We start from the raw sequence: 113,053 nt of genomic DNA on the forward strand, positions 1-113,053 counted from the left end.
CGACATTCACGGGGCGTTCCTCAAACTCGGTTGCTGCCTGATTTGCTGGAATACCCTCCGGCGCGCCGAACAGCCTTTATGAAACCGTCTCTAAGCGCCCTTGATGCTGACGAGTCCGTTCAGCACCTGGTCGAGACCGCCGAACACCGAGATACGGTCGATCCGTTCCGCGACGCGCTCGAGCGTTTCCAGCTCCTTGAGCCGCAGCGCGGTCGGGTTTTCTTCCATCACCTTCGCGGTGTTCAGCAGCGAACGCGTCGCCGCCGTTTCCTCGCGGCGGCGAATCACGTTCGCCTGCGCGGCCTTTTCGGCTTCGACCACCTGCGCGAGGATCGTCTTCATGTCGCCCGGCAGCACGATATCCTTCACGCCGACGCTGCGCACGTCCACGCCCGAGTTTTCGAGGCGCGCACGCACCTGTGCGATCACGATGTCGTCGATCGACTGCTTGTCTTCCAGCAGTTCGTCGAGCGAGCGCGTACCGACAGCCGCGCGCAGTGCGAACTGCAACTCGCGATACAGGTGCTCGACCGGCTTCTGCAACTGGCCGAACGCATGCAGCACGTCCGCATAGCACCACGTCGCCGACAGGTTCAGCCGCAGCGCGACCTTGTCGCGCGTCAGGATTTCCTGTCCGCCGACTTCGAGCGCCTGCACGCGCAGGTCGACGAGTTCGACTGCGACGTCGCGGTTGAAGCGCCAGAACGCCGATACACCTGCTTCCAGCAGCCGCTCGATCTTGCCGTCGATCTTCAGCACGCCGACGTGATACGCCGGCACCTGCGCCAGCAGCACGCCCGTCAGGCCCGCCACACCGCGCGCACGCAGCGCCGGCTGCGCGATGCGCTTAACGAGCGCGGCCGGCAGCATGCTGTCCTGCGCGAGATCGACGCGTTCGAGCCGGTGCGCGATCGGGCCGCGCCAGTACAGCCGGCGCGTGCCCGGCGCCAGAATCTCGACGAGTACGTCGTCTTCATAGCGCAGGCCGGCTTCGTCGTCGACCAGATCCATCGCGACGAAATAGTGCGCGAGCACGTCCTGCGCGTCGTGACGCAGGTAGTCGGCCAGCGCTTGGTCGGCGAGCGGCGTGTCGAGACGCGCGGTCTGCACCGACAGGCGATTGAACGGATCGAAGGCCTTGAACACGCCCGGTTCCAGCACCTTCACGAAATCGCCCTCGCTCATCAGCAGCGCGCGTTCGTTCTTTTTCACAACATGACGCTTCCACATATTCTTGTCCTTTTCTTTAACGACCGCCGGGTGACGCGCATCGTGCGGATCGCGGTGCGACGCAATCGGGCGGGCGGCGCGGGGGCCGGCGCGGGCGCTGCACGGCGACGCATCCTGCATCGCTTCGTCGTGCGCGTTCGCGCCGGCCGTCCGGCCGCCTGGCCGATCGCGCGGAACCATGACCGGTCCGACGCGCGGCGGGCCTCGCGGCCCGCACCGGCGGGTACTGCTTCCATCAAGAGACTGTCGTTGCGGACAGTGTTCGAGCGGGATTCGAACCCGCTACACACCGGCTTTCGCCGGCTGCTCTACCCGAATGAGCTACCGAACGGTGGGCGCCCCGGGATTCGAACCCGAACGTGGCATGCCTGAGCGCGCCCCTTTGCCTTCGTCTGTCCATGGCGGCATGCGCTGCCGCTACGAACGAGATTCGGCGGCGGCGCACCAGCAGGGCTTTGTGAACCCTGGCTCGCGGGCCAGAGGGACATCCGGCGCCTTCTATTTAGCGAGGAGCGTGCCAGCGGAGAGTTCAGTGCTCGAAGAAATTTCCAGTTCGTTGAAATTAAAGGGGAATTGTCTGAGTCGAGTTGATTTGCGTCGGCCTTGCCTGCTAGGGTGGATTGAGAAAATCCGATACAATCGGATCGCTTCTTATCCGATGAGATAAACATGCGAAAGACAGTCGCAATCGGCTTTCTCGGCACGGTGCTCGACCAGGGCGGTCGCGCGCCGCGCCGCTACCGCAAATGGCGGCCGACGATCTCGTTGTGCGAGCAGCCCGACCTGCCGATCGACAGGCTCGAGTTGCTGCATCCGCTGAGCTACACGCGCCTCGCCAACCAGGTGCGGGACGATCTCGCGCACCTGTCGCCGCGCACCGACGTGCGGCTCACGCCGCTCACGATCCACGACCCGTGGGATTTCGAGGAGGTCTATGCGACGCTGCACGACTACGCGCGCGCCTATCCGTTCGACCTCGAACACGAGGATTACCTGATCCACATCACGACCGGCACGCACGTCGCGCAGATCTGCTGGTTCCTGCTGGCGGAAGCGCGCTACCTGCCCGCGCGCCTCGTGCAGACGGGGCCGCCGCAGCGGACCGACGAAGGGCCGAGCGGGCCGGGCACGGTGTCGGTGATCGATCTCGACCTGTCGCGCTACAACCGGATCGCGCAGCGCTTCACGCGCGAACGCGACGAAACGGTGTCGTTCCTGAAGGCCGGCATCGCGACGCGCAACGCGCGCTTCAATGCGTTGATCGAGCAACTGGAGCGAGTGGCCGTGCGTTCGCGCGCGCCGATGCTGCTCGTCGGGCCGACGGGCGCCGGCAAGTCGTTTCTCGCCAAGCGCGTGTACGAGCTGAAGCGCGGCCGCCATCGGCTCGCGGGGCCGTTCATCGAGATCAACTGCGCGACGCTGCGCGGCGACGCGGCGATGTCGACACTGTTCGGCCACGTGAAGGGCGCGTTCACGGGCGCGCAGTCGGCACGCGCGGGGTTGCTGCGCGCGGCGGACGGCGGCCTGCTGTTTCTCGACGAGATCGGCGAACTCGGGCTCGACGAGCAGGCGATGCTGCTGAAGGCGATCGAGGAAAAGCGCTTCCTGCCGGTTGGCGCGGACGTCGAGGCGACCAGCGATTTCGAGCTGATCGCCGGCACGCACCGCGACCTGCGGCTGATGGTGGCGGCCGGCACGTTCCGTGAGGATCTCTATGCGCGGATCAATCTGTGGACGTACGAACTGCCGGGGCTCGCCGAGCGTCGCGAGGACATCGAGCCGAACCTCGAATTCGAGCTCGACCGTTTCGGCCGAGAGCAGGGCGAGCAGGTGCGGTTCAACGTCGAGGCGAAGCGGCGTTATCTCGCGTTTGCCGCGTCGCCGCGCGCGGCGTGGGTCGGTAACTTCCGCGAGTTGTCGGCGTCGGTCACGCGGATGGCGACGCTGGCCGATGCGGGACGGATCACGGAGGAACTTGCCGAGCAGGAGGTCGAGCGGCTGGCGCGCACGTGGTCGTCGCCGGGCGGCGCGGGTGCGTCCGATACGTGGGTCGATGCGGTGTTCGGCGCGCGTGCGGCGGAACTCGACCTGTTCGACCGCGCGCAGCTCGAACGCGTGCTCGACGTGTGCCGCGTGTCGGCGAGCCTGTCGGAAGCCGGGCGCACGCTGTTCGCGGTGTCGCGGCAGAGCAAGAAGCAGCCGAACGATGCGGATCGGCTGCGCAAGTATCTTGCGCGCTTCGGGCTGGATTGGGAGGGGGTGCGGCAGGCGCTGGGCGCGGCGCGGTGAGTGCGGCGGCGCGGCCACCTGCGGTCGAGCGGGCGCGGTGTCCGGCCACTCACGCGCGGCAGATCGCGATGATCTCCGCGCTGGTTGCGTCGTCGAACGGTGCGCGTTGCCAGTCGCCGCACCAGTCGGCCGACGCGAATCCGGCCGCAGCGACGCGCGCCTGCAATTCGGGTTGCGCGATGAAGCGCAACCGGCTCGTGTTCTTCAGCAACATGTCGTCGCGGCGGAAACGGTAGTACGTGTCGAACGTCACGATCGCGCCGTCTACCGCGCGCACCGCGTGATGGAGATCGACGCCGCCGAATTCGCGCGATTCGACGCTGCATGCCGAATGCTCCGGCGTCCACGCACGCCACGGCGCGACGCACGGGTTGCGAGTGTCGAACAGGAAACGGCCGCCGTCGGCGAGCACGTGCCGCACGCCGTGCAACGTCGCGTCGATTTCGTCGTCGGTCAGCAGGCACTGGAATGCGTGCCCGGTCATCACGACCGCATCGAACGGCGCGCCGGGCGGCAGGCCGACCAGATCGCAGGCGATCCAGCGTACCGCGCTGGCGCCCGGCTGGCGTCGTGCGTAATCGACCATCGCCGGCGCGGGATCGATCGCGACGACGTCGTGCCCGGCCGCCGCGAGCCGGCGCGCGAACGTGCCGGTGCCGCAACCGAGATCGAGAATGCGTTGCCGCGCGGCGCCGATAACGGATGCGTAGAACGCGAAGTCGCGATCGCCCGCGTTGAACAGGTCGTAGATCGCGACGAGGCGCGGGTCGGTGTAGAGGGCTTCGCCGGTGGGCGCCGCGCGGGACGTCATGCGGCCGCGCGCGTCAGCGCTGCTGCACGGCCACGCGCAGCCCGAGCGCGATGAAGATCGAGCCGATGATCTTCCCCTGCCAGCGCGTGAGCCACGTGAGCCGCTTCACGATGCGGCCGAGCGGGCGGATCGAGCACGCGATCAGCGTCGTATAAAGCGAGCTGAGCACGACGAAGATCAGCCCGAGCACCGCGAACTGCACGAACGTCGAGCCGCGTTCCGGATGCACGAACTGCGGCATGAACGCGAGGAAGAACATCGCGGTCTTCGGATTCAGCACTTCGGCGGGAATCGCCTGCAGGTACGCGTTGAGCGGCGTGACGGACGACACCGTCGGCAGCGACGGATCGGACGGTTTGTCGAGCAGTGCGCGCACGCCGAGATAGATCAGGTACGCGGCGCCGACCAGCTTCACGACGTTGAACGCGAGCGCCGACGTCATCAGCAGCACGGACAGCCCGACTGCCGCGAACAGCGTATGCACGAAGTCGCCGCTCGCGACGCCGAGGCCGGTCAGGATGCCGGTCTTGCGGCCGCCCTGCACGGTGCGGCTCAGCACGAGCAGCACGGCGGGGCCGGGGATCAGGAACAGGCCCAGAACGACGGCCGTGAAGGTGGTCAGCGTGGTCAGGTCGAACATGGCGGCTCCGGCAGGTTGGCGCAGCGGCGAGGGATCGGGGGCATTGTATTCGGTTCGGAGCGCGTCTGCCGACGCATCCCGCGAACGGCCCGGCTGCGTCGGCACCTTTCTGGTATAAGCACGAAAGGAGGGGCGCTGAACGAAGGGCGGTCAATCGTTCGCGAGATGGAACGCGCCGGCCATCCGCTCCTGCTCCCGCGCGGGCAGCACGAGTCGCGTCGCTAGCGTTCTCCATTGGCTGACGACACCGCGGAAGTCGTCGATGATCTCGTCGGCGTCCTGCAGCTTGAGCCGAAAGTATTCGCATACCTCGCGGGCGAGGTCGAGGTTCAGTGCGTTGTCTGCTTCCGTAATGTTGAGCTTGAGGCCATCGGCGACGGCGACAGGATTCATGTCATAGGCCGCCGAAAGTCGCCACCCCGATCCCGGTACCAGAATGAATCCGTGATTGCGGAGATGATCGTCGGTGTTCGAGACCAGAAGGTTGAAGACGATTCGCGCCCATAGCTCGCGCAAGTCGGCATTCGGTTGTGCGCCGTGCCGCATGAGGACTTCGGCCAATTCCAGGTAGCTGACGCCTGTCGACGCATCGTCGCCGTCGACGTGACCGGTCATGGTCATTGCGGACGCGAAATGCAGGCGTTGGCCGTCGGCAGTCCGATCGAAACGCCGGACCAGGAAACAGTGATGGTCGCTGGCGAACTTTCGTGCCTCGGCGTGGGCGACGTTCAGGCCGCAACCCGCCGCTAGCGCATTGACGACCATTTCCCAGCCACCCACGTCGTAGTCGTCCCGTGCGCTCGGAAACTTCGCGATATAGAGACGGCCTCGATCGTCGGCGACGCTTGCCTTGGGTCTTGCGCCACCGAGCGAGCCGCCGGGGGCGATGAGCATCGACAGCCAGTCGCGGCCATTCGGGGCGGTATTGTCGACGTCTTCCTCCAGCGCGCGACTTGCGTGTTCCAGTTCACGAATCTCTGCAAACGGCGGCGCAGCGAGATCATGGCGATCGTCGAGAAATTCTCCGTCGTCGTCGAGCCGGTAGCGCAGCGCGCCGACGCGGTAAAGGTCGTGAACGCCAAGCAGGTAGTCCGATTCGTGGAGTCGGGTGCCTTTCGGTCGCAGGCCGGCACGAATGTCTCGCTCCAGCCTGCGATCCATCAGCATGCGGCCCCACTGATCGGGGCTGGAATCGGCGAAGGCGCCGAACGCGTCCCGCGGCGGGGCCGGATATTGGGGGCCTTCAAAGAGACCGATTGCCGGATCGATCTGCACGCTTGCGAACTCGGGAGCCGCCAGTGCGGCAGAGGCGTACTGGAACTCGAACCGCTCGCTCGCCCGCGTCTTGCGGCTGTGCAGGAGTCCGAGCTTTCGCGGTTCAGGCAAGCCGTCCCAATCTGCGTAGACACCGATCGTCGTCATTTCCCGCGATGCTCCCCATGCCGTTTTCGTGCCGGCTTCAGCAATGCGACAAGATCGGCTGCCGTCGTGCCGCGGGTATCGCCGGGTTCGGTTGTTTCGGATGCCGCCGTGCCTGCTTCGGCCGCTTTCGTGGCGGAGGGAGCGCTTGCGCGCATGCGCCGATCGGGCGTGGGCGACGTGGCGGAGGAAAGAGACGGCGCGGTTCGTCGGGCGGATCGTGGTTTGACGAGGCGGGCGTCCTGAAGCTGGCGGCCGAATTCGTCCGTGGCGGCCAGCTTTTCCAGATCGTGCTGGAGCCCCAGCACCTGCATGACGGACAGATAGGCGCCGATGGTGACGCCCGACCCGCCGGCTTCCAGCGAACGAAGCGTCATCGGCGACATGCCGGCGCGTTCCGCAACCTGCTTGGCCGTCAGCTTCCGGCGCAGGCGCGCAAGCTTCAGCCGCTCGCCGAATTCGGCAAGCAGTTGGTTCGATACTGGCAGGAGCGGAGCCGTCTTTTGTGCCATAAGGCTAGTATTTCAATGTTTTGCTAACGAAGATGCCAAAATATTAGCACAATCGATGCGGCTCGCGATTGGCTTTGATGCTTGGTCGATATGCGGGAATGTAAATATTTTGGCGATTGACAGATGAATTCGCCAAAATAATTGGTTTTCGGGCATCCACTTCATGCGCGCGGAGCAGTCGTGCGCCCCATTCCGATTCCTACACCGCCCTCAACCGCCCCAACTCGTCCGCCAGAAAATCGACGAACGCGCGAATCCGCGCGGACATCTGGTGACGTTGCGCGTACACCGCATAGATATCGGCGCCCGGTGTTTCGTGGTCGGGCAGCACGACCACGAGGCGACCGTCGGCGAGATAGTCGCGGAGGTCCCATTCGGCGCGCATCAGGATTCCGTGCCCGTCGAGCGCCCACTTCACGGCGATCTCGCCGTCGTTCGTCGTCAGGTTGCCGTTGATCCGCACGGCTTCCGTGTGGCGTGCCGCGCCGCGCCCGCTGGTCAGGCGCCAGATCCCGTAACCTTCGTCGCCCTGCCGGATGCCGATGCAGTTGTGCCGCATCAGGTCGTGCGGCGTGCCGGGCGTCCCGTGCCGCGCGAGATACGCGGGCGCCGCGCACAGCAGCCGGCGGTTCGGCGCGAGCCGCCGCGCGACGACGCGCGTGTCGGGCGGCTCGCCGAAGCGGATGCACACGTCGAACGCGTCGTCGGTGAGCGGCGGCGGCATCACCGACAGCTGCAGCTGCACCGACACTTCCGGATAGCGCGCGACGAAGCGCGAGATCGCGGGGCCGACGTGGCTGCGCCCGAAACCGAGCGTCGCGTTCACGCGCAGCAGCCCCTTCGGGCGCTGCTTCGCGCTGCCGAGCAGCTCGCCGAGTTCGTCCATCTGGTCGAGGATCCGGCGCGCGTAGTCGAGATACACGTCGCCTTCGGGCGTCAGCATCATCCGCCGCGTCGTGCGGTTGACGAGCGTTACGCCCGCGCGCCGCTCCATCTGCGTGAGCCGCTTGCTGACGGCCGCCGCGGTCAGCCCGAGTTCGCGCGCGGCCGCGCTCAGGCTGCCCGACGCGGCCAGTGTCGAGAAGAAGCCGAGATCGGCCGGCTGGACAGTATCCGCCATGACGGGATTCGTGAATTGAAGTTAAAGATGCTTTGATTCTAGCGCCGGTTCCTGCGCTCCTGGTTCGTTAAAGTGCGTTCACGCTCACGATCAATCGAGGATGTCCGCATGAAGACCTACCGTATCGCAACGATTCCCGGCGACGGCATCGGCAAGGAAGTGGTGCCGGCCGGCAAGCAGGTGCTGGAAGCGCTGGCCCACGGCTGCGATCGTTTCGCGTTCGAGTTCGAGGATTTCGACTGGGGTGCCGATTACTACCGCCAGCACGGCGCGATGATGCCGGCCGACGGCCTCGACGCGTTGCGCGGCAAGGACGCGATCCTGTTCGGCTCGGCGGGCGACCCCGACGTGCCCGATCACGTGACGCTGTGGGGGCTGCGCCTGAAGATCTGCCAGGGCTTCGACCAATACGCGAACGTGCGCCCGACGCGCATCCTGCCCGGCATCGACGCGCCGCTGAAGCGCTGCGGGCCGGACGACCTGAACTGGGTCATCGTCCGCGAGAACTCCGAGGGCGAATACGCGGGCGTCGGAGGCCGCGTGCACCAAGGCCATCCGATCGAAGCCGCGACCGACGTGTCGATCCTCACGCGCGCCGGCGTCGAACGCATCATGCGCTTCGCGTTCCGGCTCGCGCAGTCGCGTCCGCGCAAGCTGCTGACCGTGATCACGAAGAGCAACGCGCAGCGGCACGCAATGGTGATGTGGGACGAGATCGCGAAGCAGATCGCGCAGGAATTCCCCGACGTCACATGGGACAAGGAGCTCGTCGACGCGGCGACCGCGCGCATGGTCAACCGGCCGGCGTCGCTCGACACGATCGTCGCGACCAACCTGCACGCGGACATCCTCAGCGATCTCGCCGCCGCGCTCGCCGGCAGCCTCGGCATCGCGCCGACCGGCAACATCGATCCCGAGCGCCGTTATCCGTCGATGTTCGAGCCGATCCACGGCTCCGCGTTCGACATCATGGGCCAGGGGCTCGCGAATCCGGTCGGCACGTTCTGGTCGGTCGTGATGCTGCTCGAGCATCTCGGCGAGGCGGAAGCCGCGGCGCGCGTGATGCAGGCGATCGAGGCCGTGACGGCCGACCCGTCGCTGCATACGCGCGACCTCGGCGGCAGCGCGACGACCGCGCAGGTGACCGCGGCCGTGTGCGAGCGCGTCGCGAACGCGGCGGTCGCGGCCTGACGATCGACGCGGCGCTGCACATGCGTGCTGCGATGTAGCCGCGGCGCGAGTGCGCAACCGGTAGCGGGCCGCTGCCCGTTCGTCGTCCTACCGGTTTTTTATGCCCGCGACTCGCGCATCCGACGCGAGCCGGGCGCCGGCCCGCGCGCTTCGTCGCGGCGCCGGCGAGTATTCACAGACAGAGCACGGCTCGACCTCGAAGGAGGAGACACATGCAAGCGGATCTGGAAACCCGCGTCGCGCGGAAACTGATGTGGCGCATCATTCCGTTCGTGATGCTGCTTTATTTCGTCAGCTTTCTCGATCGCGTCAACGTCGGCTTTGCCGCGATGACGATGAACAAGGCGATTGGCCTGTCGCCGACCGCGTTCGGGTTCGGCGGCGGCCTGTTCTTCATCGGCTACTTCCTGTTCGAAGTGCCGTCCAACCTGATCCTCCACCGCGTCGGCGCGCGCATCTGGATCGCGCGCGTGATGATCACGTGGGGCCTCGTGTCGGCCGTGTCCGCGTTCGCGGCCGGGCCGACGAGCTTCTACGTGCTGCGCTTCCTGCTCGGCGCGGCCGAAGCCGGGTTCTTCCCCGGCATCATCCTGTATCTCAGCCTGTGGTTCCCCACGAAGCAGCGCGCGGTGGCCGCCGCGTGGTTCATGGCGGCCGCGCCGATCTCGACCGCGATCGGCTCGCCGCTGTCGGGCGCGATCATGCAGATGCCGCCGATGTTCGGGCTCGCCGACTGGCAGATGCTGTACATCGTCGAAGCGCTGCCGGCGATCGCGCTCGGCTTCGTCGTGCTGAAGTGCCTGACCGATTCGCCGTCGAAGGCCGCGTGGCTGCGGCCGGACGAGCGCGACTGGCTGATCGCGAAGCTGAAGGCCGAAGCGGACGTGCGCCACACGCATGCCGGGAATATGGCCGGCGCGTGGCAGGCGCTGCGCGATCCGCGCGTGCTGGCGCTCGCGCTGATCTACTTCGGCACGTCGGCCGGGCTCTATACGCTCGGGCTGTGGGCGCCGCTGATGGTCAAGCAGTTCGGCTTCGCCGCGCTGCAGACGGGCCTGCTGACCGGCATCCCCAGCATCGCCGCCGTCGTCGCGATGATCGTCTGGGCGCGGCATTCGGATCGCACCGGCGAGCGCACGTGGCACGTCGTGATTCCGTGCGTGCTGGCCTGCATCGGCTTCGTGTTCGCGGGCCAGGCGAGCACCGCGTTGCTGACCGTGCTCGCGCTGGTGGTCGTCAACATCGGGATCAGTGCCGCGAAGGCGCCGTTGTGGGCGATGCCGAGCGCGTTCCTGTCAGGCGCGGGCGCGGCTGCGGGGATAGCGATGATCAACTCGATCGGCAACCTCGGCGGGTTCGTCGGGCCGTTCGCGATCGGCTGGCTCAAGCACGCGACGGGCGGGTATGCGGCCGGGCTTTATGTGGTGGCGGGCACGCTCGCGGTGTCGGCGGTCGTCACGCTGATGCTGAGCCGGAAGGGGGCGAGGGAAGCGGTCGTGCCGGGCGTGCGGCATCACCCGTAAGCGCGGCGGTTGGGCCGAACCGCCGGACAGGCGCGTATCGCGTGCCCGTCCGGCGTTACGGCGCCGTCTCTGCAACCTGCTGCGCGATGCGCGCCGCACATGCGTCGGGCGTCGCGGCGGACGTATCCAGCACGACCTGGCTGAACGCCCGCGACGCATACCCTTCGCGATACATCTCGGCGATGCGTTGCCGTTCCCAGTCCGTCAGTGCGCGCGAACCGCGATTCGACGACGCGATCGCTTCAGGCGGCGCGAGCGTGACAACGAAAAGCCGTGCGTCGCGCGCGTCGCATGCCGCGCGCAGCCGTTCGAATTCCGCTTCGGCGATCGGATAGGCAATGACCAGATGACGCTCGCGCGTATCGGCGATCTGCGTGACGAGGCGTTCCAGCGCGATCGCCCACTGCACGTCGAACGGCGCATCGTCGGGCGCATCGTGATCGTCGCCGTCGATGAAGCGCGCATCGGGCAGCATGCGTGCGAGTGCGAGGCCGATCGTCGTCTTGCCGCTGTTGATCGGGCCGTTCAGGTGGATGACGGTGAGAGGGCTCATGAGGACAGGCACGAATCGGACGACTCGCAGCTTGCCATGACTGGCGCGACGTTGCAGTGCCGTTGGTGCGTGGCGCGGCGTGGTGCGATTGCGGAGGGGAAAGCGGAAAGGCGGGGAGAGGCGGAAGGAACGGCAGGCTGCGTGCGTGATGATCGGCCCACGCGGCCTGCCCGGCCGTGCCGCATTCAGCGATGCGGCACGGCGTCGAACGACGCGACTTACTTGTCGTCGCCCTTGATCTGCGGCAACGCCGACGCTTCACCCGGCGTCAGCAGCCCGACCTGCGCATACACGCGCAGCTTGTCGCGCGTATCGGTGATGTCGAGGTTGCGCATCGTCAGCTGGCCGATCCGGTCGCGCGGCGAGAACGTCGACGCCACCTTCTCCATCGACAGGCGTTCCGGCTGATACGTGAGGTTCGGCGACTTCGTGCTCAGGATCGAGTAGTCGTTGCCGCGGCGCAGTTCGATCTTCACTTCGCCGGTGATCGCGCGTGCGACCCAGCGCTGCGCCGTTTCGCGCAGCATGATCGCCTGCGGATCGAACCAGCGGCCCTGGTACAGCAGGCGGCCGAGACGGCGGCCGTTCTCGCGGTACTGCTCGATCGTGTCTTCGTTGTGGATGCCGGTGACGAGACGCTCGTACGCGATGTACAGCAGCGCGAGGCCCGGGGCTTCATAGATGCCGCGGCTCTTCGCCTCGATGATGCGGTTCTCGATCTGGTCGCTCATGCCGAGGCCGTGGCGGCCGCCGATGCGGTTCGCTTCGAGCAGCAGCTCGACCGGATCCTTGAACTCGACGCCGTTCAGCGCGACCGGCTGGCCGGCTTCGAAGCGCACCGTCACTTCTTCCGCGGCGATCTTCACGTCGTCGCGCCAGAACGCGACGCCCATGATCGGGTTCACGATCTTGATGCCGCTTTCGAGGCTTTCGAGATCCTTCGCCTCGTGCGTCGCGCCGAGCAGGTTCGAGTCGGTCGAATAGGCCTTCTCGGCCGACATCTTGTACGCGAAACCGGCCTGGTTCATGAATTCGGACATTTCGGCGCGGCCGCCGAGCTCGTCGATGAACGTCTGGTCGAGCCACGGCTTGTAGATCTTCAGGTCCGGGTTCACGAGCAGGCCGTAGCGGTAGAAGCGCTCGATGTCGTTGCCCTTGTACGTGCTGCCGTCGCCCCAGATGTTGACGCCGTCTTCCTTCATCGCGGCGACGAGCATCGTGCCCGTCACGGCGCGGCCGATCGGCGTCGTGTTGAAGTACGTGACGCCGGCCGTCGTGATGTGGAACGCGCCGCTTTGCAGCGCCGCGATGCCTTCGGCGACGAGCTGCGCGCGGCAGTCGATCAGGCGGGCGCCGGCTGCGCCGTATTCGATCGCACGCTTCGGGATCGCGTCGTAATCGTCTTCGTCGGGCTGGCCGAGGTTCGCCGTGTATGCGTACGGGACGGCGCCCTTCAGTTTCATCCAGTGCAGCGCGGCGCTGGTGTCCAGGCCGCCGGAGAAGGCGATACCGACCTTCTGGCCGGTCGGGAGGCTTTCGAGAATCGTGCTCATAGGAATTACCGTGGATTGGGTCCGGTGGGATCGTATTTCGCGGAATATGCGAGTATCGGCTGTCCGGGAAGTTGGGGCAAGGGCTGATTTTCGCGCGGATACGTCGTCAGGCCTGTCGCGGCGGGCCCGGCGGGCGGTTAACCAGGCGGAGAACGCGGCGCGAATCGGCGCCGCTCGGCGGCGGAAACGGGCTCGGACGCGCGCCGTCGCGGGCCGTGCTTCCGGGGCCGGATCGGCCGAACGGCGTACCCGCCGCCGTCAGGATAGCGGTCCGCCAACCCGAAAGGAATATGAAAGCAAGGCGGGTGAAGCACGGAATCCCGCGAACCTCAGATATTCCACGACTGCGCGGTATCGAGCAGCTTCTCGCGCAACTGATCGACTTCGCCGGCCAGCTTCGCCGTGATCGACACGTAGCCGGACAACTGCGGCGGCGGTGCGTCGTGCGGCGGGTCGGCCGGCCGGCGGCGCGGCGCGAGCCGGCTCGGCTTGCCGAACTTGAGCGCGCGGCTCGCGCCGACCAGCGTGTCGCGGATGCGCCGGTTCACGGCCTTCATCTCGACGCGCATGTATTCGCGGGCCGCCACGTCGTCGCGGGCCGGCACCGCGCTCGACAGGATCTCCAGATAACCGATGCACAGGCGCAGGCTGCGCTGGATCGCCTCGAGCTGCGTCATCGACGTCTCGCATTCCTTCGACACCGACGGCATCAGCGAACGCAACTGCACGAGCAGCGCGCTCAGCGCGGCCATTTCCTTCAGGTGGGCGTCGTCGCTCACGTGGCGGTCGCCGGCGAGCCGCGCGTGCACGGCCGCGCACGCGCGCAGCGCGTCGGCGAGCTTGTAGCGCCACGAGTAGGTTGCATAGAGCGGCAGCGCGAACGAGAACGCCAGCGCGATCGCGATGCCGATCAGCACGTTCACCGCGCGCCACAGGCCGTCGACGATCTCGTTGTCGCCGTGCCCGGCGACGATCACCATCGTGATCGCCGACAGCAGCGCGATATAGCCGGCCTTGCCGATCGCGTGATACGCGCAGATGCCGCACGCGAGCGCCATCAGCAGGTAGATCGCGATCGGTGCGTGCGCGGCGGAATACAGCAGGATCAGCCCGAGCCCCGCGAGCGCGCCGATCGACGTGCCGAGCGCGCGCTCGGCCGCCTTCTTGCGGATGTTGCCGTGATGCTGCAGCCCGCCGACGACGATCAGAACGGTGATCGTCGACCACTCGCCGTGCGGCACGCGCAGGCCGGTGGACAGGCCGATCGACACGAGAATCGCGAGCGCGACGCGCGCCGCATGGATCAGCTTCGCGTGCCGGTAGCGGCGGTACGGATCGAGCAGCGGACGGAGCGCGTGGCGCAGGAGTGGCGGCAGCCGGGTAGGGAGCGAGGCGGTCATGACGGAACTGAGGTGGCCGGAACGCGCACGGCGGCTTGCGCGGGCCGGCGCCGCGCCGCATGCGCAGCAGACGTAACGCTAGCCGAACGCGCGCGGGCTGTCCACGGCGCGGCTGTCCGGCGTGGCCGGCTGCCGCATCGTGTCGCGACGACACGTCACGCCATGTCACGCCATGCGTCGGCCGCGCTTGGCTGCGCGTCCGACACGCGGTTGCGTCCGCCGGACTTCGCGCGGTACAGCGCCTCGTCGGCGCGCCGCAGCAGCGTTGCGGCGTTCGCGCGGCCGTCGGCGGCGGTCGCCGTGCCGATGCTCGCGGTGACGCGCCCGTACGGGCTCTTCACGTGCTCGATGCCGAGCTCCGCGATCGCGCGCCGGATGCCTTCGGCGACGGTTGCCGCGCCATGCGCGTCGGTGTCGGGCAGCGTGACGACGAATTCCTCGCCGCCGTAGCGCGCGACGTGGTCGCCGTCGCGGCGCAGGCAGCGCGACGCGGATTGCGCGACGCGACGCAGCACGTCGTCGCCGGCCGGGTGGCCGTAGTAGTCGTTGAACGCCTTGAAGTGATCGACGTCGACGAACAGCACGGACAGCGGGCGGCCGCTGCGCGACGCACGCTGCGCCTCCTTCGCGAGCACCGTGTCGAACGTGCCGCGGTTGTCGAGGCCCGTCAGCGAATCGGTGTGCGCGAGCCGGTACAGCTTCGATTCGGCGATCTGCCGGCGTTTCAGTTCGCGCGACAGCGCCAGCGAGCCCCACGCGATGAACCCGGTGAACAGGAACATCAGTACGACGGTCCAGATCGCGCGGTGGTGCCACGGCGCGTAGACGTCGAGCTCGGCCGGCGCAACGTCGACGATCAGCGGCAGGCCGGGCAGATGCTTGTAAACATAGATGCGCCGCACGCCGTCGATGCTGCCCATGCCCGACAGCACGCCTTCGCGGCGGCGCAGCGCCTCGATGAACAGCGGCGAATCGTGCAGGTCGAGGCCGACCACGCGCGCGTCGTAAGGCAGGCGGCTCACGAGCATGCCGTTGAGCTCGGCGATTGCCGCGCTGCCGTGCTTGCCGACCGCGAGGCCGTCGAGCAGCGCGCGGAAGTAGTCGATGCTGAGCGTGCCGACGACCACGCCGCCGAACGTGCCGTCGGACAGCGTGATCCGGCGGCTGAGCGCGATCGTCAGTGCGCCGCCGCGCAGCCGGGACGCGTAGGGCCGGCTGATGTAGAGGCCCTGCGCGAGCCCGTTGCGGTGCACGATGAAATAGTCGCGGTCCGCATAGTTGCCTTGCCGCGCGGGCGACACGCTCGAATCGATCACGATATTGCCGTGCGTATCCATCACGAAAAGCGACCCGAGATACGCGCCGGTAGCGGCGCGGTCGAACAGCAGCCGGTGGCGCTGGCGCGGTGGCAATGTCATCAGTTCCGGATCGGCCAAGCCGTCGACGACGTTTTGCAGCGACAAATCGTAGAGTTCGATATTGCGCGCGATATCGCGTTCGATCAGCAGCATCAGGTTGCGCGCATTTTCGACCGCGTGCTCATACGCGTCGCGTCGCGCCTCGATTAAAAGCGACGTCGAAAGTCCCCAACTGAACATCAGCAGGACGATGCCTGCGACGAGCACGCCGCGGGGCGACAGAATGCGTGCCACGATCGACGCGGTATGGCGGCGCAGCGTGGCGGGCAGCGGGAGTGACTTCATCCTCGGGGGCGGGGGCGGTGGATACTCGCGTTGTCGACGGTTCCGCGCGCTGATTATTTCGAATTAACCCGCATTATCTCGCGAATTCCTGCAATTCGTGTGTGCATGCAAAACATGCATGCGGAAACAGCGATTCGAAACGATTACGCATCATTACTGCATGGCGCGCGGGCGATTTGATTTGAATCAATTATCAGTATCGGTCGTTTTGTCTGATTAATGGTGCGACGCCCGGTCGATTTTTCGTATCGGCGCGGTATTTGGCGGATCAAGACAGGATTACCCGCTTATCGGGCGGAATGAAAAGCCGAATAACCCCGGGATACCCATGGTTTTCGCGACGGCAGGCGGCTGCGGTTGCGCCGGTGCAGCCAACTCCTTGATTCTGCGAAATCTCTGCGGCCGCGGCGGGCGTGTGCGCCTGAGCTCCCTCCATGGCGAATCAGGTAGAATCCGCGCTTCGCCGCAGGCGCCCGCCGCGCAACGCGTATCGGGGCCGCATCGAATGCATCGCAGGACGCGTACCGCGCTCCGATTCCGCATGCGCCGGCTACGGATGCCGGCCCGCTCAACGTTCGTCTCGTTTATGTCCGCAATTCCGAAATCCGACCAACCCGGTTCGTCCGCGAACCCACCCAAGCTTCATCGCGCGCTGAAGGCGCGCCACCTGACGATGATCGCCATCGGCGGCTCGATCGGCACGGGCCTGTTCGTCGCGTCCGGCGCGTCGATCTCGCAGGCCGGCCCCGGCGGCGCGATGGTCGCGTACATGCTGATCGGCCTGATGGTCTATTTCCTGATGACGAGCCTCGGCGAGATGGCCGCGTTCATGCCCGTGTCGGGTTCGTTCGCGACCTACGGCGCGAAATACGTGGACGAAGGCTTCGGCTTCGCGCTCGGCTGGAACTACTGGTACAACTGGGCCGTGACGATCGCGGTGGAGCTCGTCGCCGCGCAGCTCGTGATGCACTACTGGTTTCCGGACGTGCCGGGCGTGTGGTGGAGCGCGGCCTTCCTCGCCGTGATGTTCCTGCTCAACGCGCTCACCGTGCGCGGTTTCGGGGAGGCCGAATACTGGTTCGCGCTGATCAAGGTCGTCACCGTGGTCGCGTTCATCGGCGTCGGCCTGCTGATGATCTTCGGCATTCTGAAAGGCGCGCCGAGCAACGGCTGGGGCAACCTGACGATCGGCGACGCGCCGTTCGCGGGCGGCCTGCCGGCGCTGATGGGCGTCGCGATGATCGCGGGCTTCTCGTTCCAGGGCACCGAGCTGATCGGCGTCGCGGCCGGCGAATCGGAGCACCCGCGCACGACGATCCCGCGCGCGGTGAAACAGATCTTCTGGCGGATCCTGCTGTTCTACGTGTTCGCGATCTTCGTGATCGGCGTGCTGATTCCGTACACCGACCCGAACCTGCTGAAGACGGACGTGACCGACATCGGCGTGAGCCCGTTTACGCTCGTGTTCCGCCACGCGGGCCTCGCGTTCGCGGCCGGCGTGATGAACGCGGTGATCCTGACGGCCGTGCTGTCGGCCGGCAACTCGGGCATGTACGCGTCGACGCGGATGCTCTACAACCTCGCGACCGAAGGCCGCGCGCCGAAGGTGTTCGCGAAGCTGTCGCCGGGTGGCGTGCCGCGCAATGCGCTGTATGCGACGACGGCCGTCGGCGCGTTGTGCTTCTTTACGTCGCTGTACGGCGACAAGACGGTGTACCTGTGGCTGCTGAACACGTCGGGGATGACGGGCTTCATCGCCTGGCTCGGCATCGCGGTCAGCCACTACCGGTTCCGCAAGGGCTACGTGAAGCAGGGTTATGCGCTCGACCAGCTGCCGTACCAGTCGAAGTGGTTCCCGTTCGGCCCGCTGTTCGCGTTCGTGCTGTGCCTCGTGATCGCGCTCGGGCAGGACTATCAGGCGTTCCTCGCGAACAAGATCGACTGGGCCGGCGTGATCGCCACCTATGTCGGCATTCCGCTGTTCGTCGTCGTGTGGCTCGGTTTCCGGCTCCTGAACAAGAGCCGCTTCGTGCGCTACGAAGACATGGAGATCGCGCCGTGGATCGCCGCGAGCCGCGGCGCGCAGCCGCAGCCGGTGGCGAATCGCGAAACCGCGGGCTGACGCGGGCGCGGCAGGCGGCCGCGCGACATGCGATGAAACGGGAAGCCTCGCGCTTCCCGTTTTTTTTGCCCGGCTTTTGCCTGCACGGGGTCAAAGCCGGTTATATTGCCCGACCCTACCGGGCCACGGCCCGGCCGGCGCGACACGCGCAGCGCGGATCGGCATCCGGCGCGCATGGCGCGCGGCGGCCGGCGGCGCCCGGCGTTTTCATCGTTCCATCCGGGCCGGCACGGCCCGCGGAGCGCGCAACCCAGAGGAATCCATGAGCGCATCACCCGCCGAGCGGAAGGCCGGACCCGTTTCCATCGTGCGAATCGAAGCCGCGATCAACGCGTGGCGCGAAGTGTACCCGCCGGCACCGGACGGCGAGGACGGCTACGCGCTCGACGCCGGCAGCAATTGCCTCGCCGAGCTGTACGGCACGATGATCTGCTATCGGCTGCCGGACGTGCCGCTCGACTCGCTGAGCAACGAGCAGCGCGACGCGCTCTACGCGACCGAGGTGTGACGGGCGGTCGCGACGCTGCCGCGACGCGGCCGGCGTCGATCGGGAAACGGGAAGCCTTCAGGCTTCCCGTTTTGCTTTGGGCGGCGCGTGGCCGTGTGCGTGGAGGTTTGCGCCGCCTGCGGTATCGTGACGACATCGTCCGGCCGTGGTTTGACGTCGGGGCGCTGTCCGGGAGGCATCGAAAATGGAGTTGAGACACCTCCGCTACTTCGTCGCGGTCGCCGAGGAGCGGAATTTCACGCGTGCGGCGGAACGGCTGCATATCGCGCAGCCGCCGCTGAGCCGGCAGATCCAGCAGCTCGAGGAGGCGCTCGGCGTGCCGCTGTTCGAGCGCAATGCACGGCCGCTGAAACTGACCGACGCGGGGCGCTTCTTCTATTCGCACGCGGTGCAGCTGCTCGCGCAGACGGCCGAGCTCGAATCGATGACGAAGCGGGTCGGCAAGATCGAGCGCAGCATGTCGGTCGGGTTCGTCGGCTCGACGCTGTACGGGATGCTGCCGAAGATCATCCGGCGCTTTCGCAGCGAGTATCCGGCCGTCGAGCTGAGCCTGCACGAGATGTCGACGATGGACCAGATCAAGGCGCTGAAGGAAGGGCGCATCGACGTCGGGTTCGGGCGCATCCGCCATGAAGATCCGAGCGTGCGGCGCGTCGTGCTGCGCGAGGAGCGGATGATCGTCGCGTTGCCGGTCGGCCACCCGCTCGACAGCGCGAAGCCCGTGCTGTCGCTGCACGATCTCGTGAACGACACGCTGATCATCTTCCCGAAGGCGCCGCGGCCGAGCTATGCGGACCAGGTGCTCGCGGCCTTTCACGATCGAGCGCTGCAGCCGCGGCGGATCTACGAGACGCGCGAACTGCAGATCGCGCTCGGCCTCGTCGCGATGGGCGAGGGCGTGTCGGTCGTGCCGCACAGCGTGTACGGGCTGAAGCGCGACGACATCAGCTACAAGCCGCTCGACGATCCGAACCTCGTGTCGCCGATCATCATGAGCATGCGGATGCTCGACGAATCGGAGGACATCCGCGCGATGCAGGCGCTGATCTACCGGCTGTACGACGAAGCGCAGATGGAGTATCTGCCGCCGCAGCCCGAATGAGCGCGCGGGCGGTGGGGGCTTGCTTGACGCTGCGCGCGCGGGCAGGCCAACATGCGGGGATCCGATGGGGCCGCCGACGTGCGGCCGCTTTCATGCAGACGACCGACACATGACCGATAGCCTGATCGAGGAGACAATCGTCGAGACGCCGCAAGGGCGTCTTTTCGCGAAACGCTGGCGCGCTCGTCCGGTGCAAGATGAGACGGGCACGTCCGGGGCGGCCGCGCCTAAGCCGGCCGCACCTAAGCCGGCCGCGCCCATCGTGCTGCTGCACGATTCGCTCGGCTGTGTCGACCTGTGGCGCGACTTTCCCGCGCACCTCGCGAACGCCACGCAACGCGACGTGATCGCATACGACCGCCTCGGCTTCGGCCGTTCGGATCGTCATCCGGGGAAGCTCGGCACGACGTTCGTGCGCGACGAGGCCGATCGATCGTTCGATGCCGTGCTCGAGCAACTGCGTGTCGATGCGTTCGTCGCGTTCGGGCACAGCGTCGGCGGCGGGATGGCGGTCGGCTGCGCGGCCGCGCATCCGGATCGTTGCCGCGCGCTCGTGACGGTTGCCGCGCAGGCGTTCGTCGAGGATCGCACGCTGGCCGGCATTCGCGACGCGGCGCTGCAGTTCGACGAACCGGGCCAGCTCGACCGGCTCGCGCGCTATCACGGCGACAAGGCCGAGTGGGTGCTGCGCGCGTGGGTCGATACGTGGCTGTCGCCGGCGTTTCGCGACTGGAATCTCGACGACGACTTGCCGCGCGTACAATGCGCGACGCTCGCGATTCACGGCGAAGACGACGAATACGGCTCCGACGTGCATCCGAAGCGGATCGCCGCGCGCGTCGCGGGGCCGTCGTCGTTCCTGTTGCTCGCCAAATGCGGGCACATGCCGCACCGCGAGCGCACGGACGACGTGCTGGCCGCGGTGGCGACGTTCCTGCGCGACGCGGGCGCTTGAGCGCCCGGGCAACCGGCGGGCGTGTGCCCGCCGGCCGTCAGAACGCCAGCTGGATCGCGAGGTCGATCGCGAGCAGCGCGATCGAGCAGCCGATGCCGAGGATCACGTTCGGCAGCCGATGCTCGAAGTCGCGATCGCGGCGCATCGCGGCGCCGAGCAGGAAGATCGCCTCGACGACGATCTGCAGCCCGACGAACAGCAGCATCAGCAGATACTCGTAACCCATCTGCTTGAACGCGGCGAATTGCATCCCGTGATCGCGGATCCACTGGCCGACGCGCAGCAGTTCGTAAATGAACAGCAAGGCGGGAAACAGGTAGCTGATGAAATAGGTCGGCGCGGTGGCGTGCCGTAGTTCGAGGTGGAAGTGCTGATGCGTGGTAGCCATCACGAATCCCTCCTTGCAACGCATGGTTGCGGTCGCGACGGCGGCGCGACAACGTGCGAACCACGGGATTACCCGATGCACCGTGCGCAGCCGTACGACACCAGCATACTGCTGCGCGGCAGATTTGGCATGTGGTGCGTGCATTCGTCGTGAAAAACCGTATGCGCCGCGCGACGCATTCAACGTGCGGCACTCGCCGGATGCGGCATGTCGACGGGTTGCGTGGCGCCCGATGCATTCGGCGGCAACCACGCCGGATGCTGTTCCGGATCGCGGGCCAATGCGCTCAACTTTTCGCTTGCGCGCCTTCAATAAACAACTTCGCGACCGACTGAAACTCCCGTTTCAGCGACAGCCCCGGCACCGTCAGCCAGCGCAGCATCGCCGCGAGATACAGGTGATGGAACCACATCGCGAGCTGGTCGGCCCGCAGCGTTGCGTTCAGTTCGCCGGATTGCTGCCCCGCGGCGATCAGTTGCCGCCACACCAGCGCGATATCGCTGCCGTTCTCCCCGCCGTTTTCCGGATCGACCGTACCGATGCTCAGGAAGCGGTGCCGCAGATACGCGAGCAGGTACACCGGATGCTGCTCGCACCACGCGGCCGATGCGTCGAGCACGCAGCCGATACGCGACGCAAAGGTCTTGCGCCGCGCGACGTCGCGTTGCAGATGCGCGAGGTCACGCGCGAGCTCGCCTTCGAGCCAGTGCGCGAGCACGGCTTCCTTCGTCGGAAAGTGGTTGTACAGCGTGCGCTTCGCGACATCGGCCTGCGCGGCGATCTGTTCCATCGTGACGGCTTCGTAGCCGTGCGCATCGAACAGGCGCGCGCCGGTGGCGGCGAGATGCGCGAGCATCTGGATGCGCTTGCGCGCGCGGCGGCCCGGATCTTCGGTCGGAATCGGCATGATGGGGGATCTGTTGAAAGTGAACGAATTGCATTAGTATACGACGTGCATTTTTTGAGATCCACCGATTCCATTCGATGGAACGAGGAGTCACGCATGAAGCTTGTCATCGCCACCTACGGCACCGAAGGCGATACGCGCCCGCTCGCGGCGCTCGGCCGCGCGCTGATGGATACCGGCCACGATGTCCGGCTGCTGGCCGATGCCGCGACGCTCGGTTCGGCCGACGCGCTCGGCGTGCCGTCGGCGCCGTTGTCCGGCGATATCCGCCGCGCGATTGCGCCGGACGGCGCGTTGTCGGACGCGGTGCGCGGGCGCGGCGGGTTCAACGACACGTCGAAGGCGCTCGCGGCGATCGCGAATGCGAACACGGCCGCATGGATGCGCGAAGTCGCGGACGCGTCGGCCGGTTGCGATGCGATCCTCGTGTCGGGGCTCGCTTCGTTCGTCGGGTTGTCGGTCGCCGAATATCGCCGCGTGCCGGCGATCGGCACCGGCATGATCCCGATCACGCCGACCGCCGAATTCGCGTCGCCGTTCCTGCCGTCGGGCAAGCTGCCGCGCTGGCTGAACCGCGCGAGCCACCGGTTCGTCAATGCGTTGCTTTGGCAGGCGTTCAGGAAGGCAACGAACGCGGCGCGCACGAGCGTGTGCGGGCTGCCGCCGCGCAAGCAGGTATGGACCGATCATCCGATGCTGTACGGCGTATCGCCGGCACTGCTGTCCGGCCCGGCCGACTGGCCGTCGCAGGTGCTTGCATGCGGGCAATGGCATATCGATGCAAGCGCATGGGCGCCGCCGTCTGAACTATCGGCATTTCTCGAAGAGGGCGATCCGCCGGTGTACATCGGCTTCGGCAGCATGGCCGGTTTCGACCGGGCCGCGATGGCCGACGCGCTGGCGCGTGCGCTCGACGGCCGCCGCGCGCTGTTCTATCCGGGCTGGAGCGGCATCGATGCGTCGCTGCTGCCGGCGCATGTACGCGTGATCGGCGATACGCCGCATGACTGGCTGTTCCCGCGCGTGTCGATGGCGATTCATCACGGCGGATCGGGCACCACGCATTCGGCCGCGCGGGCCGGCATTCCGTCGGTCGTCGTGCCGTTCGCGGGCGATCAGTTCTTTTGGGCGAACCGGTTGCAGCGGCTCGGCGTCGCGGATGCGCCGGTCGCGGGGCGGCGCGTGGACGGTGCCGCGCTTGCGCGGGCGATCGCGTTTGCCGAACGCGGCGACACGAAGGCGCGAGCAACGGCACTCGGTGTGCGTATCGCTCACGAGGACGGCTTGAAGCTGGCGGTCGGCGCGATCGAGCGATGGGCGCACCCGGCGCGCGGTGAGGCCGCGCGTCAGAAATGCCCGGTGAACCGGTAACGGCTGCCCGGGTGCCACAGATTGGCGACCGACGCGACCAACCCTTGCGACCACGTGCGCCGATGCAGCAGCAGGCACGGTTCGCGGTCGTCCATCGTCAGATGGCGGCGCGTTTCGGCGTCGGGCATCGCGGCCTCGATCCGGTATTCCACACGCTGCAGCGGTGCGACGCGTGTCAGGTACTGGTTCGGCGTCGTCGTCGTGAAGTCCTGCAATGCGTATTCGGGCGCGCAGGCCGGATTGACCCAGCGCTCCTCGAGCTGCACGGGCGTGTCGTTCTCGAAGTGCAGCACGCGCGAATGGAAGATCGGGCTGCCGGTGTCGAGCTTTAGCTCGTCGGCGAGCTTCGCATCGGCGACGGCCGCGCCGACCTGCAGCACCTGCGCGCGATAGCCGTGGCCGCGCGCGGCGACTTCGTCGGAGATGCTGCGGATCGCGACGAGCGTCGATTCGTACTTCGGCGATGCGACATACGTGCCCGAGCCGCGCGTGCGCGTGAGCACCTGTTCGGCCGTCAGCTCGCGCAGCGCGCGGTTGACGGTCATCCGCGCGACGTTGAATTCGCGCGCGAGCTCGTTCTCCGACGGCACCTGGTCGCCTTCCGCCCATTCGCCGGCATGAATGCGCGCGAGGATGAAGTCCTTGATTTCCTGATAGATTGGTGTGGTCATGGGATCGCGATTCGAGAGTCGGCAGCGGCCCGCCGCCGAATGCCGATCCGGCGCGCGCCCGGCGCCGAGTGTACCGGTTTCGCGGGCGCGCGGGCCCGGATTCCCCGAATGATCCCTGTTCGGCCGGCGCACGTCCATGCGGGATTGCACAGGGCGACCGGCCTTCGATGGCCTGCGCGCGGTCAGAACCGATGCCGGATGCCGACCGTCGCGACCACCTGCGTGTTCGTCGACGAAGCCGCGAGCCCGGTGACGTTCGCGAACCCGAGCGGCGCGCCCGACGGCACGCCGAACTGGTGCTGGTACACGGTTTCCGCATACACGTCGGTGCGCTTGCTCAGCGCATAGTCGGCCATCAGCGTCACCTGGTGCCATTTCGGCCGGTGGCTGCCGGCCGCGTCGTCGTAGCGGCCTTCGGTGAACGTATAGGCACCCGCGAACGAGACCGCCGGGGTCAGCGCATAGCGCGCATTGATCTCGTAGTTGTCGAAGCGCAGCGCGTTCAGCGCGCCGGGCAGCGACGACGCGGCCGTTTCGTCGAACATCGAATGCGTCCACAGTGCGCCGACCGTCAGCCGGTCGAACGCATAGCTGCCGCCGGCGCCCATCACGCGCTGGCGCACGGCGGGGAAGTTCGGACCATCGTTCGTCGACAGCGCACCGCCGGCCGTCAGCCCGCCGCGGTTGAGCTGCAGGTACGCGGCGCCGAGACTGACCGGCCCGTTCGCATACGACACGCCCGCGCTGTACGCGCGGTTGTTCGCGAAGCCGCCGGCCGCGTTGCTGAACCCGTACAGGCCGCCGAACTGAAAGCCGGCGAGCGTCGGGCTCGTGTATTTCACCGCGTTGTCGATGTAGAACGAATCGTCGATGTTGTCGTTGTCGAACGGATGCGACGCGAGGTTGTTGCCGTCGCCGTTGTTCGCCATTGCCAGCGGGCCCAGATAGTCGACCACGGAGTCGTATTGCCGGCCGAGCGTCAGCGCGCCGTATTGGTCGCTTTGCAGGCCGACGTATGCGCGGCGGCCGAACATCGTGTTCCGGTAGGACTGCGTGCCGTTGTTCAGGTTGAAGCCGCTCTCGAGGCGGAACAGCGCGTGCAGGCCGCCGCCGAGATCCTCGTTGCCGTTCAGCCCGAAGACCGTATTCGACAGCAGGCCGCTGCCTTGCTGCCACACGCTTTTGCCCGACTGGTTGTTCGTATAGGCGATACCGGCATCCAGCATCCCGTAAAGCGTGACGCTGCTTTGCGCATGCGCGGCGGCGCCGAATAACGCGAGGGAGAGGGTACCGACGACTGCTTTTTTCATTGTTTTTGCTTCCTGGGAAAGGCCCGTAACGACGGGAACGGCGATTCGTCGCGCGCGCCGGCGCGAGCGCGTTCGGTTCGTGTAGAACCGCGCCCGTTCGTGCCGGATGCGTGCGTTCGAATCGATGAAAGGGAGGTGTCGCGCGGCCGAAACGGCTGCCGGCTAGTGCTGCAACAGGCGGATCGTGCCGAACTCGGCGGCCGGCAACAGGCGGAGGATCGCCATGATTGCCGGCGATGCCTGCGACCGCGCGACTTCGAGCTCGATGCACGCGCGTCCGGTGCGCTTGTCGATCGCGGCCGTATAGAAATTGAGCGCGGCGCCGACAGCCTGATGCAGCAGGCGCCGTACGACGGCGAGATTGTCCGATTCGACGTGGATCGACAGCAGCACGAGTTCGTCCGCGGGGCACCTGCGCCGCGAACGAACGGGCGGCAGCTCGCGTGAAGCGGCGGATTCGGTTCTGGTCGGTTTCATGCGTTCATCCCCGGGTCGCATCGTGCTCCGCACCGCGGAGATCTCGTGTGGACATGGCTCTCATTCTAGGAATCGCCGTGACGATACGGTGTATAGACTCGCACCGGCGCTGAAAAGAACATATAAAAAAACATCGCGACCGGCGGCTTTCGTCTTTACAGCTTTTTTATTCCCCGTAAGGAAATTGAACACCGCTTTGATACGCGGATTTCTACACTGTCGCATCCCGTTCTCCAGACGAGCATGGGGGTGTCACTCGAGCCCGCGCCGACGCGGCAAGGCCCGATACGCCGACGATCGCGTGGATATTCCGCGCATACGAACAAAAGGGGAAAGCCATGTTGTGGATCACCGGCGCGTTATCGATCGCGCTCTTTATCTATCTGTTTCATGCATTGATCAAGCCCGAGCGGTATTGATCGGCACGATTCAACAGGAATTCGAAAATATCGGTGAATGTCATGAGCGATCTGCTTTTCGTACTGTTCACGCTTGCGTTTTTTGCACTGACGGCCGGTTTCATCACCGGTCTCGACCGGATCTGAGCGAGCGTCGACATGTTCAACAATCTGATTCAATTCGCGATCGTTCTCGCGATCATGCTGGCGCTGGTGCCCGTCGTCGGGAAATGGCTTGCGCACGCTTTTACGAGCCCGCGTCACGTGTGGGTCGAACGCCGCACCTATGCGCTGCTCGGCGTGAATCCCGACGAAGCGATGTCGTGGCAGCGTTACGGGATGGTGCTGCTGCTCGGCAATGCGGGGATGATGCTGCTCGGCTATCTGCTGCTGCGCATCCAGGACGCGCTGCCGTTCGATGCGCTGCAGCGCGCCGCGCAAAGCCCCGACCTCGCGTTCAACACGGCCGCGTCGTTCATCACGAACACGAACTGGCAGGCGTATGCGGGCGAGAGCAGCCTGTCGAACTTCTCGCAGATGGCCGTCATCACGTTCCTGATGATGGTCAGCGCCGCGACCGGCATCGCGGCCGCGGGCGGCTTCATCCGCGGGCTGAGCCGCAAGAGCGCGGCCGACATCGGCAACTACTGGGTCGATTTCACGCGCGTGACCTACCGCGTGCTGCTGCCGCTCAGCTTCGCGATGGCGCTCGTGTACGTATGGCAGGGCATGCCGCAGACGCTCGCGTCCGACGCATGGGCGACCACGCTCGAAGGCACGCGCCAGCAGATCGTGATGGGGCCCGTTGCGAGCCTCGAATCGATCAAGCACATCGGCACGAACGGCGGCGGCTTCTTCAGCATGAACGCCGCGCATCCGTTCGAGAACCCGACGCCGCTCACCAACACGCTGCACATGTTGTCGATGCTGCTGATTCCGTCCGCACTGACCTATACGCTCGGCACGATGATCGGCCGGCGCCGCCAGGGCTGGGTGATCCTCGGTGCGTTCGTCGTGATGTTCGTCGGTTTCCTCGCCGTGATCTACCAGGCCGAGCAGCACGGCAATCCGCTGCTGACCGGGCTCGGCGTTGACCAGCAGATGAGTGCCATGCAGCCGGGCGGCAACATGGAAGGCAAGGAGATGCGCTTCGGCATCGCGCAGACGAGCCTGTTCGCGACCGTCACGACGGCCGCGACCACCGGCTCGGTCGACGCGATGCACGACTCGCTGACGCCGCTCGGCGGGCTCGTGCCGATCGCGCAGATGATGCTGAACAACGTGTTCGGCGGCGACGGCGTCGGGCTGATCAACCTGTTCACGTTCGCGATCCTCACGGTGTTCCTCGTCGGGATGATGATCGGCCGCACGCCGGAGTTTCTCGGCAAGAAGATCGAGGCGCGCGAGATGAAGCTCGTGATGCTCGCGGTGCTCGCGCATCCGTTCAGCATCCTCGGCTTCACCGCGCTGGCCGCGATGCTGCATTCGACGCTGGGCAGCCTCGCGAACCTCGGCCCGCACGGCTTCAGCGAGGTGCTGTACGCGTACACGTCGGGCACGGCGAACAACGGCTCCGCGTTCGCGGGCCTGAACGCGAACACGCCGTTCTTCAACACGACGATCGGCTTCGCGATGTTGATCGGCCGCTACCTGACGCTGCTGCCGATGCTTGCGGTCGCGGGCAGCCTCGCCGCGAAGAAAAGCGTGCCCGAAAGCGCCGGCACGCTGTCGACGTCGACGGGCCTGTTCGCCGGCCTGCTGATCTTCGTGATCCTCGTCGTCGGCGGCCTCACGTTCCTGCCCGCGCTCGCGCTCGGCCCGGTCGTCGAGCATCTGCTGATGTCCGGCGGCCAACTGTTCTGAAGGAAACATCATGATGCAACGCAATCGCCAGGCAGCGGCCGTCGCCGCGCCGGCACCCGGTTCTTCGTTCGGCGCGGCGACGCGCGGCCTCGTGCGGCCCGTGATCGCATCGTCGGTGCTGTTCATGCTCGTCACGGGCATCGCGTATCCGCTGCTGACCACGGGCGTCGCGAACGCGCTGTTCCCGGCACAGGCGCGCGGCAGTCTCGTCCAGCGTGACGGCACGACGATCGGCTCTGCTGTGATCGGACAGAACTTCACGCGCGCCGGCTACTTCCATTCGCGGCCGAGCGCGACGGTTGGCACCGATCCGGCCGATCCGTCGAAGACGGTCGACCAGCCGTACAACGCGGCCGGCAGCGGCGCCAGCAACCAGGGCGCGACCAGCAAGAAGCTGCTCGCGGATATCGCGCAGCGCGTGCGTGCGTACCGGCAGCAGAACGCTCTCGCCGACGGCACGCTGGTGCCGGCGGACGCCGTCACCGCGTCCGCGTCGGGGCTCGATCCGGAGATCTCGGTCGCGAACGCGCGGCTGCAGGCGGTGCGGGTCGCCCATGCGCGCGGCATCGATGCCGCGAAGGTCACGGCGCTGGTCGATCGCATCGCCGCACCGCGCCAGCTCGGTGTGCTCGGCGAACCGCGCGTGCGCGTGCTCGACCTGAATCTCGCGCTCGACCGCGCATTCGGCCACGCAGCCGGCGCGCAGAAAGAGCAGGAATAACGGAGTCACTCATGTCCCATATCGAAACCCCGATCAACCCCGCGGCCATGCCGATCGGCGGCGTGCCGCCGATGCGCTGGACCGCCGTGCTGCGCGAGGCGTTCCGCAAGCTCGCGCCGCAGGTGCAGTTGAAGAACCCGGTGATGTTCGTCGTCTATCTCGGCAGCATCGTCACGACCGCGCTGTGGCTGCAGGCGCTGACCGGCACCGGCGATGCGCCGGCCGGCTTCATCTTCGCGGTCGCGTGCTGGCTGTGGTTCACCGTGCTGTTCGCGAACGCGGCCGAGGCGCTGGCCGAAGGGCGCGGCAAGGCGCAGGCCGACGCGCTGCGCGCGGCGCGCAAGCGCGTGTACGCGAAGGTGCTCGACGAACCGAAGCAATACGGCAGTACCAGCCATCGCGTGCCGAGCGACGAGCTTGCCGCCGGCAGCATCGTGCTCGTCGAGGCCGGCGACACGATTCCGGCCGACGGCGAAGTGATCGACGGCGTCGCGTCGGTCGACGAATCGGCAATTACCGGCGAATCGGCGCCGGTGATCCGCGAGTCGGGCGGCGATTTCTCGTCGGTGACGGGCGGCACGCGCGTGCTGTCCGACTGGATCGTTGTGAAGATCACCGCGCAACCCGGCGAAGCGTTTCTCGACCGGATGATCGCGATGGTCGAAGGCGCGAAACGCGGCAAGACGCCGAACGAGATCGCGCTGACGATCCTGCTCGTCGCGCTGACGATCATCTTCCTGCTCGTGTGCGTGACGCTGCTGCCGTTCTCGCAATTCAGCGTGCTGCTGAACGCGTCGGGCGCGGCCGTGAGCCTGACGGTGCTGATCGCGCTGCTGGTCTGCCTGATCCCGACGACGATCGGCGCGCTGCTGTCGGCGATCGGCATCGCGGGGATGAGCCGCATGATGCGCGCGAACGTGCTCGCGACGTCGGGCCGCGCGATCGAGGCGGCCGGCGACGTCGACGTGCTGCTGCTCGACAAGACCGGCACGATCACGCTCGGCAACCGCGAGGCCGTGCAGTTCCGGCCGGCACCCGGCGTGGACGAGCGCGCGCTGGCCGAGGCCGCGCAACTGTCGTCGCTCGCCGACGAGACGCCCGAAGGGCGCTCGATCGTCGCGCTCGCGGAGCGGCGCTTCTCGCTGGAGGTGGCCGCGAGCGACGGCAGCATCGCGGTGCCGTTCAGCGCACGCACGCGGATGAGCGGCCTCGATATCGGCCAGCGGCAGGTGCGCAAGGGCGCGGCGTCCGCGATCCGCGCGCACGTCGATGCGCTCGGCGGCGCGTTTCCGCATGCGGTCGAGGCGGCCGTCAACGACATCGCGCGGCGCGGCGGCACGCCGCTCGTCGTCGCCGACGGCTTGCGCGTGCTCGGCACGATCGAGCTGAAGGACATCGTCAAGCACGGGATCGCCGCGCGCTTCGCCGAGCTGCGCAAGGTCGGCGTGAAGACCGTGATGATCACCGGCGACAACCGGCTGACCGCGGCCGCGATCGCGGCGGAGGCCGGCGTCGACGATTACCTTGCCGAAGCGACGCCCGAGGACAAGCTTCGGCTGATCCGCGAGCACCAGGCGAAGGGCCACCTCGTCGCGATGACGGGCGACGGCACCAACGACGCACCCGCGCTGGCGCAGGCCGACGTGGCCGTCGCGATGCACAGCGGCACGCAGGCGGCGAAGGAGGCGGCCAACATGGTCGACCTCGACAGCAACCCGACGAAGCTGATGCAGGTCGTCGAGGTCGGCAAGCAGATGATCATGACCCGCGGCGCGCTGACCACGTTCAGCGTCGCGAACGATCTCGCGAAGTATTTCGCGATCATCCCGGCCGCGTTCGTCGCGACGTATCCGGCGCTCGGCGCGCTGAACGTGATGGGGCTGCACAGCCCGACGTCGGCGATCCTGTCGGCGGTGATCTTCAATGCGCTGATCATCGTCGCGCTGATTCCGCTCGCGCTGAAGGGCGTGAAGTATCGCGCGGAGCCGGCCGGGACGCTGCTGGGGCGCAACCTGCTGATCTACGGCGTGGGCGGCATCATCGCGCCGTTCATCGGCATCAAGCTGATCGACATGCTGCTGACGCCGTTTATCTGACCGAACGCGCCGTCGCGGCCCCGCTCACGCCGTCGCGGCGTGCGCGGGGCCGTTCGGCGTTTCAATTGCCGGAAGCGATCATGGATGTGAACGTGAACGAAGCGAATCGGCGGGAGAGGGTACTGCCGGAACCCGCGTCAGGCCGCGACCGCTGGCGGGTCGTGCTGCGTGCGTGCGCGGGCATCGCCGAGCGCATCGCGGGCGCCGGGCCCGACACGCGGCCGGGGCTCGCTGTGCGGGAAGCGCACCCGCGCACGCGCATCTGGGTGTCGCAGTACGCGGCGCCGCTGCTGTGGGCCACGCTCGTCTGCGCGCTGGCGACGCTCGCGGCGAGCGCGCTGCTGCGCGTGTTCGACCTGTCGAACGTCGTGATGCTGTTCCTGATGACCGTCGTGCTGATCGCGCTGCGGCTCGGCCGGCTGGCCGGCGCGTGGGCCGCGTTCGTCTGCGTCGGCTGCTTCGACTTCTTCTTCGTCGAGCCGCGGCTGTCGTTCGCGGTGTCCGATACGCAATACGTGTTCACGTTCGCGTTGATGCTGGCCGTCGCGCTCGCGATCGGCCAGCTCGCGGCGCGCCTGCGCGCGGAGGCCCGCGCCGCGCGCGCGAACGAGAAACGCTCGGCGGCGCTCGCGCGCGTCGCGCACGATTTGTCGGCCGCGATCGGGACCGAGCAGATCGCGTCGATCTGCACCGGCACGATCGCGTCGCTGCTCGGCGTGCGCGTCGCGCTCGTGCTGCCCGACGAGAATGACCGGCTGATGCCGACGCAACACGCAGGGTTCGTCGAAACGCCGATCGCGCGCTGGGCATACCAGCAGGCGCGCGGTGCCGGGTGCGGGATGGCGCCGTTCGAGCGCGCGGCCGCGCAGTACCTGCCACTGAAGGCGCCGATGCGCGTGCGCGGCGTGCTCGTGCTGTTCGGCGACGCGCAGCCGGTGCCGACGGACCCCGACGATTGCCGCCTGATCGACGCGTTGTGCTCGTCGATCGCGATGGCGCTCGAACGCGTGCACTACGTCGACGTCGCGCAGCACACGCTCGTCCGGATCGAAGGCGAGCGGTTGCGCAACGCGTTGCTGGCCGCCGTGTCGCACGACCTGAAGACGCCGCTCACCGCAATCCGCGGACTCGCCGAGACGCTGGAGCGGCCGGAACGTCTGGCGGACGGGCAGCCGGCCGCGCTCGCGCACGGCATCCGCAACCAGGCCGAGGCGCTGCACGGGCTCGTCGTGAACCTGCTCGATCTCGCGCGCATGCAGAGCGAAGGCGTGCGGCTCAATCGCGAGTGGCACATGCTCGACGAGATCGTCGGCAGCGCGCTCGCGCATTCGGCCGGCGTGCTGGCCGGCCGCGACGTGAGCGCAGACTTGCCCGTCGACCTGCCGCTGATCGACGTCGACGCGCTGCTGATCGAGCGCGTGCTGATGAACCTGCTCGACAACGCCGCGAAGTACGCGGGCGCGGATGCGGTCGTGTCGGTGCGCGCACGCGTGTTCGGCGAAACGCTGTACGTGTTCGTCGAGGACGACGGGCCCGGTTTCGTCGCACGCAACACCGAGCCGCTGTTCGAACCGTTCGAGCGCGAACGCAAGGAGTCGTCGATCAGCGGCGTGGGGCTTGGGCTCGCACTGTGCCGCAGCATCGTCAACGCGCACGGCGGTTCGATCCGCGCGGTGCCGCTCGATCCGCACGGCGCGCGGTTCGAGATTCGCCTGCCGTTGGGCGCGCCGCCCGACATCGAACACGAGAGCCGGACATGATCAGATCGCGCGTACTTATCGTCGAAGACGAATCCGACATCCGCCGTTTCGTCAGGATGGCGCTGGAACAGGAAGGGCTCGACGCCTGCGAGGCGTCGACGGCCCGCGAGGCGCGGATGTATGCGTCGAGCAGCAAGCCCGATCTCGTGATCGTCGATCTCGGGCTGCCGGACGGCGACGGCAAGGCGTTCATCCGCGAGCTGCGCGAGTGGTCGACGGTGCCCGTGATCGTGCTGTCGGCGCGGCAGCAGGAAGTGGAGAAGGTCGCGGCGCTCGACGCGGGCGCGGACGACTACCTCGCGAAGCCGTTCGGCGTGCCCGAACTGCTTGCGCGGGCGCGTGCGCTGTTGCGGCGCGCGGCGTTCGTGTCGGCCGACGGGCAAGCGTCGTCGATCGTGCGGTTCGGCGACGTGACCGTCGATCTCGGCCGGCATGAAGTCGTGCGCGGCGGCGAGCCCGTCCATCTGACGCGCCTCGAATTCCGGCTGCTCGCCGCGCTGATTCGCGCGCGCGGCGGCGTGATCGCCGCGCGGCAACTGCTGGCCGAGGTGTGGGGCATTCACGACGCGGATCGCGCGCACTACGTGCGCGTGTACATGACGAACCTGCGGCAGAAGCTCGAACCCGTGCCGGCGAGGCCGCGGCACCTGCTGACGGAACTGCAGTTCGGCTACCGGCTGGTCGGACTGGAAACGGTCGGCGCGACCCGCGAGGTCTAGACAGGTGTTGCGTGCCTTCCGGCCGCTCCCTTACGCATCGAGAAAGCCGGAATTCAGCATCGCGTAATCCGTAATTAATTGAAATTTAAGGGAGTTCTCGGTCGTCAATCTTAATGATCCGACAATTAGAGATAAACACGGATTGCTGGCGATGCCCCTGAAAAGGCAAAGTTGTATGTACAACTTGGGGCGTCGCTAGACAGGGCGATTTCCGGGTTGGAAGGGGTCGCGGCGAAGCCGCCGTGCCGGCAGCGCCGATGCGGGCTGCCCGACGGGACCCCTGCCCAGTTCGCCTCTGACAGGAACGCCATGAAGAAACTCGCGCTCAGTATTGCCCTTGCCTGCATCGCGGTCGGTGCCCACGCCAAGGATTGGTCGACGATCCGGTTCGGCGTCGACGCCAGCTATCCGCCGTTCGAATCGAAGGACGCAAGCGGCAAGGTGGTCGGCTTCGACGTCGATCTCGGCAACGAGATTTGCGCCCGCCTGAAGGCGAAATGCGTGTGGATCGAGAACGACTTCGACGGGATGATTCCGGCGCTGAAGGCGAAGAAGTTCGACGGCGTGCTGTCGTCGATGTCGATGACGCCGGCGCGTGCCGAGCAGATCGCGTTCTCCGACAAGCTGTTCAACACGCCGACGCGCCTCGTCGCGAAGAAGGGCGCGAACCTGCAGCCGACGGCCGAATCGCTGAAGGGCAAGTCGGTCGGCGTCGAGCAGGGCACCATTCAGGAAACCTACGCGAAGACTTACTGGGCGCCGAAGGGCGTGCAGGTCGTGCCTTACCAGAACCAGGACGGCGTGTACCAGGATCTGATGTCCGGCCGCCTCGACGCGGCACTGCAGGACGCGGTGCAGGCCGAGATCGGCTTCCTGAAGACGCCGCGCGGCGCGAACTTCGATTTCGCCGGCAAGGATATCGACGATCCGAAGACGCTCGGCAACGGCGCGGGCATCGGCCTGCGCAAGGACGACGCCGACCTGAAGGCGAAGATCGACCACGCGATCGCCGACATCATCAAGGACGGCACGTACAAGAAGCTCGAGAAGAAGTACTTCGCGTTCGACGTCTACGGCGGCTGACCGTCCATGCGGCGCGCATCGGCTACGGTGCGCGCCGCGTCTGTTACCAGGCGCCGCCCGCGTCACGGGATGCGTCGGGCTTGATGAGCAGGTTGCATCAGGTAGTGCGTAGATATCGTTTGATGCGCGGTTAATGGCTATTGACAATCCAGCCACATCGTTCTGGACCCCTTATATGATCTTCCAAGGATTTGGCCCGCTGCTGTGGGCCGGCACGGTCGAGACCGTGAAGCTCGCGGTGCTGTCGCTCGCCGCGTCGCTCGTGCTGGGGCTCGCCGGCGCGGGCGCGAAACTGTCGACCAACCGCGTGCTCAAGTCGATCGGCACTTTCTATACGACGCTGATCCGCGCGGTGCCGGACCTCGTGCTGATGCTGCTGCTGTTCTACGGGATCCAGATCCTGCTGAACAACGCGACCGACCTGATCGGCTGGGGCCAGATCGACATCGATCCGTTTGCGGCCGGTGTCGTGACGCTCGGCTTCATCTACGGCGCGTACTTCACCGAGACGTTCCGCGGCGCGTTCCTCGCGGTGCCGCGCGGCCAGCTCGAAGCCGGCTTCGCGTACGGAATGGGCGGCTGGCGCGTGTTTCGCCGCATCCTGTTCCCGCAGATGATGCGCTTCGCACTGCCCGGCATCGGCAACAACTGGCAGGTGCTCGTGAAAGCCACCGCGCTCGTGTCGATCATCGGCCTCGCCGACGTGGTCAAGGCGTCGCAGGACGCGGGCAAGAGCACGCTCGATTTCTTCTTCTTCACGCTGGCCGCGGGCGCGATCTACCTCGCGATCACGACGGTGTCCAACGTCGTGCTGCATCACCTCGAGAAGCGTTATTCCGTCGGCGTCCGGAGGCTCGCACTGTGATCGAACTCATCGGCCAATACTGGCAAAGCTATCTGTACACCGACGGCTACCGCTTCAGCGGCCTCGCGATCACGCTGTGGCTGCTGGTCGTGTCGATCGCGCTCGGTTTCGCGCTGGCCGTGCCGCTCGCGATCGCGCGCGCATCGTCGAACCGCTGGATCTCGGGCCCCGTGTGGCTCTATACGTACGTGTTCCGCGGCACACCGCTCTACGTGCAGCTGCTGATGTGCTACACGGGCATCTATAGCCTGCAGGTCGTGCACGATCACGCGCTGCTCGACACGTTCTTCCGCAACGCGATGAACTGCACGCTGCTCGCGTTCGTGCTGAACGAATGCGCGTATGCGACGGAGATCTTCGCGGGTGCGATCAAGGCGACGTCGGCCGGCGAGATCGAGGCCGGGCAAGCCTACGGGATGTCGCGCTTCAAGCTCTATACGCGGATCATTCTGCCGTCCGCGCTGCGCCGCTCGCTGCCGAGCTACAGCAACGAGGTGATCCTGATGCTGCACGCGACCACGCTCGCGTTCACCGCGACCGTGCCCGACATCCTGAAGGTCACGCGCGACGTCAATTCGGCGACATACATGTCGTTCCAGGCCTACGGCATCGCCGCCGTGCTGTACGCCGCCGTCGTGTTCGCGCTCATCTGGGCGTTCCGCAAGCTCGAGACGCGCTGGCTCGCGTACCTCTCGCCGCGCGGCCATTAATGCATTCGCAACGAAGGACCAAGCATGTACAAGCTCACAGTCGATAACCTGCATAAGAAATTCGGCGACAACGAGGTGTTGAAGGGCGTGTCGATGAAGGCGAAGGCCGGCGACGTGATCAGCATCATCGGCTCGAGCGGCTCCGGCAAGAGCACGTTCCTGCGCTGCATCAACTTCCTCGAGCAGCCGTGCTCGGGGCAGATCACGATCGGCAGCGAGCCGATCCAGACCACGCGCGACCGCAACGGGGCGCTGCGCGTGGCCGACCAGAAGCAACTGCAGCGGATGCGCACGAAGCTGGCGATGGTGTTCCAGCACTTCAACCTGTGGGCACACATGACGGTGCTGGAGAACGTGATCGAGGCGCCGATGGCGGTGCTCGGGATCGGCAAGGATGAAGCGATCGCGCGGGCGCGCAAGTATCTGGAGAAGGTCGGCCTCGCACCGCGCGTCGAGGGCATGTATCCGTCGCACCTGTCGGGCGGCCAGCAGCAGCGAGTTGCAATTGCACGCGCGCTGGCGATGGAGCCGGAAGTGATGCTGTTCGACGAGCCGACGTCGGCGCTCGATCCCGAACTGGTGGGCGAAGTGCTGAAGGTGATGCAGAAGCTCGCCGAGGAGGGCCGCACGATGGTCGTCGTCACGCACGAGATGGGCTTCGCGCGCAACGTGTCGAATCACGTGATCTTCCTGCACCAGGGGAAGATCGAGGAGGAAGGGAATCCGCAGGAGATTCTCGTGAATCCGAAGAGCGAACGGCTCGGGCAGTTTCTGTCGGGGCGGTTGAAGTAAGCCGTCGGCGTTGTGTATCGCCCGTGACGCTGCAACGACGCCACGGGCGGTGCGCGAATTGAAGAACGCCTATTGTTGCGCGAGCGCATCCGTCAAAGGCCGCCGCGCGACACGCACTCGGGCTCGACCCCGTCGATCCGCACACGCTGGAACGCTAAATGCTTGTCACGTGTGATCCTTTCGATGAGGGAGCGCCGCGATGAGCACACCGACAACAACCCATTTTTCCCATGTGAAGCCGCAGGACACCGCGTATCAAGGAGAAGGCCTGCGCGACTTCTTCCTGTATCGCGATCTCGGCATCGCGGCCGCGACGAACGGCAAGGTCGTCGCGCAACTCGTCAGGGCGAATCATGCACCGACGGCGGGCACCGGCTGGCACCGTCACGAGGCCGAGTTCCATATCGTGTTCATGCTGAAGGGTTGGGCGCGCTTCATGTACGGCGAGCAGGAAACGCTGGTGTCCGCCGGCGACTGCGTGCATCAGGCACCGGGGATCGTCCACTACCTGTTCGATTACTCGCCGGACATGGAGTATCTGGAGATCGTCGGCCCCGCCGATTTCAAGTCGATCGACGTCGAAGGGCCGTGCGCCGTGCCCCCGCCGACGCCGTGGGGCGAGACGGGCGCGTAGCTGCCCGGTTTTCCGGCGCGCGCATGCGCCGACCGACGCGCATCGTGTGCACGTTTGCGACGGACCGCCTTCGGGCGGTTTTTTGTTGATCCTTCCCGGAAGCCGCCGCGTGCTCCGCGGACCATTCGAATTCCGAAGGGTCGGGAAGCTGAAGATCCGGAAAGAAAGGAAAGAGATTCGTCAGCTTCGCGTGACGGATTGTTACGCGGTGTCAAAGATCGTCAATTGCGGGCTGCGCGGTGCACGGCCTGTCGGCGGCCGGCGTTAAGGAGGTACCAGCCGGATGACCGGCTGACCTACCCGGGAGAAATCCATGAAGCGCATCGCGAAGATCCTGACGGCCACCGCAGTGGCATGCGCCGTTCTCGCTCCGGCGCTTGCCGAAGCCCATTCGCACCGTGTGTGCCATTTCGATCATCACCACCATCGCATGTGCCGCTGGGTGCGGTAACCGTGGCTTTCCCCGGGGATGCCCGGGACGCTTTCACCATTCAGGCAAATCAGGAGAGGACTATGAAAAAGACGATGTTGATCGCCGCGCTCGTCGCCGGCATGGGGGTGTCGATCGGTGCGTTCGCGCAGGTTCCGGCCAGCGCACCGGCCGGAACGACCGGTTTGTGCAAGGACGGCTCGTTCTACTCGGGCGCATCGAAGAAGGGCGCATGTGCCGGCCACAAGGGTGTGAAGACCTGGTACGGCGCATCGTCGGCGGCAGCAGCCAGCGCGCCGGCCGCGATGGCGCCTGCGACGGCGGCTTCCGCTGCCGCCGCGTCCGGTGCCGCGCCCGCGAAGAGCGCCCCGGCGACGACCGCCGCTGCGGCGCCGGGCGGCGGCGCGGGCAAGGTGTGGGCCAACGACAGCACGAAGGTCTATCACTGCTCGACCGACAAGTACTACGGCAAGACGAAGCACGGCAGCTACATGTCGGAAGCGGATGCGAAGGCGAGGGGCTTCCACGCGTCGCACGGCAAGGCCTGTTCGTAACGCGGGCCAGGCGCGCGAGTTCGTTCGCTTGCGCGTCGTCTGAACGCTGCAGGAAATCACGCCCCGCCACCCCGGCGGGGCGATTCATTTGCAACGCCGGCGGTTGCGTCGCAGCACCGGTTCAGTGTGCACGATGCGATTATGTTTCGGTCGCCGTATCGTGCTCGGTTGTGCGCGCATCGAGCAGCGCACGCAACGTGACGTAGTGCGCGCCGTTCGCGCTGCCTTCCGCATCCGCGGTGCGATCGTACGGCTCGTTGTCATGAATCGTCGCGCGCACGATCGGATAGATCTGCGTTTCCCATCGGCTGCCGTTGAATACGCCGTAGTGGCCCGCGCCCGTCTGCACGTGGTGCGTCTTCAGATACGACGGCAACCCCGAACACAGCTCCTGCGCGGCGACCGTCTGGCCCACCGCGCAGATGTCGTCCTTCTCGCCTTCGATCGTCAATAGCGCGGTGCGGTGAATCGCCGCCGGTTCGACGAGCCTGTCGCCCACCGTCAGTTCGCCGCGCGCGAGTGCGTATTGCTGGAATACCTTCTCGACCGTCTCCAGATAGAACTCCGCGGTGAGGTCGGCCGTCGCGAAGTATTCGTCGTAGAAATGCCGCAGCGTGTCGGCTTTCGCGGGATCGCCTTTCGCGCGCTGGTAATACAGATCGGCGAACGATGCCGCATGCCGGTCGGGGTTCATCGACATGAACGCGCCGACCTGCACGAAGCCCGGATACACGCGCCGCTGCGCGCCGACGAAGCCGGCCGGCACGACGCTGATCAGGTTCTTCGCGAACCATTCGATCGGCTGGCTCGTGGCGAGCGCGTTGACCTTCGTCGGATTCACGCGGCAGTCGATCGGGCCGGCCATCAGCGTCAGGCTTGCAGGTTGCGCCGGATCGCCGCCGGCGGCCATCAGCGCGACCGCCGCGAGCGCGGCGACGGTCGGCTGGCAGATCGCGAGCACATGCGTGTCCGGGCCGACCTGGCGGATGAAGTCGATCACGTGCGTGACGTATTCGTCGAAACCGAAGCGCCCGGCCGTCAACGGGATGTCGCGCGGGTTGTGCCAGTCGGTGATGTACACGTCGTGGTCGGCCAGCATCGTGTGCACCGTGCCGCGCAGCAGCGTCGCGAAATGCCCGGACATCGGCGCGACGATCAGCACGCGCGGCTGGCGCGCGACCGGCAGTGCCTTGCGGAAATGCAGCAGCGTGCCGAACGGCGTGGCCGCGGCCGCCTCCTCGACGATCGGCACCGTTTCTCCGTCGACGACGATCGACGCGATCCCGAACGGCGGGCGCCGATGCGAGAACGCGCAGCATTCGAGCAGTTCGCACAGCGCGTCGAGCATGCGGCCCGTCGGTGTTGATGTAGATGGGGGCCACAGCGACATCGTCGCGCGCGTGGTCGCAGCCCATGCGCGCGCCGGGCGCAGGCATTCGGCAGACCATTGGTAAAACGGATAGGCAAACAGGTTCATGACCGTCGCTCGTTGCGCTGCGTTGCAATGAACGAGGCAAGCCGTGTGCCAGCATGCGGCTGGCACGCGCGTTGCGAGTGGTTCGGGAACGCGGTGGCGCAGGTGGCACGCGACGACGGATGGCCGAAGGCGATGCATTGCCGGGCCGGTCCGGCGCGCGGCCCGTGCTGCAATACCGTGCGGCGTCGCGCCGGTTCGGCGAATATGCCGCACAGGCGTGGTGCGGGTGACGGGGGCGGCGTCCGCTTTCGGTGCAGGGGCACGAACGGCTTTCAGCAGGGGAGCGACATGGAATCAACCGGACAGACGACGCTGACCATCAGCAGCCGCAATTACTCGTCGTGGTCGATGCGCGGCTGGCTGCTCGCGAAGCTGAGCGGCCTGGCGTTCGACACCGTCAGCGTACCGATCGATGCCGCGTCGCGCGCGGAGCTGCTGCTGCTGTCGCCGTCGATTCTCGTTCCATGCCTGACGCATGACGGCAACAAGGTGTGGGATACGCTCGCGATCGCCGAATACCTGAACGAAATCCGGCCGCAGGCGCGGCTGCTGCCTGAAGACCGGCATGCGCGCGCGCATTGCCGGTCGATCTGCGGCGAGATGCATTCCGGTTTCAGCGCGTTGCGATCCGCGCTGCCGATGAACCTGCGCGCGCATTTCCCCGGCTTCCGGATCTGGTCGCGCGCGCAGCACGACATCCAGCGGATCGTGACGATCTGGCACGAGTGTCTGGCCGCGTATGGCGGCCCCTGGCTGTTCGGCGCGGAGATCGGTATCGCCGACGCGATGTATGCGCCGGTCGTCACGCGCTTCCTGACCTACGACGTGAAGCTGGAACCGGATATCGCCGAGTACTGCATGCGTGTGCTCGCGCATCCGTTCGTCGCCGAGTGGATCGACGCGGCGAAGGCGGAGCAGGAAGACATCGACGAACTCGACATGGAGTTTTGATGCGCGCGATCGCGGCGTGCTTTCAATTGCACTACACGCGCAGGCATCGAAATTGGATTCTCGATGCAGTTGCGCAATGCGCAAACGTTTTACCTTGATTTCGGGTTAAACCGAGTGCGAATTCCCTAAAGGATGTTGAGCTCGATGACGTAAACGAGTCACGGGGACGACTCGCGACACGCATGCTTTCGACGTGCGGCGCGCAGTCTGCAACATTCAGCGCAGCAGGGGAATCGACGTGAATCGTCAGCAATCGTGGACGCGTACAGCGGCGCCCGGAGAAATCATTTATTCGGAGGGCTTCGCGGGCGAGCCCGTGATCTTTCTGATCACCGACGGCAAGGTCGAGCTGTCCACGCGGTGCGACGACAAGCGCGTCATCGTCGCGACGCTCGGCCGCGGCGAGTTCTTCGGCGAATCGGCGCTGCTCGCCGCCGAGCCGCGCGCCCATACCGCGAAGGCGCTTTCGTTCTGTCAGCTCACGGTCGTGCCGGCCGGCATGCTCGATGAAGAAATCGAGCGCGTGTCCGCGCTGCTGCGCCATATCGTGCGAACGATGATCCGGCGCGTGAAGCGCAAGGACGACCAACTCGCGACCTACACGCACGCGGACTTCATGCCCGGCGTGCTGTCGTATGCGCATGTGCTGTCGCTGATGGCCGGCGCCGATGCGCGCGAATCCGGCGACGGGTGGGCGCGCAGGCCGATGCAGGCCCATGCGACCGAAACCTCGGTGCCGCTCGCCGAAGTGATCCGCAAATGCCGCGCGATTGCCGGCCATTCGCGGCCGCACGTGCTCGCGATGCTGCGGCGCATGGAGAAGCTCAATCTCGTCACGATCGAAGCCGCGCAGGCCGACCATGTCGGCGGTGCAGCCGACTATGCGGCTTCGTCGGACGCGCGCCAGGTCGTCACGTTCGATGCCTCGCGCGTGATCGATCGCGCGCAGCAGGTCGCGGACCACGATCTCGACCTGTCGATCAACAGCGAACTCGAGCTCATCGAACTGGCCGATCTCGAATCGCTGATCGGCGTCGAGAAGACGCTGTTGCTCAACAAGCTGTCGAACGGCGAGATCGCCGACGAAGTGTTCGCGTTCCGCAAATCGAAGGTGCTCAGTTACGTCGAGCAAAAGGGCGTTGCGTACTTCTCGCGGCGCAACGCGCGTCGCGGCGGCGACGTGCGCGCGCTGGAGGATCTCGTGTGGGTCGACCAGCGCACGCTGTTCGACGTGATCAGCGCGTTCGATACGTACGATCTCGCGAAGCTGATCGCGAACCTCGACGATCGCGCGGTGGCCGACAAGCTGTTTTCCGTGATGACCGAGGCGCGGCGCAACGAGGTGTCGTGGGTGATGCGTCGCGAGCTCAAGCTCGATCCGATCGAGATCGAGGATATCGAGCAGCGCGTGCTGGATGCCGTGCGCGCGGCCAAGGCGCCGGCGACGGGCGCGGCGTCCGTGGCGTCGGATGCGTGACACGGGGAGGCGTATGGATCTGTTGACCTTGGCCGGTGTGGTGCTGGGCGGCGCGGCGATCGTGTTCGGTTTCGCGCTGGAAGGCGGGCATTTTTCGATGCTGTTCCAGTTCGAGGCGCTCGTCATCGTGCTCGGCGGCACGCTCGGCGCGGTGATGATCCAGAACACCTGGGCGCGATTCTTCGACGCGGTGAGGCAGTTGCGGCTTGCGTTCGTGCGCGCGAGAGAGGTCGATCGCAAGCACCTGTCCGACCTGCTCGAATGGGGCGATCGCGCGAAGCTCGACGGGCTGCTCGCGTTCGAATCGATGGACGTGAGCGGCATCCATCCGTTCGCGCGCCGCGGGCTCGAACTGCTGGCGAACGGCGTGTCGACCGCCGTGCTCGAGGATGCATTGCAGCGCGAACTCGATGCATACGAGCGCAGCCGGCTGGCCGCCGTGCGCGTATGGCAGCAGGCCGGCGGTTATGCGCCGACGTTCGGCATTCTCGGATCTGTGCTCGGGCTCGTTCAGGTGACGAGCCATATTCTCGAGCCGGCGCAGCTCGGGCCGGGCATCGCGGTTGCATTCATCGCGACGCTGTACGGGCTGGCGTTTGCGAACCTCGTGTTTCTGCCGCTTTACGGTAAGCTGCGCGCGCAGATCGATAGCGAGCTGCGGTTTCGCAAGCTGTATCTCGACGGATTGCTGGCGATTTCGCGCAAGGAGTCGCCGCATACGATCGAAATGCGGCTGACCGGTGATGTGCGCGGGCGTGCGGCTGAGTCGCTTGCGTGATGTGCTGCGTATGCGGTACGACGAACAGGGATCTTCGGCATGACAGCCCGAACTGACGGCGCGGCGTCCGCCGGTCGCGACCACGACGAACTCGAAGGCACGCAGTCCGGACGCTGGCTGATTTCGTACGCGGATCTCATCACGACGCTGATGGTGCTGTTTCTCGCGCTGTATGTGCTCCAACTCGCGAAATACAATGCACTCGACGCGCGATACCAGACGCTCGCACGACACACCGGTGGCACTGCGAGTACTGCTGTGCCCGAACGCGCGCCGGCCTGGCTCGCGTTGCTCGATTCGTTGAAGACGAACGGCCGGATCTCGCTGGTGAAGGCGCCGCACGGCGTGGAGATCGGCATCGATGCGAAGATCCTGTTCAATGTCGGCGATGCACGCTTGCTGCCCGATTCGTCGCCGGTGCTGAACCAGATCGCGCAGGCACTGAGCGAGCACGCGACCGGCGACATTCTCGTCGAAGGGCATACGGACAACGTGCCGATTGCGAACGCGAAATACGAATCGAACTGGGAGCTTTCGTCGGCTCGGGCGGGGAGCGTCGTGCGCTACCTGACCGAGCGCGGCGTGGCGCCGCACCGGCTCGCGGCGATCGGGCGGGCCGATACGCAGCCGCTCGTGACGGGCGACGATGCCGCCGCGCGGGCGCGGAACCGGCGCGTGACGATCTTTGTTGCGTATTGATTCGCGCTGATCGTGCACGTATAGGCGGCCGCATATGCCCGCCTGTCAACGACATAACAAATCTCGCATGATCGACATCTGAAATCTGCGATGCGCTTCTGTGCGTGCATGCCGATAACTCAAACTGGCTCAGACCGAGCGGTTACCGAGGGTTCCCATGCATTTCTGGCGCAAGCTTTCCATTCAGAACAAGCTGATTCTCAGCATGACGAGTTGCCTGCTCGTGTTCGTCGCGATTTCGAGCGGCCTGAGCATCCGCCTGATCGGCAACGCGGTGCGTGACCGCGTCGTCCGCGAAGAGTTGCCGACGGCAGTGAGCGGCATTCGCGCCGACGTGCAGCGTCAGATGGCCGGGCCGATCGCCGCGTCGCGCATTCTCGCGCGCGATGCGTTCCTGCTGCAATGGGAAGCCGACGGCGAGCCCGACGCCGGCACGCGCAACTGGATCCAGCTCGCGAAGAACGTGAAGGACGAGCAGAAGGCGGCGTCCGTGCAGTGGGTGTCGGTGAAGAGCGGCAACTACTACAACGAGGCCGGCCTGCAGCGGAAGGTGACCGACAAGGATCAGTGGCTCACCAGCTTCCTGTCGTCCGGCAAGGCGTTCGACGTGAACATGGATCACGAGGTGACCGTCGGCGGCTACATGATGTTCATCAACAGCCGCGTCGAACTCGACGGCGTGCCGATCGGCGCGGCCAGCATGAGCCTGTCCGTCGATGCGCTAGCGAAGGGCATTGCCGCTTACCGGATCGGCGAGACCGGGTTCGCGTATCTCGTGCGTCCCGACGGCGCGATCATGATGCATCGCGATACGTCGCTGATCGACGGCAAGCATTTCATGAAGGATCAGCCGGGGCTGCCTGACGATGCGTCTTCGACGCTGCTCGCCGGCAAGCCGTATGCGTACCTGAGCTACAACGGCGACGGCGGCGCGCGCTTCATCGCGACGTCGTTCGTTCCGGAGCTGAATGCGTATGTCGTCGTCGAGGTGCCGCAGGCGGAACTGCTCGGGCCGGTGACGAGTGCGATCCGCAGCGCGGCGCTGGTCGCGGCCGTGGTGGGGCTGGGTGTCGCGCTGCTCGTGATTTGGCTGGTCGGGCGCGCGATTGCCGCGCCGATCCGGCGTGCGGCTACGTTGCTGTCGGAGATTGCGAGCGGCCAGGGTGACCTGACGCGCCGGATGGCGGTCGAGAGCCAGGACGAGATCGGGCAGTTGTCGGATGCGTTCAACCGGTTCGTGTCGTCGCTGTCGACGCTGGTTCACCGGATTCGGGCGGCTTCCGCGTCGATTGCGACCGGGTCGGCGCAGATCGCTTCGGGGAATGCGGATCTGAGCGAACGCACCGAAGGGCAGTCGAGCAACCTGGAGCGGACGGCTTCGTCGATGGAAGAGATCACGGCCGTGGTGCGGAACAACACCGAGACGGCGACGACCGCCGCGAAGATGATCAACGGCGCGTCGGATGCGGCGGCGCGCGGCGGGCAGGTGGTGGGCGAGGTCGTGAGCACGATGGAGCAGATCAGCGCCGCGTCGCAGCGGATCTCCGAGATCATCGTGATGATCGACAGTATTTCGTTTCAGACGAATATTCTGGCGCTGAATGCCGCGGTTGAGGCGGCGCGGGCGGGGGAGCAGGGGCGTGGGTTTGCTGTGGTGGCTTCGGAGGTGCGGAATCTGGCGCAGCGCAGCGCGCAGGCGGCGAAGGAGATCAAGGCGCTGATCGAACATAGCGCGGGGACGGTGAATACCGGTTCGCGGTTGGTTAGCGAGGCGGGGAAGGTGATGAGCGATGTTGTCTCGCAGGTGCAGGGCGTTAGCGCGATGATGAGCGAGATTGCTGAGGCTAGCCTGGAGCAGAGTGCCGGGATCGATCAGATCGGGGACGCGGTGCAGTCTTTGGATCAGATGACGCAGCAGAATGCGGCTTTGGTGGAAGAAAGCGCGGCGGCCGCCGAGAGCTTGAAACAGCAGGCGGCGGAATTGACCAAGCTGGTGTCGGCGTTCAAGGTGGATGAATAAAGTCTGCTTCGCGTTTTAGAATGAGGCGTTTCTGAGGGACGGCTGCCGTGGGTTCACGGCAGCCGTTTTGCATCCGGGCTTGGTTTCGGGACGTCATAGAAGAATGAAAAGCATTTCCAAACTGAAAGTCGGGGTGGGGGCGGTTGTGCTCCTGGCCCTGATCGCTGTTGTCGGGGCGAAGGCGATTACGTTGCCGACCGATTCTTATCTCGCGGATCGGAAGAAGGCTGCCGAGACAGTTAATGCGGCTCGGATGGAAGACCGGTCGGATCTCGACAGGAAATACACCGCCGAGTTGAGTGCGAAGCTGGTAAAGCTTGTCGGGACGGTCAAGGCGAAAGGGTTTTCCGGGAAGGTTGGGAGTGCCGTGCTAAGCGTTGTCGCCGATGACGGGATAACGCCGGGGCCGGATGGGCTGTTCTTCAAGTCGGATTATGGGAAGACGAGTCTTCTTGTGACGATTGTTTAACTTTTGAAGGCTTGGGTGGCGATAGCGGATGCGGGGCTCAAGTCGACGGATGATGTTGCCGTTATCTTCGATAACGAGACGTTTTATTCGGACGTGTTTGGTGATGACGCTGCGGCGTTTCGGTTTGCCGAGTTGCCGGTGAAGCGGAAGCCGGCTGATGCGGTGGTGAAGGCGCTGCTGTTGGGGGGAAGCCAGGACGGGGTCCCGGATGGACCGGACACGCTGGCAGTGTCAGTCAGGCAGGGGGAGCGGGTTTATATCCTCTGGCGGGGCGCGACGGTGCCGGGGATCGCGGCCTGTGGTGCCGACCGAGTGGCAGAGGAACAGCGGCAGGAATGTTTTGCGAAGCATTTGCCAGGGCAGAAGGGCTATCTGCGGCTTGCGTCCGAAGTACAAGCGATGGTGGATGACGTCGTTCAATAGCAAGCAACCATCTCGATGTCGTTTAGTCGGGTAATGTCACTGTGCCATCGGATTCGGCAACTTTTGAGATGTTCGACAACATCGGAAATATCGCTGAAAATCAGCGACTGAAGGCCAGATAGGTGTCGATGTCGATCATTTTTTTCGCTGGGTACTTCAATTTCATTTTCGCACGGCTTCTTCAACTATGACTGTCGCCTTCGAGTCACCCGATCAACCCGATGTGATTGCCCTCATCGCCGATCTGGATGCCTATCAGGACACCCTGTACCCGCCGGAGAGCCGGCACGTTCTGGATATGGCGTCGCTGAAGCAACCCAATGTCCTGTTTGCTGTTGCGCGGGATCGTGAAGGTAAAGCAGTCGGGTGCGGGGCGATTGTTCTCAACCCCGAATTCGGTGAACTGAAACGCATGTATGTCAGCCCGCTTGGTCGGGGGCAAGGTGTCGCCAGGAAACTCATGGCACTGCTCGAGTCACGGGCAATGGACTTGGGCTGCAAATTGCTCAAGCTTGAAACCGGACCGTATCAACATGAGGCGCTGGCTTTGTATCTTTCGGTCGGTTACCAGCGTCGGGGACCGTTTGGCGGTTACTCGGACGACCCGTTGAGTGTCTTCATGCAGAAACACATCGCGGTCTGAGAATCGGGCTCGCGCGGATACGCGATAAAAGTCCGTGGGGTCAGTCGTCCGTCTGGTTTATTAGTGGATCCTGTTGGTCGAACACGGTCACGTTGTCTGCGGCGATTGAGGCCGTTGCTGTAACCCAGCTCGCAAAGAGTTAGTGTGTTTACCGGACTGCGGCGCTTGAGGTAAAAGGAACTGTTCGCGAGATGCTCAGACATATTCTGACAATGGCGGGAGAAACGTAGACATGAATGAAATCATCTGCCCGCACTGCGGGAAGGCATTTAAGATCGACGAGGCTGGGTACGCGGACATATTGAAGCAGGTTCGCGATGGTGAATTCGAGAAGCAGTTGCACGAACGGCTTGAGTTGGCCGAGCAGGACAAGCGGAATGCCGTCGAGCTCGCCCAAACTAAGGCCGCCAGCGAATTACAGATGGCCGCCGCAGCTAAAGATGCCGAGATCCAGGAACTGAGGTCTAGGCTCGATGCCGGCGAGGTTGCGCGACAGCTCGCTGTGACTGAGGCCCTAAGTGCCGTAGAAAAAGAGCGTAGTGCTCTTGAAAATGAGCTTGAGCAGCTGAAGCACGCCACACAAGCAGCCACTGAGCTTGCTGAGGCGAGGCTGGCGAATGAACTGCAGAAAGCTGCGGCCACGAAGGACGCGGAGATTCAGAGCCTAAAGGCTAAGCTCGATGCCATCGATGTTGAGAAGAAACTTGCGATTACCGAGGCAGTCAGCTCGGTTGAGAAAGAGCGTGACGAACTGAAGAGTGGCCTCGAGCGAGTGGAGCTTGAGAAGCAGCTCGCAGAAAAGTCGCTCAAGGACAAGTACGAGACGCAGATCAAGGATCGCGATGATGCTATCGAGCGTCTCCGGGATATGAAGGCTCGCTTGTCAACCAAGATGGTTGGCGAATCCCTTGAGCAGCACTGCGAAACAGAGTTCAACCGTATCCGAGCGGCGGCGTTTCCCAGAGCATATTTCGAGAAAGACAACGACGCGCGGACTGGTAGCAAGGGCGACTACATCTTTCGCGACTCGGATGAGGCTGGCACTGAGATCGTCTCAATCATGTTCGAAATGAAGAACGAGAGCGATCGTAGTGCGACGAAGAGCAAGAATGAGGATTTTCTGAAGGAGCTCGATAAGGATCGTACTGAGAAGGGGTGCGAATATGCGGTGTTGGTTTCTCTGCTCGAGCCGGACAATGAACTGTACAACACCGGAATCGTCGACGTGTTCCATCGCTACCAGAAGATGTATATCGTCAGACCGCAGTTCTTTCTTCCAATCATCACGCTTCTACGGAATGCTGCGATGAACTCGCTCAAGTACAAGTCAGAGCTGGCGCTCGTTAAGGCGCAGAATGTAGACATCACGAACTTCGAAACCGAACTGGAGGCGTTCAAAACCGCATTTGGGAAGAACTACGACCTTGCCTCCAGGCGTTTCCAAACGGCAATCGATGAAATCGACAAGTCAATCGACCATCTGCAGAAGACGAAGGAGGCTCTACTCGGTACCGATCGAAACCTTCGTCTTGCGAATGACAAGGCGCAGGACGTGACGATCAAGAGATTGACTCGGGGCAACCCGACGATGGCAGTCAAGTTCGCCGAACTCAAGAATCAAAATCCTTCCGATGCCGAATAGGTCGGGAATGGAAACAGATATTCACTGGATACGCCATGACTGACAGAAGCGCCGTTGACACTATTCGGGGGTATTTTTACCAGTTCGATCTGTCAATCCTCAGTATCTTGAAACTGACGTCGCCGGACGATTCCGTCGAGATCGAATGCACCGAAGACATTGACATCCGGACCGCAACCGAGGTTACGGCCACGCAATGCAAGTATTATGCGAAGACGGAATACAACCACTCCGCAATCAAGGATGCGGTAATGCACATGGTGTCCCACTTCAAGGAAAGCTTGGTGGGAACAAAACCAAAGATCTCTTACTCCATTAAGGGGCACTACGCCTCAGGTCAGGAAAAGCTGGATGGTGGCATCGACGTTGATTTCCTGAAAAAACATTTCCTCACGTACTCGGAGGGAAAAGGCACTGCCAAGGTCACGCGCTACCACCATTCCGAGCTTGGCCTTTCCGATGCCAACCTCGTCGATTTTCTGAAACGCTTCACCATTGACGTTAGAGCAAAGGAGTTTGACGAACAATACCGCGAGGTACTCGAAGCCGTCCGAGCTATCTTCCGAGGCACGCCATTCTCAGCCGAATACTTCTATTACAACAACGCGCTGGCCGTTATCCGCGAGCTCTCGATCAAAGTGGCGCCGGCGGACCGGAGAGTCACGAAGAAGGAGTTCCTGGCAAGAATCAACACCTCCACGATCTTGTTTAACGAGTGGTTCGTCGAGAAGAAGGGCAAAAAAGCACATCTCGCCGCACTTCGCAAGGAATACTTTACGGAGCTCAACGTATCCCCACACGAGCGCTTCTTCCTAGTCGAGGCGGACGCTGGCTCCTACGTCCGGAGCGACCTCAAGGACCTCTTCTTCGAGCTTTCCAGGAAGTGGGCCAAGCTGTCCGCACGAGAGCCTTCACCCTTCTGCCCGTACATCTATGTCCACGGCGTACCAGACGACGAGCTGCTTGCGCTGAAGAGAGAGCTCAGTATGGAGGGATTCAAACTAATTGACGGCCACGACTTCCAAGGCGCGGACTTCAGCTATCACTCAATCACGCAGAGCGCCACGCATGGCAATGGGATAAAGATCAAGGTCCTGAACACCCTTCGCAACGTCGAGCAAACCGTGGATGCCGTTACCAAGACCAGACGCATCTACCAGTTCCACCTGGGCAGCAGCTACTTCGACTACGACAAGCCGGCAGTTCGGCACGTCAAGATTCAGATAGAACGGCTGTTGGACGTCAAATCCATCATCTAACCGCAGGCACAAGAGCATGACACACGCACAGGAAGAAGAACAGATCAACGCTCAGGTAATCGCAGTCTTCCCCGACAAGGTACGCATCGTCGTGGACGACCTCGAAGACTTCAAGGTAGCGGAAGAATCGTTGAAGGTCGGTTCTTATGTAAAGATCGCGGACAACGAGAACGCGATCCTCATAGCCATTATCGAGAACTTCCAGATCGCCGTCAGCGCGGACGGGAAGCGGGACCACATCATCGAAGCTTTCCCACTTGGCATCCTGAGGGACGGCAAATTCGAACGCGGCGGCGATTCGCTTGCGATCCCGCCGAAGGAAGTCCAACCTGCGACCATCGCGGACATCAAGAAGATCTACGACGACTCAGTGCCTGAAGCGGAGAGGTTCCGCTTTGCGACGCTGGCATCGAACAAGAACGTTCCCGTTCCCGTCAATGGAAACAAGTTCTTTAACAAGCACATTGCAGTGGTCGGCTCCACAGGGTCAGGCAAGTCACATACCCTCGCTACCGTCATCCAGAATGCGGTAAAGGAAAAGGACGGCGACTTCTCGCTCAACAACTCGCACATCATCGTTTTCGACATCCACTCTGAGTACAAGTCGGCGTTTCCGCGCGCGAACCATATTGATATCTCGAATCTCATTCTGCCTTATTGGATGCTGAACGGCGAGGAATTGGAAGAATTCTTTCTCGATACGGAGGCTAACGATCACAACCAGAGAAATATTTTCAAGGAGGCGATCATCAGGGACCGCCGCGCAAAGTTCAGCGGATCAGAAGCCGACAAGCAGAAGATTCACTTGGACACTCCCATTCCGTTTGATATCCGAAAGGTGCTTGAATATGCCGTCGAAAAGAACGACGAGCTCATAGATTCAGGTGAGGTGTATGCGTCTGGAAAGAAAGCCGGCCAGCCGAAGCTCACGCAGGGCAGCCTCTACGGGAAGCTGACTAACTTTGTGAACCGGCTCGAGAACAAGGTGAACGACAGTAGGCTCGATTTTTTCCTGGGCGAGAAGTCGAAGAGCATTACGTTTGAGGAAACGCTCCAGACACTTCTCGGTTACCCGTCGTTAAATGAGTCGAACGTTACCGTCATCGATCTCAGCGGGGTCCCATTCGAGGTGCTGAGCATCACGGTCTCGCTTATATCGCGCCTGATATTCGAGTACGGGTACATCTACAAACGCCTGCGCTGCGCCAACAACCCCGGCGAGAAGATTAACAACGATGTGCCTATCCTGCTGGTCTACGAGGAAGCGCACAAGTACGTGCCAAACAGCGATCTATCCAAGTACCGTTCGTCCAAGGTCTCCATCGAGCGGATCGCAAAGGAAGGCCGGAAGTACGGCGTCACCTTGCTGCTTGCGAGCCAGCGCCCATCCGAGATATCCGAAACGATCTTCTCTCAATGCAGTAACTTCATCGCTATGCGCCTTACAAATCCAGCAGACCAGGGGTATGTGAAGAAGCTGCTTCCGGACTCACTCGGCTCGCTGATCGACAAGATGACGTCGTTCCGGCAAGGTGAAGCGCTGCTGGTAGGTGAATCCATCATCCTTCCGTCAATCGTCCAAATCGACCTGTGCGCTGACGCCCCATCCTCCAACGACATCCCGTACTGGCAGCTCTGGAAGAAGGAATGGAAGGATATGGACTTCGCGGCCATCAAGGCGGAGTGGTACAAGTAGCCACCGCATTCCGTTTCCGTGGGGGGAGATCAGTGAGCACCAAGGAACGGCAAATGATCCATCCGCAACATCAGCCATGTGTCGCACCCATCCCTCTGCCTAACGGCCAATCCCCCCCAACTCCCCATTTCTGAGATGCCAGCGCGACTACACTGGTCATGAAGCCTTGCTTCTCGCCCATCGGAAGTTGAACGCAGCACCCTTCGCACCGATGGTCGAAAAATCCGTCTTGCCCAACAAGACGCAGCGAAGGGGGAGAGAGAAGTAGAAATTCCACGGCAACAAAAAGCGCGGGCCGCATGGGCGGCAACCCATACGACCCGCTGACCACCACCAACTCGCTCTAGGAGTCGGAAATGGCTGACGCCAATAGTAAGACACGTCGCAGGAAGAACAAACCGGTCAACATGCAAAAAACGTTTGAGCTGGTCCTCCGCAACTACCCGGACCTTCCCAAGCGCGGCTGGCCGTACCTGCCGTGGATGAAGGCAATCGATCTGGATTTCAAGATCTTTGGATTCAAACCGGGCGACCGCGTCTACCTCGACGTCAACTACGTCACCCGGAAAATCACGATCTCGCCGGACTACAGCCAGCTAGCGCTGCGAGAGCAGCCTTACCACGACCCGGAACCGGAAGACTCGCAGGCATAACGAGCAAGGGCCGCTTGATGCGGCTCTTGCGAGTGGAATTGCAGGCTTTGCACGAACGCGACTGACCGCCGGGGCGATACTGCCCTGGCCATCGCTTCGGATATCGTGATTCGCGCCCGCAGCCACCTTCAACAACTGTCACGACCGCACTGCCGTGAGGCCGCTCCGTGCGTGCCGAAACAAGCGAATGGATTCGATTGACTCGGAGGTATCCGGATTCAAGCGACGGCCCGAATATTCCCGTGCATCCGTGAACGACGCATCAACGCCCGCCGTCCCGCGCCTTCACGATCCGCCCGCGCTGCATCACATAGGCGACGTGCTCGCCTTCACCGGCCACGACGCCGATATCGGCGAGCGGGTTTCCGTCGAGCACGACCATGTCGGCGATCGCACCGGCGGCTACGACGCCCAGTTGTCCCGTCATGTTGACAATCTCCGCCGCCACCGTCGTCGCCGACCTGACCGCTTCCAGATTCCCCAGCACCTCGGCCCGAATCCGAAACTCACCCGACTGAAACGCGTGCATCTCCCCAAGCAGATCCGACCCGAACCCCATCTTCACGCCGGCCTTCGCATAAATCTCCAGCGACTCGCGTCCTTTCTGCTGCACGGAAGCCACCTTTGCCACGGAGTCCGCCGGCATCCCGAACTCCGCTCCATGTTTGGCAAGCGCGTCATAAGTAACCAGCGTCGGCACCACAAACGCCCCATGCTCATGCATGAGCTTCGCGGCCGCTTCATCTACGAGGTTCCCGTGCTCGATCGTCCTCACGCCACATCGCACAGCCCGCGCAATCGCCCGCCCCGTATACGCATGCGCCATCACATAAGTATTCGCGGCCTCGGCTTCATCGACGATCGCCCGAATCTCGTCCTCCGAATACTGCGTGTTGGCAATCGGATCAGTCGGCGACGCAACCCCACCGGAAGCCATGATCTTGATCTGCGTCGCGCCTTTCTGAATCTCTTCGCGCACGGCGAGCCGCACACTTTCAACGCCATCCACGACCCGCGCAATCGCCCCCGTCCGAAAACAGCACGAACAGGGCTCCAGCAAATCCCCCCGAGGCCGAAAATCCCCATGCCCGCCGGTCTGCGACAACGCCTTCCCCGACGGAAAAATCCGCGGCCCTGAAACCAACCCCGTCTCGACCGCTTGCATCAACCCCCAATCCGCCCCGCCGGCATCCCGCACACTGGTAAACCCACGCGACAACATCGCATCGAGAATCGGCAATGACCGGATCGCCGCGAGAATATTCGGCTGCACCGCATTGGCGCCGAGATTCGCATTCGAAGCCAGCACATGCACGTGGCAATCGATGAACCCCGGCATCACGGTTTTACCGCGCACATCGACCACCTGCGCATTCGGCAAATCCACCGGCCGATCGGTGACTTCGACAATCCGTTCGCCGTCGATCACGACATGATGATGTTCGAGCAACACGCCCCGTTCGAGGTCGAGTACGTTGCCGCCCTGAAGCACGGTAATGGTCATGAGGAAATATCCTTATCGAGTCATGGAGGCAGCCCGCTTCGCATCTTTCACGAAGCGCGTCCCGACGAAACTGACTGCCGCCGCGAGGATCACGTAGCAGGCGGGCGCCATATTGCTGCCCGTGCGGGCGATGAGCCACGTGATCAGGAACGGCGCGAACCCGCCGAAGATCGTCACCGCGAAGTTGTACGCAACGGAAAGCCCCGTCGACAGCACCTTGGTCGGAAACAGCTCCGCAAACGCCGCGAGGATCGGCCCGGTATAAGTCGCAATCAGCACGCCGAACACGGCCTGGAACACGATCAGCGACGTGAACCCGGGCGCATGGTTGATCCACGCGAACATCGGCCACGCAAGCACGAGGATCGCGAGCGCCGAGCCGGACAGGAACACGCGTCGTCCCCACACGTCGGCGAGCCTGCCGACGATCGGCGAGCAGCACATGATCATCAGCCCGCCGACCATGCCGGCGGCGAAGCCGGTCGACTGCGGCAGATGCAGCGTGCGCACGGAATAGGTCGGCATGTAGAAGAGCAGCACGTAGGTGCAGACGGTCCACAGGATGACCATCGAAAAGCTCGCGAACGTCTCGCGCGGGTAGGTGGACAGCACTTCCTTCAGCGGGGAGCTTTCCTTCGCCTGCGCTTCGACGGCACTGAACGCGGGCGTCTCGTCGATATGGCTGCGGATGAAGTAACCGACCGGCCCGACGATGATCCCGAGCAGGAACGGCAGACGCCAGCCCCAGCTATGCAGCGCCTGCGCGTCGAGCGACGTCGTGACGAACGTGCCGGTCGCCGCGCCGAGCAGCACCGCGAAGCCGATGCTCGACTGGATCCAGCTCGAGTAATACGCGCGTTTCTCCGGCGGCGCGTATTCGGTGAGGAACGCGGTGGCGCCGCCCATCTCGCCGCCGGCCGAGAAGCCTTGCAGCAGCCGCGCGACGACGATCAACAGCGGCGCGGCGATGCCGGCCTGTTCGTAGGTTGGCGCGATCCCGATGAGCGCGGTGCCGGCTGCCATCAGCAGGATGGTGAGCGACAGCGCTGCCTTGCGTCCTACCTTGTCCGCATAGACGCCGAGCACGATGCCGCCCACCGGCCGCATGAAGAAGCCGACGCCGAACGTCGCGACGGTCAGCAGCACGGACGTCAGTTCGTTGCCGGTCGGGAAGAACAGCTTCGCGATGATTACCGCGAAGAAGCTGTAGACGGTGAAGTCGAACCATTCGAGGCCGTTGCCGATCACGGTCGCGACGATGGCGCGGCGGCGCTGCTGCACTGCCACATCGATGGAAGGCGCGGCGCGCGGGGAAAGCGTTCCTTGCATGGTCTCTTCCTTTGTCAGAAGACGGGACGGCTGCCCCGCGTGAATCCCATGCTAAGGACAGCCGGATTTTTTTCTGAAACGAAAGATTCGCATGCACGCATGCGCTGAGCGCATGCGTCGCGCTCAGGGTGCGGTTTGCTTCTCGGCCTGTTCGAACAGCCAACGCGTGAACAGGCGGGCGGCCTGGTTCTGTGCGCGGTCGTTGGGCGAGATCACGTAATAACCGCCGCCGTGGCTCGCGGACGCGTCAGTCACGCGCACGAGCAGGCCGGCCTCGATGCATGCGTCGATCATGTAGCGCCAGCCGAGCGACACGCCCTGGCCGAGAATGGTCATCTGCACGATCTGCGGATAGGAGTTGATCATGATGTCCTGCGGCTGCGCCTTCTGCCGGTCGACGTCGTTCATGTCGAACCATTCGGACCAGGACATCCATTGGCGCTGCCCGTCCTCGAGGCGCAACAGCGTCTCGTTCGCGAGATCGGCCGCGTCGAGCGTGCGGCCGGCCAGATAGCCGGGCGAACACACGGGGAACACTTCCTCGTCGAACAGCCGGCGCGCTGTGTATTCGGCCGGCGCTTGCTGGCGCACGTAGTAGACGCCGACGTCGAATTCCGCGGGCGACATCGACGCAAGGCCGTCGCGCACGATCAGGCGCAGCTTGATGTTCGGATACGCAGCGCGAAAGTCCGGCAGCCGGGGTGTGAGCCACAGGAGCGCGATGCCGGACGAGCATGCGATCGTCAGTTCGAGGTCGCCATATGGCTTCATCACGTCTTGCGTGGCTTCCGCGCATTGGGTGAGCAGGTGGTGGACCTGTGTCGCGTATTGCTCGCCGGCGATCGTCAGCCGCAACGAACGATGTTCGCGGACAAATAGCGAGCGGCCGAGGAATTCCTCGAGCTGCTGGATCTGGCGGCTGATCGCGCTTTGGGTCAGGTGCAGTTCGGCGGCGGCTTTGGTGAAGCTCGCGTGCCGCACGGCGGCTTCGAACGCGACGAGGCACTGAAGGGGCGGCAGGGGCGTGATGCGCATGGCGGGCAGGGGAGTCGATGGCGCTGCCGACATGATACGGGGGGATCCACCGAAAATCGCAAGCCGGAAAGGGCGCGGTAGACTCGCTATATTCATGCGAAGATTGAGCGAAATCACACCGACACTCGCCCGAGAACGACGTGACCCGATCGAACCCTGAGAGCAAATCGAACGCCGGCCATCCGCCGTGGATGTCCGTTGCGCTGGCCGAACTCGGCATTCGCCGCCACCCGCCCGGCAGCATCAACCCGCGCATCGTCGAATACAACAACCAGACGAACCTGGTCGGCTACGACGACAAGATTTCCTGGTGCTCGTCCTTCGTCAACTGGTGCATGACGCACGCCGGCATTCGCGGCACGGGCTCGGCACTCGCACGCTCGTGGCTCGAATGGGGCCGCCCGCTGGAGCGCCCGGTCTACGGTTGTATCGCGATCCTGACGCGCGACGACCCGGCAAGCTGGAAAGGGCACGTCGGTTTTTACCTGCGTCACGACGACGAATACGTGCATCTGTTCGGCGGCAATCAACTGGAAGCAGTACGCGAACTGGCGTATCCACTGAACGAAGTGATCGGATACCGCTGGCCCGACGCCGGATGACCACGCCGCCGCAACGCCAACGGAACTTCAAACACTGCCTTTCCCGCCGCTGCTAATCTGTCGCACACCCCGCATGACCCACGCGGAGTTTGTCGGCGCGCAAGCCCACAGACCCTCCGCCCCCACAAGGAGCCAGCAGTGCAAACCGGTAATCTCCGTCTCTACGCGGATGCGCAATACACGAGCCCTTACGCGATGTCGGTTTTCGTCGCTCTCGAGGAAAAGGCACTGCCGTACGAATTGGTGACCGTCGATCTCGGCAACCGCGCGCATTTCGCGCCCGACTATGCGGCGACGTCGCTGACGCAACGCGTGCCGACGCTCGTGCACGACGATTTCGCGCTGTCGGAATCGTCGGCGATTACCGAGTATCTCGACGAGATATTCCCCGGCACGCGGCTCTATCCGGTCGAGCCGCGCCAGCGCGCGCGGGCGCGGCAGGTTCAGGCGTGGTTGCGCAGCGACCTGATGCCGATCCGCACGGAGCGGTCGACCGAAGTGCTGTTCTACGGCCCGACGAGCGAGCCGCTGTCGAATCTGGCGCAGGCTGCCGCGCAGAAGCTGTTCGCGGTCGCCGACAAGCTGCTGGCGTCGGGCGCGGCAAACCTGTTCTGCGAGTGGAGCATTGCCGACGTCGATCTGGCGGTGATGCTGAACCGTCTGGTGCTGAATGACGATCCGGTGCCGCAGCGCCTCGCCGACTATGCGCGTGCGCAGTGGGAGCGGGCGTCGGTGCAGCGCTGGGTGAAGCTGAAGCGGCCGCCGCTGTAATCGTGGCTGCGAGGGGCTTGTCAGCGGCTCGAAAGGTTATGCGATACGCCCGCACGTTGTACATCCTGCCGTCCCGCACCGACGGAAAATCGGCATGCTAGATTGGATCGCCTGTCGTCCTTCACCTTGAATCCATCCGAATCGCCATGAGCTATCTTCCCCAACTCGCCGCAGTCGGCGGCGTGATGTTGCTGGCGTGCGTCAGCCCCGGCCCCGACCTGATCGCTGTTTCGTCCCATGCGCTCGGCAATCGCCGTGCGGGCCTGCTGGCTGCATTGGGTATCGCGTCGTCGCATGCGGTCTGGGCCGCGATGGCGATTTTCGGGCTCGGGCTGATCGTCGCGAAGCTCGCGTGGCTGTATGAGGCGATTCGCATCGCCGGGGCCGCATACCTGATCTATCTCGGCATCAAGACGCTGTCGGGCCTGCGCCAGTCTGCACAACAGGCCGAATCCGCGAGTCAGCCGGTTATTCGTGGTGGCGTACACGCATATCGAAAAGGGCTGCTGGTCGGGCTGACCAATCCGAAAGCCGCTGCGTTTTTCGGCAGCCTGTTCGTCACGCTGCTGCCCGCGCATGCGCCGGCATGGGTGCATGGCGCGACGCTTGCGGTAGTCGTCGCCGTATCGCTGACGTGGTTCTGCACGGTTGCAGTGCTGTTCTCGACGAACCGGGTGCAGACGGGTTACGCGAAACTGCGCAAGCCGATCGATGCGGTGATGGGGACGATCCTGTTGGGGCTTGGCGCGAAGCTGGCGCTGGATCGGTAAGCGGTCAGTCGTTGTTGACTATCACTGGGCTCATCTTCAACGATTCAGCACCGCTAACACACGTCCGGTGTCCGCGCATGTCGACTGCCGGCCCTCAGCGTAGAAACGGAATCGCAGCGGGTCGGATTGCGGGATTGGAAACGACTGCGGAATATCTTCACCGTCATTTCCCGAATATCCGGGCGTACGGAGATGCGGCATCGGGGTGCCGGCGTGCCCCCTGGATGCATCCTGGTAGCACGACCACATCAGATACCGGCGACGGTTCTGCACGAAGAAGTATGGCATTTGCGTCATCTGGATTCTGTATAGCGTTGTGCCGAGCAAGCCGCCTGCACCACCCATATCCCCCATCCCGGTTTCACTTCTTTTACTTGCGCCGTTGAACACGGCTATTGACCAAACGCCGTCCAGTCCGACTCGGGCAGTCGGTATACGCATGGGCGATGTCCAGATGGAATCGGCGATAGCGCCGATTTGCGCGAGGTCGTCAGCACCGAGTACGATGTCGCCGCGATCGATGACGGTTGTCCTCCGCTCGCCGTTCATTAGATCAACGTCAAACTCCACGAAAGACAGCGTGCCGGCATCCAGATCAACGAGCGAGATGGCCTCGGGGCCGAAGAGACCGCCAGTGAAGATTCCGATGCCGTGGCGAACCTGTTTGAGCGGGAACAATTCCGGATCCGGGCGCGCGGAACAGCGCGTGGCGCATGGTTGGTCGGTCATGCGGAATCGGGTGTCACCGACAGATACGCCGTTCCAGGCTGTTACAGGTGCGCAGGCGGCTGTGACGAATGCAGTGACTATTAGACTGATGGGCGCAAGGATGAGTCGAATAGTCATGGTTGAATTCTGGATTCCGGTAATGCCGAAGGGCGCTGCACATTATGCCGTGTTGGCTTGCATCCCAAGGACGTCGGCTATTACCGCGTGATCTGTCTCCGAAGAAGATCTGTATCGAATGCATACTTAAGGGGGGCCAGGGGCGGAGCAGCCCTGGTGCCCCGTTAATCCGTAGACTTACTCATGATGACAGACCGACTTTCCCGTTACGGGCGACGTACGATCCAGACCATCGCCCTTGTTGCCGTATTTGGCCTCGGCGCATGTGATAAGCATCCCGGCCCAGTGGCGCAACAACTCGACTTGTCGAACCTGCCGAAGCACTACGACACGCTCGGCGCGAGTTCCTTGACGCTGAACTACACCCCTTGGTACATCCATCAGTGGGGGATCGAGGGACCCGATGGGTCAGGGGTGGCTGGCGGTGGCCCTAATGTATTGCCGGCGGGAGCGGACGGCAAGCCGTCCGGCGGTGGCAAGGAAACTTGCTGCAGTGACATCCCTGCAGCATGGCAGCCGGATCTGAGGCTGACGGTGCGCTGGCTGGTTGACAAGAAGCAGGACGGCAAGACGCGGGGCGACTGGTACAAGGCTGAAAACGTTCGGATACCAAAATATGGGCGAGTCATGGGCGGTTTGTGGGCCGTGTTCCTGCCGGGTGACCGCGTCCGCATCATGGTGGCCGATGGCCAGAGAGGTGGCGCTAACGACCCTGGCATACGCCCCCCGGACAACGATCCGTACATCGCGCACGGTGTGGTGGATCAGGAATGGAACCGGTTATACCGTGACGGAGGAAGCACACAATGAGTCTTAAATGGGTCGACCCGATGCCCCAGGGGTGCGCGTGTGTGGCGGGCAGTGTCACGGCGTTGAGGAAGGGGCGCGCGCTGGTGTGCGATGCGTTGATGTCGTGCCCCCAGGCCTCACATGGCGGACGATTGATCTCGGATGCAACCGACACGGCATCGATGGCTTCGGTGGTCAAGGGACCGCTTCCGAATTGCTCAAGGAGGTCGGGTGGGATAGCCGGCAGGTCCGGCGGTGGTGACTTCGGTGCGTAAGTCAAGACCTGATCTCTCAGTCAGCGTCAGATCAGGTCTGAGACTGCTTCGCCGTCACTTCATCAAGGGCCGTGATCGACCCGAAGCGGGCATCCAGCTCTCTCCAAAGCAGTCGTTGAGTCACTGCAAACAGTGCGCGAGTGATATCAATATCGATGACCCGTGCAGTGCTACTTAGGCAGACGGCCGTAGACACGGCCTCCATTCCGGGCTCGTCTGCGGATGAAGTGCCGCATTCTGCTCGACGGGGCAAACGACGCCGAGCTCGTGCAGATCCTCAAGAATGTCAGCGATGTATTGCTTCGCGCTGCGGCCACCGACGATCAACCAGTCGTCGTAGTAGAAATCTTCTGATTTGGCGAGCCAATCAGCGATCGCATCAAGCGTCGTCCGGTGATTCTCAGCGTTCAGAATGTGAAGCGCCTTCATTACGCCGATTGCCACACTTCCTGAACGCGATTTACCTTCAATCATTGCTCACCTTCATTCAAAGAGTGCATGCGCGGTCGGGAGCATCAGACACAGCGACAGTTTCGTTGTGGCTCGGCCAGCGGTAGCCACTAGTCGGTTGGAGAGGTCCATATCCCGCTGCAGTCGACAAACTCCGCTCATCGTCACGAGATCAAGGTGAGCGGTATAGGGCTAGCGATGTGCGGTAGTTCCAGCCTCGTGCTTCTGTTAGTCGTTGGTCGTACATCCTCTGTCGATCAACCAATCCCATACTCAACGCGGCCATGGCCATATACTCTAGTACGCGCCAGTTCGCGCTGTCCCCCTTGCTGAAAGCAGCCTCGATGGCGTCCAGTGCTAATTCGAGTTCGTTGTGCTTCAGGAAATCTTCAAACTCGTAGATCTCATCCGCGCCCACACCTTCGGCAGTTTCCGAGATATGGGCTCGGGCCTCACGAAGATACTCCGAGGTCCTGATCCAGCTTGGGTGAAGCTCGGAATCAGCAGGCATATGATTTTCCCGTAGTTCTGACGTGCCCAATTGTCCACAATCTGGACTCAGCGGTCGAATGCCCGTTCGTGGTCGCCTAGCGACCGACGCCGGCCGCCCTGTATCTGTGGCCCCGCTTCCCGACGTAGCGTCTACGCCGGTGACTTCCACTCCCCCGCCCAGAGGTCGAAATAGTTAAAGGCAGAGATGCGGCCGAGCACAACTTGCTCCCCGATGTCATCGACGACCTTGAATGGGACGGATATCCCGAAATATCCTTCCGGCAGGGGAAAGATCTCGGCGAATGGAGCCGCACTGCCCAATTTCTCGACCACTTCCGCGTGGCTCGCAGCCACAACCACTACTTGAATGCCCATCAGCGCTTGAACTCCACCGTGGCCACATCACAGAGTTGCGTTCGGACTTGATCAATTGTCGGCTCGCTCACCGATTGCCCACGGACATCATAGACAAGTCTACATTTCCAAGACTCTGAAGGCAGGTGCGGCCGACCATTCAGAATTCGCGCACGGTTGTACTCGACGCTGAGCCGCGCGGCTTCAGTTGATTCCAAGCTGTGGTTGGCTACCAAAACGAACTCGCCCAGCTCTGGGCTTACCATTTCCGGTGTGAACATTTAAGTCCTCTCCGCCATAAAAATGCGATTCTACTGGGGCCATCCGTGCATGACGCGCGGGCGAGAAGCCGGGACTGTGATACGTGGCGTACCGGCCTGCTGAGGATGCGGCGGATTGCCAAGGGCGATTGTCGGCAATCTAGCCACACAAGTTGAGCGACCGCAAATGGCCGAACTGAGTTAGTCGATCTGACGCTGTTTGTTTGGTCTAGTCCAGACTCATACACGATATCCTATCGGCCCTCAATTCTTCGCCACAGCCTCTGTCTCGGCTTCCGCTCCGCCCGCCGCCTCATTCCTGCTCCACCCACCCCCAAGCGACCGATAAAGCGCGACCGCCGCCAGCGCATGCTCGCGCTTGACCTGATTGAGCGAATCCGAGTCCCTTAGATAAACCTCCTGCGCCGACAGCACATCCAGAAAATCCGTCGCACCGCCCTTATAGAGCTGATTCGCCAACCCGAGCGCCTTATCGGAAGCTGCCAGTGCACTACCGAGCCGCCGTGTCGCCTCATCGGAACTGACGAGATTCGCACGCGCATCCTCGACTTCCCTCAACGCCTGCAGCATCGTCTGCCTCAACCCGAGTTCCGACTCGCGCATCCGGCTTTCGCTCTGCGTGATATCGGCGGTAATACGCCCCGCATTGAAGATCGGGCTCGTCGCGCTCAACGCCGCGCTGAACAGGTTGTCGGTCAACGTAGGCAACCCGAGATACGACGCCGCCAGAATTCCGTCCGTCAAATTCAGCGAAAACTTCGGATACCGCTCGGCCTTGGCAACACCCACTTGCGCCGCTCTCCGCTCGACCTGCGCATAAGCAGTCAGCACATCGGGCCGCCGCAACAACGCCTGCGAAGGCAACGTCCCCGGCGCGCCAGCCGGCGGCGCGGGAATCTCGCCCGCCTGCGCCAACACGAGCCGATCGACCGATTCCGGCGTCCGCCCCGAATACACGGCAATCAGATTGAGCTGATGCGAGATCTGCGCCTGCGTCGGCGGAATCCGCGCTTCGAGCGCATCGAGCTGGTTCTGCGCGCGCGTGACGTCGAGTTCCGTCGACAGCCCGAACGCCTGCCGTTTGCGCGTGAGTTCGAGCGCATGCTGCCGGATCTTCGCGTTGTCCTGCAGGATCTTCAGTTCCTGCTGCGCCCAGCGCAGGTCGACATACGCGGATGCCGCATCGGCCGCGAGCGCGAGCCGCATCGCATCTTCCGCGTGCTTCTGCCCAACGAGTTCGGCCTGCGCGGCGAGCAGATCGAGCCGTTCGCCGCCGAACACATCGGGCGACCAGCTCAGCGCGAGCCCCGCGCCGGCCTGCCGCACATAGCCGAGCGGCGGCGGCGTGTTCTGCCGCGCATCGGCCGCATGCGCGGTCGCGTCGAGTTCGGGCAGCAGCACCGCGCGCTTTTGAACGGTCAGCGCCTGCGCCTGCTTCACGCGTTCGGCGGCGGCCTGCAGATCGAGGTTGCCGTCGAGCACGGTCGCGATCAGCCGGTCGAGCACGGGATCGTGGAATTGCGCCCACCATGCGGCGGCGTCGATGTCCGCGCGCGGCACGTCGGTATCCCATGCGGTGGGCGCGAGCGTCTGCACGGATTCGTGGAGCGCGGGGTGCTGCGCGGGCTGCACCGCGCAGCCTGCGGCGAATGCGCTGACAGCCAGCGCGACGAGTAGCTTTTTCATGATGATGGCCTCGGCCTCAGTGCGCGTCCGGCGGCGGCGCGTTCAACGTAATGGGTTTGGAAAACACGACGGCAAGCAGCGCGACGACGAAACACAGCGACAGCGCGTAGTACGCATCCGCATAGGTGAGCGTCAGCGCTTCGCGATAAATCAGCCGATGCAGGTTCGCGAGCCCCGCCTGCGCGGTATTTAGCGTATTGCCGGCAACAGCCGTCCAGTACGCGGCCTGATGATCGAGCAGCGACGCGATCTGCGGTTCGCCCGCGCTCACGTGCTCGTTCAGGCGCAGGTAGTGAAAGTTCAGCCGGTCGTTGAGCATCGTCGCGCTCACCGCGATGCCGATCGCACCGCCGAGATTGCGCATCAGGTTGAACAGCCCGCTCGCCGATTTCAGTCGCGATTGCGGCAGCGAGCCGAGCGCCATCGTCACGATCGGCGGCACGCTGAACTGCTGGCCGATGCCGCGCAGCGCCTGCGGCAGCAGCAGTTCCCGCCAGCCCCAGTCGTGCGTGATCGGCGTGTACAGGTAGCAGCCGAGGCCGAAGCAGATCAGCCCGAACACGAGCAGCGCGCGCATGCTGAAGTAGCGCGCCGCGAACGCATAGACGCACAGCGCGAGCAACTGGAACGCGCCGACCGACAGCAGCGCCAGGCCGATCTGCAGCGAGCTGAACGCGCGCACCTGCGCAAGAAACAATGGCGTCAGGAACACGGTCACGAAGATCCCGATGCCGGTGACGAACGACAGCAGGCTGCCGATCCCGAAGTTGCGCACGGCGAGCGCGCGCAGGTCGACGATCGGATCGTCGGCGGTCAGCGCATGCACGATGAACAGGAAGCCGCAGATGCCGGAGATCCACGCGCAGATGACGATCGCGTCGTCGCCGAACCAGTTCTTGCGCGGGCCTTCTTCCAGCACGTATTCGAGGCAGCCGAGGAATCCTGACATCAGCGCGATGCCGAGATAGTCGCCGCGCTTGATGAGGCTCAGGTCGGGTTCGTCGATATGCACATAGCGCGGCACGAGCGCGGCCACGGCGATACCCGGCACGAGGTTCAGGTAGAACAGCCAGTGCCACGACCATTGGTCGGTGATCCAGCCGCCGATCACGGGGCCGATCGCCGGCGCGAGCGACGCGAGTGCGCCGATGGTCGTCGATGCGATCAGCCGCTGCTTGCCGGGGAACAGGACGAACGCGGTGGTGAACACGGTCGGGATCATCGCGGCGCCGAGCGCGCCCTGCAGCCCGCGAAACAGGATCATCGAGTTGATGTCCCACGCGAGCCCGCACAGCATGCTGGTGATCGTGAAGCCGACGGCCGAAGCGACGAACAGCCAGCGCGTCGACATCACCTTCGACAGCCAGCCCGACATCGGGATCACGATGATCTCGGCGATCAGGTAGGCCGTCTGCACCCACGACAATTCGTCCTGGCTCGCGGACAAGCCGCCGCCGATGTCGCGCAGCGACGACGCGACGATCTGGATGTCGAGCGTCGCCATGAAGAAGCCGACGCACATCAGCGCGAACGCGAATACGCGCTGCTTCGTCGGTTGCGACGCGGGGTCGCCGGAAAACGCGGTGGTCATGGTCGGCTCCCGCTCAGTTCGCGTGGTCGGTATGCACGGTCACGACCGCGGACAGGCCGGGGCGCAGCACGTGCTCGAGGCCCGGCTGCGGATCGAGATGCACGCGCACGGGCACGCGCTGGACGATCTTCGTGAAGTTGCCGGTGGCGTTCTCGGGCGGCAGCACGCTGAAGGTCGCGCCGGTCGCGGGCGCGACGCTGTCGACACGGCCGTGCAGGCGCGTGCTCGACGCATCGAGCGACACGTCGACGCGATCGCCCGCACGCATCTTGCGAAGCTGGTCTTCCTTGAAGTTCGCGTCGATCCACAGCCCGGAAGCCGGCACGACCGTCAGCAGCGGCACGCCGACGTTCGCGAGCATGCCGACGCGGCCCGTGCGGTTGTCGACGTAACCGTCGACCGGCGAGCGGATCGTCGTGTATTCGACGTTGAGCGCCGCGACGCGTTGCGCGGCGAGCGCGGTGTTCACGCGGGCGCGCGCATCGGCGAGCTGCGCGCCGAGCACGTCGAGCTGCCGCTTCGAGGCGAGCAGCGCGGCGTCGCTGCGGTCGACGGCCGCGCCTGCCTTCGAATAGTCGGCGTCCGCGCGCTCGACGATCTGGTTCGACACGGCGTCGGATTTCACGAGCTCGCGGTAGCGCACGCGGTCCGATGCGGCGCGCGTCAATTCGGCCGACGACGCGTTCTTGTCCGCCGCTTGCTGGCCGATCACCGCGTATTGCAGTTGCTGCTTCGCTTCGAGTTCGGTCACGGCGGAGCGCGCGCTGTCGACTTCGGCGCTGGCCTGCGCGAGCTTCGCATCGTAGTCGCGCGCATCGAGCTGCACGAGCACGTCGCCGGCCTTCACGCGCTGGTTGTCGGTCACGAGAATCCGGTCGACGAAGCCGTTGACCTTCGGCGCGAGCACGGTTACGTCGCCGCCGACATACGCATCGTCGGTGCTTTCCTGGAAGCGCAGCACGAACAGCCAGTCGAGCGCGGCCGCGGCCACCACGACGACGACGGCGATCACCGCGATGCGCATCCACGGCACGCGGCGTCGCTGCTTCGCGGGCGGGTCGATTGTGGCTGCCTCGCGGGAAGCAGCGGCTTCTTGGGTCGTTTCCATCGATTCACCTATGTATATGCACTTATTGAAACGATCGACGACAAACGCGTCGATCGGGGAAGGGGGTTAGCGCTCCGGCAGGTTGTGCGTGATCCGGAACAATTCGTCTCTCAGCCGGGCTGCCTGCGCCGGCCCGAATCGCCGTTCGAACGCTTCCTGTGCGGCGAGCCAGTGCACGTGTGCATCGGCGATCTTCGTTTCGCCGTGCGCGGTCAGCGCGAACGTCTGGCGGCGGTGCGGCGGCTCGATCCGGCCCGTCACCAGCGCCGCGCCGACGAGCGGCTTGAGCGCGCGCAGCAGCGCGGTGCGCTCGATCACCAATACGGACGACAGCGCAGCCATCGTCTGATGCGGCCGGTCGCGCAGCAACGCGAGAATGCTGTACTGCGACGGCGTGACGCCCGCCCGCGACAGGTAACGCTCGTAGAACTGCGAGATCCGGCGGGCGGCTTGCCGGACCGCGAAGCAATCGTCATCGATAAGCGTGGTCTTGTGCATGTGCACATGTTAGGGCGCAGCGCGCCACGAAGCGATGGGTGGAGCAGGATCAGATTGGTGTCGTGGCTGTACCAATCGGCGTCACGCCGGCGCGTTCGCGCGCCGGATCAGGCCGCCGCCGGAACAATCCCGCCTACGCGGTCGCAATAGGCGGCCGTGTAGTCGATGAATGCCTTCACCTTCGCGGGCAGCAGCGCGCGGTTCGCGTACGCGAGCTTGATCTCGACGAACGCGTCGACGAGATCGGCGCCCTCCAGCAACTGCACGAGCGCACCCGACGCGAGTTCGGCTTCGACGAGCGTTCTCGGCACGACGCCGATGCCGAAGTCGTGCATCACCATTTCGCGGTTGAAGACGGGGCTGTTCGACGAGATGTCGAAGCGGTACGGCACGGTCAGCGTGTCGCCGTCGACGCGGAACGACAGCGCGGGCCGGCGCAGCGACGGCGATATCGGCACGAACGGATGATCGGCCAGGTCGGCCGGCGTCTCGGGGCGCGAATGCGCGCCCAGATACGCGGGCGTTGCGACGATCACGACCGGAATGCGCTCGACCAGCCGCACGACGGTCGTCTCGCTCGTCAGCATGTAAGGCACGACGATGCCGATGTCGTAGCCTTCGCCGACGAGATCGACGGGGCGCTCGGTCAGCGTGACATCGAGGCGCACCTTCGGATGCGCGCGCTTGAAGCCGGCGATCAGCGGCACGAGCCGGTTCAGCGCGGCCGTCGTATGCGCGACGAGACGCAGCAGGCCCTCGGGTTCGCGCGTCTGCGTCTGCGCTTCCGCTTCGAGCGCGTCGAGTTCGTCGAGCACGGCCGCGCAGCGCTCGTAGATGCGTTCGGCGGTTTCGGTCAGCGACACCTGGCGCGTGGTCCGGTGCAGCAGCCGGCTGCCGAAGCGCGCTTCCAGATCCGCGACCGCACGCGACACGACCGGCCGCGCGAGACCGTGGATGTCGGCGGCGCGCGTGAAGCTGCGCATCTCGACCACCGACCGGAAGATCCGCAGCTTGTCGATGTAGTCCATGTCCGTCTCCTTGACGCGATGGCGGGGCGCCGGACGCGCCCGGCCGGCCTCGTTACGGCGGAGTGTACATTGACTTTATGCATATGCACATATAAATTGCGGAGCATGAACGACAACCAGATTGCCCAAGCGTGCAACTGCCTCGCGCTGCGTCAGGCGGCGCGCTTCGTCACGCAACTGTACGAACGCCATCTGGCCCCGGTCGGCGTCACGCCCGCGCAGTTTTCGATCATGGCGAATTTGACGCGTCGACCCGGCCTGCTGATGAGCGAACTGGCCGACGCGCTCGTGATGGATCGCACGACGCTGCTGCGCGCGCTGAAGCCGTTGCAGCGCGACGGTTTGGTCGCGACGGCCGCGTCCGAGCACGATGCGCGCGCGCATGCGCTGAGCCTCACGAAGCTCGGCGAGCGCACGTTCGCGCGGGCGTTGGTCGCATGGCAGGCCGCGCAGGACGAATTCGAGACGCAGTTCGGCCAGGGGCGCGCGAAGGCACTGCGCGATGAGCTGTTCAGCCTGACCGCGGAACGCTAGGCGGGCGGCAGGTGGCTCGCGCGTTGCGACGAACTGGAGCGGAATTCGAGCCATCGGTCGCTTCAGCGGAGTTCGAAGCGCGAAGTCATGGCATCCATGACCGAAAATTGGTTTTTAAATTATCCGGATTGGTGATGATCTGGACAGTTTTTATTTCCAGTTGTAGAGTCCTCTGACGGATTTCACGGACCGGCGCCGCCGGCACGAGTCACGAGGAGCAACCGATGCTGCAGTTGAGCGACCGCGACGACGCGATGTTGCGCGGGGATTTCGGCGACGGCGTCGCGCGCGCGATGCGGATCGTCGCACGCACGGCGGAAGTGATGTCCGCGCCGCACCTGATCGACATCACGTCCGCGCATATCGACGGCTGTCTTTATCACGGCCAGACCAGTCTCGATTTCGTCGAGTATTTCGTCGATACGGGCGCGAAGGTCGCGGTGCCGACCACCTTGAACGTCGGGTCGCTCGACCTGATTCATCCCGAGCTGTATCACGGCGACCGCACGATCCAGCGCGATGCGCAGCGCCTGATGGACGCGCATCTGCAGCTCGGCTGCGAATCGAGTTTCACGTGCGCGCCGTATCAGTTGAAGAGCCGTCCCGCGAAGGGCGAGCAGATCGCGTGGGCCGAATCGAATGCGATCGTGTTCGCGAACTCGGTGCTCGGCGCGCGCACGAGCCGGTACGGCGATTTTCTCGATCTGGCCGCCGCGATTACCGGGCGCGCGCCGTATGCGGGTTTGCATGTCGAAGCGAACCGCGCCGCGCGGATCGTGTTCAACGCGCCGGACTTCAGCCGCCTGCCATCGCGCGATATCTATTTCGCCGCGCTCGGCTTGGCTGTCGGCAAAATCGCGGGCGCGATCGTGCCGGCGATCGTCGGGCTGCCGGCGGACACTACCGAAGACGAACTCAAGGCGCTCGGCGCGGCTGCCGCATCGAGCGGGGCCGTCGCGCTGTTCCATGCGGTGGGCGTGACGCCCGAGGCGCCGACGCTCGATGCCGCCTTGCACGGCCGCGCGGCGCAACGCACGGTCGACGTCGCGATGGCCGATCTCGACGAGATTCGCCTCACGCTGAACCACGGCGCGGCCGGCGACGCGCTCGTCGCGGTGGCGCTCGGCACGCCGCATTTCTCGCTGGCCGAATTCCGCACGCTCGATACGTTGCTCGAAGCGTTCGACGGCAAGCCGGCCTGCGATTTCTACGTGAACACGAGCCGCTTCATTTTGTGGGAGCTGGGCGAGGCCGGCCTCGCGGACAAGTTCGCCGCGCGCGGCATCCAGATCGTCGTCGATACCTGCACGTACATCACGCCGGTGATGAAGCAACTGTCGGGGTTGGTGATGACCAACTCGGGGAAATGGGCGTCGTATGCGCCCGCGAATATCGGCGTGACGGTCGCATACGGCAGCATGCGCGAATGCGTGCGTTCGGCGTACGAAGGAAAGGTGCGATTCGATGATTGAAGCGACGGGCAAAGGTCTGACGGGCGACACGCTCGTGCCGGGCAGCGCATGCGCGAGCGCGTTCGTGCTCGACAAGCCGCTCAGCTTCTGGGGCGGCTACGATTCGGGCGCCGGCAAGATCGTCGATCGCGGGCATCCGCAGGCTGGCGCGAGTCTCGCCGGCAAGGTGATGGTGATGCCGCACGCGAAGGGTTCGAGCTCGAGCAGCAGCGTGCTCGCGGAAGCCGTGCGCAACGGCACGGGGCCCGTCGCGATCGTGCTGAAGGAGCGCGACCTGATCATCTCGATCGGCGCGATCGTGGCCGCCGAGCTGTATGCGATCGCGGTGCCGGTGGTGTGCGTGACCGATGACGTGTATGACGCGATCGTCGCCGCAACGGGCGAGGTGCGGATCGACGCGGGCGAGGGGGATGGCGGCGCGCGGATTTACGTCGGAGGTTGATGCGTCGCGTGTCAGCCAGCCGATTTACTCGTGTGACGGTCTGCCGGCCGCTTCCCGATACGCACTCGGCGTTTGCCCGGCCCAGCGCCGGAACGCGCGCGTGAAATTCGCCGGATCGGTGAATTGCAGCTGCTCGGCGATCGTCTTCAGGTCGAGATCCGATGCGGCGAGCAACTGCTTCGCGTCACGAAACCGCGCTTCGTCGAGCAATTGCCGATAGCTCGAACCGGCTTCCTCCAGGCGGCGCCGCAGCGTGCGCGTCGACACGAGCAGCGCGTCGGCGAGTGTTTCAGGCCCCGGATAAACGCCGGTTGCTTTCGCCAGCTCGGCCCGCACGCGCTCGACCAGGTCGCCTTCGTCCTGCCGCACCTGCGCATACTCGCGCTCGACCTGCACGAGCGCCTGCCGGTGCGCGACTTCGTCGGCGAGCGGCAGCGGCCAGTCGAGCACGTCGCGAGCAATCCACAGCGCGTTTGCCGCACAGCCGAATTCGACCGGCGGCAACTGGTCGCGATAGCGCGCGAAATACGCGGGCTCCGGCCACGCGAATTGCAGCTTGATCGGCGGCGACGCGCGCCCGGCCCATTGCGAGATGTTCTGCGCGAGCCCGGTCAGCACGAATTCGAACATCACGTGATGCTGCAGCACCGGGCTGGCCTGCACGCCGTGCAGTTCGAGCGTCGCGCCGCGTTCGTCTTCCGCATAGGTCAGCCGGTATTGGCGGTTGCGCATCCGGAAGTAGCGTTGCGTGACGGACAGCGCTTCGCGGATGTCCCGCGCGGTCAGCGTCGCATAGCCGAGAAAGCCGTGCACGGTCGGCTTCAGCAGCAGCCCGAACGCGAGCCCGATGCCCGGATCGCCGCCGATCTCGATCGCATTGAGCACGAGCCGCCCCCATTGCGACGGCGCGACGCGCGCGTCCGGTTCGGCCAGCACCGCGTCACGCAGGCCCGTGCCGGCACGCACGGCGGCCAGGTCGACGCCGCGCGCGGCCAGCGCCTGCAGTAGCAGGCGCGTATAGGCGACCGGAATCGTCGGCCGGCGCAGCCCGAGGCGGTCCTTGGCGAGTGGGGAGGTCATGTCATTTTGGCCGGAAATGACAAGCATTATGGCTGTTTGCCCCCTCACGTTCAAGGCGGCGCGCGCCTACGATGGCAGGCATCGCTTACCGGCAGGATCATCATGACGACCACCTTTCCCCATCTGCTCGCGCCGCTCGATCTCGGCTTCACGACGCTGAAGAACCGCGTGCTGATGGGTTCGATGCACACGGGCCTCGAGGACAGCCGCAAGACGCTGCCGCGGCTCGCCGAATATTTCGCCGAACGCGCGCGCGGCGGCGTCGGCCTGATCGTGACGGGCGGCTTCGCGCCGAACGTGGCCGGCTGGACCAAGCCGTTCGGCGGTACGCTGATGACGTCGGCCGCCGCGCGGCGGCATCGCGAGATCACCGGCGCCGTGCATGCGGAGGACGGCAAGATCGCACTGCAGATCCTGCATACGGGCCGCTACGGTTACCACCCGTTCGCGGTCGCGCCGTCGAAGATCAAGTCGCCGATTTCACCGTTCGCGCCGCACGAACTGAGCGCGGGCGGCGTCGAGCGGCAGATTCGCGCATTCGTCCGCTGTGCGAAGCTCGCGCGCGAAGCCGGCTACGACGGCGTCGAGATCATGGGCTCCGAGGGCTACCTGATCAACCAGTTCATCTCGATGCATACGAACAAGCGCACCGACCAGTGGGGCGGGTCGTACGAGAACCGCATCCGCTTGCCGATCGAGATCATCGAGCGCACGCGCGAAGCGGTCGGCCGCGATTTCATCCTGATCTACCGGCTGTCGATGCTCGACCTGATTCCGGACGGCAGCGACTGGAGCGAAACCGTGCAGCTCGCGAAGGCCGTCGAGCGCGCGGGTGCGACGATCATCAACACGGGGATCGGCTGGCACGAGGCGCGTGTGCCGACGATCGCGACGTCGGTGCCGCGCGGCGCGTTCGCGTGGGTGACGAAGAAAATGAAGGGCGAGGTCGGCATTCCGCTCGTGACGACCAACCGGATCAACCGGCCGGAAGTGGCCGAGCAGATCCTGGCAGATGGCTGCGCGGACATGGTGTCGATGGCGCGCCCGCTGCTCGCGGATGCCGAGTTCGTCGTCAAGGCCGCGCAGGGCCGCGCCGACGAGATCAACACCTGCATCGGCTGCAACCAGGCGTGCCTCGATCACGCGTTCAAGAACAAGATCGCGTCGTGCCTGCTGAATCCGCGTGCGTGCCACGAAACGGAGCTGAAATACACGCCCGCGCAGCAGCCGAAGCGCATCGCGGTGGTCGGCGCGGGGCCGGCCGGGCTCGCGTGCTCGACCGTGCTCGCACAGCGCGGCCATCAGGTCGACCTGTTCGACGGCGCAGCCGAGATCGGCGGCCAGTTCAACATGGCGAAGCAGGTTCCGGGCAAGGAGGAGTTTCATGAAGCGTTGCGCTACTTCGGCCGCCAGGTCGAGCTGACCGGCGTGAACCTGCACCTGAATCGCCGCGTCGACGCGAGCGACCTGATCGCGGGCGGTTACGACGAGATCGTGCTCGCAACCGGCGTCGCGCCGCGCGACCCGAAGATCCCCGGGCAGGATGGGCCGAACGTGCTCAGCTATATCGACGTGCTTGCCGGCAAGCAGCCGGTCGGCCGGCGCGTCGCGGTGGTCGGCGCGGGCGGGATCGGCTTCGATGTCGCCGAGTATCTGGTGCAGGCGGGCGAGTCGCCGGCGCTCGATCTGGAAGAGTGGAAGGCCGAGTGGGGCGTGACCGACCCGGCCGCGACGCGCGGCGGCGTGACCCGGGCACAGGTCGCGGCGCCCGCACGTGAAGTGACGCTGCTGCAGCGCAAGGCCGCGCCGCTCGGCAAGGGGCTCGGCAAGACGACCGGCTGGATTCACCGCGCGACGCTGAAGATGAAGCAGGTGAAGATGATCGGCGGCGTGAACTACGAGCTGATCGATGCGCGCGGGCTGCACGTGTCGTACGGCGAACAGCGCACCGATCACGAAGTAATCGAAGCCGACACGATCGTGCTCTGCACGGGGCAGGAGCCGCAGCGCGCGTTGCTCGCGCCGCTGCAGGCAGCCGGGCGCTCGGTGCACCTGATCGGCGGTGCGGAACTGGCCGCCGAACTCGATGCGAAGCGCGCGATCGATCAGGGCGCGCGGCTCGCGGCGCGGCTCTGATTGCTCGGCGGCGCGTGGCCGCGATGGCGTGCGCTGCCCCGGGATTCGTCGCTTGCGCCGGCGTCAGTCCATCTCGACGCGCTGCGTCTCTGCCTCTTCCGCTTCGAGCATCGCCTTGACGATCAAATAGACGGCGGGTAGATCGTCGTCGTCGCGCTTCCAGTCGACGGCTTCCTCGATGTCCGCCGCGATCATTCGGCTGTCGCGCAGCCGGATGAACGCATCGATGACGGTCGGATCGTTGCGGTTCAGGAAGCCTGCGTTCGAGAACGCAAGCTCCTCGACATTCAACAGCGCCTGCCAGCTCATCGTGCGAACCGCTGCCGGATGGCTGCGCCGCCGCAGGCCGAGCGCCCGCTGCGCGGGGGCGCCGACGACGCGTTGAAGATCGACGACCGCCTGCCGCGCGGCGCGCTCGAAGTGGATCGGGTTGAAACCGGGTTGCTCGGGATCGAATGCGGATGACTGGAACATGGTCGCCTCACAAAAGTCCGTCCGTCTGTGGATGACGGAATTCGGGTCAAATGGTGCAAAAGCACTGTAAATATATACAGTGTTCGAGGCGGTTTCAAGTCCCGGATGAAGAATCTTGCCGGCGCGGGCAGGGGGCGGATGACGGGAAGCCGATAGAGGCCGGTATGCGAGCGCTGCCCGCTCGTTGTCGCGCCGATTCCGTGGGCCGCATTCGGCTTATACCGATTCCGCGATGGTTTCCCGCAGCCACCGATGCGCGGGATCGCGATGCACGCGCTCGTGCCACAGCATCGACATTTCATAGCCGGGCACCTCGACCGGCGCTTCCACGACGTGCAGCGCGGGAACGTCGCGCACCAGCCGCTCGGGCAGCATCGCGACGAGATCGGTGCTGGCGACGGCCGACATCACGAACAGGAAATGCGGCACGGACAGCACGACGCGCCGCGCGGCACCGAGCTTCGCGAGCGCTTCGTCCGTCACGCCGAAGAAGCCGCCGCCGTCGGGCGACACGATCACGTGTTCGAGCGTGCCGAACTGTGCGAGCGTGGGGCGCCGCTTCAGCTTCGGATGCCCGGCTCGGCCGATGAGCACGTAACGCTCGACGAACAGCGGCAGGCGCCGCATGCCTGGCGGCGACCCCTCGGTCGTATGAAAGGCCAGGTCGATACCGTTTCGCTCGGCATCCTGCTCGATGCGCGGCGGCACGAGCTCGACGACGGCGAGCCGCGTACCGGGCGCGGTCGCCCGCAGCGTGTTCAGCGCGGGCAGCACGATCGTCGATTCGCCGTAGTCGGTCGCGGCCACGCGCCACGTGTTCGTCGCGGTCGCGGGATCGAATGGCGCGGCCGGAACCACCGCGCGTTCGACGGCTTCGAGTGCATCCCGCAGCGGCTCGCGCAGCGCTTCCGCGCGCGCTGTCGGCCGCATCCCGCGCGGCCCCGGCAGCAGCAGCGGATCGCCGAACAGGTCGCGCAGTTTCTGCAACTGCACGCTCACTGACGGTTGCGACATGTTCAGCCTTTCGGCCGCGCGCGTGACGTTGTGCTCGGCGAGCAGCACGTCCAGCGTGACCAGCAGGTTCAGATCGAGTCGCCTGAGATTATTCATGGCTATACCTGGAATATCAGGAATTCATTTCAAATATACCTTCGGCGGGGGCATCCTGCAGTCATTCAATCAACGGAGTGACGAACATGAATGTGCTGATCGTTTATGCCCATCCCGAACCGCGTTCGCTGAACGGCGCGCTGCGCGACTTTGCCGTCGAGCATCTCGAAGCGGCCGGCCACACCGTGCAGGTGACCGACCTGTATGCGATGAACTGGAAGGCGGCGTTCGATGCGAGCGACGTGACCGATCGCGCGCCCGATGCGCGCTTCGATCCTGCGCTCGACTCGAAGCATGCATTCGAGACGGGCACGCAACGCGACGATATCGCGTGCGAACAGGACAAGCTGAAGTGGGCCGATGCCGTGATCCTGCAGTTTCCGCTGTGGTGGTTCTCGATGCCGGCGATCATGAAGGGCTGGGTCGAGCGCGTGTATGCGTACGGTTTCGCATACGGCGTCGGCGAGCATTCCGACAAGCACTGGGGCGACCGTTACGGCGAGGGCTCGCTGGCAGGCAAGCGTGCGATGGTGATCGTGACGACCGGCGGCTGGGAGTCGCACTACAGCCCGCGCGGCATCAACGGGCCGATCGACGACGTGCTGTTCCCGATTCATCACGGGATTCTGTATTACCCGGGTTTCGATGTGCTGCCGCCGTTCGTGATCTACCGGACGGGAAAGATGAACGACGCGCGTTTCGAGGAAACGCGCGCGGCGCTCGGCAGGCGTCTCGACGATCTGTGGACTGCGCAGCCGATTCCGTTCCGGCGGCAGAATGCAGGCGATTATGAGATTCCGGCGTTGACGCTGAAGGAGGAGATCGCGCCGGGGAAGGCGGGGTTTGCGGCGCATCTCGCGCACGGGCATTGATTGGGCGTGGTCATGACCGATCGATGCGTCGTTCGACGCGCAGGCGGCCCGGCGGCTCGAAGTAGGTGCCGAAGCGCACGAGCCCGGCGTTCTTCAGGTGGCACGTCATCTCGAAGCTGACCAGGATGCCGGGATCGCGGTTGTCGACGATCCCGACGTCGATCGAGCGAATGCGCGGCTCGTACTTCAGCAGCGTCGCTTCCATCTGCTGCTTGAGCAAGTGCGCGGATGCAGGCAGTGCCTTGTAGATGTTCGTGAGATCGGGTAGCCCGTAGTCGGGCAGGTGCTTGAGCGCACCGGCCCGCGTATTGAGAATGCGGCGTACGTTTTGCTGAACGCTCAGGCATTCGAGCGTCCGGTCGTCATAAGCGCCGATCGGTTCGCCGCCGATCTGGCCGAGCAGCATGTCGTAGAGCGAGGGGCCGGCGGTCATCGGTCGTGCCATCGCGTAGTGGCGCGATCGCCGGCTGTCGGCGCGTCGACGAAGTCGATCGTCAACGATCCTTCGGCCGTGGCCGACAACAGGATTTGCCCTGGCGTAATGCCCGATGCCATCCGTCCAAGCAGTTCGCGGGACACGACCGGCAGCACGCGCTGGTTCAGGAACGCGTCGACGCTGCGTGCGCCGGATTCGCGTGATACGCAGTGCTGCGCGATCGATTCGATCAGATCGTCCGCGCACGTCAGGGTCACCGCGTGTTGCCGATGGAGGCGTTCGGCGATTTTGTCCAGCTTGATCCGCACGATCGACGCGAGCGCCGCCGCGCCGAGCGGCCGATAGACGAGTGTCTGGAAGCGTGCGAGCAGTGCGGGCTGGAAGTGCGAGACCAACTGCGGATGTACGGTTTCGCGCAGCGCTGCATGTGTGATCGCCGGATCCTTCGCCGTTGCATCGTCGATTTGCGCGCTGCCGAGATTGGAGGTCATCACGATCACGCAATGGCGGAAATCGATTTCGCGTCCCTCGCCGTCGCGCATCGTGCCTCGGTCGAATACCTGATAGAAAATGTCGAGCACGTCGCGATGCGCTTTCTCGACTTCGTCCAGCAGCACGACGCTGTACGGACGCTGACGCACGGCTTCGGTCAGGACACCGCCGCGTCCGTAACCGACGTAGCCGGGCGGCGAGCCCTTGAGCTGCGACACCGTATGCGCTTCCTGGTACTCGGACAGGTTGATCGTCGTCAGCGCGGCTTCGCCGCCGAACAGCAGGTCGGCGAGTGCCAGCGCGGTTTCGGTCTTGCCGACGCCGGACGGCCCGGTGAGCAGGAACACGCCGAGTGGTGCGTGCTCGTTCTTCAGGCCGGCCTTGGCGGTACGCAGGCTCTCCGCCAGCGCACCGATCGCATCGTCCTGCGCAACCACGCGCGCAGCGAGCGTCGCTTCGAGCGTGAGCAGGCTCCGGAGTTCGTCGTCGACGAGATTGCCGACCGGCACACCGGTCCATTCCGCGACAACGCGCGCGATGGATTGCGCATCGACGTCGGCGGCGATCATCGGCGATTTGCCCTGAACGGTCGACAGCGCATCGATGGCATTGGAAATGGCCAACGGATCGGGCGCGGAGCCGGCCGCGCCGCGAAGGGTGCGCAAGACGTCGACGAGTTCGCGTTCTCGCGTGTACTGGCCGAGCAGCATGCCGGCGGTGTCGCGCACCGCATCGTGTTCCGTGTCGATCGTGGCGCGCCGCCCGGCGACATCGCCGATCCCGGCTCGGGAATCTGCATCGAGCGCGGCGCGTTCCAGTTCGAGTGCCGTCAGCGTTGCGCGTGCCTGCTGCAGCTCCACCGGCGGCACGTCGATCGCCATGCGCACGCGCGCGGCAGCCGTGTCGATCAGATCGACGGCCTTGTCCGGCAGTTGGCGGGCAGGAATGTAGCGGCGTGATAGCCGCACGGCCGCGACGATCGCGTCGTCGCGAATGTGGACGTCGTGATGCTTCGCATAACGGCTTGCGAGCCCGCGCAGCATCAGGCAGGCGGTGTCGTCGTCGGGCTCGTCGACCTTGATGACCTGGAAGCGCCGTTCGAGCGCGGCATCGCGTTCGAAATATTCCTTGTACTCGGCCCATGTGGTCGCCGCGATCGTGCGCAACTCGCCGCGCGCGAGCGCCGGCTTGAGCAGGTTGGCCGCGTCGGCGCCGCCCGCCGCGTTGCCGGCGCCGATCAGCGTATGCGCTTCGTCGATGAACAGCAGGATGGGTGTCGTCGATGTCCGCACCTCGTCGATCACGTTCTTCAGCCGTTGCTCGAATTCGCCCTTCACGCCTGCTCCGGCTTGCAGCAAGCCGAGGTCGAGCGTCAGGATGCGCGTGTCGCGGATCGTTTCCGGAACGCTGCCCTCGATTACACGCAACGCGAGCCCTTCGACCAGCGCGGTCTTGCCGACGCCCGGCTCGCCGACCAGGATCGGGTTGTTCTTGCGACGGCGCGCCAGCACGTCGATCATCTGCCGGATCTCCCGGTCGCGGCCGAAGACGGGGTCGATCTCGCCGCGGCGGGCCTTCTCGGTCAGGTCGAGCGCAAAGCGCGCGAGGGCGTTGTCGTCGGTGGCGCGAGACGGTGCCGGTGGCGCGTGACGATCGATGGAGGCTTCCGTCGCGACATTGCCGGACGGATCGGCGGTTGGCGACGTGATCGGCTGCAACGCCATTTCATCGGACGCGTGCTCGGATGAGCGTCGACCGATCCGGGGCAGCACGCGCCGGATCTGCGCGCTCGAGACTGACAATAGCGGCCACGCACGTTGCGTGCGCAAGACGTGCGGCGCGTCGACGATCGCCTGCAGCAGATGGCCCGAGCGAATGGTGCCGTCGGAATCGTCCGACACCGCATGCGTCCACGCATCCTCGATCACCGTGGCGAGCTGCCGTGATAGAGCCGGCATGCCGCGCAACGTGCGCGGCATGCGGTCGATCACGTCGATCAACGCATCCCACACCGCATCGATATCGAGATCGTAGTGGCGCAGGATCGCCGGAATGTCGCCGTCGTCCGCTTCGATCAGTTTCAGCACCCAGTGCTCGACCGCGATTTCGTCGGCGAGCCGGGTCTGGCACAGGCTCGCGGCGGCTTCGAGCGCGCGCGTGCAATGGGGATTGAGGCGGCGAATGAGATGGGAGGCGTCCCGGAGAGGCGGCGTCATGTCGATAGCGGATAAGGAGGGGCGGAGGGTGTGCATCGTCGATGCCCATGCGAACCCGCGGAACCGGTTGCGAGCGAGCGGGCAGCCGATGCGTCGGAAGCCGGCGCGAGCACGCACCGGATTCCGCCAGTCGGTCAGCGCATCAGGAACGTTCGTTCCACGTGTCTTTGTGGATAATGTTGCCGTCCTTGTACGACCACGTGATCGTTTCGTAGCGCAGTTCGACGTCTTCGAGATGGTTGTGTTTCTCGTAGTCGGGGTTCTTGATGTCGAGCATCTTCGGCTTCACGGCGACGATCTTCACGTTGTCGAGCTTCGTGTTGAAGTACTCCTTCTCCTTGCCGGCGTCGTCGATCTTGTACCACTTGATCTCGACCGACTTCAGCGTCTGACCGCTCGTCACGGCCTTGTACAGATAGGGTGTCGACGCGTCCGTCTCCTTCGTCAGCGTGATCGGCTTGTGCACGCGCGTGCCGGTGAGCTTGCCCGTGTTGCCGTCGGTCGGAATGTGCACGCCGTGATCGAACGCGACCAGTTCGACGCTGCCTTCGCGATCCTGGACGGTTACCGAACCCTTGATGTCCGCACCGCCGTCGTCCTTGAGCCACATGTAGGCCGGAATTGCCATTTGTTCACTCCTTCTTCTTCGTACTGCGAATTGCCGGAACCGGAGCCCGGCGCTGACAAACCCGGGGCGGATGCCCCGGGAACCAAAACGCGTGTCACATCGCGGCGCGGATCGAAGCGGCCGGCGCAGGCGTATCTGGCACCAGCGTGATTTCGACCCGGCGATTCTTCGCCCGTCCTTCGGGTGTCGCGTTGTCCGCCACCGGCCGCGTATCGCCGTAACCCTGGATCGCGAATTGCGTCGGCGGCATGCCCGATGCATCGACGAGCCAGTCGCGCACGGCGGTCGCGCGGTCGATCGACAGCTTCAGGTTGCGGTCGGGGCGGCCCTGGTCGTCCGCATAGCCGGCGACGAGCACGCGTTTTCCGGGATGCGCCTTGATCAGTTCGAGCGCATCGATCATCGCGCGCGCGGTGCCAGGCTTCAGCTGTGCTTTGCCGCTGTCGAACAGCGACATGCTGTCGAGCGTGATGACGGCGGGTGGCGGCGCGGGCGGTTCGTAGGAGGCGATCGCGTCGTTGAGCATCGGCAGCAGTCGAGCGCCGCGATACGTGCCGAACGACAGGCGGAGCGGAACGCCGACGCGGGCATAGCGGTCGAGTTGGTCGCGGTCCGACGAGAGGGATTTGAGCGCGTCGCGCTTCGCAGCATCTTGCGCAGCGGGGAGGCGGTGGTAGCGCTCGACGTGTTCGCCGATTCGGGTCATCAGCGTTTCGTTGTTTTTCGCGGCGCCGCAGATGGCAGCGGTGGCCGCGCAAGCAACGATCGCGACGACATGCGCGACTGCGGTGACGCGCGGTGATCGCTGCGACCGGCGCGGCATCGCGTCGATCAGCGGCTGCGGCAGCGGCCACGGCGCAGGCGACGCAGGTAGCGCGGCCGGTGCGATACCTATGCACGCCCGGACTTCGCGTTCCCATGGCCTGCCGGGGCCCGTCACCGGGCCATGGTCGATCCAGCCGGCGCCGAACAACGGCCAGGGCGACGCAGGCTGGCGTCGGTCCGTCAGCGTGTCGAACACGGTACGGCGAGTCCATCCGATCAATGATCCGATCCCGGCGGCGCGTGCCGCGACTGCGTGGCTTGCGTCGGCATGGAGGGCATCGGATTCGGCTGCGTCGATCGCGGAGTCGAAACGGTGCGTGTCCGTGATCGGTGACCCTGCCGATACGCCATACCATTGGGCTGCCGGCCCCGCTGAAGCGACGTTATCGGAGAGTCGCTGATAGATCGCGACGTAGCCCGGCAGCGACGCGCCAAGCATGCGCGACGTGTCTGCAACTGCCTGCCGGATGACGCGGAGCGTTTGCGACAGCAGATCGTCGTTCGCATGCAGTCCCGGCGCGACCGACAACACGACGCAATCGGAGGCATGACCGTCCCGCCACTGCCGGACCGCGACGGCAAGGCGGGGAAGATCCTGCGGGCGATCGGCTCGCAACCAGATTGCGCCGTCGCCGACGTGGACGAAGCGCGACCGCGTCGCGTCGCGATCGAACAACGCGGGCAGGCCGTCCCCGGTGACGAGGACGAGCGGCATCCTGGTGCGCAGCGCGACGGGCAGGTCGGCGGTCGCCACGCCGAGTTGCGCGATCACGTGCACGTTTTGTTCGCGGGCATGCGTCAATCTGCGCGAATGCAGCCAGACGATCAGCGCCGAAAGCGCGACGACGATCGCAATCAATCCCCACATGACGCCGTGGTCGATGGGCAAAACCCATCCGATGACGGCAAGCGCCAGTGCGGCCGATATCATCACGACCGTGCGCAGCGGGTAGCCGAGACCCGACAGGGCCGCGCGCGCGGCATCGGAGTCGGCACGGGTCGCCGTCGACGGGAGAGCGGTATCGGAAGTCACGGCCGCTTCGCTTTCTGGACGAGTTGTGCCAGTTCCGCATCGAGGATGCGATCCCACGCGCCCCACACGAGTATCGCGATCACGCATGCCGTTCCCGCGATCGCCCACGGCGACAGGCGTCTGAGCCGGTCGATCAGCCGCGTGTTCGAGCGGTCGGTGACGAACCCCGGCCGCGGGGCCGGTCGCAACTGATCGATCTGAGCGACCAGCGCAGCGATCACGGCCTGACGCTTCGCTTCGCCGTCGTGGGCTTCCGCCGGCAGGTTCGACCGGGCGGCGTAGCGGCCACGAAATCCGAGGCCGAGCACGGCCGCATAGCATTCGAGCAGGTCGACGTTCGGCGCGGGTTCGCGCATCCGGTGCTCGAGGCGCTCGTAGATGCGCGTTCCCGCATCGTGAGTGCCGAAGCGCTCGACCTGCAGCGGTCGGGACTCCCAGTTTCCCTTGTCCGATGCGGGAAGGTAACGCAATGCCGCTTCATCGATCAGCCCGCATTGGGCGAGGACGGCGTCGTCCCGGATGTCGGCGGCGATTCCTTGCGCATCGAGTGCCGTCGCGAACTGTGCGATGAGCCTGACGCACTGCTGACGCAGATTCTCCTGGCTGTCCACCTGCCCACCGTTCGACAGGTGAGTGACGAGCAGCGCGGTATCGCGCAGTTGCGCCCGCATCGAAGGCCGGGGCGAGCGGCCGGACGACGGCTCCCGCGCCAGCAGCGCGGATTCGTGTCGAGTGGAGACGATGGCATTCATCAGCGCAGCACCGCATAGAGTTCGATCGACGCGTCCGGAATCGACGCGGGCAGGTAGATCTGACATGCGCGCGCGGCGAGCATCCGCGCATGCGCGGCGTCATGCGCATCGAGCGCGAAGTAGTGGTTGTCCAGCCGGACCGGAATGGCGCCGGGCACGCGCTGCACGGCCTTGAGCGGAATGCCGGCGACCGCGGAATTGACGATGTGCTCGACGTCGTCCGGTGCGCCGATCTTGCACAGGCGCAAAAACTGTTCGACGAGCTCGAATGCCGGCAGCGCGGCGTTGACGGACAGGTACCAGTCCGCCGCACCTTCGACGATGCGCTCGTCGCGGAACTGGCCGGCCCAGGTTGTCTGCGTCGTATGTGAAAGCCCGATCGACACGACACGCGACGGGATGATCGCGTCCAGCAGATCGCGGATCAGCGATTCGAGCGTCGTAAAGACGCCGTGGGCGTCCGCGTGATCGTAGGGGGGAATGTCGGTCAGCGACATGTGTGTAGAGAACGTGAGCAGCGATCCCGCCAACTGGGCGAGCACCTGATACAGACGATCGGTGGGCTGTGCCGGATGCGACGCGAGAAAGCGCAGTTGCGGCCATGCCTGATGAATGCAATGCAGGAGCCAGAACAGTTGGACATCGGCGACGCCGTACTCGGCCACCTGCTCGATGCGCTCGCTGCGGCGCGCACCGAGGAGCGCGCTTTTGGCGGCGAGGATATCCGCAAGCCGACGGATGCGCTCGATATGCAGTGCATGACCCGACAGCGACAGACAGGGCGGCACATATCCGCGATCGATCTGGAACTGACCGCTCGTCGCGCGCGTCAGGCGGGCTATCGCGCATGCCGTATCGTCGGCGTGCGATTCGTACCCGTACAGCAACCGTACCGCGTGGCGCTCGGCGGCGATTTCGGTTTCCGCGGTTCCGTTCAGGTCCGTCACCTTCACGAATTCCCGGTACGCGCGACGCGGGCGGGCCAGCGCCGTTTCGTCGAAACGGCAGTTGCTGCCGTTCGCATCGGGCAGCGCGAGTGCGGCGAGCACGTCGACGGTTTGGGCATCGGCCGGAATTTCGCCGGCGAGGTCGCGTGCCGGCGGCAATGCATCGGCGACGGTTGTGTCGACAGGCGTGCCGTCGGGGAAGCGCAATTGCAGCCGGGCAAGCTTCAGGCGGCCGGAAGACAATGCCTCCTCGTCGACCTCGACGCTCAGCGTTCCCCATGGCGATACGGACAATGACGACGCCAGTTGTTGCAGCGCGAACCCGTTCCAGCAGTCCTGCTGCTGGAAATGCTGCTGCGTAAGAATCAGCCCTTCATGCCAGAGCGGCTTTTCGATCCGCATGGTGTGGTCGATATCGATTAGGAATTATGAGGCGCCGATTCTAACCATCGTTTTCCGATTTCGTATACCCCGGGATTGGGTAAATCGTTGACGAATGTGTCATTCATATCGAGATATGAAGGGGATTAATTTTGAGATTCTTTGGGTGAGTTGGTTTTGTGGTGGATGGATTTGTGAGGCTCTGTTTTATTGGGATTGAGGCGATCTTTTGGATTTGTGTTTTGTGTATAAAAATCAACCACTTGGATGGCGGTAGGTGTTGTTTGAGATTGATTTTTTGATATGGATGGCTATCGGCTTGTTGAGGTGTGACCGGGTTTTATGTATTCGTACTAGTATTATTTTTGGGTTGCGTTTGAGATTGGTGGTCGATTTTAAGTTTTGGTGGTTTACTTCATGTGAAAGTGCATGATATTTTTTGCCGCCTGAATCGGATGTCGTGCCGCGAATATCCGAATCGGTCGTCCGTCAATGCGTGTTGCGGGGTTGAGCAAAGGTGACGTGAACGACGGTGCACCAGCGGTTGCGGGTGCACATCGCGGAGTCTTCAAGCTTCCTGAGATAAGGAGAACGAATTGGATAGCTTTCAGCGAGAGATCCCGAAGAGCCGGGTGTCGATCACCCTTGATCTGCATACGGGCGGGGCGCAAAAGAAGGTCGAGCTGCCGCTGAAGCTGCTGGTGGCCGGCGACTTCAGCGCCGGTCGCGAGCAGGCGCCACTGGCCGAGCGGAAGAAAGTGAACATCGACAAGAACAACTTCGATGCCGTGCTGGCCGACTACGCACCGGATCTCAGGATCGCTGCGGACAACACGCTGGCCGGCGACGGTTCGGAGTTGCCCGTCAACCTGTCGTTCCGGTCGATCAAGGATTTCGAGCCCGAGCAGGTGGCGCGCCAGATTCCCGAGCTTCAGGCGCTGCTCGCGATGCGCAATCTGCTGCGCGACCTGAAATCGAACCTGCTCGACAACGGCACGTTCCGTCGCGAGTTCGAGAAGGTGCTGAAGGACGACCGCCTGTCCGCGAAGCTCCGTGGCGAACTCGCGCAGATCGCGACCGCCGCGACGCAGCCGGAAGGGCATGCGTGAGCGACGCTGGGCAAAACGCGCGTTCAGCGCATTCCGCAACATCGTAGCGATTCGATCGCAGACAGGACCCGAGATGAAACCCACCGAAACGCAGCAGGCCGGCGCGACCGAGACCGTCGTGCTGGACGCCCCGCACGGGGATATCGACAGCGTCTACGCATCGCTGTGCAGCAAGATCAACCTGAAGCCCGTCAACGAAGCGCGCCCGCTCGAGGCGTTCCGCGACAACGACATGCTGTCCGAGGCGTCGGCCGACGAGCGCATCGCACGCGGGATGGGTGCGTTCCTTGAACTCGTCGCGAAGGCGAGCCAGCCGGTCGACCGGCTGGACAAGTCGCTGCTCGACTTCCATATCGGCCAGATCGACCGGCAGATCGGCCGCCAGCTCGACGCGGTGATGCATGCGCCGGAATTCCAGGCGCTCGAAGCGCGCTGGCGTGGCCTGAAGATGCTCGTGAGCCGTACCGATTTCCGCAAGAACGCGCGAATCGAGGTGCTGGACGTGTCGAAGGATGCGCTGCAGCGCGACTTCGAGGACACGCCTGAACTGATCCAGAGCGGCCTCTATCGCCTGACGTACATCGAGGAATACGACACGCCGGGCGGCCAGCCGATCAGCGCGATGATCAGCGACTTCGAGTTTGCGAATTCGCCGATGGATGTTGCGCTGCTGCGGAACATCTCGAAGGTCGCTGCTGCCGCGCACATGCCGTTCATCGGCTCGGTCGGGCCGGCGTTCTTCGGCAAGCAGTCGATGGAGGAAGTGGCGGCGATCCAGGACATCGGCAACTACTTCGATCGCGCCGAATACATCAAGTGGAAGAGCTTCCGCGATACCGACGACGCGCGTTATGTCGGCCTGACGATGCCGCGCGTGCTCGGCCGTCTGCCGTACGGCAAGGATACGGCGCCGGTGCGAGCGTTCAACTACGAAGAAGCTGTCAAGGGCCCCGATCACAACAAGTACCTGTGGGTGAACGCGTCGTTTGCGTTCGCGGCGAACATGGTGCGCAGCTTCGTCAGCAACGGCTGGTGCGTGCAGATTCGCGGGCCGCAGGCGGGCGGCAAGGTCGAGGATCTGCCTGTCCACCTGTACGACCTCGGCACCGGCTACCAGCCGAAGATTCCGACCGAGGTGCTGATCCCGGAAACGCGCGAATTCGAGTTCGCGAATCTCGGCTTCATCCCGTTGTCATTCTACAAGAACCACGACTTCGCATGCTTCTTCTCCGCGAGCTCGGCGCAGAAGCCTGCGCTGTACGAGACCACGGAAGCCACGGCGAACAGCCGCATCAACGCGCGGTTGCCGTACATCTTCCTGCTGTCTCGCATCGCGCACTACCTGAAGCTGATCCAGCGCGAAAACATCGGCACGACCAAGGATCGCCGTCTGCTCGAACTCGAACTGAACGGCTGGATCAAGGGGCTCGTGACCGAGATGAAGGATCCCGGCGACGAACTGCAGGCATCGCACCCGCTGCGCGACGCGAAGGTGACGGTCGAGGACATCGACGACAACCCGGGTTTCTTCCGGATCAAGCTGTTCATCGTGCCGCACTTCCAGGTCGAAGGGATGGATATCGGACTGTCGCTCGTGTCGCAGATGCCGAAGGCCAAGAACTGATCTGACGTTTGTGTGCGAGCCGCCGGGGCGTCGATGGTTGCCCCGGCGGCGCAGCGCGTTTTGTGCGACCGGGAGAATCCATGTCGATGATTTTGCCTACGCAGGCTTATGAATTGAAGCTGGCGCCGCATCCGGCGCCGTTCTCGATCCTGACGTTCACCGGGCTGGACCGCGTGAGCCAGCTTTATCGATACGAGATCGAATTCACAAGCCCGGCGGCCGGGATTCCGATGGACCAGGTGCTGGGCCGGCCGGCGAAGTTCAGCGTCGATCCGATCGATCCGAACATGGATTACCTGCGGAAGATGTTCGGGGAGAACGCGGCGCAGTTCAGTGCGAAGCCTGCGACGTATACGGTTCATGGCGTGATCACGCAGTTCGACGAGTTGGAGACGTCGGCGGATGAAACGCGCTACCGGGTCGTGCTTGAGCCGACGCTTGCCGATCTCGATCGTGGTGTGACCAGCCGGTTGTTTCAGAAACAGTCGGTCGAGGAGATCGTGACCGATACGCTGCGGCATTACGGGTATCGCGCGGGTGTCGATTTCCAGTTTCAGTTGCGCGGGCAGTACAAGCGTCGCGAGTACGTGACGCAGTATCACGAGACGACGTTCGCGTTTATCCGGCGTATTTGCGCGGAAGAGGGAATCTGGTTTCGCTGGGAGCAGAAGAAGGATCGCGCTGTGGTCGTGTTCGGCGACGATCTGGATGCGTATGCGCGCAAGCAGCGCACGGTGCCGTATCGACGTGACTCGGGGCTGGAGAGCGTCGGTGCGGATGCGATCAAGACGCTCGGGCGCGAAATGAAGCGTGTGCCGGAAGCGGTGCGGTTGCATGACTACAACCATCGGCAGGCCGAGGTGTCGTTGCTGGTAGAGGAAAACACGGCGCGTGACGACAAGACGACGAACGCTGTCGATTATCGCTGGGGCGAGCATTACGAGACGCCTGAAGAAGGTAAGCGGGTTGCCCGGTTGCGGCACGAAGCCCATCTGGCCGAGCAGATCACGTTCAAGGGGACGGGTAATCCGTTCTGGCTCGAAGCCGGCGAGGTGATGCGGGTCGAGCCGAGTCAGGTCGATGCGAAGCACGGGATTTTCGTGACGTCGGTCGAGTCGCGTGGCGGGCGGAACGAGGCGTACTGGGTGGCGTTCGAGGGGATTCCGTCGGATCGCGTGTGGCGCACGTCGGCGGCTTCGGTTTCGCGGCCGGTGGTTGACGGGATTCTGCCGGCTCGGATTACGTCACCGGGGAATTACAAGTACGCGTATCTGACCGAGCAGGGCTGGTACGTGATCAAGCTGCCGTTCGATCTCGACGAATGGAGCCCGGGTGGGACGAGCCGACCGGTGCGGTTTGCGAAGCCTTATAGCGGTGACAACTATGGACATCACTTTCCGCTGATCGATGGGGCGGAGGTGGCCATTGTCCATACGGACGGCGATCCGAATCGGCCAGTGATTATCGGGGCGATGCACGACAGCGTGCATCCGGATCTGGTCAACAACCTGAACCATACGCGGAATCTCATTCGTACGGCTGCGCGGAATGAGTTGCGGATGGAGGATAAGGAAAGCAACGAGCATGTCCATCTGATAACGCCGTTTCGGGCAAGCCAGCTGAATCTGGGCTTCATGGTGGACACCGATCGTAAGGCGCGCGGAAAGGGGGCCGAACTTGCTACTGACGGCCACGCGTCGATACGTGCAGCAGATGGCGTACTAGTTTCGGCCGAGGCACAACCGGGTGCGGCCGGCGAGCAGCTTGCTATGCAGAATGCGGACGCGACGTTCGCTCAGGCCGAAGAAATTCTGCGTTCGCTCAATGACGCCGCGAACGCGGCCAAGGCACTCCAGGCTGAGGCTAACCAGCAACGCGTGCTGATCGGGCAGAAGCTTAGCCGCCTCCAGAAGCCAGTCATTGTTGCGAGTGCGCCAGAAGGAGTGGGCATCGCCAGTGGGCAGCACGTTCAGATCGCTGCGCGCAAACAGATGTTTGTCACGACCGGCGAAGGGCTCGACATTGGCGTGATGAAACGCATCACGGTGGCGGCCGGCGAAGCGATTTCGTTCCTCGCGGCAAAGTTCGGAATCCGGCTCTTCGCAGCAAAGGGCAAGGTACAGATTCAGGCACAAGGCGACGGCATGGAGCTGATGGCAATGCAGGACATGCTGATGAGCTCGTCGGACGGAGAAGTCACGATAACGGGTCGAAAGGGCGTCACGATCGGTGACGGCGCGGGCGCTTATATCAAGCTGTCAGGCGGAAGGATCATTCTCGGGAGTCCTGCGGGCGAGATCGAATTGAAAGGCAATTTGACCGTCAACGACGCCGCCGGCGGTAGTTTCAAATTCCCGACCTGGTCCACGGTGCCGCTCAACGACGTGAAGAACGCATTGAATTTCGGATTTTCGGAGTAAGCCCGACCATGGCGACCAAAGCCGCACCGCAGAAATCACCGACACCGCCGCAGCCTGCCAAAGCCGGTTTGAAGCAATTGTCGTTCGCGTTTCCATTTTTACGCAAAGGGCAAGGTCAGTCCGAGGCATCCACTCGATTCACCAACGAGCATGACATTTATCGGTTGCTGGCCGAGCGTGAGCCGTCCGGTACCTATCTCGCGAGCAGTAACGGCATGTGGCATGGCGGCATTCATATCACAGAGGCTGGTGCTGGGCAGTCGCTGGACCTCGATGCGGGATTGCGGTGCATCGCCGATGGTGTGTTAATTGCGTTTCGCGCCAATAAGACCTATCCGGTCAGCGAGGTTGCAACGGCAGATGGCGGATCGCCGTACGAGGCACCGTATAGCACGGCCTTTGCGCTGGTGCGACACACGATGGAGTTCCCACGGGACACGAAGCTGACGTTTTACAGCTTATACATGCATCTGATGTCCTGGGACGACTACGCAAACTTCCCGAAGCGGGAAAAGCCGCCGTATTGGCCGCGGCAATGGCTGGTGACGCAGTATGCGCAGGACAAGCAGGCGTCAGGCCGAAGCGGGCAGGCTCCCGATCCGGCGCAGCAGGGACTGCGTATTCGCAAGACTCCGGGCGGTAGTCCCATCGCGATTCTGCCGCAAGGCGCCAACGTCGGCATCGGGAAGATCGAGACGAAGAACGGAAAGCCGTGGGGACAGTTGACAGATCTTCGTGGGACATCATTGTATCCACAGAAAGCAGGTGAATACGTCGAGCCGTCGAGTGCGGTCGGTAAGTGGGTCTTTCTTGGCCAGGAAAACGGTGGTCCGGTTGCCGAAGAGACTGTTGAGGACTCTCTATTTGACCGGGTTGTCGTGACGACTGGCCAGGGCGTGCCAGGTGACGCGTCCGGCATTCCAGTCAAGGCAGGAGACCTGATTGGGCACCTTGGCCGCTATGACTCGCTGAACCAATGCACGTCCGGAACCAGGCTGGCACACATCGAAGTCTTCTGCGATGACAGCATCCAGTCGTTCCTCGAACAAGGACAAGGATGGGTCAATCAACACGGCCCGAACAAGGAGGACTGGGCGGCGCTGGGCCTGCCATCCGAGCCGACGATCCTGCGGATCGCGCCGGGGACGGTGCTGTATCAACGTACTCAAGACAAGACAAAATTTGTCCCTGGTGTTGACCCACAGTCGAGAAAGACGGACGCCGTTCAGGTGTATTCGCTTGCTGAACTGGCGCGTGACCCGAATCGACGAGTCGCTGAGCCGCGTCCGAATCCAGATCCGGGTTTTCCGGTGAACTGGTGGCATGTTGACGGTGTGAATGCACAAGGTCAGCCGATTGACGGTTGGGTGTGCGACTTCAATCACGCGGGCGGTCGGGTGACGCGGGAATTCGCACAGAAGTGGATTGATTTCGAGTGCCTGGCGGATGCCCATGATCCGGCGCATACGATCTTTGCGACAACGCAAGCTTGGGTTGACTATGCGAGCGGCGCCAATGTTGACGACCTTGCTTCGAGTTCGAAGCTCAGTCCGTTGATGCTTAAGGTGTATGACGCTCTGTTTACGGCAGGCGATGGTAAACGAGCAGCTGATGAATTATGCACGCTGTCGCGGACCGAGCGTGGTGGATATCCGTGGTTGATGCATGCGGCGTCTCGGCTGATCGTCAAGCACGAGAGCGAGTGGGCGAATCCATCCAAATGGAAGCAACTGATCGCCGAGTTGGAAAAGCAGACGGGGCCGAAGCTGCAGCATGAGGAAGAACAGAAACGAATTGAGAAGTTAGCGTGGTGGGATGATGTGAAGGCCGGCATCCCGGTTTTCCCTCGAGTGAATGTTTTTCACATCCACCCCATTGGATTGGCCGCGAACTTCCAATTTGGAAGTCAGTTGATCACGCTCGCTATGTTGATGGCGGTCGAGCCGTCGAATTCGATCGAATACCATCAAAGTATTTTGCCTTACATAAATAGATATGCCTTGATCTATAAAATTAATAAACCTAAAAGAATTGCACATTTTCTTTCCCAGTCAGCACACGAGAGCCATTTGCGGGCCATTGAAGAAGGATTGAGTTACAAGCCAACGGGTATGCGAAGAATGTTCGGGTGTAAAGGCGGGAAGAAGAATTATGATGAAAAATGCGACGATTGTAAGCGCGGTCGTCTGCGAGAAAAGCTTTGGAGTGACGAGGCATATTGCGCTCATAACCCAGAGCGCCTCGCAAATTATGTGTACGCGGACAGATTGGGTAATGGTGATGAGGAGAGTGGTGATGGATATAGATATCGTGGGCGTGGGTTCATACAAGTGACCGGCAAAGTTGGCTACGAGTTGTTTCAAAGCGAGCATAACCGACGATCTCCTGATGACCAGCAGGACTTTGTCAAAAACCCCGATCTTGTCGCGTCTCGATTGGAATATGCAGTCGAGTCTGCCTTCACTTTTTGGGCACATAAAAATCTAAACTCGATCTCCGATAATGGAACGGTCCGCGACGTGACTCAGATCGTAAATGGTGGACAGACTGGATATGATGATCGGCTCGGTCGCTACAATAAGGTGGCGCCTCTCTTGGGTCTTTCGATGGAGTAACTCATGAATGTCTATCAAGTAACCGCGGCTTCGATCATGGGTCTTGTTTCGGTGGCGGCTGCGCATGCAGAAGGGTTGTGCAGCACGGAAGAGATAGCAGTCTTCAACTGCGAACTTAAAGCCTCCGTTTCATCGCTTTGTCAATCAACTGAGAATGGATCCCTGATCTATCGGAATGGGGTTGGTGAGAAGATAAATTTGCAGATTTCGGATAAGAAAAATAAGAGGAATGTATTTTTTCTGTCAAATACACCGTATTCAGGGGGTGGGGAGACTCATATTCGATTTTCTCGGATGGGCTACACATATTATTTGTACGACAAGGTTATCAAGGTCGATGATGGTCCGGAAACTTTTGCCGGGATTGTTGTGTACAAAAAAAATAAAAAAATCTATAGCCTTGCGTGCAATAACAATGCATCAATACGTGCAAGTGCATATCAATCAATTTCCAGAGAGAAGTACCGATCGATTGATGTTCAGTAATGAAATCGGAAGGAGTCAACTAAGAATTGTAGCGGGTTGAACAAGAGGGATGTCTTTTGGGGAAAGGCAGGATGTACAAAAAGGAGCGTCCTCTGTGTGCGTAGGGCGTATGGACTGATGTCGGGATTCTCGTGATGGACATAATAAGTGGTGTCGGGCTATGGGGTGAGATATGTTAATCAAATCAATGTTTTGGATTTTGGTTGATTTTATGATCTTAGTGCCCATTTTTTCGTTTGCAAGCGATCAATCATTTTCCGGGGTTTGGTCAATCGGGGAAGATGTCGCGGGGCAAGGTAAGCCATACTCTACGTTTGTCATCGAAATTGATAAAGATAAGGCGGGAAATATTTCAGGATCATACTGTTTTATTACGCGCTATGGAAATAGAATTGATTGCAGCCCGGATGGAGAGAAAAATTTAAGTGGTCGTGTTGAAGATGGTAAAAATAAGGCGCGTTTGAATTTTTATTCGTTTTTTGGTGCCACCGATGGAGTGGCGGAAATTACAGTGAGTGGCGATAGATTGCTATGGAATGTTGTTGAGCAACCGCAAGGTGGAGATTACTACGGTCCCCTTCGAGTTGAGCTGCACCGAGATGATTTGTTGAGATATCACTCCGTGGAGAGAAAGGTCGTGGCAAAAAGAGCATTTTTGTATGATTCTCCATCAAAATCGAAAGTAAGTCGCGCCTATGTGATCAAGGGCGATTCGGTAAGGGTGGTCGAGGTATCTGCCGATTTAAAATTTTGGAAAATTGAATTTTTAACAAAAAATGGGAATCGTCTTGATAAATGGATTGACTGCTCGGAAATTGATTTTTGCGCTAAGTAATTGTCCGTAGCCACAAAGGAAAACGCGAAATGAAAAATCTCGCATACGAAGGCGACAGAACGAGCCACGGTGGCAAGATCCTAACCGGCTCGGATCGCATCAAGGTAAAGGAGCGCCGAGCCGCCCGTGTGGGTGACAAAGTCTCGTGCCCGATTCACGGCGACAACGAAATCGTCGAAGGCAGCGGCAGGATGAAGGACGGCACCACGCCGCTATCACGCGACGGCGATCACACGCGGTGTGGGGCGGTGCTCATTGCTTCGTCCACCTGAGCGCAGGTCAAGTAAGCGATGCCCGTCGATTTCAATCGCGTGCCGCCGCGAGTGGATGTACCACCTCCGCCTCGTACCTCGATGATCGTCTGGATGCCTCTGCTGGTGCTCGTCATGGCGGCCGGGGCTGGGCTGGCGATCACGTTTTGGCCGACGGACCGCCCGACGAATACGCCGTGGTTCTGGCTCTGTGTCGTTGGTTATCCCTTCCTGGTCTGGGCTTTCCTTCTATTCGCGTGGCTCGCGTATGGCTACACCCGCCGCAATCAGGCGATTGCGACCAACCGCGTGAGTGATGAGGCCGAGCAGTCATGTCACGCGATGTCGAGCAGACCGCTTGCGATACTGGGCCATGCATGGTGCTTCGCCGCGAACGATTCGGAAAACTCGCTTGAACGGATACTGACGGGAACTGAGCTGGCGAAGCTTCGGCCGAGCGGCGCGGTCGCGGATAGCGAAGTCAATGCACGTTGGCTCGACATCCCGGAGATGCATTTTCATCCTGGTAACGAACTCACTGAACATGCTCGGCATCATGCCGTGTGTACGTGGCTGCTCGAACGCTTGATAGACCGCCTCCTGCCACAGCTCAATACGCTCCCACCGAGAACGAAGCTTCAGATCGAGCTTCATCATCGATCCAGGCTGAAATCCGACGCTTTCGAGATTCGGCTACGGGAGGTACTCACTGAACGAGTGCCTGCGTTGAAGGTGGACGTCACATCGGGTGAACACACGATTTCGCTCTTCCGAACGGACGCGTGGCTGGACAATCGAGCTGTCGATACGGTCCACCTGCTGGTCGCCGTTGAGCTTCGCGATGCAATCAGTTCCGTCCTGTCCGATGGTGTTGCAGAGGCGGGTGTCGCGCTGCTCGTCGGACACCCGCGCCTTGAGTCATCGGCCATGCCAGCCGGGTTGCGATTGCATCGCCCCGCCCGAGGCTCGCTCGATACCTCCGCCCGGACGCTTGAGCTTGCCGCGCGCTGGGGACAGACCTCGCGCGACCGTCTGCGCACAGTGTGGACGCATGGCCTGTCCGGCGACAGAGTCAGTGCAGTTCGGCAAGCCGCGTCGTTTCCCGACGAGACGCGATGGATCTCGCTCGAAACGGCGGTGGGCGACTGTTCCGGCGCAGGGCCGTGGTTGGCTGCTGTCCTTGCTGCAGAAAGTGCCCGGACAACGGGCGACCCGCAACTAGTGATGTGTGGCGAAGGTGAAGAACTGATCGCCCTCATGTGCAGAAAGCAGACATGAACGATAACAAGAACGACAACAAGACCCGGCCAGCAGGCCTCTTCATAGGCGTCGCGGCAGTGATCGTCTTCCTTGCGCTCGGTGGCGCGGTATGGATGGAGGGGCCCCGCCACGGATGGTCGCGCGATACCCGGATCATCATCGAGCTTTCGCTAGCGGTGGGCTTGCTGATCGTGATCCTGCTGATCAAGTGCTTCGAGTTTGTGCTGCTTTCGATTGCCTCACTGAGAGCATCCCGTTGGTTTGCTCGTTACGACGCAGGAAAACGCGCAGCGTCCGTCGACCACAACGATCAGGGCGGTCCACCGGGGCCAGTCGGCAGAGCTACGGCGCTGCGGAACCTCCTGCGTGACCGTCACGGCTGGCGTTGGCGCTATCGCGAACGATGGGTGCTCGTCGCCGGCGACCTGCCGCTGGTGAAGCGCTTGGCACCGGGACTTGCCGACACGGGGTACGTAATCAACGGCGATACGATTCTGCTGTACGCCGGGCAAACCCGCGACACGCTCGAGACGGAATGGCTCGATCAGATCCGCCGCCTGCGCCGGCACCAGCCGATTGACGCGATCGTTGCGGTGACACGTAACCGCAGTTCGGCGGACGTACCGTTCGACGTCGATGGCGTTAGCCGGCAACTGGCGCTTCACGCGCGTGCCCTGCGCTGGGCGGCGCCTGCATATCTGCTCGACGCCACCGATTTCGGCAGCGTGACGTCGAGCCCGGATGAAGCAATCGGCTTTACCTGGTCGAACGCGTGCCTGAACGCAGACGATATCGATTCGTCGCTGCAAGATCTCACCTACGACCTGGCGGGCACGGGAGTTGTACGCCTCACCAAAGACGCACGCGATCGTTATCCCGTCGAGCTGTCGCAGCATATTGCCAATCTGCGCTCTGCGTTGAGGGGTCTCGTGCTGGAAGCTAACCAATCCCGTACCTGGAAACATGAGGTTCACGGCCTACTGTTCGCGCCATTGTTCAAGGAGCGCGAACCAGGACTGCCGTTATCAAGCGATACGAACGACGACGACTCGCCAACCGGTCCTCAACACCGAACGATCTGGCAAACCGTCGCCGATCACAGCCGCAAGGTTCATGGTCGCCGCGTCGGCTTTTCGCTGTCGACCACGGCAGCGTGGATGGCGACTGCCGTGATCGGCTTCTGGATTGCCGGCACGATGCTGTCCGGATTCGTCAACCGCGCGACGATCGGAAGTGCTGCAGACACGGTCGTGAATCTCAAGGAAGCCCAGGATCCGACACTGTCCGTGCAGACGCTTACTCAGCTTGACCGACAGATCGACACGCTTGAAATTCACCAGCGCACCCGCGCACCGCTGAGTGCCCGCTTCGGCCTGAATCGCGACCGCGCATTGCTCGATGCCCTCTGGCCACACTATGCCGATGCGGCGAACCGCATTCTCGTCGGCCCGATTCGCCGGCAGCTCGAGGCGCGACTGCATCAACTGGCATCGTTATCCGACGCAGAAATCGCCAGCGGTGGCGATGCGCAAGTACAGGCCGCATACGACACGCTCAAGACCTATCTGATGCTCGCGAAGCCGGAGCGCGCGGTGGCTGCATTCCTGACACCCCAGCTCGTCGCGACGTCCATGCCGGCGCGCCCCGTCAATTCATCGTTGTCGCCAGGCAGATGGGAGGACTTGCGGCAGCAGGCCATTACATTCTTCACGAATCATCTGGAACCCGGTGCGAAGTCGACGGCGGCTGCGTTGGCAATCGCTCCGGACAGTACCTTGATCGCAGCAACCCGCCAGACGGTGATCGGCGTTCGGGGCATTCAGAATTCTCGGGACGCGGTCTACCAGCAGATTCTCGACGAAGCGACGCCGAAGTACCCGCCGATATCGCTCGCCACGCTGCTGGGTGACGCGGCATCCCAGGCCGGTGCCGGTGGCGCGACAAGCCGTGGTTTGTTCAACACGACCATGACCATACCGGGCGTATTCACGCGCGCGGCATGGGGCGAACGGATCGCCAAGGCCATCGACGAAGCCGGCGAGCAACACGACGTGGCAAGCGACTGGGTGCTTTCCGACACCAACGCCGCCGGCCGGTCCTCGTCGACCCCAAAGGACGAACTGCGCCAACGCTATTTCGACGACTATGCGCGCGCTTGGGCACAGTTCCTCAACAGTGTGCGCTGGCAACCGGCACCGACGCTTTCCGCCACGGCCGATCAACTGACCTTGCTGGGCGATCCGCAACGCTCGCCGCTCGTCGCGCTGATGAACGCGATCGTCTATCAGGCGGGAACGGGAGCCAACACGCAGTCGCTGTCCGACACGCTGATCAGCAAGGCGCAGCAGCTCGTCGGCGCCGACGAAAAGGATCCGTCGAAGCAGGTCAAGCCGCAGCTCGCGCCGCTGGCGGCTGCGTTCGGCCCGATCCTGCGTCTGACCGGCAGCGATCTCGTCTCCGGCGTGCCGGCCAACGGCAAAACCGCCGCTGCGCAAATGGCCGCGACAGGCGACCTGAGCCTCGCCCGCTATCTGGAGCGCATTACAGCCATGCGCCTGAAGACTTCGCAGATCGTCTCCAGCGCTGATCCGGATGCGGTTGCGCGACTGGCCGCCCAGTCGGTGTTGCAGGGCAAGACATCCGACATCGCCGACAGCCGCGACTATGCGAGCCGGGTCGCCGCGAGCCTCGGCGAACAATGGTCCGGCTTCGGCGCACTGTTTCGGGCGCCGTTCGATCAGGCATGGCAGGTCATCGTGCAGCCGGCCGCGTCGAGCCTGAACGAGATCTGGCGCACGGCGATCGTGGCCGACTGGAACAAGTCGTTCGGCGGCCGCTATCCGTTCGCGGATTCGGACAACGACGCGTCGCTGCCCGAAATGGCACGCTTCATGCGGTCCGATGGCGGAGTGATCACGCAATTCGTGACGACGCAACTCGCCGGTGTCATCGAGCGGCAGGGCGACCGCTGGGTGCCCGCACAGGGCACCGATTCCGGTGTGCTGACGATCGATCCGGGCTTCCTGAGCGGGTTGAACAAACTCACGCGCATTTCGACGGTGCTGTTCCCGTCCGGCGATGCGCGCGTGCGCTACGAGTTGCAGGCGGTGCCGACGCCGGGTGTCACCGACATGCGATTCGTGTTGTCCGGCCGCGAATTGCACTACTTCAACCAGAAGCAGGAATGGACGCCGTTCGAATGGCCCGGCCAGTCGCTCGAAAACCTGTCGCATATCGAATGGCGGACGGAGCAGGGTGGTTTGCGGACGGCGCTCGATTCGCAGGGGCGCTTCGGACTGATTCGCCTGTTCGAGCGAGCGAAGGTCACGCAACAGGACAACGCACGCTACCTGCTGACCTGGACGCCGGACACCAGCCAGGGCATTCCGCTGAAGGTGCAACTGCGCAGCGAGGCGGGCGCGGGCCCGCTCGACGTTCTCCAGTTGCGCAACTTCGTGCTGCCTGCACGGATTTTCATGACCGGGGCGGCGAGCGCCGGGCCGAAGGTGTCGACGGCCAGTCCGCCGCCGTTGCCGGCTGCGGCGATTGCCACAGCCAGGCACGCCGCCGTGCCGTTGCCGCCGGGGCTGCCGGGTGCGATGACGTGGCCCGATGAAGCGATGCCGATGGAGGCCGAGAAGGTATCCCGTCAGACGACCGCGATAGCGGAAGCGCGACCGAGCGCACTCGGCGAGAAACCGCCAAAGAGCGATCCGCGGATGGCGGTGTCTTCGCTGGCGACGACGTCGACATCTTCCGATGCCTCCACCAGACCGTTTGGACACGCCCTCCGTTTGCTGGGCGACGCATTTGCGTTCTGAGACCTGCCATGACGCTTGCCAATTTCGTAAAGACACTCGTCGGCGGTCCTCGCGTCGATTTGCTGCAGGCATCCCGACAGACCACCTGGGCGGCATGGCTGGCCCCGATACCGGGCGAACACGCGTGCGGCCGCGATCCCGGCTACGAGGATGCGTTCTTCGAATTGAAGGACGAAGCAAACAAGCTGTCGGGAATCGACGACGGACTGATCGTCCGCACCTGCGAGCAATTGCTCAAGGAAACCGGGAAGGATCTGCGTCTGGTCGGCTACTACACGTTTGCGAGGTTGCGGCAGGACGGTCCGGCCGGTTTTGCCGACGGACTCGAACTGGCTGCTTCGCTCGTCGACCGGTTCGGCGAGGCTGTGCTGCCCGAGCGGGCCGAGGCGAAGCGGGCGGCGCTGGAAATGCTGGCGACTTCGCGCATGATCGAGACGCTGGACAGCCGTGGCGACTTCGTGCCGACTGATCTCGAGCGTGCGCTCGCTGCGCTCGACGTGCTCGTCGAACAAACGGGAAACTGGCCGGAAGCCGCGCGGCCGAATTTGCAGCCGCTGGTTACCCGTTTCGAGCGCACGGAGGAACCAGCTCGGGGTGTGAATCCTGGCGTGGTCCCGCCGCAAAAGATCGCTTCGGTTTCCGCGTCGACCGGATCGATCGCGTCGACGCGCGACCTGCTCGATCAGGCACGTTCGATGTCGGCATGGCTTCGAGATCAGGAAAACGGCTACTTGCCGTCGGTGCGCCTCGTGCGCAGTGTTCGCTGGGACACGTTGCACGACGTGCCGCCGTCGGATGCCGCGTCGCACACGCGTCTGGCGCCCCCACGTGCCGAGTTGCGCCAGCAGATGAAGCGTCTCGTGCTGCAGAAGCATTGGCACGAATTGCTCGAGCGGGTCGAAGGTGCGTTCATGGAAGGCGTGAATCACCTGTGGTTCGACCTGCAGTACTTCCAGCACGTCGCGCTCGATCACGTCGGCACGCCGTACAGCGCGTGGCGTGAATTGCTGCGCGCCGACTTTGCGCTGTTTCTCGAGCGACTGCCGGGCATCGAACGACTGTCATTCAGCGACGGCACGCCGTTCGCCGACGACACGACGCTCGAATGGATTGCCCGGCACGCGGTCGTCCGCGATCTGGAGGCGGGCGAGACGGTTGCGTCGTTGCCCGTCTCCGCCGATAGCGAAAGCGATGCCGCCGGCGACTGGCCGGAGATCGAAACCCAGGCCCGTGAACTGGCCGCACGCGAAGGCATCGAGACGGCCTTCGCATGGCTCGAAACGATTCCTGGCATGAAGACCGATCGCCATCGCTACTTGCAGCGGCTCGTGATGGCCCGTCTGGCCGACCATGCCGGCCGGCTCGATACATCGCTCGCGCTGCTGGCCGAACTCGATGCGTCCGCCCGGTCGCTGCCGCTGATGCGCTGGGAGCCGGCGCTGACGTTCGATGTCAAGCAGCAACTGGTGAAGGCGCTGAAGGCGATGATCAACCGGAAGGATGCCGACAAGCCGGTACTCGCGCGGCGCGTCGCCGAACTGCAGGCCGAGCTGACCATACTCGATCCCGCCCGCGCATTGACCCTGTCGTAACGGATTCCCATGGACAACAACGATCCCATCCTGCGCTACTACGAAGCGGAAATGCGCTATTTGCGCGAATCCGGCAAGGAATTCGCGAAGGCGCATCCCGACCGTGCGCGCCTGCTCAATCTCGATCGCGTCGGCGATCGCGATCCGTACGTCGAACGTCTGTTCGAAGGGTTTGCGTTCCTGACCGGCAGGCTTCGACAAAAGCTCGACGACGAATTGCCCGAACTCACCGAGGGGCTTGTCAGCCTGTTGTGGCCGCACTATCTGCGGATGATCCCTTCGCTGTCGATCGTCGAACTGACGCCGTTCGCGGAGAAACTGCAGAAAACGGTAGTCGTGCCGGCCGGCGTGCCGGTGCGTTCCGCGCCGATCAACGTGCCTTCTCCGAGCGGCGCGGAACGCGTGGCGCCGCGGACGGTGCAATGTCTGTATCGGACGACGCAGGCCGTTGCACTGCAGCCGGTCTCGATCACGCATGCCGGGCCCGCCGTGCGTCACGACGGCCGCTCGGTGATCCGCCTCGGCTTCGCGTTGCAAGGATCGGCGCTGCGCAAGGAGACGGATCTGTCGCGGCTGCGGCTGCATTTGAACGCCGATCTGCCGACCGCATTCGCGATGCATCTCGCGTTGACGCGCCAGGTCGACTCGATTCACTGGCGCGTTCCGGAAATACGTGATGGCGAATCCGTGCCGCTTCCGGGCGTCACGATCGAGCCGGCGGGATTTTCGACGGAAGAGCGGCTGTGGCCCAAAGCCGATGCGGCGTTTTCCGGATATCAGCTGCTGCTCGAATACTTCACGTTCCGCGAAAAATTTCTGTTCGTCGATCTGTGCGGACTGGAGATCACGAAGTTGCCCGAAAAATCGACCCGCTTCGAACTGGAGATCGTTCTGAAGGAGGTCTATCCGCCGGATCAGCGGTTCAGCGCGGATAACGTGCGACTGTTCTGTTCGCCGGTGATCAACCTGTTCGAACTGGATGCCGAGCCGATCGAAATCAACCATCACGAAACAGAATATCGCGTCGTGCCGGCCGGTCATCAAGGCGAGCACGTCGAAACGTATTCGGTCGATGCGATCGCGACGTTCGACCACGACACGGCCGAGCGATACGAATACGTGCCGTTCGCGACGTTCCGGCACCGCGGCGGCATGCTGCGGCACGAGGCGCCGGAACGCTATTTCCATACACATGTGCGTTCCGGCGTATCGGGGCTGCACGAAATGTGGGTGATTCTCGGCGGCCACGCGTGGGAAACGATGGATACGCTGCCGGAGGAAAGTCTGTCGCTGCGCGTGACGGGCACGAACGGGTTGCTGCCGCGCAAGGGGCTGCGTGAGGCGAGCCTCGACGAGTTGGCGGCCAGCACGCCGAACGTCGCGTGCGTGTGCAATCTCGTGTCGCCGACATTGCCGCTGTATCCGCCGACGGAAGATCGCTTCCAGTGGCGCGTGCTGTCGCATCTCGCGCCGAATTTCCTGTCGATGATGAACGCGGAAGTGTTGCGCGGCGCATTGGCGCTGTACGACTGGACGAACGAAGAACTGAACCGGCGGCGGCTCGCCGGCATCCTGCATGTATCGCAGCAAATGATCGAGGAGGTGTCGGGCGGCGCGGTCGAGCGCGGCGTGCTGATCGAGGTCACGCTCGATTCGCATGCGTTCTCCGGCGAAGGCGACGTGATGCTGTTCGGCGAGTTGCTGCACCGGTTCTTCGGCGCGTATGCGGAGATCAATCTGTTCACGAAGCTGGCGATCGTCAGCCTGCCGTCCCGATCCCGGACGGAATGGCCGCGCAGCAAGGCACAGCGGGCACCGCTATGACGGCTTCGATCGATCGGATGGCGGCCGAAGCTGCCGCGTCGAAGGGGCCGCCGACGGTTGCCGGGACGCTGTTCCGGCGGGCGCCGAAGATGACTTTCATGCAGTTCTGTCGTCTGCTGGAGGCATGTGCGCCCGAACGCCCCGGGTTCGGCATGTGCGATACGCCGGAACATGAGCCGGTGCGATTTCGGCCGCGTCCCCGGTTGGGATTTCCGGCGGGCGAGGTGGCCGCTGTCGAATTCGACGACGAGCACCTCGATGCACCGCCGACCGTACGCACGACCTTCATGGGCCTTTATGGTGTCGATGCGGCCGTGCCGTCGCACATGATCGACGAGATCGTGCTGCGGGAAGAGGGGCACGAGGCGGTCGAGGCATTTCTCGATCCGTTCAATCACCGCGCGGCGACACTGCTGTATCGCGCATGGAAGAAGTATCGCTATCCGGAGCGTTTTCGGGCCGGCGGTGTCGACGATTATTCGCAGAGCCTGTTGTGTCTGGCGGGATTCGGATGGGGCGACAAGCCGTTGCGGGCGGGCTTGCCGAATTCCCGGATGCTTGCGTTGCTAGGTTTGCTGATTCAGCGCACGCGTACATCGGAAGGGCTGGCCGGGGTGGTGGCGCTCGCGGCGCCCGGGGTCGATGTTCGCGTCGACGAGTTCTGGGCGGTGACGACGAGTACCGGGCGACCGACGCCGTTGACGTCGGCAAAGCCGGATGCGGACGTGCTGGCGGAAGGGAAGCGCAGCGGGCTCGGCGGCGGCTACGTGCTCGGCAGGCGCCTCACGTATCGCAGCCGAGCGGTGCGCGTGACATTGCGGCCGGTCGACGAGCGGCAGGCTCAGGACCTGTTGCCCGGTGCGCGGCTGCATCGGGAGGTGATGGCATTCATCCAGCTGTATGTCGGCGTCAAGGCCGATGTGCATTTGCGGATGGAAGTGTCGTCGCGGTTCGTTCCGCACCCGACCGTCGGCGTCGAACGTGCCGACCCGGCGCCGCGTCTCGGCTGGACGACGGTGCTGCCGTCAGTCGATGAACGCGTGATTCGCATCGCGCTTGGCGTGTACGAGGCGTTTCCCGTACCGCAACCCAACCCGCACCTCGTGCCGCACACGATCTGATTTTGGAGGTTCCATGTTCCATCGAATGAGTGCGGTTACCGCTGCCGCCGTATTGCTGCTGTCAGGTTGCGGTGCCTGGCAGTCCGTGTCGGACGCGTCATCGAATGCGTATCGCGCCGTATTTTTCAAGCAGGTGAAGGTGCTTGACGTCGATCTGTCTGCGCGCGCCGCACTGAACCCGGACGACGCGGGGCGGCCTACATCGGTGGCCGTTCGCGTCTACCAACTGAAGGACCGCAAGATGTTCGATACAGCATCGTATGACGATCTGTTGAAGCACGACCGGACGGTGCTCGCCCAGGATTTGCAGGCAGATATGTCGACGGTCGTGAGCCCCGGGGCATCGGCAAGCCTGTCTCAGCCGATGAAGGCCGATACGCGATACGTTGCAGTCGTCGCGTTCTATCGCGCTCCGGGAAACAGGGATGGTTGGAAACGCATCGTCGAGCAGAAGAAGCTCGACGCCGACAAGCCGCTCAAGCTCGAATTGTCGATGACCGCATTGGCGGGCGGTCGCGATTCCGGGGAGTACGGGGCCAGCCGATAGCCGCCGGCGCTCTTCACATTGAGCTGAATCTGCGCGGCAAGCAAGGAGCGGAACGAATTAGTGAAGGATGCCGTCGCCGACATCCTTCACGCTCGTTTACCGATCGTCTTCCCGAACCGAAGACGGATGCCGGCACAGCGCCCGCACTTCCATCTCCATATACGGAAACAGCGGCAACTGGCTGAGCAGATCATGCAGTTGCTGCACGCTCTCGACATCGAAAATACTGACGTTCGCGTACCGCCCCGCGATCCGCCACAGATGCCGCCAGATCCCTTCGTTCATCAGCCGCTGGCACATCGCCTTTTCTTCCGCCTTCAGCGTCGCCGCCTTGACCGGATCCATGTCCGCCGGCAGACGGACCGTCATTTCCACATGAAACAGCATCCTGCACTCCTTGCGTTATCGATTCGTCGAACGGGAAGGCCGCTCAGGCCTGCGCGCGTGCCCGCTCGACTTCGCTCGCCGGCACGTCGGGCTTTTCCTTGAGCAGCGAGAAATCGAAGTCGATCAGCGCGAACTGCCCGTCGACACCGTACGGCTTGCCTTCCGCGCCTTCGGCCTGCTTGATCTTCGGGATCAGCCCTTCGCGGGTCGCGAATGCGAAGTCGTCCCAGATGTGCGGATCGCCTTCGATGTTGATCTGCGTCGTCAGCTTACGATAACCGTCCGCCGAAACGAAGAAGTGAATGTGCGCCGGGCGATGGCCGTGGCGGCCGAGCTGGTCAAGCAGCTGCTCGGTCTTGCTGCCCGGCGGCACGCTGTAGCCGACCGGCAGCACGCTGCGGAAGCTGTAGCGGCCTTCGGCATCGGTGCGGATCGAGCGGCGCAGGTTGAATGCGGGCTGAGATTGATCGAAGTACGAATAGTTGCCGAGATGGTTCGCGTGCCATACCTCGACCAGTGCGTTCGCGATCGGCGCGCCATCGTTGCCGAGCACCTGGCCGCGCATGATGAGCGTCTGGCCCGGGTCGGTGCCGTCGTCGAGGCGCGCATGGCCGACCGATTCCGGCGCACCGGCGACATACAGCGGCCCTTCGATCGTGCGTGGCGTGCCGCCCTGGATGCCGGCCTTTTCCTCGGCCTCGTCCATCCGCACGTCGAGGAAGCGCTCGAGGCCGAGGCCCGCGGCGATCAGCCCGAATTCGCGGCCGGCTTCGTTCAGGTAGTTGAGGGCCGTCCAGAACTCGCTCGGCTGCACGTCGAAGTCCTCGATCGTGTAGCAGATATCCTTCACGATCCGGTTGACGATCGCGCGCACGCGCGGGTTGCCGGGCTTCTCGGCGGCGTCGTCGAAGGTCTTCAGCAGGGCGTCGATGGCTTGCTTGTTCATCTGTGTCTCCGGTTTCGGTTGTCGTGTGGGGATCAGCGGGCGTCGCGTCGCATCCGTTCGATGCGGGCCCAGTCGAAGGTGATGCCGAGGCCGGGCGTCGCCGGCAGGTGCAGCTTGAAATCCTGGTAGCGCAGCGGCTCGACGAGGATTTCCTCGGTGAGCAGCAGCGGGCCGAACAGCTCGGTGCCCCATTTCAGCGAGTCGAACGTGCTGAACAATTGCGCGGACGCCATCGTGCCGGCCGCGCCCTCGAGCATCGTGCCGCCGTACAGTTCGATGCCGGCGGCCGCCGCGATCGACGCGACGCTCGCCGCGCCCTGCAGGCCGCCCGATTGCGCGATCTTCACCGCGAACACGTCGGCCGCGCGATCCTGCGCGAGCGCGAACGCATCGACGGGGCCATGCAGCGCCTCGTCGGCCATGATCGGAACCTGCGCGAGCTGCGTGAGGCGTTTCAGCCCCGCGCGGTTGGTCGCGGCGATCGGCTGCTCGACCAGGCTCACGCCGGCTTCCGCGAACCGTGCGCCGGCCCGGATCGCGTCGGTTTCGCTCCACGCCTGGTTCACGTCGACCCGCACGTCGCCGCGTTCGCCGAGCGCGCGCTTGATCGCGACCACGTGCGCGACGTCGTCATCGACCGCGTTCGAGCCGATCTTCAGCTTGAATGCACGATGGCGGCGCGCTTCGAGCATTGCTTCGGCTTCCGCGATGTCGCGCTGCGTGTCGCCGCTCGCGAGCGTCCATGCGACGTCCACCGCATCGGTCCTGCGGCCGCCGAACAGTTCGGACAGCGGCACGCCGAGACGCCGCGCCTGCGCGTCGAACAGCGCGGTTTCGATCGCGCACTTCGCGAAGCGGTTGCCCTGGAACAGCTTGCGCGCCCGTGCCATCGCGGCGCCCGGGCGCGTCGCGTCCATGCCCTGCAGCAGCGGCGCGAAGTAGGTGTCGATGTTGACCTTGATGCTTTCGGGGCTCTCCTCGCCGTACGCGAGGCCGCCGATGGTTGTCGCCTCGCCGACGCCTTCGATACCGTCCGTGCATCGAACTCGGACCAATACGAGGGTCTGGCAATTCATCGTGGCGACCGACAATTTGTGGGGCCGGATCGTCGGCACGTCGACGAGCAGCGTCTCGATGCGTTCGATGGTGGCGGCAGTTGCTATCATGCGATTCCTCCTGTTGGTGCACATGGTAGGAATTCCCGCCCCGCGTCGTCCAACACTCTTTCCGACTACTTCCATACCTTTGAGGCATGAAATGGAATTGCGCCAGCTCCGCTACTTCATCGCCGTCGCCGAGGAAATGAACATCACGCGGGCTGCCGAGCGGCTGCACATGACGCAGCCGCCGCTGAGCCGCCAGCTTCAGGCGATCGAGGACGAGATCGGATTACCGTTGTTCGAACGCGGCGCGCGGCCGCTGAAGCTGACAGACGCCGGGCGCGTGTTCTATACGCAGGCGAAGCGCCTCGTCGACCAGGCCGACGAGCTCGGGCCGTTGACGCGGCGGCTTGCGCAACTGTCTGAGCGGATCGTGATCGGCTTCGTTCCGTCGACGCTGTACGGCGCACTGCCGGACGTGATCCGCGCGTTTCGCGAGGCGCAGCCGGACGTCGAACTGTCGCTGATCGAAATGTTCACGCTGGAGCAGCTCGGCGCGCTGAAGGGCGGGCGGATCGACGTGGGGTTCGGCCGACTGCGTTTCGACGACGACCAACTCGTACGCGAGGCGCTGATCGAGGAAAAGCTGATCGCGGCGCTGCCGGTCGGGCATCCGCTTGCCGACCCCGACCGGCCGCTCGCGCTCGCGGATATCGCGAACGAGACGCTGATCGTCTATCCGAGCACGCCGCGCCCGAGCTTCGCCGATCAGCAGTTGTCCGCATTGCGCGACGGCGGGCTGGTGCCGGCGGCCGTCCATGAGGTGCGCGAATTGCAGACGGCGCTCGGGCTCGTCGCCGCGCAGGTCGGCGTGTCGCTGGTGCCGGAGAGCGTGGAAGGTGTGCGCGTGAGAGGTGTCGTCTACCGGCGGCTGCCGGAGCCGGCGGCGACGTCGCCGATCATCATGAGCCGCCGGCTGCACGGCGAAAGCGCGGCGACGGCCGCGTTCTGCGCGATCGCGCGGGAGATGTTCGCGCCGGCGGGGTAACGGTCGTCGCTGGTTTTATAAACCGTAACTAACGGTCTGTTTCGGCGTGCGCAGGCAAATGCGGAGAGGGCATCGCGGTGCCGCGCCGTCCCGCGTGAAGCCGTTGCCGGTTGCAAGCTGCCGGGTGCGGCGGCGGATACGTCGTCACCGTTTCCCGTCGAGCGTCTCCGACGGCGATTCTCCGAACTTCTCCCGGTACGCGATCGCGAACCGCCCGAGGTGGGTAAACCCGCAATCGAGCGCGACATCGGCAATCCGCCGGCCGGACGCCGCACCGCGCAGCAGCTCGCGCGCATGGCCGAGCCGCGTCGCGCGCAGGTATTGCATCGGGCTCATCCCGCGGAACTGCAGGAACGCGTCGCGCAGCGTCCGTTCCGGCACGTTGGCGGCGCGGACGATATCGGCGAGCTGCAGCGGCTGCGCGTAATGCGCGTTCACGAAGTCCTGCACGCGCCGCACGAAGCCCGGCGCCGGATCGCGGTGCGACGCGTGCAGCACGGACGGCGGGTGGCCTTCGATCAGCAGGTCGATCAGCAGGTGCTCGAGCTGCGACGCGACGCGCGGGCTCGCGTTCGCGCGTTCGAGCAGTTCGGGCGAACGCGCGACGAGCATCAGTTGCTGGCGCCACGCGGCGAGCGCGGCGTCGCTGATGTGCAGCACGGGGTCGAGCATTGCGCGCGGGTCGCCGGTCAGCGAGCCGACGGTCGCCGCGTCGATGCGCAGCACGAACTGCTCGCAATCGGCGGACAGCACCGCGTCGAAGCGCTCGCCGGGCGCGCACAGTACGCCGGTCTGGCCGTCGACGCCGAGCTGCCGCCCCATCGCGCGCACCTCGGCCTGGCCGGACAGGCAGAACATCAGCAGGTAATAGCCGTCGACCGCGTCCACCTGCACGCGCATCGCGTCGCCGAACGCGATCGTGCCGATCCCGAGCCCGCCGAGCTTGACGAAATCCATGTGCGACGCGCCGTGCACGCGGCCGTTCGGCAGCAGCGCGTGCGGCTGCATCACGCGCGAGATCCGCTCGCGCGTCTCGTCGAGATCGCGGGATTCGAACAGCCGGTGCGCGCGCAGCGCGAGCGGCTCGAACGACGTTGGGGACATGGGCATCAGCCTGATTGTGGACGGCGCGCTTCGATCCGACGAATGGGTCTCGATCAAGTGCCGCATCGTGTGTGCCGCCATGCTAGCTCAGAAATCCGCCGAAAGTGGATATTGCATCGCCGCAATCGCACTTTCCGGATAGACGGCGAATATTAGCTTTTCAAAAATGGGCTCCATCTTATTAATGAAACGGAACGACCAGGAGTCCGACATGGAGCAGACAGAATCGCCCGTCGTGTTCGCCGCGCGCGACGACGCATCCGACGTGAGCTTTCCGCACGACGACGGCTCGCGCGTGCCGTACAAGGTGTTCAGCTCGCGTGCCGTCTACGACCGCGAGCAGGAACGCATCTTCCGCGGGCCGACGTGGAACTTCGTCGCGCTGGAAGCGGAAATCCCGAACGCCGGCGACTTCAAGAGCACGTTCGTCGGCGACACGCCGGTGGTCGTCACGCGCGCCGAGGACGGCACGCTCGCCGCATGGGTGAACCGCTGCGCGCACCGCGGCGCGCAGGTGTGCCGCAAGTCGCGCGGCAATGCGACCTCGCACACGTGCGTGTATCACCAGTGGAGCTTCGACAACACGGGCAACCTGCTCGGCGTGCCGTTCCGGCGCGGTCAGAAGGGGATGACCGGGATGCCGGCGGATTTCGATCCGAAGCAGCACGGGCTGCGCAAGCTGCGCGTCGACAGCTATCGCGGGCTGGTGTTCGCGACCTTCAGCGATGACGTGATGCCGCTGCCCGACTACCTCGGCGAGCAGATGCGCCCGTGGATCGACCGGATCTTCCACAAGCCGATCGAGTATCTCGGCTGCACGCGCCAGTATTCGAAGTCGAACTGGAAGCTGTACATGGAGAACGTGAAGGACCCGTATCACGCGAGCATGCTGCACCTGTTCCATACGACCTTCAACATCTTCCGCGTCGGGATGAAGGCGCGTTCGATTCCGGACGCGAACCACGGGCTGCACAGCATCATCACGGTGACGAAGACGAACGACGACACGTCGGCCGCGTACAAGCAGCAGAACATCCGTTCGTTCGACGAGGGCTTCCACCTCGAAGACGAATCGATCCTCGATCTCGTATCGGAATACGACGAGGACTGCACGAACCATATCCAGCCGATCTTCCCGCAGCTCGTGATCCAGCAGATCCACAACACGCTGGTCGCGCGACAGATCCTGCCGAAGGGCCCCGACAACTTCGAGCTGATCTTCCATTTCTTCGGCTATGCGGACGATACGCCCGAGCTGCGCGCGCTGCGCATCAAGCAGGCGAACCTCGTCGGGCCGGCCGGCTATATCTCGATGGAGGATACGGAGGCGACCGAGCTCGTGCAGCGCGGCACGGTGCGCGATGGCGATGCGACGTCGGTGATCGAGATGTCGCGCGGCAATCCGGACCAGCAGGACACGGTGATCACCGAAAGCCTGATCCGCAAGTTCTGGGTCGGCTACCAGAAGCTGATGGGCTATTGAAGCGGGAGCGAGAAATGACGGAAGACATGAAGACGTGGTTCGAGATTTACATGCTCCAGAACCGCTACATCGGGCACCTCGACAACGACCGGCTCGAACACTGGCCGGAAATGTTCACCGAGGACTGCACATACGAAATCGTGCCGAAGGAGAACGCGGATCTCGGGCTGCCGGTCGGGATCGTCCACTGCACGAACCAGCGGATGCTGCGCGACCGCGTGGTGTCGCTGCGGCACGCGAACATCTTTGAAGAGCACACGTACCGGCACATGACGTCGGGCCTGACGATCGTCGCCGAACGCGACGGCGAGATCGACACCGAGAGCAACTACGTCGTCGTGCAGACGCGCAGCAACGGCGAGTCGAACGTGTACCAGGCCGGCAAGTACTACGACACGGTCGTGCGCACACCCGACGGGCTGCGCTACAAGACCAAGCGCGTGATTTACGACACGTCGCGCGTGCAGACGCTGCTCGCAACCCCGATCTGACGAAGCAAGGAACCGACATGACCGAAGCAACGCTCGCCGAGTGGCATCCGCTCGGCGCTTTCGACGAATTCTCCGAAGACGAGCCGGTAGCGCGTGTCGCCGGCCAGAAGCCGATCGCCGTGTTCCGGATCGGCGACGAACTGTTCGCGATGCACGACCTCTGCACGCACGGCCATGCGCGGCTGTCCGAAGGTTATGTGGAGGACGGTTGCGTCGAATGCCCGCTGCACCAGGGGCTGATCGACATCCGCACCGGTGCGCCGAAATGCGCGCCGATCACGGAGCCGGTGCGGACCTATCCGCTCCGGATCGTCGACGGGCAGGTGGAAGTCAATGTCGGCTGATCCGTTCGTGATCGTCGGCGCGGGCCACGCGGCCCGGCGCACGGCCGAAGCGCTGCGCGAACGCGATGCCGCCGCGCGCATCGTGATGATCGGCGCGGAGCGCGAGCTGCCGTACGACCGGCCCGCGCTGTCGAAGGATGCGCTGATGAGCGACGGCGGCGAGCAGCGCGCGTTCGTGCGCGATGCTGCGTGGTACGACACGCAGCGTATCGAGCTGCGGCTCGGCACGCGCGTCGATGCGATCGAGCGCGACGCGCAGCGCGTGCGGCTCGACGACGGCACGACGCTGCCGTACGCGCGGCTCGTGCTCGCGACGGGCTCGCGGGTACGCACGTTCGGCGGCGCGATCGACGCAGACGTCGCGCCGCATTACGTCCGCACCGTTGACGATGCGCGTGCGTTGCGCGCGAAGCTTGCGCCGGGCCGCCGCGTCGCGGTGCTCGGCGGCGGGTTCATCGGCCTTGAGGTCGCGGCCGCGGCGCGCCAGCTCGGGTGCGACGTGACGGTGATCGATCCGGCTCCCCGATTGCTGCAGCGTGCGTTGCCGGAAGTCGTCGGTGCGTATGCGCGTCAGTTGCACGACGCGCGCGGCGTCGTGTTCCAGATGGCGACGCTGCCGCGTGCGATTCGTCGTGCGCCGTCCGGCGGTGCGATCGTCGAGACCGATCGCGGCGACGTGCAGGCCGATATCGTCGTGGTCGGCATCGGTGTCGTACCCAATGTCGAACTTGCACAGGCGGCCGGGCTTGATGTCGACAACGGGATACGCGTCGACGCGGGCTGCCGCACCGCCGATCCCGCGATTTTCGCGACGGGCGAGGTGACGATGCACTTCAATCCGCTGCTCGGGCGTCACGTGCGGATCGAATCGTGGCAGGTCGCCGAAAACCAGCCGGCCGTCGCGGCCGCGAACCTGCTCGGTGCCGACGAGACCTATGCCGAGCTGCCGTGGTTATGGTCCGATCAGTACGACTGCAATCTGCAGATGCTCGGGCTGTTCGGCAGCGAACGCACGACCGTCGTGCGCGGCGATCCGGCGAGCGGGCCGTTCACGGTGTTCGGGCTGGGCGACGACGGCAGGATCGTCGCGGTGGCCGCGGCGAACCTGGGGCGCGACATCGGCGCATCGCGCCGGCTGATCGCGGCGGGGGCGGTGCCCGATCCGGTGAAACTCGCCGATCCGGCGGTGAACCTGAAGACGTTCCTGTAACGGCTGGGCGCGCGGGCCGGCTCGGCCCGCGCGTTTGTCGGTTGACGCGAAATCGGGGATATTAGCGGCATCGCCGAGCCGACCGTCCTCCATGCCGCCAGACAAAGCCCTCGAACTGAAACGAAGCAAGCGCCGCGCGCTGTGGCTGCTGCTGGCCGCGGTTGCGGTGTTCGTCACGACGATCCTGCTGCCGCGCGGCCCGTGGGTGGACGGCGTCAAGGCCGTGGCCGAGGCTGCGATGGTCGGCGCGCTCGCCGACTGGTTTGCGGTCGTCGCGCTGTTCCGCCGCGTGCCGATCCCGTTCGTGTCGCGCCACACCGAGATCATCCCGAAGAACAAGGACAAGATCGCCGACAACCTCGCGGTGTTCGTGCGCGAGAAGTTCCTCGGCCCCGATGCGCTTGCCGCGCAGATCCGCCAGCACGATCCCGCGCAGAAACTCGGCGCGTGGCTCGGCGAGCCCGCGAACACCGACGCGCTCGGCGGTTATGTGACGAAACTGATGAGCTTCGCACTCGACATGACCGACGACGCGCGGATCCAGTCGTTCGTCCACGACGCGTTTCGCGCGGTGATCGACCGGGTCGACCTGTCGCAATCGGCCGGCGTGATCCTCGATACGCTGACGAAGGATGGCCGCCACCAGGCGCTGCTCGACGATGCGATCGAACAGGTGGTCGACGTGCTCGACAAGGAGGAGAACCGCGAGGTGATCGCGGGCTTCATCGTCGAATGGCTGAAGACGCAGTACCCGAAGGTCGAGAAGATCATGCCGACGCAGTGGTTCGGCGAAAACGGCGCGCGGATGCTCGCGAGCGCGGTGAGCCGCGTGCTCGAAGGCGTGGCGGCGGACCCCGAGCACGAGTTGCGGCAGCGCTTCGACCGGACGGTCGCGCGGCTGACCGAGCGGCTGAAGCACGATCCCGCGTTCATCGAAAAGGGCGAGGAGATCAAGCGCTATATCCGCGACGGCGATGCGTTCAACGAGTATGCGCGCGACTTGTGGGACCAGTTGCGCGCATGGCTGAAGGCCGATCTCGCACACCCCGATTCGACGCTGCACCGGCAGGCCGCGACGCTCGGCGGCTGGCTCGGCGCACGGCTCGCCGAGAGCCCGGCACTGCGCGCGTCGCTGAACGAGCATATCGAGAAGGCCGTGCACGAGATGGCGCCGGATTTCGCCGATTTCCTGATGCGTCACATTCGCGACACGGTGCGCAACTGGGATGCGCGCGAGATGTCTCGGCAGATCGAGCTGAACATCGGCAAGGATCTGCAGTACATTCGCATCAACGGCACGCTGGTCGGCGGGTTGATCGGGCTCGGGTTGTATCTGGTGTCGCTGGTGCCGCGCTGGGCGGCCGGGTGGCTGCACTGACGCGGCGACGGGCATCGCGGAAAGGGCGCGATGGCGCGCGCCCGCGCATCACGCGTGCGCTTTCGAGCCGTGCAGTTGCAGGCCGAGTGCCTTGATGACCTTCAGGATCGTGCCGAAGCTCGGATTGCCGTCGTGCGACAGCGCCTTGTACAGCCCTTCGCGCGACAGGCCCGCATCGCGCGCGACCTGCGACATGCCGCGTGCGCGTGCGATCACGCCGAGCGCGTGCGCGATGAAGGCCGGATCGTCGC

General features: G+C 64.1%; 105 protein-coding genes and 1 tRNA gene (1 of these 106 cut by a window edge). 62 read left to right on the forward strand and 44 right to left on the reverse strand.

From position 1 onward, the window contains the following. Window positions 1–90: 90 nt before the first annotated feature. Both BT264_RS17135 and BT264_RS17140 read right to left on the reverse strand, forming a co-directional pair. Window positions 91–1,230, reverse strand: a complete 1,140-nt coding sequence (locus BT264_RS17135; RefSeq protein ID WP_072439487.1) for a slipin family protein — start codon at window positions 1,228–1,230, stop codon at window positions 91–93. Window positions 1,231–1,488: 258 nt separating this feature from the next. Further along, window positions 1,489–1,561: transfer RNA gene (locus tag BT264_RS17140), tRNA-Phe, on the reverse strand. Window positions 1,562–1,899: 338 nt separating this feature from the next. Here BT264_RS17140 and rtcR point away from each other — a divergent pair. Beyond that, complete coding sequence (rtcR, locus tag BT264_RS17145) at window positions 1,900–3,519, forward strand: RNA repair transcriptional activator RtcR (RefSeq protein WP_072439111.1); 1,620 nt, start codon at window positions 1,900–1,902, stop codon at window positions 3,517–3,519. Between the two features lie 49 nt (window positions 3,520–3,568). On the opposite strand, the gene BT264_RS17150 is transcribed toward rtcR, so the two are convergent. The 5 genes from BT264_RS17150 to BT264_RS17170 form a co-directional block, all read right to left on the reverse strand. Further along, window positions 3,569–4,330, reverse strand: a complete 762-nt coding sequence (locus BT264_RS17150; protein ID WP_072439113.1) for a class I SAM-dependent methyltransferase — start codon at window positions 4,328–4,330, stop codon at window positions 3,569–3,571. Window positions 4,331–4,343: 13 nt separating this feature from the next. Further along, window positions 4,344–4,970: a LysE family translocator gene (locus BT264_RS17155; protein WP_072439115.1), complete on the reverse strand. Its 627-nt coding sequence runs from the start codon at window positions 4,968–4,970 to the stop codon at window positions 4,344–4,346. 150 nt (window positions 4,971–5,120) lie between these two features. Further along, window positions 5,121–6,392 carry a type II toxin-antitoxin system HipA family toxin gene (locus BT264_RS17160; protein ID WP_072439117.1) on the reverse strand — a complete coding sequence of 424 codons (1,272 nt, stop codon included), beginning with the start codon at window positions 6,390–6,392 and terminating at the stop codon, window positions 5,121–5,123. Beyond that, on the reverse strand, window positions 6,389–6,901 hold the full coding sequence (locus tag BT264_RS17165; protein ID WP_072439119.1) for a helix-turn-helix domain-containing protein: 513 nt from the start codon (window positions 6,899–6,901) through the stop codon (window positions 6,389–6,391). The genes BT264_RS17160 and BT264_RS17165 overlap by 4 nt, the downstream gene beginning before the upstream one ends. 199 nt (window positions 6,902–7,100) lie before the next feature. Next, complete coding sequence (locus BT264_RS17170) at window positions 7,101–8,021, reverse strand: LysR substrate-binding domain-containing protein (protein WP_072439121.1); 921 nt, start codon at window positions 8,019–8,021, stop codon at window positions 7,101–7,103. A gap of 108 nt (window positions 8,022–8,129) precedes the next feature. On the opposite strand from BT264_RS17170, the gene BT264_RS17175 reads away from it, so the two are divergent. Together BT264_RS17175 and BT264_RS17180 are read left to right on the forward strand one after the other, a co-directional pair. Beyond that, the gene (locus BT264_RS17175; RefSeq protein ID WP_072439123.1) at window positions 8,130–9,212 is read left to right on the forward strand and encodes a tartrate dehydrogenase; all 1,083 of its coding nucleotides are present in this window, start codon (window positions 8,130–8,132) and stop codon (window positions 9,210–9,212) included. Between the two features lie 212 nt (window positions 9,213–9,424). Then, the gene (locus BT264_RS17180; protein ID WP_072439125.1) at window positions 9,425–10,735 is read left to right on the forward strand and encodes an MFS transporter; all 1,311 of its coding nucleotides are present in this window, start codon (window positions 9,425–9,427) and stop codon (window positions 10,733–10,735) included. 55 nt (window positions 10,736–10,790) lie between these two features. Here BT264_RS17180 and BT264_RS17185 read toward each other — a convergent pair whose 3' ends face one another. The 4 genes from BT264_RS17185 to BT264_RS17200 form a co-directional block, all read right to left on the reverse strand. Continuing rightward, window positions 10,791–11,288: a shikimate kinase gene (locus BT264_RS17185; protein ID WP_072439127.1), complete on the reverse strand. Its 498-nt coding sequence runs from the start codon at window positions 11,286–11,288 to the stop codon at window positions 10,791–10,793. A 218-nt stretch (window positions 11,289–11,506) separates the two neighbouring features. Then, window positions 11,507–12,841 carry an argininosuccinate synthase gene (gene argG / locus BT264_RS17190; protein WP_072439129.1) on the reverse strand — a complete coding sequence of 445 codons (1,335 nt, stop codon included), beginning with the start codon at window positions 12,839–12,841 and terminating at the stop codon, window positions 11,507–11,509. 329 nt (window positions 12,842–13,170) lie between these two features. Continuing rightward, a complete protein-coding gene (locus BT264_RS17195) occupies window positions 13,171–14,241 on the reverse strand; it encodes an FUSC family protein (protein WP_072439130.1) in 1,071 nt (356 codons plus the stop codon). A gap of 155 nt (window positions 14,242–14,396) precedes the next feature. After that, window positions 14,397–15,944, reverse strand: a complete 1,548-nt coding sequence (locus BT264_RS17200; protein ID WP_072439132.1) for a sensor domain-containing diguanylate cyclase — start codon at window positions 15,942–15,944, stop codon at window positions 14,397–14,399. Window positions 15,945–16,530: 586 nt separating this feature from the next. On the opposite strand from BT264_RS17200, the gene BT264_RS17205 reads away from it, so the two are divergent. The 4 genes from BT264_RS17205 (at window position 16,531) to BT264_RS17220 (ending at window position 20,631) form a co-directional block, all read left to right on the forward strand. Then, a complete protein-coding gene (locus BT264_RS17205) occupies window positions 16,531–18,066 on the forward strand; it encodes an amino acid permease (protein WP_072439134.1) in 1,536 nt (511 codons plus the stop codon). A 262-nt stretch (window positions 18,067–18,328) separates the two neighbouring features. Next, window positions 18,329–18,574 (forward strand): DUF3717 domain-containing protein, encoded by a 246-nt coding sequence (locus BT264_RS17210; RefSeq protein ID WP_034182147.1) that lies wholly within the window; start codon window positions 18,329–18,331, stop codon window positions 18,572–18,574. 184 nt (window positions 18,575–18,758) lie between these two features. Beyond that, on the forward strand, window positions 18,759–19,676 hold the full coding sequence (locus tag BT264_RS17215) for a LysR family transcriptional regulator (RefSeq protein WP_034182148.1): 918 nt from the start codon (window positions 18,759–18,761) through the stop codon (window positions 19,674–19,676). 109 nt (window positions 19,677–19,785) lie between these two features. Beyond that, window positions 19,786–20,631 (forward strand): alpha/beta fold hydrolase, encoded by an 846-nt coding sequence (locus BT264_RS17220; RefSeq protein WP_072439136.1) that lies wholly within the window; start codon window positions 19,786–19,788, stop codon window positions 20,629–20,631. Between the two features lie 37 nt (window positions 20,632–20,668). Here the strand turns inward: BT264_RS17220 and BT264_RS17225 are convergent, their stop codons facing one another. Both BT264_RS17225 and BT264_RS17230 read right to left on the reverse strand, forming a co-directional pair. Then, window positions 20,669–21,019 (reverse strand): hypothetical protein, encoded by a 351-nt coding sequence (locus tag BT264_RS17225; protein ID WP_034182150.1) that lies wholly within the window; start codon window positions 21,017–21,019, stop codon window positions 20,669–20,671. A gap of 286 nt (window positions 21,020–21,305) precedes the next feature. Then, a complete protein-coding gene (locus BT264_RS17230; protein ID WP_072439138.1) occupies window positions 21,306–21,926 on the reverse strand; it encodes a TetR/AcrR family transcriptional regulator in 621 nt (206 codons plus the stop codon). 96 nt (window positions 21,927–22,022) lie between these two features. On the opposite strand from BT264_RS17230, the gene BT264_RS17235 reads away from it, so the two are divergent. Beyond that, window positions 22,023–23,297, forward strand: coding sequence for a glycosyltransferase (locus BT264_RS17235; protein ID WP_072439140.1), 1,275 nt, complete (start codon window positions 22,023–22,025; stop codon window positions 23,295–23,297). On the opposite strand, the gene hutC is transcribed toward BT264_RS17235, so the two are convergent. From hutC to BT264_RS17250, 3 genes are all read right to left on the reverse strand, one after another. Continuing rightward, window positions 23,273–23,968 (reverse strand): histidine utilization repressor, encoded by a 696-nt coding sequence (gene hutC, locus BT264_RS17240; protein WP_072439489.1) that lies wholly within the window; start codon window positions 23,966–23,968, stop codon window positions 23,273–23,275. The two genes, BT264_RS17235 and hutC, sit on opposite strands and share 25 nt — an antisense overlap. A gap of 182 nt (window positions 23,969–24,150) precedes the next feature. Beyond that, on the reverse strand, window positions 24,151–25,278 hold the full coding sequence (locus tag BT264_RS17245; protein ID WP_072439141.1) for a porin: 1,128 nt from the start codon (window positions 25,276–25,278) through the stop codon (window positions 24,151–24,153). Window positions 25,279–25,440: 162 nt separating this feature from the next. Then, window positions 25,441–25,755, reverse strand: a complete 315-nt coding sequence (locus tag BT264_RS17250; protein ID WP_072439143.1) for a hypothetical protein — start codon at window positions 25,753–25,755, stop codon at window positions 25,441–25,443. A 338-nt stretch (window positions 25,756–26,093) separates the two neighbouring features. On the opposite strand from BT264_RS17250, the gene kdpF reads away from it, so the two are divergent. From kdpF to BT264_RS17315, 13 genes are all read left to right on the forward strand, one after another. Further along, entirely contained in the window at window positions 26,094–26,174 is an 81-nt protein-coding gene (kdpF, locus tag BT264_RS40505) for a K(+)-transporting ATPase subunit F (protein WP_063778223.1), read from the forward strand. A gap of 138 nt (window positions 26,175–26,312) precedes the next feature. Next, window positions 26,313–28,016, forward strand: a complete 1,704-nt coding sequence (kdpA, locus tag BT264_RS17265; protein ID WP_072439147.1) for a potassium-transporting ATPase subunit KdpA — start codon at window positions 26,313–26,315, stop codon at window positions 28,014–28,016. A 10-nt stretch (window positions 28,017–28,026) separates the two neighbouring features. Next, entirely contained in the window at window positions 28,027–28,737 is a 711-nt protein-coding gene (gene kdpC, locus BT264_RS17270) for a potassium-transporting ATPase subunit KdpC (protein ID WP_177318381.1), read from the forward strand. A 47-nt stretch (window positions 28,738–28,784) separates the two neighbouring features. Next, window positions 28,785–30,833 carry a potassium-transporting ATPase subunit KdpB gene (gene kdpB / locus BT264_RS17275; protein WP_072439149.1) on the forward strand — a complete coding sequence of 683 codons (2,049 nt, stop codon included), beginning with the start codon at window positions 28,785–28,787 and terminating at the stop codon, window positions 30,831–30,833. Between the two features lie 92 nt (window positions 30,834–30,925). Further along, complete coding sequence (locus BT264_RS17280) at window positions 30,926–32,593, forward strand: DUF4118 domain-containing protein (RefSeq protein ID WP_256260651.1); 1,668 nt, start codon at window positions 30,926–30,928, stop codon at window positions 32,591–32,593. After that, entirely contained in the window at window positions 32,590–33,312 is a 723-nt protein-coding gene (locus BT264_RS17285; protein WP_034182158.1) for a response regulator, read from the forward strand. Before BT264_RS17280 ends, BT264_RS17285 begins: the two co-directional genes overlap by 4 nt. Before the next feature lie 309 nt (window positions 33,313–33,621). Next, entirely contained in the window at window positions 33,622–34,395 is a 774-nt protein-coding gene (locus BT264_RS17290; RefSeq protein ID WP_072439153.1) for an ABC transporter substrate-binding protein, read from the forward strand. A gap of 175 nt (window positions 34,396–34,570) precedes the next feature. Then, complete coding sequence (locus BT264_RS17295) at window positions 34,571–35,260, forward strand: ABC transporter permease (protein ID WP_072439155.1); 690 nt, start codon at window positions 34,571–34,573, stop codon at window positions 35,258–35,260. Next, window positions 35,257–35,970, forward strand: a complete 714-nt coding sequence (locus tag BT264_RS17300) for an ABC transporter permease (RefSeq protein ID WP_072439157.1) — start codon at window positions 35,257–35,259, stop codon at window positions 35,968–35,970. Before BT264_RS17295 ends, BT264_RS17300 begins: the two co-directional genes overlap by 4 nt. Window positions 35,971–35,994: 24 nt before the next feature. Then, window positions 35,995–36,762: an ABC transporter ATP-binding protein gene (locus BT264_RS17305; protein ID WP_034182162.1), complete on the forward strand. Its 768-nt coding sequence runs from the start codon at window positions 35,995–35,997 to the stop codon at window positions 36,760–36,762. Window positions 36,763–36,961: 199 nt separating this feature from the next. Further along, window positions 36,962–37,396, forward strand: a complete 435-nt coding sequence (locus BT264_RS17310; RefSeq protein WP_072439159.1) for a cupin domain-containing protein — start codon at window positions 36,962–36,964, stop codon at window positions 37,394–37,396. 313 nt (window positions 37,397–37,709) lie between these two features. Further along, window positions 37,710–37,847 (forward strand): HHHH-motif protein, encoded by a 138-nt coding sequence (locus BT264_RS39240; protein ID WP_177318382.1) that lies wholly within the window; start codon window positions 37,710–37,712, stop codon window positions 37,845–37,847. A 62-nt stretch (window positions 37,848–37,909) separates the two neighbouring features. After that, window positions 37,910–38,380 (forward strand): DUF3761 domain-containing protein, encoded by a 471-nt coding sequence (locus tag BT264_RS17315; RefSeq protein WP_072439161.1) that lies wholly within the window; start codon window positions 37,910–37,912, stop codon window positions 38,378–38,380. A 139-nt stretch (window positions 38,381–38,519) separates the two neighbouring features. Here BT264_RS17315 and BT264_RS17320 read toward each other — a convergent pair whose 3' ends face one another. Continuing rightward, entirely contained in the window at window positions 38,520–39,857 is a 1,338-nt protein-coding gene (locus tag BT264_RS17320) for a polyhydroxyalkanoate depolymerase (protein WP_072439164.1), read from the reverse strand. Between the two features lie 288 nt (window positions 39,858–40,145). On the opposite strand from BT264_RS17320, the gene BT264_RS17325 reads away from it, so the two are divergent. The 12 genes from BT264_RS17325 to BT264_RS17375 all read left to right on the forward strand — a co-directional run bounded on the left by BT264_RS17325 (window position 40,146) and on the right by BT264_RS17375 (window position 52,567). Next, entirely contained in the window at window positions 40,146–40,808 is a 663-nt protein-coding gene (locus BT264_RS17325; protein ID WP_072439166.1) for a glutathione S-transferase family protein, read from the forward strand. 238 nt (window positions 40,809–41,046) lie between these two features. Then, a complete protein-coding gene (locus tag BT264_RS17330) occupies window positions 41,047–42,285 on the forward strand; it encodes a cyclic nucleotide-binding domain-containing protein (protein ID WP_072439168.1) in 1,239 nt (412 codons plus the stop codon). Between the two features lie 13 nt (window positions 42,286–42,298). After that, entirely contained in the window at window positions 42,299–43,063 is a 765-nt protein-coding gene (locus tag BT264_RS17335) for a flagellar motor protein (RefSeq protein WP_072439170.1), read from the forward strand. Window positions 43,064–43,102: 39 nt separating this feature from the next. Further along, window positions 43,103–43,762, forward strand: coding sequence for an OmpA/MotB family protein (locus BT264_RS17340; RefSeq protein WP_072439172.1), 660 nt, complete (start codon window positions 43,103–43,105; stop codon window positions 43,760–43,762). Window positions 43,763–43,919: 157 nt separating this feature from the next. Next, window positions 43,920–45,782 (forward strand): methyl-accepting chemotaxis protein, encoded by a 1,863-nt coding sequence (locus BT264_RS17345; RefSeq protein WP_072439175.1) that lies wholly within the window; start codon window positions 43,920–43,922, stop codon window positions 45,780–45,782. A gap of 103 nt (window positions 45,783–45,885) precedes the next feature. Beyond that, window positions 45,886–46,251, forward strand: a complete 366-nt coding sequence (locus BT264_RS39955) for a hypothetical protein (RefSeq protein WP_256260652.1) — start codon at window positions 45,886–45,888, stop codon at window positions 46,249–46,251. A 3-nt stretch (window positions 46,252–46,254) separates the two neighbouring features. Continuing rightward, window positions 46,255–46,674 carry a hypothetical protein gene (locus BT264_RS39960; RefSeq protein ID WP_256260653.1) on the forward strand — a complete coding sequence of 140 codons (420 nt, stop codon included), beginning with the start codon at window positions 46,255–46,257 and terminating at the stop codon, window positions 46,672–46,674. A 187-nt stretch (window positions 46,675–46,861) separates the two neighbouring features. Continuing rightward, window positions 46,862–47,317 carry a GNAT family N-acetyltransferase gene (locus BT264_RS17355; protein ID WP_072439177.1) on the forward strand — a complete coding sequence of 152 codons (456 nt, stop codon included), beginning with the start codon at window positions 46,862–46,864 and terminating at the stop codon, window positions 47,315–47,317. A 232-nt stretch (window positions 47,318–47,549) separates the two neighbouring features. Further along, on the forward strand, window positions 47,550–48,959 hold the full coding sequence (locus BT264_RS17360; RefSeq protein ID WP_072439179.1) for a DUF2130 domain-containing protein: 1,410 nt from the start codon (window positions 47,550–47,552) through the stop codon (window positions 48,957–48,959). Window positions 48,960–48,994: 35 nt separating this feature from the next. Next, window positions 48,995–50,218, forward strand: a complete 1,224-nt coding sequence (locus tag BT264_RS17365; RefSeq protein ID WP_072439181.1) for a DUF4297 family anti-phage-associated protein — start codon at window positions 48,995–48,997, stop codon at window positions 50,216–50,218. Between the two features lie 16 nt (window positions 50,219–50,234). Continuing rightward, window positions 50,235–51,914, forward strand: coding sequence for an ATP-binding protein (locus tag BT264_RS17370; protein ID WP_072439183.1), 1,680 nt, complete (start codon window positions 50,235–50,237; stop codon window positions 51,912–51,914). 356 nt (window positions 51,915–52,270) lie between these two features. Further along, entirely contained in the window at window positions 52,271–52,567 is a 297-nt protein-coding gene (locus BT264_RS17375) for a hypothetical protein (protein ID WP_072439185.1), read from the forward strand. A gap of 262 nt (window positions 52,568–52,829) precedes the next feature. On the opposite strand, the gene BT264_RS17380 is transcribed toward BT264_RS17375, so the two are convergent. The 3 genes from BT264_RS17380 to BT264_RS17390 all read right to left on the reverse strand — a co-directional run bounded on the left by BT264_RS17380 (window position 52,830) and on the right by BT264_RS17390 (window position 56,435). After that, window positions 52,830–54,071, reverse strand: a complete 1,242-nt coding sequence (locus BT264_RS17380; RefSeq protein WP_072439187.1) for a metal-dependent hydrolase family protein — start codon at window positions 54,069–54,071, stop codon at window positions 52,830–52,832. Between the two features lie 12 nt (window positions 54,072–54,083). After that, window positions 54,084–55,400, reverse strand: a complete 1,317-nt coding sequence (locus BT264_RS17385) for an MFS transporter (protein WP_072439189.1) — start codon at window positions 55,398–55,400, stop codon at window positions 54,084–54,086. 123 nt (window positions 55,401–55,523) lie between these two features. After that, window positions 55,524–56,435 (reverse strand): LysR substrate-binding domain-containing protein, encoded by a 912-nt coding sequence (locus BT264_RS17390; protein ID WP_072439191.1) that lies wholly within the window; start codon window positions 56,433–56,435, stop codon window positions 55,524–55,526. A gap of 191 nt (window positions 56,436–56,626) precedes the next feature. Between BT264_RS17390 and BT264_RS17395 the strand changes: the two genes are divergently transcribed. The 3 genes from BT264_RS17395 (at window position 56,627) to BT264_RS17405 (ending at window position 58,578) form a co-directional block, all read left to right on the forward strand. Continuing rightward, window positions 56,627–57,037, forward strand: a complete 411-nt coding sequence (locus BT264_RS17395; RefSeq protein WP_072439193.1) for a TIGR02594 family protein — start codon at window positions 56,627–56,629, stop codon at window positions 57,035–57,037. Between the two features lie 138 nt (window positions 57,038–57,175). After that, complete coding sequence (gene yfcF, locus BT264_RS17400; RefSeq protein WP_072439195.1) at window positions 57,176–57,808, forward strand: glutathione transferase; 633 nt, start codon at window positions 57,176–57,178, stop codon at window positions 57,806–57,808. Window positions 57,809–57,954: 146 nt separating this feature from the next. After that, entirely contained in the window at window positions 57,955–58,578 is a 624-nt protein-coding gene (locus BT264_RS17405) for a LysE family transporter (RefSeq protein WP_072439197.1), read from the forward strand. A gap of 36 nt (window positions 58,579–58,614) precedes the next feature. Here the strand turns inward: BT264_RS17405 and BT264_RS17410 are convergent, their stop codons facing one another. Continuing rightward, window positions 58,615–59,307, reverse strand: coding sequence for a hypothetical protein (locus tag BT264_RS17410; protein WP_072439199.1), 693 nt, complete (start codon window positions 59,305–59,307; stop codon window positions 58,615–58,617). A gap of 300 nt (window positions 59,308–59,607) precedes the next feature. On the opposite strand from BT264_RS17410, the gene BT264_RS17415 reads away from it, so the two are divergent. Then, window positions 59,608–60,234 (forward strand): DUF3304 domain-containing protein, encoded by a 627-nt coding sequence (locus BT264_RS17415; RefSeq protein ID WP_072439201.1) that lies wholly within the window; start codon window positions 59,608–59,610, stop codon window positions 60,232–60,234. 428 nt (window positions 60,235–60,662) lie between these two features. Here the strand turns inward: BT264_RS17415 and BT264_RS17425 are convergent, their stop codons facing one another. The 9 genes from BT264_RS17425 to BT264_RS17465 form a co-directional block, all read right to left on the reverse strand. After that, window positions 60,663–60,962, reverse strand: coding sequence for a hypothetical protein (locus BT264_RS17425; RefSeq protein WP_072439205.1), 300 nt, complete (start codon window positions 60,960–60,962; stop codon window positions 60,663–60,665). Between the two features lie 148 nt (window positions 60,963–61,110). Beyond that, a complete protein-coding gene (locus tag BT264_RS17430) occupies window positions 61,111–61,449 on the reverse strand; it encodes a hypothetical protein (protein WP_072439207.1) in 339 nt (112 codons plus the stop codon). Between the two features lie 131 nt (window positions 61,450–61,580). Then, window positions 61,581–61,805: a hypothetical protein gene (locus tag BT264_RS17435; RefSeq protein ID WP_072439209.1), complete on the reverse strand. Its 225-nt coding sequence runs from the start codon at window positions 61,803–61,805 to the stop codon at window positions 61,581–61,583. Beyond that, window positions 61,805–62,065 carry a hypothetical protein gene (locus BT264_RS17440; RefSeq protein ID WP_072439211.1) on the reverse strand — a complete coding sequence of 87 codons (261 nt, stop codon included), beginning with the start codon at window positions 62,063–62,065 and terminating at the stop codon, window positions 61,805–61,807. Before BT264_RS17440 ends, BT264_RS17435 begins: the two co-directional genes overlap by 1 nt. 243 nt (window positions 62,066–62,308) lie before the next feature. Next, window positions 62,309–63,751 carry an efflux transporter outer membrane subunit gene (locus tag BT264_RS17445; RefSeq protein ID WP_072439213.1) on the reverse strand — a complete coding sequence of 481 codons (1,443 nt, stop codon included), beginning with the start codon at window positions 63,749–63,751 and terminating at the stop codon, window positions 62,309–62,311. Window positions 63,752–63,767: 16 nt separating this feature from the next. Then, a complete protein-coding gene (locus tag BT264_RS17450) occupies window positions 63,768–65,342 on the reverse strand; it encodes a DHA2 family efflux MFS transporter permease subunit (RefSeq protein WP_072439215.1) in 1,575 nt (524 codons plus the stop codon). Between the two features lie 13 nt (window positions 65,343–65,355). After that, window positions 65,356–66,450: an HlyD family secretion protein gene (locus tag BT264_RS17455; RefSeq protein ID WP_072439217.1), complete on the reverse strand. Its 1,095-nt coding sequence runs from the start codon at window positions 66,448–66,450 to the stop codon at window positions 65,356–65,358. Window positions 66,451–66,516: 66 nt separating this feature from the next. Continuing rightward, window positions 66,517–66,948: a MarR family winged helix-turn-helix transcriptional regulator gene (locus tag BT264_RS17460; RefSeq protein ID WP_072439219.1), complete on the reverse strand. Its 432-nt coding sequence runs from the start codon at window positions 66,946–66,948 to the stop codon at window positions 66,517–66,519. Between the two features lie 107 nt (window positions 66,949–67,055). Continuing rightward, complete coding sequence (locus BT264_RS17465) at window positions 67,056–67,976, reverse strand: LysR family transcriptional regulator (protein WP_072439220.1); 921 nt, start codon at window positions 67,974–67,976, stop codon at window positions 67,056–67,058. 105 nt (window positions 67,977–68,081) lie between these two features. Here BT264_RS17465 and BT264_RS17470 point away from each other — a divergent pair, with 105 nt between their 5' ends. The 3 genes from BT264_RS17470 to BT264_RS17480 all read left to right on the forward strand — a co-directional run bounded on the left by BT264_RS17470 (window position 68,082) and on the right by BT264_RS17480 (window position 70,424). Continuing rightward, a complete protein-coding gene (locus BT264_RS17470) occupies window positions 68,082–68,510 on the forward strand; it encodes a MarR family winged helix-turn-helix transcriptional regulator (RefSeq protein WP_072439222.1) in 429 nt (142 codons plus the stop codon). Window positions 68,511–68,734: 224 nt separating this feature from the next. Next, window positions 68,735–69,982 (forward strand): aconitase X, encoded by a 1,248-nt coding sequence (locus BT264_RS17475; RefSeq protein ID WP_072439224.1) that lies wholly within the window; start codon window positions 68,735–68,737, stop codon window positions 69,980–69,982. Next, window positions 69,975–70,424: an aconitase X swivel domain-containing protein gene (locus BT264_RS17480; RefSeq protein ID WP_072439226.1), complete on the forward strand. Its 450-nt coding sequence runs from the start codon at window positions 69,975–69,977 to the stop codon at window positions 70,422–70,424. Before BT264_RS17475 ends, BT264_RS17480 begins: the two co-directional genes overlap by 8 nt. A gap of 24 nt (window positions 70,425–70,448) precedes the next feature. Here BT264_RS17480 and BT264_RS17485 read toward each other — a convergent pair whose 3' ends face one another. Then, window positions 70,449–71,531, reverse strand: coding sequence for an AraC family transcriptional regulator (locus tag BT264_RS17485; RefSeq protein WP_072439228.1), 1,083 nt, complete (start codon window positions 71,529–71,531; stop codon window positions 70,449–70,451). A 75-nt stretch (window positions 71,532–71,606) separates the two neighbouring features. Here BT264_RS17485 and BT264_RS17490 point away from each other — a divergent pair, with 75 nt between their 5' ends. Further along, window positions 71,607–73,640 (forward strand): NADPH-dependent 2,4-dienoyl-CoA reductase, encoded by a 2,034-nt coding sequence (locus tag BT264_RS17490; RefSeq protein ID WP_072439230.1) that lies wholly within the window; start codon window positions 71,607–71,609, stop codon window positions 73,638–73,640. A gap of 63 nt (window positions 73,641–73,703) precedes the next feature. Here the strand turns inward: BT264_RS17490 and BT264_RS17495 are convergent, their stop codons facing one another. Continuing rightward, window positions 73,704–74,114 carry a DUF2471 family protein gene (locus tag BT264_RS17495; protein WP_072439232.1) on the reverse strand — a complete coding sequence of 137 codons (411 nt, stop codon included), beginning with the start codon at window positions 74,112–74,114 and terminating at the stop codon, window positions 73,704–73,706. A 216-nt stretch (window positions 74,115–74,330) separates the two neighbouring features. After that, window positions 74,331–75,224: a LysR family transcriptional regulator gene (locus BT264_RS17500; RefSeq protein WP_072439234.1), complete on the reverse strand. Its 894-nt coding sequence runs from the start codon at window positions 75,222–75,224 to the stop codon at window positions 74,331–74,333. Window positions 75,225–75,310: 86 nt separating this feature from the next. On the opposite strand from BT264_RS17500, the gene BT264_RS17505 reads away from it, so the two are divergent. After that, window positions 75,311–76,096 (forward strand): NAD(P)H-dependent oxidoreductase, encoded by a 786-nt coding sequence (locus BT264_RS17505; protein ID WP_072439493.1) that lies wholly within the window; start codon window positions 75,311–75,313, stop codon window positions 76,094–76,096. 10 nt (window positions 76,097–76,106) lie between these two features. Here the strand turns inward: BT264_RS17505 and tssE are convergent, their stop codons facing one another. The 6 genes from tssE to tssK all read right to left on the reverse strand — a co-directional run bounded on the left by tssE (window position 76,107) and on the right by tssK (window position 83,827). Beyond that, window positions 76,107–76,529, reverse strand: coding sequence for a type VI secretion system baseplate subunit TssE (gene tssE / locus BT264_RS17510; RefSeq protein ID WP_047903624.1), 423 nt, complete (start codon window positions 76,527–76,529; stop codon window positions 76,107–76,109). Beyond that, complete coding sequence (gene tssH / locus BT264_RS17515; protein ID WP_072439236.1) at window positions 76,526–79,240, reverse strand: type VI secretion system ATPase TssH; 2,715 nt, start codon at window positions 79,238–79,240, stop codon at window positions 76,526–76,528. Before tssH ends, tssE begins: the two co-directional genes overlap by 4 nt. 142 nt (window positions 79,241–79,382) lie before the next feature. After that, window positions 79,383–79,868 carry an Hcp family type VI secretion system effector gene (locus tag BT264_RS17520; protein ID WP_006479553.1) on the reverse strand — a complete coding sequence of 162 codons (486 nt, stop codon included), beginning with the start codon at window positions 79,866–79,868 and terminating at the stop codon, window positions 79,383–79,385. Between the two features lie 94 nt (window positions 79,869–79,962). Next, entirely contained in the window at window positions 79,963–81,726 is a 1,764-nt protein-coding gene (locus BT264_RS17525; protein ID WP_072439238.1) for an OmpA family protein, read from the reverse strand. Then, entirely contained in the window at window positions 81,723–82,478 is a 756-nt protein-coding gene (locus BT264_RS17530; RefSeq protein ID WP_072439240.1) for a DotU family type IV/VI secretion system protein, read from the reverse strand. Before BT264_RS17530 ends, BT264_RS17525 begins: the two co-directional genes overlap by 4 nt. Beyond that, the gene (gene tssK, locus BT264_RS17535; RefSeq protein ID WP_072439242.1) at window positions 82,478–83,827 is read right to left on the reverse strand and encodes a type VI secretion system baseplate subunit TssK; all 1,350 of its coding nucleotides are present in this window, start codon (window positions 83,825–83,827) and stop codon (window positions 82,478–82,480) included. Before tssK ends, BT264_RS17530 begins: the two co-directional genes overlap by 1 nt. 575 nt (window positions 83,828–84,402) lie before the next feature. On the opposite strand from tssK, the gene tssB reads away from it, so the two are divergent. The 13 genes from tssB to tssJ all read left to right on the forward strand — a co-directional run bounded on the left by tssB (window position 84,403) and on the right by tssJ (window position 103,311). After that, complete coding sequence (tssB, locus tag BT264_RS17540) at window positions 84,403–84,915, forward strand: type VI secretion system contractile sheath small subunit (protein ID WP_047901495.1); 513 nt, start codon at window positions 84,403–84,405, stop codon at window positions 84,913–84,915. 73 nt (window positions 84,916–84,988) lie between these two features. Then, a complete protein-coding gene (gene tssC / locus BT264_RS17545) occupies window positions 84,989–86,539 on the forward strand; it encodes a type VI secretion system contractile sheath large subunit (protein WP_072439255.1) in 1,551 nt (516 codons plus the stop codon). Between the two features lie 80 nt (window positions 86,540–86,619). Continuing rightward, complete coding sequence (locus tag BT264_RS17550; protein ID WP_072439257.1) at window positions 86,620–88,959, forward strand: type VI secretion system Vgr family protein; 2,340 nt, start codon at window positions 86,620–86,622, stop codon at window positions 88,957–88,959. 8 nt (window positions 88,960–88,967) lie between these two features. Further along, window positions 88,968–91,574 (forward strand): glycoside hydrolase family 19 protein, encoded by a 2,607-nt coding sequence (locus BT264_RS17555; RefSeq protein ID WP_072467043.1) that lies wholly within the window; start codon window positions 88,968–88,970, stop codon window positions 91,572–91,574. A 3-nt stretch (window positions 91,575–91,577) separates the two neighbouring features. Continuing rightward, the gene (locus tag BT264_RS38340; RefSeq protein WP_143155739.1) at window positions 91,578–92,060 is read left to right on the forward strand and encodes a hypothetical protein; all 483 of its coding nucleotides are present in this window, start codon (window positions 91,578–91,580) and stop codon (window positions 92,058–92,060) included. Window positions 92,061–92,232: 172 nt separating this feature from the next. Next, a complete protein-coding gene (locus BT264_RS38345) occupies window positions 92,233–92,895 on the forward strand; it encodes a hypothetical protein (RefSeq protein ID WP_143155740.1) in 663 nt (220 codons plus the stop codon). A 29-nt stretch (window positions 92,896–92,924) separates the two neighbouring features. Continuing rightward, window positions 92,925–93,167 carry a PAAR domain-containing protein gene (locus BT264_RS17560; RefSeq protein ID WP_072439261.1) on the forward strand — a complete coding sequence of 81 codons (243 nt, stop codon included), beginning with the start codon at window positions 92,925–92,927 and terminating at the stop codon, window positions 93,165–93,167. A gap of 81 nt (window positions 93,168–93,248) precedes the next feature. Then, window positions 93,249–94,424, forward strand: coding sequence for a hypothetical protein (locus BT264_RS17565; RefSeq protein ID WP_256260655.1), 1,176 nt, complete (start codon window positions 93,249–93,251; stop codon window positions 94,422–94,424). Beyond that, window positions 94,421–98,227 carry an ImcF-related family protein gene (locus tag BT264_RS17570; protein ID WP_072439265.1) on the forward strand — a complete coding sequence of 1,269 codons (3,807 nt, stop codon included), beginning with the start codon at window positions 94,421–94,423 and terminating at the stop codon, window positions 98,225–98,227. Before BT264_RS17565 ends, BT264_RS17570 begins: the two co-directional genes overlap by 4 nt. Before the next feature lie 8 nt (window positions 98,228–98,235). Continuing rightward, window positions 98,236–99,819 carry a type VI secretion system protein TssA gene (gene tssA / locus BT264_RS17575; RefSeq protein ID WP_072439267.1) on the forward strand — a complete coding sequence of 528 codons (1,584 nt, stop codon included), beginning with the start codon at window positions 98,236–98,238 and terminating at the stop codon, window positions 99,817–99,819. Between the two features lie 9 nt (window positions 99,820–99,828). Then, window positions 99,829–101,643, forward strand: a complete 1,815-nt coding sequence (tssF, locus tag BT264_RS17580; protein ID WP_072439269.1) for a type VI secretion system baseplate subunit TssF — start codon at window positions 99,829–99,831, stop codon at window positions 101,641–101,643. A gap of 17 nt (window positions 101,644–101,660) precedes the next feature. Next, on the forward strand, window positions 101,661–102,764 hold the full coding sequence (gene tssG, locus BT264_RS17585; RefSeq protein ID WP_072439495.1) for a type VI secretion system baseplate subunit TssG: 1,104 nt from the start codon (window positions 101,661–101,663) through the stop codon (window positions 102,762–102,764). 13 nt (window positions 102,765–102,777) lie between these two features. Beyond that, window positions 102,778–103,311 (forward strand): type VI secretion system lipoprotein TssJ, encoded by a 534-nt coding sequence (gene tssJ, locus BT264_RS17590; protein WP_072439271.1) that lies wholly within the window; start codon window positions 102,778–102,780, stop codon window positions 103,309–103,311. A gap of 96 nt (window positions 103,312–103,407) precedes the next feature. On the opposite strand, the gene catC is transcribed toward tssJ, so the two are convergent. From catC to BT264_RS17605, 3 genes are read right to left on the reverse strand one after another with little or no spacing between them, the layout of a single operon-like run. Continuing rightward, entirely contained in the window at window positions 103,408–103,698 is a 291-nt protein-coding gene (catC, locus tag BT264_RS17595) for a muconolactone Delta-isomerase (RefSeq protein WP_072439273.1), read from the reverse strand. Window positions 103,699–103,741: 43 nt separating this feature from the next. Further along, window positions 103,742–104,644 carry a catechol 1,2-dioxygenase gene (gene catA / locus BT264_RS17600; RefSeq protein ID WP_072439275.1) on the reverse strand — a complete coding sequence of 301 codons (903 nt, stop codon included), beginning with the start codon at window positions 104,642–104,644 and terminating at the stop codon, window positions 103,742–103,744. A gap of 32 nt (window positions 104,645–104,676) precedes the next feature. Beyond that, on the reverse strand, window positions 104,677–105,810 hold the full coding sequence (locus BT264_RS17605) for a muconate/chloromuconate family cycloisomerase (protein WP_072439277.1): 1,134 nt from the start codon (window positions 105,808–105,810) through the stop codon (window positions 104,677–104,679). A 91-nt stretch (window positions 105,811–105,901) separates the two neighbouring features. On the opposite strand from BT264_RS17605, the gene BT264_RS17610 reads away from it, so the two are divergent. Further along, the gene (locus BT264_RS17610; protein WP_072439279.1) at window positions 105,902–106,792 is read left to right on the forward strand and encodes a LysR family transcriptional regulator; all 891 of its coding nucleotides are present in this window, start codon (window positions 105,902–105,904) and stop codon (window positions 106,790–106,792) included. Window positions 106,793–106,936: 144 nt separating this feature from the next. Here the strand turns inward: BT264_RS17610 and andR are convergent, their stop codons facing one another. Beyond that, the gene (gene andR, locus BT264_RS17615; RefSeq protein WP_072439497.1) at window positions 106,937–107,896 is read right to left on the reverse strand and encodes an anthranilate 1,2-dioxygenase regulatory protein AndR; all 960 of its coding nucleotides are present in this window, start codon (window positions 107,894–107,896) and stop codon (window positions 106,937–106,939) included. Between andR and BT264_RS39600 the strand changes: the two genes are divergently transcribed. The 6 genes from BT264_RS39600 to BT264_RS17640 all read left to right on the forward strand — a co-directional run bounded on the left by BT264_RS39600 (window position 107,895) and on the right by BT264_RS17640 (window position 112,802). Then, window positions 107,895–108,038, forward strand: a complete 144-nt coding sequence (locus BT264_RS39600; protein ID WP_175958602.1) for a hypothetical protein — start codon at window positions 107,895–107,897, stop codon at window positions 108,036–108,038. The two genes, andR and BT264_RS39600, sit on opposite strands and share 2 nt — an antisense overlap. Window positions 108,039–108,107: 69 nt before the next feature. Continuing rightward, window positions 108,108–109,379, forward strand: a complete 1,272-nt coding sequence (gene andAc, locus BT264_RS17620; RefSeq protein ID WP_034185205.1) for an anthranilate 1,2-dioxygenase large subunit AndAc — start codon at window positions 108,108–108,110, stop codon at window positions 109,377–109,379. 14 nt (window positions 109,380–109,393) lie between these two features. Continuing rightward, window positions 109,394–109,870 carry an anthranilate 1,2-dioxygenase small subunit AndAd gene (gene andAd, locus BT264_RS17625; RefSeq protein WP_014900133.1) on the forward strand — a complete coding sequence of 159 codons (477 nt, stop codon included), beginning with the start codon at window positions 109,394–109,396 and terminating at the stop codon, window positions 109,868–109,870. Between the two features lie 17 nt (window positions 109,871–109,887). Next, window positions 109,888–110,214 (forward strand): anthranilate 1,2-dioxygenase ferredoxin subunit AndAb, encoded by a 327-nt coding sequence (gene andAb / locus BT264_RS17630; protein WP_072439281.1) that lies wholly within the window; start codon window positions 109,888–109,890, stop codon window positions 110,212–110,214. Continuing rightward, entirely contained in the window at window positions 110,204–111,424 is a 1,221-nt protein-coding gene (gene andAa, locus BT264_RS17635) for an anthranilate 1,2-dioxygenase system ferredoxin--NAD(+) reductase (protein WP_072439282.1), read from the forward strand. Before andAb ends, andAa begins: the two co-directional genes overlap by 11 nt. A 91-nt stretch (window positions 111,425–111,515) precedes the next feature. Then, complete coding sequence (locus BT264_RS17640) at window positions 111,516–112,802, forward strand: DUF445 domain-containing protein (protein ID WP_072439283.1); 1,287 nt, start codon at window positions 111,516–111,518, stop codon at window positions 112,800–112,802. Between the two features lie 48 nt (window positions 112,803–112,850). Here the strand turns inward: BT264_RS17640 and BT264_RS17645 are convergent, their stop codons facing one another. Beyond that, window positions 112,851–113,053, reverse strand: partial view of an addiction module antidote protein gene (locus BT264_RS17645; protein WP_072439284.1) — the 3' portion only. The gene runs 97 nt beyond the window's last position; the window shows 203 of its 300 coding nt (coding positions 98–300); its start codon lies off the right edge, out of view; its stop codon occupies window positions 112,851–112,853.

The sequence above is a fragment of the Burkholderia sp. NFPP32 genome (assembly GCF_900119325.1).
GTDB lineage: Bacteria > Pseudomonadota > Gammaproteobacteria > Burkholderiales > Burkholderiaceae > Burkholderia > Burkholderia pyrrocinia_C.

What these genes read in the sequence shown, in the direction of transcription:
- kdpC (WP_177318381.1), top strand. Translation starts at nt 28,027, where the DNA reads ATGATGCAACGCAATCGCCAGGCAGCGGCCGTCGCCGCGCCGGCACCC.
- BT264_RS17380 (WP_072439187.1), bottom strand. Translation starts at nt 54,071, where the DNA reads ATGACCATTACCGTGCTTCAGGGCGGCAACGTACTCGACCTCGAACGG.
- andR (WP_072439497.1), bottom strand. Translation starts at nt 107,896, where the DNA reads ATGTCCCCAACGTCGTTCGAGCCGCTCGCGCTGCGCGCGCACCGGCTG.
- BT264_RS17395 (WP_072439193.1), top strand. Translation starts at nt 56,627, where the DNA reads ATGTCCGTTGCGCTGGCCGAACTCGGCATTCGCCGCCACCCGCCCGGC.
- BT264_RS17225 (WP_034182150.1), bottom strand. Translation starts at nt 21,019, where the DNA reads ATGGCTACCACGCATCAGCACTTCCACCTCGAACTACGGCACGCCACC.
- BT264_RS17640 (WP_072439283.1), top strand. Translation starts at nt 111,516, where the DNA reads ATGCCGCCAGACAAAGCCCTCGAACTGAAACGAAGCAAGCGCCGCGCG.
- BT264_RS17530 (WP_072439240.1), bottom strand. Translation starts at nt 82,478, where the DNA reads ATGAATGCCATCGTCTCCACTCGACACGAATCCGCGCTGCTGGCGCGG.
- BT264_RS17365 (WP_072439181.1), top strand. Translation starts at nt 48,995, where the DNA reads ATGACTGACAGAAGCGCCGTTGACACTATTCGGGGGTATTTTTACCAG.
- BT264_RS17410 (WP_072439199.1), bottom strand. Translation starts at nt 59,307, where the DNA reads ATGACCGACCAACCATGCGCCACGCGCTGTTCCGCGCGCCCGGATCCG.
- BT264_RS17445 (WP_072439213.1), bottom strand. Translation starts at nt 63,751, where the DNA reads ATGAAAAAGCTACTCGTCGCGCTGGCTGTCAGCGCATTCGCCGCAGGC.
- BT264_RS17480 (WP_072439226.1), top strand. Translation starts at nt 69,975, where the DNA reads ATGATTGAAGCGACGGGCAAAGGTCTGACGGGCGACACGCTCGTGCCG.
- BT264_RS17375 (WP_072439185.1), top strand. Translation starts at nt 52,271, where the DNA reads ATGGCTGACGCCAATAGTAAGACACGTCGCAGGAAGAACAAACCGGTC.
- BT264_RS38340 (WP_143155739.1), top strand. Translation starts at nt 91,578, where the DNA reads ATGAATGTCTATCAAGTAACCGCGGCTTCGATCATGGGTCTTGTTTCG.
- BT264_RS17295 (WP_072439155.1), top strand. Translation starts at nt 34,571, where the DNA reads ATGATCTTCCAAGGATTTGGCCCGCTGCTGTGGGCCGGCACGGTCGAG.
- hutC (WP_072439489.1), bottom strand. Translation starts at nt 23,968, where the DNA reads ATGACCACACCAATCTATCAGGAAATCAAGGACTTCATCCTCGCGCGC.
- BT264_RS17315 (WP_072439161.1), top strand. Translation starts at nt 37,910, where the DNA reads ATGAAAAAGACGATGTTGATCGCCGCGCTCGTCGCCGGCATGGGGGTG.
- BT264_RS17210 (WP_034182147.1), top strand. Translation starts at nt 18,329, where the DNA reads ATGAGCGCATCACCCGCCGAGCGGAAGGCCGGACCCGTTTCCATCGTG.
- BT264_RS17150 (WP_072439113.1), bottom strand. Translation starts at nt 4,330, where the DNA reads ATGACGTCCCGCGCGGCGCCCACCGGCGAAGCCCTCTACACCGACCCG.
- BT264_RS17505 (WP_072439493.1), top strand. Translation starts at nt 75,311, where the DNA reads ATGAATGTGCTGATCGTTTATGCCCATCCCGAACCGCGTTCGCTGAAC.
- BT264_RS17560 (WP_072439261.1), top strand. Translation starts at nt 92,925, where the DNA reads ATGAAAAATCTCGCATACGAAGGCGACAGAACGAGCCACGGTGGCAAG.
- BT264_RS17215 (WP_034182148.1), top strand. Translation starts at nt 18,759, where the DNA reads ATGGAGTTGAGACACCTCCGCTACTTCGTCGCGGTCGCCGAGGAGCGG.
- andAd (WP_014900133.1), top strand. Translation starts at nt 109,394, where the DNA reads ATGACGGAAGACATGAAGACGTGGTTCGAGATTTACATGCTCCAGAAC.
- catC (WP_072439273.1), bottom strand. Translation starts at nt 103,698, where the DNA reads ATGCTGTTTCATGTGGAAATGACGGTCCGTCTGCCGGCGGACATGGAT.
- andAb (WP_072439281.1), top strand. Translation starts at nt 109,888, where the DNA reads ATGACCGAAGCAACGCTCGCCGAGTGGCATCCGCTCGGCGCTTTCGAC.
- kdpB (WP_072439149.1), top strand. Translation starts at nt 28,785, where the DNA reads ATGCCGATCGGCGGCGTGCCGCCGATGCGCTGGACCGCCGTGCTGCGC.
- BT264_RS17555 (WP_072467043.1), top strand. Translation starts at nt 88,968, where the DNA reads ATGGCGACCAAAGCCGCACCGCAGAAATCACCGACACCGCCGCAGCCT.
- BT264_RS17440 (WP_072439211.1), bottom strand. Translation starts at nt 62,065, where the DNA reads ATGTTCACACCGGAAATGGTAAGCCCAGAGCTGGGCGAGTTCGTTTTG.
- tssJ (WP_072439271.1), top strand. Translation starts at nt 102,778, where the DNA reads ATGTTCCATCGAATGAGTGCGGTTACCGCTGCCGCCGTATTGCTGCTG.
- BT264_RS17450 (WP_072439215.1), bottom strand. Translation starts at nt 65,342, where the DNA reads ATGACCACCGCGTTTTCCGGCGACCCCGCGTCGCAACCGACGAAGCAG.
- BT264_RS17205 (WP_072439134.1), top strand. Translation starts at nt 16,531, where the DNA reads ATGTCCGCAATTCCGAAATCCGACCAACCCGGTTCGTCCGCGAACCCA.
- BT264_RS17290 (WP_072439153.1), top strand. Translation starts at nt 33,622, where the DNA reads ATGAAGAAACTCGCGCTCAGTATTGCCCTTGCCTGCATCGCGGTCGGT.
- BT264_RS17305 (WP_034182162.1), top strand. Translation starts at nt 35,995, where the DNA reads ATGTACAAGCTCACAGTCGATAACCTGCATAAGAAATTCGGCGACAAC.
- catA (WP_072439275.1), bottom strand. Translation starts at nt 104,644, where the DNA reads ATGAACAAGCAAGCCATCGACGCCCTGCTGAAGACCTTCGACGACGCC.
- BT264_RS17185 (WP_072439127.1), bottom strand. Translation starts at nt 11,288, where the DNA reads ATGAGCCCTCTCACCGTCATCCACCTGAACGGCCCGATCAACAGCGGC.
- BT264_RS17320 (WP_072439164.1), bottom strand. Translation starts at nt 39,857, where the DNA reads ATGAACCTGTTTGCCTATCCGTTTTACCAATGGTCTGCCGAATGCCTG.
- BT264_RS17385 (WP_072439189.1), bottom strand. Translation starts at nt 55,400, where the DNA reads ATGCAAGGAACGCTTTCCCCGCGCGCCGCGCCTTCCATCGATGTGGCA.
- BT264_RS17235 (WP_072439140.1), top strand. Translation starts at nt 22,023, where the DNA reads ATGAAGCTTGTCATCGCCACCTACGGCACCGAAGGCGATACGCGCCCG.
- kdpA (WP_072439147.1), top strand. Translation starts at nt 26,313, where the DNA reads ATGTTCAACAATCTGATTCAATTCGCGATCGTTCTCGCGATCATGCTG.
- BT264_RS38345 (WP_143155740.1), top strand. Translation starts at nt 92,233, where the DNA reads ATGTTAATCAAATCAATGTTTTGGATTTTGGTTGATTTTATGATCTTA.
- rtcR (WP_072439111.1), top strand. Translation starts at nt 1,900, where the DNA reads ATGCGAAAGACAGTCGCAATCGGCTTTCTCGGCACGGTGCTCGACCAG.
- BT264_RS39955 (WP_256260652.1), top strand. Translation starts at nt 45,886, where the DNA reads ATGAAAAGCATTTCCAAACTGAAAGTCGGGGTGGGGGCGGTTGTGCTC.
- BT264_RS17340 (WP_072439172.1), top strand. Translation starts at nt 43,103, where the DNA reads ATGACAGCCCGAACTGACGGCGCGGCGTCCGCCGGTCGCGACCACGAC.
- tssA (WP_072439267.1), top strand. Translation starts at nt 98,236, where the DNA reads ATGACGCTTGCCAATTTCGTAAAGACACTCGTCGGCGGTCCTCGCGTC.
- BT264_RS17175 (WP_072439123.1), top strand. Translation starts at nt 8,130, where the DNA reads ATGAAGACCTACCGTATCGCAACGATTCCCGGCGACGGCATCGGCAAG.
- BT264_RS17565 (WP_256260655.1), top strand. Translation starts at nt 93,249, where the DNA reads ATGATCGTCTGGATGCCTCTGCTGGTGCTCGTCATGGCGGCCGGGGCT.
- BT264_RS17550 (WP_072439257.1), top strand. Translation starts at nt 86,620, where the DNA reads ATGTCGATGATTTTGCCTACGCAGGCTTATGAATTGAAGCTGGCGCCG.
- BT264_RS17360 (WP_072439179.1), top strand. Translation starts at nt 47,550, where the DNA reads ATGAATGAAATCATCTGCCCGCACTGCGGGAAGGCATTTAAGATCGAC.
- BT264_RS17430 (WP_072439207.1), bottom strand. Translation starts at nt 61,449, where the DNA reads ATGCCTGCTGATTCCGAGCTTCACCCAAGCTGGATCAGGACCTCGGAG.
- tssC (WP_072439255.1), top strand. Translation starts at nt 84,989, where the DNA reads ATGAAACCCACCGAAACGCAGCAGGCCGGCGCGACCGAGACCGTCGTG.
- BT264_RS17220 (WP_072439136.1), top strand. Translation starts at nt 19,786, where the DNA reads ATGACCGATAGCCTGATCGAGGAGACAATCGTCGAGACGCCGCAAGGG.
- tssE (WP_047903624.1), bottom strand. Translation starts at nt 76,529, where the DNA reads ATGACCGCCGGCCCCTCGCTCTACGACATGCTGCTCGGCCAGATCGGC.
- BT264_RS17495 (WP_072439232.1), bottom strand. Translation starts at nt 74,114, where the DNA reads ATGTTCCAGTCATCCGCATTCGATCCCGAGCAACCCGGTTTCAACCCG.
- BT264_RS17230 (WP_072439138.1), bottom strand. Translation starts at nt 21,926, where the DNA reads ATGCCGATTCCGACCGAAGATCCGGGCCGCCGCGCGCGCAAGCGCATC.
- BT264_RS17405 (WP_072439197.1), top strand. Translation starts at nt 57,955, where the DNA reads ATGAGCTATCTTCCCCAACTCGCCGCAGTCGGCGGCGTGATGTTGCTG.
- BT264_RS17415 (WP_072439201.1), top strand. Translation starts at nt 59,608, where the DNA reads ATGATGACAGACCGACTTTCCCGTTACGGGCGACGTACGATCCAGACC.
- BT264_RS17245 (WP_072439141.1), bottom strand. Translation starts at nt 25,278, where the DNA reads ATGAAAAAAGCAGTCGTCGGTACCCTCTCCCTCGCGTTATTCGGCGCC.
- BT264_RS39600 (WP_175958602.1), top strand. Translation starts at nt 107,895, where the DNA reads ATGGGCATCAGCCTGATTGTGGACGGCGCGCTTCGATCCGACGAATGG.
- tssF (WP_072439269.1), top strand. Translation starts at nt 99,829, where the DNA reads ATGGACAACAACGATCCCATCCTGCGCTACTACGAAGCGGAAATGCGC.
- BT264_RS17500 (WP_072439234.1), bottom strand. Translation starts at nt 75,224, where the DNA reads ATGAATAATCTCAGGCGACTCGATCTGAACCTGCTGGTCACGCTGGAC.
- tssK (WP_072439242.1), bottom strand. Translation starts at nt 83,827, where the DNA reads ATGCGGATCGAAAAGCCGCTCTGGCATGAAGGGCTGATTCTTACGCAG.
- BT264_RS39240 (WP_177318382.1), top strand. Translation starts at nt 37,710, where the DNA reads ATGAAGCGCATCGCGAAGATCCTGACGGCCACCGCAGTGGCATGCGCC.
- BT264_RS17345 (WP_072439175.1), top strand. Translation starts at nt 43,920, where the DNA reads ATGCATTTCTGGCGCAAGCTTTCCATTCAGAACAAGCTGATTCTCAGC.
- BT264_RS17170 (WP_072439121.1), bottom strand. Translation starts at nt 8,021, where the DNA reads ATGGCGGATACTGTCCAGCCGGCCGATCTCGGCTTCTTCTCGACACTG.
- BT264_RS17200 (WP_072439132.1), bottom strand. Translation starts at nt 15,944, where the DNA reads ATGAAGTCACTCCCGCTGCCCGCCACGCTGCGCCGCCATACCGCGTCG.
- BT264_RS17135 (WP_072439487.1), bottom strand. Translation starts at nt 1,230, where the DNA reads ATGTGGAAGCGTCATGTTGTGAAAAAGAACGAACGCGCGCTGCTGATG.
- BT264_RS17475 (WP_072439224.1), top strand. Translation starts at nt 68,735, where the DNA reads ATGCTGCAGTTGAGCGACCGCGACGACGCGATGTTGCGCGGGGATTTC.
- argG (WP_072439129.1), bottom strand. Translation starts at nt 12,841, where the DNA reads ATGAGCACGATTCTCGAAAGCCTCCCGACCGGCCAGAAGGTCGGTATC.
- BT264_RS17370 (WP_072439183.1), top strand. Translation starts at nt 50,235, where the DNA reads ATGACACACGCACAGGAAGAAGAACAGATCAACGCTCAGGTAATCGCA.
- BT264_RS17460 (WP_072439219.1), bottom strand. Translation starts at nt 66,948, where the DNA reads ATGCACAAGACCACGCTTATCGATGACGATTGCTTCGCGGTCCGGCAA.
- andAc (WP_034185205.1), top strand. Translation starts at nt 108,108, where the DNA reads ATGGAGCAGACAGAATCGCCCGTCGTGTTCGCCGCGCGCGACGACGCA.
- BT264_RS17165 (WP_072439119.1), bottom strand. Translation starts at nt 6,901, where the DNA reads ATGGCACAAAAGACGGCTCCGCTCCTGCCAGTATCGAACCAACTGCTT.
- BT264_RS17490 (WP_072439230.1), top strand. Translation starts at nt 71,607, where the DNA reads ATGACGACCACCTTTCCCCATCTGCTCGCGCCGCTCGATCTCGGCTTC.
- BT264_RS17180 (WP_072439125.1), top strand. Translation starts at nt 9,425, where the DNA reads ATGCAAGCGGATCTGGAAACCCGCGTCGCGCGGAAACTGATGTGGCGC.
- BT264_RS17335 (WP_072439170.1), top strand. Translation starts at nt 42,299, where the DNA reads ATGGATCTGTTGACCTTGGCCGGTGTGGTGCTGGGCGGCGCGGCGATC.
- BT264_RS17285 (WP_034182158.1), top strand. Translation starts at nt 32,590, where the DNA reads ATGATCAGATCGCGCGTACTTATCGTCGAAGACGAATCCGACATCCGC.
- BT264_RS17195 (WP_072439130.1), bottom strand. Translation starts at nt 14,241, where the DNA reads ATGACCGCCTCGCTCCCTACCCGGCTGCCGCCACTCCTGCGCCACGCG.
- BT264_RS17355 (WP_072439177.1), top strand. Translation starts at nt 46,862, where the DNA reads ATGACTGTCGCCTTCGAGTCACCCGATCAACCCGATGTGATTGCCCTC.
- BT264_RS17520 (WP_006479553.1), bottom strand. Translation starts at nt 79,868, where the DNA reads ATGGCAATTCCGGCCTACATGTGGCTCAAGGACGACGGCGGTGCGGAC.
- BT264_RS17325 (WP_072439166.1), top strand. Translation starts at nt 40,146, where the DNA reads ATGGAATCAACCGGACAGACGACGCTGACCATCAGCAGCCGCAATTAC.
- tssH (WP_072439236.1), bottom strand. Translation starts at nt 79,240, where the DNA reads ATGACGCCGCCTCTCCGGGACGCCTCCCATCTCATTCGCCGCCTCAAT.
- BT264_RS17435 (WP_072439209.1), bottom strand. Translation starts at nt 61,805, where the DNA reads ATGGGCATTCAAGTAGTGGTTGTGGCTGCGAGCCACGCGGAAGTGGTC.
- BT264_RS17470 (WP_072439222.1), top strand. Translation starts at nt 68,082, where the DNA reads ATGAACGACAACCAGATTGCCCAAGCGTGCAACTGCCTCGCGCTGCGT.
- tssG (WP_072439495.1), top strand. Translation starts at nt 101,661, where the DNA reads ATGGCGGCCGAAGCTGCCGCGTCGAAGGGGCCGCCGACGGTTGCCGGG.
- BT264_RS17310 (WP_072439159.1), top strand. Translation starts at nt 36,962, where the DNA reads ATGAGCACACCGACAACAACCCATTTTTCCCATGTGAAGCCGCAGGAC.
- BT264_RS17155 (WP_072439115.1), bottom strand. Translation starts at nt 4,970, where the DNA reads ATGTTCGACCTGACCACGCTGACCACCTTCACGGCCGTCGTTCTGGGC.
- BT264_RS17160 (WP_072439117.1), bottom strand. Translation starts at nt 6,392, where the DNA reads ATGACGACGATCGGTGTCTACGCAGATTGGGACGGCTTGCCTGAACCG.
- BT264_RS17390 (WP_072439191.1), bottom strand. Translation starts at nt 56,435, where the DNA reads ATGCGCATCACGCCCCTGCCGCCCCTTCAGTGCCTCGTCGCGTTCGAA.
- BT264_RS17610 (WP_072439279.1), top strand. Translation starts at nt 105,902, where the DNA reads ATGGAATTGCGCCAGCTCCGCTACTTCATCGCCGTCGCCGAGGAAATG.
- BT264_RS17570 (WP_072439265.1), top strand. Translation starts at nt 94,421, where the DNA reads ATGAACGATAACAAGAACGACAACAAGACCCGGCCAGCAGGCCTCTTC.
- BT264_RS17485 (WP_072439228.1), bottom strand. Translation starts at nt 71,531, where the DNA reads ATGCTTGTCATTTCCGGCCAAAATGACATGACCTCCCCACTCGCCAAG.
- BT264_RS17250 (WP_072439143.1), bottom strand. Translation starts at nt 25,755, where the DNA reads ATGAAACCGACCAGAACCGAATCCGCCGCTTCACGCGAGCTGCCGCCC.
- kdpF (WP_063778223.1), top strand. Translation starts at nt 26,094, where the DNA reads ATGTTGTGGATCACCGGCGCGTTATCGATCGCGCTCTTTATCTATCTG.
- BT264_RS17425 (WP_072439205.1), bottom strand. Translation starts at nt 60,962, where the DNA reads ATGATTGAAGGTAAATCGCGTTCAGGAAGTGTGGCAATCGGCGTAATG.
- BT264_RS17605 (WP_072439277.1), bottom strand. Translation starts at nt 105,810, where the DNA reads ATGATAGCAACTGCCGCCACCATCGAACGCATCGAGACGCTGCTCGTC.
- BT264_RS17465 (WP_072439220.1), bottom strand. Translation starts at nt 67,976, where the DNA reads ATGGACTACATCGACAAGCTGCGGATCTTCCGGTCGGTGGTCGAGATG.
- BT264_RS17455 (WP_072439217.1), bottom strand. Translation starts at nt 66,450, where the DNA reads ATGGAAACGACCCAAGAAGCCGCTGCTTCCCGCGAGGCAGCCACAATC.
- andAa (WP_072439282.1), top strand. Translation starts at nt 110,204, where the DNA reads ATGTCGGCTGATCCGTTCGTGATCGTCGGCGCGGGCCACGCGGCCCGG.